General features: G+C 66.7%; 103 protein-coding genes, 1 tRNA gene and 1 pseudogene (2 of these 105 only partly in view). 68 read left to right on the top strand and 37 right to left on the bottom strand.

Annotated features, from left to right (window positions below; all coding sequences use genetic code 11):
• The 15 genes from OG921_RS03465 to OG921_RS03395 form a co-directional block, all read left to right on the top strand.
• On the top strand, positions 1 to 512 hold the 3' portion of the coding sequence (locus OG921_RS03465) for a TipAS antibiotic-recognition domain-containing protein (RefSeq protein ID WP_266110925.1). 361 nt of this gene lie to the left of the window's left edge; the window shows 512 of its 873 coding nt (coding positions 362–873); its start codon lies off the left edge, out of view; its stop codon occupies positions 510 to 512.
• 149 nt (positions 513 to 661) lie between these two features.
• Positions 662 to 1,888: a UDP-galactopyranose mutase gene (gene glf / locus OG921_RS03460; protein ID WP_266110924.1), complete on the top strand. Its 1,227-nt coding sequence runs from the start codon at positions 662 to 664 to the stop codon at positions 1,886 to 1,888.
• Positions 1,885 to 3,834 (top strand): glycosyltransferase, encoded by a 1,950-nt coding sequence (locus tag OG921_RS03455; RefSeq protein WP_323182656.1) that lies wholly within the window; start codon positions 1,885 to 1,887, stop codon positions 3,832 to 3,834. The genes glf and OG921_RS03455 overlap by 4 nt, the downstream gene beginning before the upstream one ends.
• Positions 3,818 to 4,402: a phosphatase PAP2 family protein gene (locus tag OG921_RS03450; RefSeq protein ID WP_266110923.1), complete on the top strand. Its 585-nt coding sequence runs from the start codon at positions 3,818 to 3,820 to the stop codon at positions 4,400 to 4,402. Before OG921_RS03455 ends, OG921_RS03450 begins: the two co-directional genes overlap by 17 nt.
• A complete protein-coding gene (locus OG921_RS03445; RefSeq protein ID WP_266110922.1) occupies positions 4,399 to 5,325 on the top strand; it encodes a decaprenyl-phosphate phosphoribosyltransferase in 927 nt (308 codons plus the stop codon). The genes OG921_RS03450 and OG921_RS03445 overlap by 4 nt, the downstream gene beginning before the upstream one ends.
• Positions 5,326 to 5,392: 67 nt before the next feature.
• Positions 5,393 to 7,291, top strand: a complete 1,899-nt coding sequence (locus OG921_RS03440) for a hypothetical protein (RefSeq protein ID WP_266111052.1) — start codon at positions 5,393 to 5,395, stop codon at positions 7,289 to 7,291.
• A 303-nt stretch (positions 7,292 to 7,594) separates the two neighbouring features.
• A complete protein-coding gene (locus OG921_RS03435) occupies positions 7,595 to 8,536 on the top strand; it encodes an alpha/beta hydrolase family protein (protein ID WP_266111051.1) in 942 nt (313 codons plus the stop codon).
• Positions 8,537 to 8,807: 271 nt separating this feature from the next.
• The gene (locus OG921_RS03430) at positions 8,808 to 9,818 is read left to right on the top strand and encodes an alpha/beta hydrolase family protein (protein ID WP_266110921.1); all 1,011 of its coding nucleotides are present in this window, start codon (positions 8,808 to 8,810) and stop codon (positions 9,816 to 9,818) included.
• A gap of 426 nt (positions 9,819 to 10,244) precedes the next feature.
• Complete coding sequence (locus OG921_RS03425) at positions 10,245 to 12,053, top strand: alpha/beta hydrolase-fold protein (protein WP_266110920.1); 1,809 nt, start codon at positions 10,245 to 10,247, stop codon at positions 12,051 to 12,053.
• A 143-nt stretch (positions 12,054 to 12,196) separates the two neighbouring features.
• Positions 12,197 to 12,748, top strand: a complete 552-nt coding sequence (locus OG921_RS03420) for a DUF732 domain-containing protein (RefSeq protein WP_266110919.1) — start codon at positions 12,197 to 12,199, stop codon at positions 12,746 to 12,748.
• On the top strand, positions 12,745 to 13,725 hold the full coding sequence (locus tag OG921_RS03415) for a cutinase family protein (protein WP_323182655.1): 981 nt from the start codon (positions 12,745 to 12,747) through the stop codon (positions 13,723 to 13,725). Before OG921_RS03420 ends, OG921_RS03415 begins: the two co-directional genes overlap by 4 nt.
• Positions 13,726 to 13,874: 149 nt before the next feature.
• A complete protein-coding gene (locus tag OG921_RS03410; protein WP_266110918.1) occupies positions 13,875 to 14,876 on the top strand; it encodes an LLM class F420-dependent oxidoreductase in 1,002 nt (333 codons plus the stop codon).
• Positions 14,877 to 15,042: 166 nt separating this feature from the next.
• A complete protein-coding gene (gene fadD32 / locus OG921_RS03405; protein ID WP_266110917.1) occupies positions 15,043 to 16,977 on the top strand; it encodes a long-chain-fatty-acid--AMP ligase FadD32 in 1,935 nt (644 codons plus the stop codon).
• A gap of 96 nt (positions 16,978 to 17,073) precedes the next feature.
• Positions 17,074 to 22,308 (top strand): polyketide synthase Pks13, encoded by a 5,235-nt coding sequence (gene pks13 / locus OG921_RS03400; RefSeq protein ID WP_266110916.1) that lies wholly within the window; start codon positions 17,074 to 17,076, stop codon positions 22,306 to 22,308.
• Positions 22,305 to 23,852: an acyl-CoA carboxylase subunit beta gene (locus OG921_RS03395; RefSeq protein ID WP_266110915.1), complete on the top strand. Its 1,548-nt coding sequence runs from the start codon at positions 22,305 to 22,307 to the stop codon at positions 23,850 to 23,852. The genes pks13 and OG921_RS03395 overlap by 4 nt, the downstream gene beginning before the upstream one ends.
• 4 nt (positions 23,853 to 23,856) lie before the next feature.
• Here the strand turns inward: OG921_RS03395 and OG921_RS03390 are convergent, their stop codons facing one another.
• A complete protein-coding gene (locus tag OG921_RS03390; RefSeq protein WP_266110914.1) occupies positions 23,857 to 26,103 on the bottom strand; it encodes a serine/threonine-protein kinase in 2,247 nt (748 codons plus the stop codon).
• A 284-nt stretch (positions 26,104 to 26,387) separates the two neighbouring features.
• Here OG921_RS03390 and OG921_RS03385 point away from each other — a divergent pair, with 284 nt between their 5' ends.
• From OG921_RS03385 to OG921_RS03370, 4 genes are read left to right on the top strand one after another with little or no spacing between them, the layout of a single operon-like run.
• Positions 26,388 to 26,777 (top strand): hemophore-related protein, encoded by a 390-nt coding sequence (locus OG921_RS03385; protein WP_266110913.1) that lies wholly within the window; start codon positions 26,388 to 26,390, stop codon positions 26,775 to 26,777.
• A gap of 24 nt (positions 26,778 to 26,801) precedes the next feature.
• Complete coding sequence (locus tag OG921_RS03380) at positions 26,802 to 27,497, top strand: response regulator transcription factor (RefSeq protein ID WP_266110912.1); 696 nt, start codon at positions 26,802 to 26,804, stop codon at positions 27,495 to 27,497.
• The gene (locus OG921_RS03375) at positions 27,494 to 28,828 is read left to right on the top strand and encodes a HAMP domain-containing sensor histidine kinase (protein WP_266110911.1); all 1,335 of its coding nucleotides are present in this window, start codon (positions 27,494 to 27,496) and stop codon (positions 28,826 to 28,828) included. The genes OG921_RS03380 and OG921_RS03375 overlap by 4 nt, the downstream gene beginning before the upstream one ends.
• 33 nt (positions 28,829 to 28,861) lie before the next feature.
• Complete coding sequence (locus tag OG921_RS03370; protein WP_266110910.1) at positions 28,862 to 29,692, top strand: class II glutamine amidotransferase; 831 nt, start codon at positions 28,862 to 28,864, stop codon at positions 29,690 to 29,692.
• A gap of 118 nt (positions 29,693 to 29,810) precedes the next feature.
• Here the strand turns inward: OG921_RS03370 and OG921_RS03365 are convergent, their stop codons facing one another.
• From OG921_RS03365 to OG921_RS03335, 7 genes are all read right to left on the bottom strand, one after another.
• A complete protein-coding gene (locus OG921_RS03365; protein ID WP_323182669.1) occupies positions 29,811 to 33,119 on the bottom strand; it encodes an arabinosyltransferase domain-containing protein in 3,309 nt (1,102 codons plus the stop codon).
• A gap of 39 nt (positions 33,120 to 33,158) precedes the next feature.
• The gene (locus tag OG921_RS03360) at positions 33,159 to 36,488 is read right to left on the bottom strand and encodes an arabinosyltransferase domain-containing protein (protein WP_266110909.1); all 3,330 of its coding nucleotides are present in this window, start codon (positions 36,486 to 36,488) and stop codon (positions 33,159 to 33,161) included.
• Between the two features lie 130 nt (positions 36,489 to 36,618).
• A complete protein-coding gene (locus OG921_RS03355) occupies positions 36,619 to 38,466 on the bottom strand; it encodes a glycosyl transferase (protein ID WP_266110908.1) in 1,848 nt (615 codons plus the stop codon).
• 73 nt (positions 38,467 to 38,539) lie between these two features.
• Positions 38,540 to 40,384, bottom strand: a complete 1,845-nt coding sequence (locus tag OG921_RS03350; RefSeq protein WP_266111048.1) for a galactan 5-O-arabinofuranosyltransferase — start codon at positions 40,382 to 40,384, stop codon at positions 38,540 to 38,542.
• Between the two features lie 145 nt (positions 40,385 to 40,529).
• The gene (locus OG921_RS03345; protein WP_266110907.1) at positions 40,530 to 41,651 is read right to left on the bottom strand and encodes an NAD(P)/FAD-dependent oxidoreductase; all 1,122 of its coding nucleotides are present in this window, start codon (positions 41,649 to 41,651) and stop codon (positions 40,530 to 40,532) included.
• Between the two features lie 103 nt (positions 41,652 to 41,754).
• Positions 41,755 to 42,516 (bottom strand): decaprenylphospho-beta-D-erythro-pentofuranosid-2-ulose 2-reductase, encoded by a 762-nt coding sequence (locus OG921_RS03340; protein WP_266110906.1) that lies wholly within the window; start codon positions 42,514 to 42,516, stop codon positions 41,755 to 41,757.
• Positions 42,517 to 42,528: 12 nt separating this feature from the next.
• Complete coding sequence (locus OG921_RS03335) at positions 42,529 to 43,971, bottom strand: FAD-binding oxidoreductase (protein WP_266110905.1); 1,443 nt, start codon at positions 43,969 to 43,971, stop codon at positions 42,529 to 42,531.
• Between the two features lie 81 nt (positions 43,972 to 44,052).
• Between OG921_RS03335 and OG921_RS03330 the strand changes: the two genes are divergently transcribed.
• On the top strand, positions 44,053 to 44,547 hold the full coding sequence (locus OG921_RS03330) for a GtrA family protein (RefSeq protein ID WP_323182653.1): 495 nt from the start codon (positions 44,053 to 44,055) through the stop codon (positions 44,545 to 44,547).
• An 83-nt stretch (positions 44,548 to 44,630) separates the two neighbouring features.
• Positions 44,631 to 45,104, top strand: a complete 474-nt coding sequence (locus OG921_RS03325) for an AMP-binding protein (RefSeq protein WP_266110903.1) — start codon at positions 44,631 to 44,633, stop codon at positions 45,102 to 45,104.
• Here OG921_RS03325 and OG921_RS03320 read toward each other — a convergent pair.
• Both OG921_RS03320 and OG921_RS03315 read right to left on the bottom strand, forming a co-directional pair.
• Positions 45,064 to 47,325, bottom strand: a complete 2,262-nt coding sequence (locus OG921_RS03320) for a molybdopterin-dependent oxidoreductase (RefSeq protein ID WP_266110902.1) — start codon at positions 47,323 to 47,325, stop codon at positions 45,064 to 45,066. The two genes, OG921_RS03325 and OG921_RS03320, sit on opposite strands and share 41 nt — an antisense overlap.
• Positions 47,326 to 47,462: 137 nt before the next feature.
• Positions 47,463 to 47,909, bottom strand: coding sequence for a hypothetical protein (locus OG921_RS03315; RefSeq protein WP_266110901.1), 447 nt, complete (start codon positions 47,907 to 47,909; stop codon positions 47,463 to 47,465).
• Positions 47,910 to 48,140: 231 nt separating this feature from the next.
• Here OG921_RS03315 and OG921_RS03310 point away from each other — a divergent pair, with 231 nt between their 5' ends.
• Positions 48,141 to 48,959: a DUF72 domain-containing protein gene (locus tag OG921_RS03310; RefSeq protein ID WP_266111046.1), complete on the top strand. Its 819-nt coding sequence runs from the start codon at positions 48,141 to 48,143 to the stop codon at positions 48,957 to 48,959.
• Here OG921_RS03310 and OG921_RS03305 read toward each other — a convergent pair.
• Positions 48,943 to 49,515 (bottom strand): dTDP-4-dehydrorhamnose 3,5-epimerase family protein, encoded by a 573-nt coding sequence (locus tag OG921_RS03305; protein WP_266110900.1) that lies wholly within the window; start codon positions 49,513 to 49,515, stop codon positions 48,943 to 48,945. The genes OG921_RS03310 and OG921_RS03305 overlap by 17 nt on opposite strands.
• A 38-nt stretch (positions 49,516 to 49,553) precedes the next feature.
• Positions 49,554 to 50,429: a glucose-1-phosphate thymidylyltransferase RfbA gene (gene rfbA, locus OG921_RS03300; RefSeq protein WP_266110898.1), complete on the bottom strand. Its 876-nt coding sequence runs from the start codon at positions 50,427 to 50,429 to the stop codon at positions 49,554 to 49,556.
• Between the two features lie 353 nt (positions 50,430 to 50,782).
• Here rfbA and OG921_RS03295 point away from each other — a divergent pair, with 353 nt between their 5' ends.
• The 6 genes from OG921_RS03295 (at position 50,783) to OG921_RS03270 (ending at position 55,441) form a co-directional block, all read left to right on the top strand.
• Positions 50,783 to 51,742: an alpha/beta hydrolase gene (locus OG921_RS03295; RefSeq protein WP_266111045.1), complete on the top strand. Its 960-nt coding sequence runs from the start codon at positions 50,783 to 50,785 to the stop codon at positions 51,740 to 51,742.
• 32 nt (positions 51,743 to 51,774) lie between these two features.
• Positions 51,775 to 52,788 carry a dTDP-glucose 4,6-dehydratase gene (rfbB, locus tag OG921_RS03290; protein WP_266110897.1) on the top strand — a complete coding sequence of 338 codons (1,014 nt, stop codon included), beginning with the start codon at positions 51,775 to 51,777 and terminating at the stop codon, positions 52,786 to 52,788.
• Positions 52,789 to 52,984: 196 nt separating this feature from the next.
• On the top strand, positions 52,985 to 53,530 hold the full coding sequence (locus tag OG921_RS03285; protein WP_266110896.1) for a DUF3558 family protein: 546 nt from the start codon (positions 52,985 to 52,987) through the stop codon (positions 53,528 to 53,530).
• Positions 53,531 to 53,601: 71 nt separating this feature from the next.
• Positions 53,602 to 54,180 (top strand): YbaB/EbfC family nucleoid-associated protein, encoded by a 579-nt coding sequence (locus OG921_RS03280; RefSeq protein ID WP_266110895.1) that lies wholly within the window; start codon positions 53,602 to 53,604, stop codon positions 54,178 to 54,180.
• The gene (locus OG921_RS03275; RefSeq protein WP_266110894.1) at positions 54,177 to 54,512 is read left to right on the top strand and encodes a hypothetical protein; all 336 of its coding nucleotides are present in this window, start codon (positions 54,177 to 54,179) and stop codon (positions 54,510 to 54,512) included. Before OG921_RS03280 ends, OG921_RS03275 begins: the two co-directional genes overlap by 4 nt.
• A 32-nt stretch (positions 54,513 to 54,544) precedes the next feature.
• Positions 54,545 to 55,441 carry a hypothetical protein gene (locus tag OG921_RS03270; protein WP_266110893.1) on the top strand — a complete coding sequence of 299 codons (897 nt, stop codon included), beginning with the start codon at positions 54,545 to 54,547 and terminating at the stop codon, positions 55,439 to 55,441.
• Between the two features lie 6 nt (positions 55,442 to 55,447).
• On the opposite strand, the gene OG921_RS03265 is transcribed toward OG921_RS03270, so the two are convergent.
• Entirely contained in the window at positions 55,448 to 56,971 is a 1,524-nt protein-coding gene (locus OG921_RS03265; RefSeq protein WP_266110892.1) for a DUF2142 domain-containing protein, read from the bottom strand.
• Between the two features lie 22 nt (positions 56,972 to 56,993).
• A complete protein-coding gene (locus OG921_RS03260) occupies positions 56,994 to 57,941 on the bottom strand; it encodes a glycosyltransferase (RefSeq protein WP_266110891.1) in 948 nt (315 codons plus the stop codon).
• Positions 57,942 to 58,158: 217 nt separating this feature from the next.
• On the opposite strand from OG921_RS03260, the gene OG921_RS03255 reads away from it, so the two are divergent.
• Complete coding sequence (locus OG921_RS03255) at positions 58,159 to 60,048, top strand: glycosyltransferase (RefSeq protein WP_266110890.1); 1,890 nt, start codon at positions 58,159 to 58,161, stop codon at positions 60,046 to 60,048.
• A gap of 18 nt (positions 60,049 to 60,066) precedes the next feature.
• Here the strand turns inward: OG921_RS03255 and OG921_RS03250 are convergent, their stop codons facing one another.
• Positions 60,067 to 60,924, bottom strand: coding sequence for an NAD(P)-dependent oxidoreductase (locus OG921_RS03250; RefSeq protein WP_266110889.1), 858 nt, complete (start codon positions 60,922 to 60,924; stop codon positions 60,067 to 60,069).
• A 96-nt stretch (positions 60,925 to 61,020) separates the two neighbouring features.
• Here OG921_RS03250 and OG921_RS03245 point away from each other — a divergent pair, with 96 nt between their 5' ends.
• Positions 61,021 to 61,338 (top strand): hypothetical protein, encoded by a 318-nt coding sequence (locus tag OG921_RS03245; RefSeq protein ID WP_266110888.1) that lies wholly within the window; start codon positions 61,021 to 61,023, stop codon positions 61,336 to 61,338.
• A 23-nt stretch (positions 61,339 to 61,361) separates the two neighbouring features.
• Here the strand turns inward: OG921_RS03245 and rsgA are convergent, their stop codons facing one another.
• From rsgA to OG921_RS03215, 6 genes are all read right to left on the bottom strand, one after another.
• Positions 61,362 to 62,390 carry a ribosome small subunit-dependent GTPase A gene (rsgA, locus tag OG921_RS03240; RefSeq protein ID WP_266110887.1) on the bottom strand — a complete coding sequence of 343 codons (1,029 nt, stop codon included), beginning with the start codon at positions 62,388 to 62,390 and terminating at the stop codon, positions 61,362 to 61,364.
• Positions 62,391 to 62,553: 163 nt separating this feature from the next.
• Positions 62,554 to 63,147 carry a dihydrofolate reductase family protein gene (locus OG921_RS03235; RefSeq protein WP_266110886.1) on the bottom strand — a complete coding sequence of 198 codons (594 nt, stop codon included), beginning with the start codon at positions 63,145 to 63,147 and terminating at the stop codon, positions 62,554 to 62,556.
• A gap of 86 nt (positions 63,148 to 63,233) precedes the next feature.
• The gene (locus OG921_RS03230) at positions 63,234 to 64,118 is read right to left on the bottom strand and encodes a glycosyltransferase (RefSeq protein WP_266110885.1); all 885 of its coding nucleotides are present in this window, start codon (positions 64,116 to 64,118) and stop codon (positions 63,234 to 63,236) included.
• Entirely contained in the window at positions 64,115 to 64,999 is an 885-nt protein-coding gene (locus OG921_RS03225) for an ABC transporter ATP-binding protein (RefSeq protein WP_266110884.1), read from the bottom strand. Before OG921_RS03225 ends, OG921_RS03230 begins: the two co-directional genes overlap by 4 nt.
• Before the next feature lie 39 nt (positions 65,000 to 65,038).
• Positions 65,039 to 65,905, bottom strand: a complete 867-nt coding sequence (locus OG921_RS03220; RefSeq protein WP_266110883.1) for an ABC transporter permease — start codon at positions 65,903 to 65,905, stop codon at positions 65,039 to 65,041.
• 76 nt (positions 65,906 to 65,981) lie between these two features.
• Positions 65,982 to 66,548, bottom strand: a complete 567-nt coding sequence (locus OG921_RS03215) for a bacterial proteasome activator family protein (protein WP_266110882.1) — start codon at positions 66,546 to 66,548, stop codon at positions 65,982 to 65,984.
• Positions 66,549 to 66,678: 130 nt separating this feature from the next.
• On the opposite strand from OG921_RS03215, the gene OG921_RS03210 reads away from it, so the two are divergent.
• The gene (locus tag OG921_RS03210; protein WP_266110881.1) at positions 66,679 to 67,878 is read left to right on the top strand and encodes a cysteine desulfurase-like protein; all 1,200 of its coding nucleotides are present in this window, start codon (positions 66,679 to 66,681) and stop codon (positions 67,876 to 67,878) included.
• A gap of 10 nt (positions 67,879 to 67,888) precedes the next feature.
• On the opposite strand, the gene OG921_RS03205 is transcribed toward OG921_RS03210, so the two are convergent.
• Positions 67,889 to 68,875: an NAD(P)H-quinone oxidoreductase gene (locus tag OG921_RS03205; RefSeq protein WP_266110880.1), complete on the bottom strand. Its 987-nt coding sequence runs from the start codon at positions 68,873 to 68,875 to the stop codon at positions 67,889 to 67,891.
• Positions 68,876 to 68,954: 79 nt separating this feature from the next.
• Here OG921_RS03205 and OG921_RS03200 point away from each other — a divergent pair, with 79 nt between their 5' ends.
• The 10 genes from OG921_RS03200 (at position 68,955) to OG921_RS03155 (ending at position 78,101) form a co-directional block, all read left to right on the top strand.
• Entirely contained in the window at positions 68,955 to 70,130 is a 1,176-nt protein-coding gene (locus OG921_RS03200) for an alpha-hydroxy-acid oxidizing protein (RefSeq protein WP_266110879.1), read from the top strand.
• Between the two features lie 136 nt (positions 70,131 to 70,266).
• Complete coding sequence (locus OG921_RS03195; protein ID WP_266111044.1) at positions 70,267 to 70,677, top strand: MarR family winged helix-turn-helix transcriptional regulator; 411 nt, start codon at positions 70,267 to 70,269, stop codon at positions 70,675 to 70,677.
• A 20-nt stretch (positions 70,678 to 70,697) separates the two neighbouring features.
• A tRNA-Ser gene (locus tag OG921_RS03190) sits at positions 70,698 to 70,782 on the top strand.
• Positions 70,783 to 71,327: 545 nt separating this feature from the next.
• Positions 71,328 to 71,834, top strand: coding sequence for a DinB family protein (locus tag OG921_RS03185; protein ID WP_266110878.1), 507 nt, complete (start codon positions 71,328 to 71,330; stop codon positions 71,832 to 71,834).
• Between the two features lie 170 nt (positions 71,835 to 72,004).
• The gene (locus OG921_RS03180; protein WP_266110877.1) at positions 72,005 to 72,484 is read left to right on the top strand and encodes a hypothetical protein; all 480 of its coding nucleotides are present in this window, start codon (positions 72,005 to 72,007) and stop codon (positions 72,482 to 72,484) included.
• A 422-nt stretch (positions 72,485 to 72,906) separates the two neighbouring features.
• Complete coding sequence (locus OG921_RS03175; RefSeq protein WP_266110876.1) at positions 72,907 to 74,265, top strand: hypothetical protein; 1,359 nt, start codon at positions 72,907 to 72,909, stop codon at positions 74,263 to 74,265.
• 535 nt (positions 74,266 to 74,800) lie between these two features.
• Positions 74,801 to 75,445, top strand: a complete 645-nt coding sequence (locus OG921_RS03170; protein ID WP_266110875.1) for a hypothetical protein — start codon at positions 74,801 to 74,803, stop codon at positions 75,443 to 75,445.
• 134 nt (positions 75,446 to 75,579) lie between these two features.
• Positions 75,580 to 76,212 carry a hypothetical protein gene (locus OG921_RS03165; RefSeq protein ID WP_266110874.1) on the top strand — a complete coding sequence of 211 codons (633 nt, stop codon included), beginning with the start codon at positions 75,580 to 75,582 and terminating at the stop codon, positions 76,210 to 76,212.
• Between the two features lie 39 nt (positions 76,213 to 76,251).
• A complete protein-coding gene (locus OG921_RS03160; RefSeq protein WP_266110873.1) occupies positions 76,252 to 77,238 on the top strand; it encodes a hypothetical protein in 987 nt (328 codons plus the stop codon).
• Positions 77,235 to 78,101 (top strand): hypothetical protein, encoded by an 867-nt coding sequence (locus OG921_RS03155; RefSeq protein ID WP_266110872.1) that lies wholly within the window; start codon positions 77,235 to 77,237, stop codon positions 78,099 to 78,101. Before OG921_RS03160 ends, OG921_RS03155 begins: the two co-directional genes overlap by 4 nt.
• A gap of 26 nt (positions 78,102 to 78,127) precedes the next feature.
• On the opposite strand, the gene OG921_RS03150 is transcribed toward OG921_RS03155, so the two are convergent.
• A complete protein-coding gene (locus OG921_RS03150; protein ID WP_266110871.1) occupies positions 78,128 to 78,457 on the bottom strand; it encodes an excalibur calcium-binding domain-containing protein in 330 nt (109 codons plus the stop codon).
• Between the two features lie 121 nt (positions 78,458 to 78,578).
• Here OG921_RS03150 and OG921_RS03145 point away from each other — a divergent pair, with 121 nt between their 5' ends.
• Complete coding sequence (locus OG921_RS03145) at positions 78,579 to 80,135, top strand: NAD(P)/FAD-dependent oxidoreductase (protein ID WP_266110870.1); 1,557 nt, start codon at positions 78,579 to 78,581, stop codon at positions 80,133 to 80,135.
• Positions 80,136 to 80,144: 9 nt separating this feature from the next.
• Here the strand turns inward: OG921_RS03145 and OG921_RS03140 are convergent, their stop codons facing one another.
• The gene (locus OG921_RS03140) at positions 80,145 to 81,197 is read right to left on the bottom strand and encodes a triacylglycerol lipase (RefSeq protein ID WP_266110868.1); all 1,053 of its coding nucleotides are present in this window, start codon (positions 81,195 to 81,197) and stop codon (positions 80,145 to 80,147) included.
• A gap of 100 nt (positions 81,198 to 81,297) precedes the next feature.
• Between OG921_RS03140 and OG921_RS03135 the strand changes: the two genes are divergently transcribed.
• Entirely contained in the window at positions 81,298 to 81,651 is a 354-nt protein-coding gene (locus OG921_RS03135) for a DUF2834 domain-containing protein (RefSeq protein WP_266110867.1), read from the top strand.
• Between the two features lies 1 nt (position 81,652).
• Here OG921_RS03135 and OG921_RS03130 read toward each other — a convergent pair whose 3' ends face one another.
• The 6 genes from OG921_RS03130 to OG921_RS03105 form a co-directional block, all read right to left on the bottom strand.
• Complete coding sequence (locus OG921_RS03130; protein WP_266110866.1) at positions 81,653 to 82,300, bottom strand: FMN reductase; 648 nt, start codon at positions 82,298 to 82,300, stop codon at positions 81,653 to 81,655.
• Positions 82,297 to 83,397 carry an LLM class flavin-dependent oxidoreductase gene (locus OG921_RS03125; RefSeq protein WP_266110865.1) on the bottom strand — a complete coding sequence of 367 codons (1,101 nt, stop codon included), beginning with the start codon at positions 83,395 to 83,397 and terminating at the stop codon, positions 82,297 to 82,299. The genes OG921_RS03130 and OG921_RS03125 overlap by 4 nt, the downstream gene beginning before the upstream one ends.
• A gap of 89 nt (positions 83,398 to 83,486) precedes the next feature.
• The gene (locus tag OG921_RS03120) at positions 83,487 to 83,873 is read right to left on the bottom strand and encodes a type II toxin-antitoxin system VapC family toxin (RefSeq protein ID WP_266110864.1); all 387 of its coding nucleotides are present in this window, start codon (positions 83,871 to 83,873) and stop codon (positions 83,487 to 83,489) included.
• Positions 83,874 to 83,881: 8 nt separating this feature from the next.
• Entirely contained in the window at positions 83,882 to 84,118 is a 237-nt protein-coding gene (locus tag OG921_RS03115) for an antitoxin (RefSeq protein WP_266110863.1), read from the bottom strand.
• A gap of 34 nt (positions 84,119 to 84,152) precedes the next feature.
• Entirely contained in the window at positions 84,153 to 85,076 is a 924-nt protein-coding gene (locus OG921_RS03110; protein ID WP_266110862.1) for a hypothetical protein, read from the bottom strand.
• A gap of 46 nt (positions 85,077 to 85,122) precedes the next feature.
• Positions 85,123 to 85,329 carry a hypothetical protein gene (locus OG921_RS03105; RefSeq protein ID WP_266110861.1) on the bottom strand — a complete coding sequence of 69 codons (207 nt, stop codon included), beginning with the start codon at positions 85,327 to 85,329 and terminating at the stop codon, positions 85,123 to 85,125.
• Between the two features lie 264 nt (positions 85,330 to 85,593).
• On the opposite strand from OG921_RS03105, the gene pepN reads away from it, so the two are divergent.
• From pepN to OG921_RS03075, 6 genes and pseudogenes are all read left to right on the top strand, one after another.
• Entirely contained in the window at positions 85,594 to 88,065 is a 2,472-nt protein-coding gene (pepN, locus tag OG921_RS03100) for an aminopeptidase N (protein ID WP_266110860.1), read from the top strand.
• A 59-nt stretch (positions 88,066 to 88,124) separates the two neighbouring features.
• Positions 88,125 to 88,616: a hypothetical protein gene (locus OG921_RS03095; protein ID WP_266110859.1), complete on the top strand. Its 492-nt coding sequence runs from the start codon at positions 88,125 to 88,127 to the stop codon at positions 88,614 to 88,616.
• Positions 88,617 to 89,090: an RDD family protein gene (locus tag OG921_RS03090; protein WP_266110858.1), complete on the top strand. Its 474-nt coding sequence runs from the start codon at positions 88,617 to 88,619 to the stop codon at positions 89,088 to 89,090.
• 788 nt (positions 89,091 to 89,878) lie between these two features.
• Positions 89,879 to 90,138, top strand: a pseudogene (locus OG921_RS03085) (RDD family protein); the annotation flags it as partial.
• Positions 90,139 to 90,261: 123 nt separating this feature from the next.
• The gene (locus tag OG921_RS03080; protein WP_266110857.1) at positions 90,262 to 90,714 is read left to right on the top strand and encodes a DUF5994 family protein; all 453 of its coding nucleotides are present in this window, start codon (positions 90,262 to 90,264) and stop codon (positions 90,712 to 90,714) included.
• A 165-nt stretch (positions 90,715 to 90,879) separates the two neighbouring features.
• A complete protein-coding gene (locus OG921_RS03075; RefSeq protein ID WP_266110856.1) occupies positions 90,880 to 91,404 on the top strand; it encodes a DUF5994 family protein in 525 nt (174 codons plus the stop codon).
• Between the two features lie 11 nt (positions 91,405 to 91,415).
• On the opposite strand, the gene OG921_RS03070 is transcribed toward OG921_RS03075, so the two are convergent.
• Both OG921_RS03070 and OG921_RS03065 read right to left on the bottom strand, forming a co-directional pair.
• Positions 91,416 to 91,850 (bottom strand): TA system VapC family ribonuclease toxin, encoded by a 435-nt coding sequence (locus OG921_RS03070; protein WP_266110855.1) that lies wholly within the window; start codon positions 91,848 to 91,850, stop codon positions 91,416 to 91,418.
• Positions 91,847 to 92,086, bottom strand: a complete 240-nt coding sequence (locus tag OG921_RS03065) for a type II toxin-antitoxin system VapB family antitoxin (protein ID WP_266110854.1) — start codon at positions 92,084 to 92,086, stop codon at positions 91,847 to 91,849. Before OG921_RS03065 ends, OG921_RS03070 begins: the two co-directional genes overlap by 4 nt.
• Positions 92,087 to 92,194: 108 nt before the next feature.
• Between OG921_RS03065 and OG921_RS03060 the strand changes: the two genes are divergently transcribed.
• Genes OG921_RS03060 through OG921_RS03045 form a run of 4 tightly spaced genes read left to right on the top strand, consistent with a single transcriptional unit; the run spans position 92,195 to position 95,959 of the window.
• Positions 92,195 to 94,039 carry a hypothetical protein gene (locus tag OG921_RS03060; protein ID WP_266111043.1) on the top strand — a complete coding sequence of 615 codons (1,845 nt, stop codon included), beginning with the start codon at positions 92,195 to 92,197 and terminating at the stop codon, positions 94,037 to 94,039.
• Positions 94,039 to 94,230 carry a hypothetical protein gene (locus OG921_RS03055; RefSeq protein ID WP_266110853.1) on the top strand — a complete coding sequence of 64 codons (192 nt, stop codon included), beginning with the start codon at positions 94,039 to 94,041 and terminating at the stop codon, positions 94,228 to 94,230. Before OG921_RS03060 ends, OG921_RS03055 begins: the two co-directional genes overlap by 1 nt.
• Positions 94,227 to 94,622: a hypothetical protein gene (locus OG921_RS03050; protein ID WP_266110852.1), complete on the top strand. Its 396-nt coding sequence runs from the start codon at positions 94,227 to 94,229 to the stop codon at positions 94,620 to 94,622. The genes OG921_RS03055 and OG921_RS03050 overlap by 4 nt, the downstream gene beginning before the upstream one ends.
• Positions 94,619 to 95,959 carry a hypothetical protein gene (locus tag OG921_RS03045; RefSeq protein ID WP_266110851.1) on the top strand — a complete coding sequence of 447 codons (1,341 nt, stop codon included), beginning with the start codon at positions 94,619 to 94,621 and terminating at the stop codon, positions 95,957 to 95,959. Before OG921_RS03050 ends, OG921_RS03045 begins: the two co-directional genes overlap by 4 nt.
• A gap of 9 nt (positions 95,960 to 95,968) precedes the next feature.
• Here OG921_RS03045 and OG921_RS03040 read toward each other — a convergent pair whose 3' ends face one another.
• Both OG921_RS03040 and OG921_RS03035 read right to left on the bottom strand, forming a co-directional pair.
• Complete coding sequence (locus OG921_RS03040; RefSeq protein ID WP_266110850.1) at positions 95,969 to 96,106, bottom strand: hypothetical protein; 138 nt, start codon at positions 96,104 to 96,106, stop codon at positions 95,969 to 95,971.
• 262 nt (positions 96,107 to 96,368) lie between these two features.
• Entirely contained in the window at positions 96,369 to 96,809 is a 441-nt protein-coding gene (locus OG921_RS03035) for a YbaB/EbfC family nucleoid-associated protein (protein ID WP_266110849.1), read from the bottom strand.
• A 1,208-nt stretch (positions 96,810 to 98,017) separates the two neighbouring features.
• On the opposite strand from OG921_RS03035, the gene OG921_RS03030 reads away from it, so the two are divergent.
• From OG921_RS03030 to OG921_RS03010, 7 genes are all read left to right on the top strand, one after another.
• Entirely contained in the window at positions 98,018 to 98,149 is a 132-nt protein-coding gene (locus tag OG921_RS03030; RefSeq protein WP_266110848.1) for a hypothetical protein, read from the top strand.
• Between the two features lie 495 nt (positions 98,150 to 98,644).
• Positions 98,645 to 99,418, top strand: a complete 774-nt coding sequence (locus OG921_RS26660) for a nitroreductase family protein (protein WP_353962089.1) — start codon at positions 98,645 to 98,647, stop codon at positions 99,416 to 99,418.
• Positions 99,415 to 100,824, top strand: a complete 1,410-nt coding sequence (locus OG921_RS03025) for an MBL fold metallo-hydrolase (RefSeq protein ID WP_266110847.1) — start codon at positions 99,415 to 99,417, stop codon at positions 100,822 to 100,824. The genes OG921_RS26660 and OG921_RS03025 overlap by 4 nt, the downstream gene beginning before the upstream one ends.
• On the top strand, positions 100,821 to 101,801 hold the full coding sequence (locus OG921_RS03020) for a hypothetical protein (RefSeq protein WP_266110846.1): 981 nt from the start codon (positions 100,821 to 100,823) through the stop codon (positions 101,799 to 101,801). Before OG921_RS03025 ends, OG921_RS03020 begins: the two co-directional genes overlap by 4 nt.
• Before the next feature lie 9 nt (positions 101,802 to 101,810).
• The gene (locus OG921_RS03015) at positions 101,811 to 102,962 is read left to right on the top strand and encodes a YcaO-like family protein (RefSeq protein WP_266110845.1); all 1,152 of its coding nucleotides are present in this window, start codon (positions 101,811 to 101,813) and stop codon (positions 102,960 to 102,962) included.
• Positions 102,963 to 102,966: 4 nt separating this feature from the next.
• On the top strand, positions 102,967 to 103,833 hold the full coding sequence (locus OG921_RS26655) for an aminoglycoside phosphotransferase family protein (protein ID WP_353962090.1): 867 nt from the start codon (positions 102,967 to 102,969) through the stop codon (positions 103,831 to 103,833).
• Between the two features lie 73 nt (positions 103,834 to 103,906).
• Positions 103,907 to 105,127, top strand: a complete 1,221-nt coding sequence (locus tag OG921_RS03010; protein ID WP_266110844.1) for an MFS transporter — start codon at positions 103,907 to 103,909, stop codon at positions 105,125 to 105,127.
• A gap of 575 nt (positions 105,128 to 105,702) precedes the next feature.
• Here OG921_RS03010 and OG921_RS03005 read toward each other — a convergent pair.
• Genes OG921_RS03005 through OG921_RS02995 form a run of 3 tightly spaced genes read right to left on the bottom strand, consistent with a single transcriptional unit; the run spans position 105,703 to position 107,913 of the window.
• Positions 105,703 to 106,404, bottom strand: a complete 702-nt coding sequence (locus tag OG921_RS03005) for a hypothetical protein (RefSeq protein WP_266110843.1) — start codon at positions 106,402 to 106,404, stop codon at positions 105,703 to 105,705.
• A 49-nt stretch (positions 106,405 to 106,453) separates the two neighbouring features.
• Positions 106,454 to 107,629 carry a hypothetical protein gene (locus OG921_RS03000; RefSeq protein ID WP_266110842.1) on the bottom strand — a complete coding sequence of 392 codons (1,176 nt, stop codon included), beginning with the start codon at positions 107,627 to 107,629 and terminating at the stop codon, positions 106,454 to 106,456.
• A 2-nt stretch (positions 107,630 to 107,631) separates the two neighbouring features.
• The gene (locus OG921_RS02995) at positions 107,632 to 107,913 is read right to left on the bottom strand and encodes a hypothetical protein (RefSeq protein WP_266110841.1); all 282 of its coding nucleotides are present in this window, start codon (positions 107,911 to 107,913) and stop codon (positions 107,632 to 107,634) included.
• Between the two features lie 189 nt (positions 107,914 to 108,102).
• Here OG921_RS02995 and OG921_RS02990 point away from each other — a divergent pair, with 189 nt between their 5' ends.
• From OG921_RS02990 to OG921_RS02955, 8 genes are all read left to right on the top strand, one after another.
• Positions 108,103 to 108,435: a hydrogenase maturation nickel metallochaperone HypA gene (locus OG921_RS02990; protein ID WP_266110840.1), complete on the top strand. Its 333-nt coding sequence runs from the start codon at positions 108,103 to 108,105 to the stop codon at positions 108,433 to 108,435.
• A 7-nt stretch (positions 108,436 to 108,442) separates the two neighbouring features.
• Entirely contained in the window at positions 108,443 to 109,192 is a 750-nt protein-coding gene (gene hypB / locus OG921_RS02985) for a hydrogenase nickel incorporation protein HypB (RefSeq protein ID WP_266110839.1), read from the top strand.
• A gap of 110 nt (positions 109,193 to 109,302) precedes the next feature.
• Positions 109,303 to 110,358 (top strand): hydrogenase expression protein HypE, encoded by a 1,056-nt coding sequence (locus tag OG921_RS02980; RefSeq protein WP_266110838.1) that lies wholly within the window; start codon positions 109,303 to 109,305, stop codon positions 110,356 to 110,358.
• 16 nt (positions 110,359 to 110,374) lie between these two features.
• Positions 110,375 to 112,171 (top strand): nickel-dependent hydrogenase large subunit, encoded by a 1,797-nt coding sequence (locus OG921_RS02975; RefSeq protein ID WP_266110837.1) that lies wholly within the window; start codon positions 110,375 to 110,377, stop codon positions 112,169 to 112,171.
• A gap of 1 nt (position 112,172) precedes the next feature.
• Entirely contained in the window at positions 112,173 to 113,006 is an 834-nt protein-coding gene (locus tag OG921_RS02970; RefSeq protein WP_266110836.1) for a NifU family protein, read from the top strand.
• Positions 113,003 to 113,599 carry a DUF5947 family protein gene (locus OG921_RS02965; RefSeq protein ID WP_266110835.1) on the top strand — a complete coding sequence of 199 codons (597 nt, stop codon included), beginning with the start codon at positions 113,003 to 113,005 and terminating at the stop codon, positions 113,597 to 113,599. The genes OG921_RS02970 and OG921_RS02965 overlap by 4 nt, the downstream gene beginning before the upstream one ends.
• On the top strand, positions 113,596 to 114,222 hold the full coding sequence (locus OG921_RS02960; RefSeq protein WP_266110834.1) for a DUF6084 family protein: 627 nt from the start codon (positions 113,596 to 113,598) through the stop codon (positions 114,220 to 114,222). Before OG921_RS02965 ends, OG921_RS02960 begins: the two co-directional genes overlap by 4 nt.
• Positions 114,219 to 115,343, top strand: partial view of a hypothetical protein gene (locus OG921_RS02955; RefSeq protein WP_266110833.1) — the 5' portion only. Its footprint extends 6 nt past the window's final position; the window shows 1,125 of its 1,131 coding nt (coding positions 1–1,125); the start codon lies at positions 114,219 to 114,221; the stop codon falls past the right edge of the window. Before OG921_RS02960 ends, OG921_RS02955 begins: the two co-directional genes overlap by 4 nt.

The following is a 115,343-nucleotide window of genomic DNA, read 5'->3' as shown; positions in this document are numbered from 1 at the left end:
TCGACGGCTTCGACCACACCGTGTACCGCGACGAGGTGATCGAACGCTGGGGGCGAGAGGCCTATGCGAGCGGCGACACGTGGTGGCGCTCGATGTCCGAACAGGACAAGCGCGACTTTCAGCAGCGCCACCTCGATATCGCGGCCGACTACGGCACTGCCCACCGGGAGGGCCGCGCGCCCGACAGCGCGGAGGTGCTCGCCATCGCCGCGCGGCACTACGACTGGATCGCCATCGGCTGGCAGGGCCGCAAGCCCACCACGGGAGCGGAGCCTGCGGAGCGACCCATATCCACGGGAGCGGAGCCTGCGGAGCGACCCATATCCGCGGGAGCGGAGCCTGCGGAGCGACCCATATCCGCGGCGGCGTTCACCGGGCTCGGCGAGATGTACGTCGCCGATCCGCGGTTCCGGCAGAACTACGACGTCCACGGCGCGGGCACGGCCGAGTTCGTGCGCGACGCTATGGAGGCGTACGTCCGCACGCGTTTGTCGAGGCCGGAGACTCCTTGACCGTGGCGGGCAGCTCGGCATTTGCATCGACTGAACGGAACCGTTCAGTCGATTGGATCGACTGAACGGTTCCGTTCATTCGACGGCGGACCGGGGGTTACCGCCGTGCCGGGCGGCGCGGCCACACAGGTCCGATACCCTGAGAACCCGTGACTGCTGTATCCCCAGGTGAGACGACGCCCGGCCCGTTCGATCTGATCGTTGTCGGATCCGGTTTCTTCGGATTGACCGTTGCCGAGCGCGTCGCGTCCCAGTTGGGCAAGCGTGTGCTGGTTCTCGATCGACGCCCGCACATCGGCGGCAACGCCTACTCGGAGCCCGAGCCGGAGACCGGCATCGAGGTGCACAAGTACGGCGCGCACCTGTTCCACACCTCCAACCAACGGGTGTGGGACTACGTCAACCAGTTCACCGACTTCACCGGTTACCAGCACCGCGTCTTCACGATCCACGACGGGCAGGTGTACCAGTTCCCGATGGGGCTCGGCCTGGTGTCGCAGTTCTTCGGGCGCTACTTCACCCCGGACGAGGCACGGGCCCTCGTCACCGAGCAGTCCGCCGAGATCGAGACCGGCGAGGCGCAGAACCTCGAGGAGAAGGCGATCTCGCTGATCGGTCGCCCGTTGTACGAGGCGTTCGTGAAGAACTACACGGCCAAGCAGTGGCAGACCGACCCGAAGGAGCTGCCCGCCGCCAACATCGCCCGGCTGCCGGTGCGCTACACCTTCGACAACCGCTACTTCAACGACACCTACGAGGGCCTACCGGTCGACGGGTACACCGCGTGGTTGGAGAACATGGCCGCGGACGAGAAGATCGAGGTGCGGCTGGGCACCGACTGGTTCGATGTCCGCGACGAGCTGCGCGCGCAGAACCCGGATGCCCCGATCGTCTACACCGGTCCGCTGGACGCCTACTTCGACTACGCCGACGGCGAACTCGGTTGGCGCACCCTCGATTTCGAGACCGAGGTGCTCGAGACCGGTGACTACCAGGGCACTCCGGTGATGAACTACGCAGATGCGGACGTGCCCTACACCCGGATCCACGAGTTCCGGCATTTCCATCCCGAGCGGCAGTACCCGGCCGACAAGACCGTGATCATGCGGGAGTTCTCCCGATCCGCGGAGTCCGGCGACGAGCCGTACTATCCGATCAACACCCCGGACGACCGGGCGAAGCTGGCCGCTTACCGCGAGCGTGCCAAGCAGGAGACCGCCGAGGCGAGGGTGCTCTTCGGTGGGCGTCTGGGCACCTACCAGTACCTCGACATGCACATGGCCATCGCGAGTGCGCTGAGCATGTACGACAACGTGCTCGCACCGCATCTGCAAACCGGGGCTGCGCTGCACGGCGAGAACGGTGGCGCCGCGTGACCCCGAAGCACCTGCTCGAGGAGGCCGAACCCGCGCTCGACCCGAACCTGCGCGGAAAATCGCTGCTGCAGCGCGTGATCCTGCCGCGCCCGGGCGAGCCGTTGGATGTGCGCACCCTCTATCTCGAGGAAGCCACCACCAACGCCCGCCGCGCGCACGCCACCTCCCGGACCTCGCTGTCGGTCGGCGCCGAGTCCGAGGCGTCGTTCTGCACGTACTTCAACGCGTTCCCCGCCTCGTATTGGCGGCGCTACAGCGTGCTCACCACGGTGGTGCTGCGGCTGGAGCTGATCGGGCACGGCCGGGTCGACGTGTACCGGTCCAAGGCGGACTCGTCGCGCATCCACGTCGCCGGCCGCGAATTCGTCGGGTCCAGCGGCTCGAAGGGCGCGAACGCCAATCAGGCACGTCCCGCCACCGTCGAGTTCGAGGTCGAGCTCGCGCCGTTCGAGGACGGCGGCTGGATCTGGTTCGACATCACCACCGACACCGATGTGGAGCTGGTCTCGGCCGGTTGGTTCGCGCCTCTGGAGGCGCCGGGCACGGGCACCGTTGCGGTGGGCATCCCGACTTTCAACCGCCCCACCGATTGCGTGAAGGCGCTCGTCGCGCTGGCCTCGGATCCGCTCGTGCTGGAGAAGATCGACGCGATCATCATCCCGGACCAGGGCACCCGCAAGGTGCGCGAGGAACCGGGCTTCGCGGCGGCGGACATGGCCCTCGGGGGCCGGTTGACGATTCACGACCAGGCCAACCTCGGCGGTTCCGGTGGCTACAGCCGGGTGATGTACGAAGCACTGAAGACGACCAGCTCCGACTTCATCCTGTTCATGGACGACGACATCGAGATCGAACCCGACTCGATCCTGCGCGCGCTCGCGATGGCCCGGTTCGCGAAGAAGCCGACCCTGGTTGGCGGGCAGATGCTCAACCTGCAGGAACGCAGCCACCTGCACACCATGGGCGAGGTCATCGCCCGCGGGCGGTTCATGTGGTCCGCGGCGCCGAACGTCGAGTACGACCACGACTTCTCCAAATACCCGCTGTCGGACCGAGAGAACTCCAAGCTGCTGCACCGGCGTATCGATGTCGATTTCAACGGCTGGTGGATGTGCATGATCCCGCGCGTCGTTGCCGAAGAACTCGGGCAGCCGCTGCCATTGTTCATCAAGTGGGACGACGCCGAGTACGGTCTGCGCGCCCGCGACGCCGGCTATCCGACGGTGACCATGCCGGGCGCCGCCATCTGGCATATGGCGTGGACCGACAAGGACGACGCCATCGACTGGCAGGCCTACTTCCATCTGCGCAACCGGCTCGTCGTCGCGTCGCTGTACATGCCGGGCAACGGACGCGGTCTCGTGCTCGACACGGTGAAGGCGACGTTCAAGCACCTGCTGTGCCTCGAGTACTCCACCGTGGCGATCCAAAACCTCGCCATCGCCGACTTCATGGCCGGTCCCGACCATCTGTTCGAACTGCTGCCGAGCGCGCTCGGCGCAGTGCACGACCTGCGCAGGCAGTACCCGGACGCGGTGGTCGTCGGATCGTCCACCGAGCTGCCGATGGCGTCGGGAGCGGGCGTCGGAGCGGTGGGCGAGCCGTCGAACCCGCTCGCCAAGGTCGCCCGACTCGGCAAGGGCATCGCGCACAACTTCACCCCGGCCGATCCGACCCATCACGAGCAGCCGCAGCTCAACGTGCCGACGCTGGACGCGCGGTGGTACCTGCTCTCGCAGGTGGACGGTGTCACCGTGACGACAGCGGACGGCCGCGGCGTGGTGTTCCGCAAGCGCAGCCCACGCAAGGCAGCCCAACTGCTGCGCGAGGCGCTGCGGTTGCGCCGCGAGCTGGCCCGCCGCTTCCCCGAACTCAAGCGCGAGTACCGGGCCGCGCATCCCGCGCTGACCAGCAAGGAGAGGTGGGAAGATGCTTTCGGCATCTGAGCCGGTGGGGGTGACTGAAACCGACGGGCACGCCGAATTCGCGGTGACCGTCCCGCCCGCACCGCGCGAGGTCGCGATCCTCAATGCCGTGCAGGCCGGGGTCGGGGCCGTACCGGGCGTCCTGGAAGCGGCACGCGGGATGTCACATTTCGGTGAGCACGCGCTCGGCTGGGTAGGAATCGCGGCTGTGGGCTACGCACTCGACCGCGACCGCCGCAGTCAGTGGGCGGGTGTCGCCGTCGGCGCGGTCGGTGCGCATGCTGCGTCGATCGTGATCAAGCGGGTCGTGCGCCGGCCGCGACCGAACCACCCGTCCGTGCAGGTGAACGTGTCGACGCCGAGCAAGCTGAGCTTCCCGTCCTCGCATGCCACCTCCACGACGGCGGCTGCAGTGCTGATGGGTCGGCTCACCGGTTTACCCTTGCCTGCGGTGCTCGTCCCGCCGATGCTGTTGTCGCGCATCGTGCTCGGTGTGCACTACCCGACCGACGTGCTCGCCGGATCGGCGCTCGGCGCGGCATCGGCCGCGGCGGTGCTCGCCGCCGAGAAGAAGTTTGGAGTGAAATGAGCGAGGAGCCGACCGGCCACGACCTGGAGGAGGCCGCGGTCAAGGGTCCGCCGAAGACTCTCCCCGCCGCGATCATCAAGGCCGTTCGGCCGCGCCAGTGGGTGAAGAACGTCCTCGTCCTCGCTGCGCCGTTGGCGGCCGGGGCGATCGACGAGCTGTCCGTGCTCGGACCGGCCGCACTCGCGTTCGTCGTGTTCTGTATGGCGGCGTCGGGCATCTACCTGGTCAACGACGCGCGGGATGTCGAGGCCGACCGGGCGCACCCGACCAAGCGGTTCCGGCCGATCGCGGCGGGCGTGCTTCCGTTGAACCTGGCCTACGGCATGGCCGTCGTGCTGCTGGTCGGATCGATCGCGCTCTCCTTCATCGCGAACTGGGAGCTCGCGCTGACGATGGCGGTCTACATCGTCATCCAGCTCGCGTATTGCTTCGGGCTCAAGCATCAGGCCGTGCTCGACATCTGCATCGTGTCGTCGGGTTTCCTGCTGCGCGCGATCGCCGGTGGTGTGGCCGCCGACATCCCGCTGTCGCAGTGGTTCCTGCTGATCATGGCCTTCGGCTCGCTGTTCATGGCCGCGGGCAAGCGCTACGCGGAGTTGCAGCTCGCCGTCGATACCGGCGCGAAGATCCGCAAGTCGTTGGAGTACTACACCCCGACCTACCTGCGGTTCATCTGGACGATGGCGGCGACCGCGGTCGTGGTGTTCTACGGATTGTGGGCGTTCGAGCAGGACAGCCTGCGCGACACCCAGCTGTTCGCCATCTCGATGGTGCCGTTCACCATCGCGATCCTGCGGTACGCCGTCGATGTCGACGGTGGGGAAGCCGGGGAGCCCGAGGAGATCGCGTTCGGGGACCGGGTGCTGCAGCTGCTTGCGCTCGCCTGGATCGGGGTGGTCGGTGTCGCTGTCTACATCTCGTGACGAGCTGACGGCGTCGACCCCGTCCGGCGCTGCTCACCGGGCCGCCGTCCGGTCGCGGCCCGGGTGGGTGCCGCGCGCCGTCTACTCGATCGGGATTGCGCTGACCGCGCTGTTCTTCGCCTTGGGCGGCTGGGAGCGGCGCTGGATCGCCGACGACGGGCTGATCGTGCTGCGCACCGTGCGCAACCTGCTGGCCGGAAATGGGCCCGTGTTCAACATCGACGATCGCGTCGAGACGAACACCAGCGCCGCGTGGACCTACATCGTCTACGCCTTCAGCTGGCTGACCCAGGCCCGGCTCGAGTACGTCGTGCTGACGCTCACGCTGGTGCTGTCGGTGGCGGCGATCGTGCTGGCCATGCTCGGTGCAGGCCGGCTGTGGGGCGGCACGAAGGCCGGCTTCCTGCTCCCCGCCGGTGCCGTGGTGTACATCGCGGTGCCGCCCGCGCGCGACTACGCCACCTCCGGGCTGGAGAGCGCGCTGGTGATCTTCTGGCTCGGGCTGCTGTGGCTGTTGCTAGTGCGCTGGAGCAAGGCCGAAACGGTGCGCATCCCGGCATTGCTCACGCTGGCGTTCGTCGCCGGGCTCGGCCCGATGGTGCGCCCCGAGTTGCTGATGGTGGCCGCGCTCGCGCTGCTGCTCGTGTTCCTGGCACCCACGCCGCGGCCGTGGCTTGTCCGCACCGCGTTCGTGGTGATCGCCGGTGCCGTGCCCGTCGGCTATCAAATCTGGCGGATGGGCTACTACGCCCTGCCCTACCCGAACACCGCGGTCGCCAAGGATGCGGCGGGCGCGAAATGGGGCCAGGGCTTCACCTACCTGTGGAACCTGGTCGACCCCTACTTCCTCTGGCTCCCACTGGTCATCCTCGCGGTGGCCGGGATCATCCTCGCGCGCTTCGGCGGCGACACACCCCGTTCTGGCGGAGTGAATGGAAGCATTCACTCCACGGGAGCGGAGCCTGCGGAGCGACCCGACGGTGCTGAACGCACCAAATCTTCCATTCATGAACCCGCGGGCGGTCGGCTGCGCAGGTTGCAGTCCAAGCTGCGCACCCCCGCCGCGGTGGTCACCCTGTTCCTGCTCAGCGCCCTGCTGTTGCAGGTGTACTCGCTGCGTGTCGGCGGCGATTTCATGCACGGCCGGATGCTGCTGCCCGTTTTGTTCTGCCTGATTCTGCCCTTCGCGGTGCTGCCTGTCCGGCTGCCCGAACGCGGCCGCAGTCTCGCCGCGACGGCCGGCGGAGTTGCGGTGATCGCGGTGCTCGGCTGGGCCTACATCGCCTCGAACACGACCGGCATGGTCACCGGCAGCACGATCGGCCGCTCCGGGATCGTCGACGAGCGCGCCTACTACGTGCTCAACACCGGCCACGACCACCCGATCCGGGCCGAGGACTACCTCGACTACCCGCGCATGCGGGCGATGGTGTCGGCGATCGAGTCGACCCCGGACGGCGGGCTGTTGATCAACACCCCGTCCTTCACGCATTGGGATGTGGTGCCACCACCGTTGCCCATCCCCGAAGGTGGCGTCGGCCACACCGTCTACTTCCTCAACCTCGGCATGACCAGCATGAACGTCCCCCTGGACGTCCGCGTCATCGACCAGATGGGACTGGCGTACCCACTGGCCGCGCATTCTGACCGACTCACCGACGGCCGGATCGGCCACGACAAGAGCCTGTACGCGGACTGGGTGGTCGCCGATACCGGCATGGTCGACAAGCACCCGTGGCTGCCGTGGTACTTCGACGAGGACTGGGTCGCGCAGGCCAAGGTGGCGCTGACCTGCCCGGAGACCCAGGATCTGCTCGAATCCTCACGTGCGGACCTCACCTGGGAGCGGTGGAAGCAGAACTTCAAGCGGTCCTTCGAGTTCGCGAAGTACCGCTTCGACCGGGTGCCGAAGTACGCGATCGAGCTGTGCGGACTCGAGCCTCCGCCACCGGTCGGCACGCGCTGACCCACGCCCACCACCGTCCCCCGGTGGCCTGGGACATTCCCGCTTTCCCCGCCGGGTTCGCCGTTGCTTCGCTAACGTGTTGCGCTGGCGCATCGATTTACCGGGAATACAAGCGGACCGCGATAACTGCGGCACAGTGTCGACAGGGGCCCCATGCCCTCCACCCGCGTTCGGGTGGGTTATCGCACCCGCATCGAGGAGGTCGCGACCATGCGTGGAGCTTTTTTCAGACCCGATTCGACGTCCGACACCCCGTCCGCCGGGACGCCCAGGCGCTCTGCTGGATGGCTCGCCCGGCTGATCATGGCCTTGGTGATTGCGCTGGTCGTACCGCTAGCGGCGACGCTGACCGGCAGTGGCGGGGTCGCGTCGGCCGCGTTCACGCCGACCGGGTTCGACTTCTGGGTGGACTCGAGCATGGGCCCGATCAAGAGCCGCGTCTTCCGCGCCGCGGACGGCAACACCAACCGGGTGGTCTACGCGCTCGACGGCATGCGGGCCCGCAACGATCTCAGCGGCTGGGAGATCGAAACCGACGCCGCAAACGCGCTGACCAGATGGAACATCAACGTCGTGATGCCGGTCGGCGGCATGTCCAGCTTCTACTCGGATTGGCACGCGCCCAGCAATTTCAACCGGCAGCCGACTACGTACCGCTGGGAGACATTCCTCACACAGAATCTGCGCTGGGCCCTGCGCGACCGGCTCGGGTTCAATCCCAATCGCAACGGTGTGTTCGGGCTGTCCTCGGGCGGCAGTGCGGCCTTGACGCTGGCCGCCTATCACCCGGACCAGTTCGTTTATGCCGGGTCCTATTCCGGCTATCTGAATATCTCCGCGCCTGGCATGCGCGAGGCGATGCGGGTGGCCATGCTCGACTCCGGCGGTTTCAACATCGACAGCATGTGGGGCCCGCCCTGGGATCGGTCCTGGTTGCGCAACGATCCGTTCGTCTTCGCGCCGATCCTGCGCAACAACAACACCCGACTGTGGATCTCCGCCGGTAGCGCCCTGCCCGGCCCCAATGACCGGGTCGGCAGCCTGCTCGACGCCTACAACGTCGTCAACGCCATGGGTCTCGAAGAACTCGCCCTGCTCAACACCAGATCCTTTCAGATCCGGATGGCCACACTCGGGGCGAACAACGTGGTCTACAGCTTCCCTGGCGTCGGCGTGCATTCCTGGAGTTACTGGCAGGACGAGCTGTTCCGGATGATTCCGGACCTGAGTGCCCACATCGGTTGACCTGCTCCGAGGGCTCCTGCGGCGCAAGGTGGCGAGCGTCACCCCGGGTTTGCGATAACACGGACCGGTCGCGAACTGATAACTAATTGATAACGTAACGTTGGTCGCGTCCCCTACCGGGTACAAGTTGCCGGGTCGGGTTAGGGTCGAATAAGGTTCCAGCGCAGATCTGTGTGACCTATTCGTTATTTCGGGGTTCGGAACCTCGGGGGGCATGCGAGGGTGCGCGTCGCGATAGCGACGTTGCAGAGCAGAAAGTGAGTATTGGCGAATGCGTTTTGGCGCGAAGGGGTTCGGTAGCCGGATCCGCTCCGGCAACTGGAAGCGACGAATGCTCGGTGTGAGCGCCGTGGCGCTGATTGTCCCGATCGCCGCGGGCGCGGCCGCGACGGCGGCACCGCTTGCCACGCCGGCGCATCAGTCGCCGGCCGGCGGGTTCGACGAACTGTCCGTGCCGTCCACCATGGGGCCGATCAAGGTGCAGGTGCAGTGGGCGTCTCGGGGCGGGAACGCGGCGCTCTACCTGCTCGACGGGATGCGCGCCCGCGACGACCGGAACGCGTGGTCGTTCGAGACGAACGCCATGCAGCAGTTCGCCGGTGACAACGTCACGCTGGTGATGCCGGTTGGTGGCCAGTCGAGCTTCTACACCGACTGGTACTCGCCGAGTAACACCAACGGGCAGAAGATCACCTACAAGTGGGAGACGTTCCTGACCAAGGAACTGCCCGATTTCCTCGAGAACTACGGCGTCTCGCGGAACAACAACGGCATAGTCGGCTTGTCGATGGGTGGCAGCGCCTCGCTCGCGCTCGCGGCCTACCACCGTGATCAGTTCAAATTCGCCGGGTCGTTCTCCGGTCTGCTGAACCTGTCCGCGCCCGGTATGCGCGAGGCGATCCGTGCCGCCATGCTCGACGCCGGCCGCTTCAACGTCGACTCGATGTGGGGCCCGCCGTGGAGCAAGGGCTGGCTGCGCAATGACCCGTTCGTCTTCGCGCCGCAGCTCAAGGGCCTGTCGATGTACATCTCCGCGGGTACCGGCATCCCCGGACAGTACGACCGGCCGAACTCGCTCATCGGCGTGTACAACACGACGACCGGCATGGCACTCGAGTCGCTGACCATGGTGACCTCGCGCGCGTTCCAGATCCGCCTGGCGACGCTGCAGATCCCCGCCCGGTTCGACTTCCCGCTCACCGGCACGCACGGCTGGAAGTACTGGGAGGGCGAGCTGTGGAAGTCGCGTCCGCAGATCCTGGACGCGCTGAACGCGCACTAGTCCCGAGCGCTGCGTCTCGCTGACGCCGTCGACACGCCGTCCCACCCCGAATTGCCGGGGATTGGGGCGGCGTTCGTCGTTTCGCAGGTGGGTGCCCGCGGCGCACCGCATGTTGTGCCGCGCGCATCGATTCGTCGCCCATTTGGTGTGCGCGCCGCGAAAAGGTGTGTGGCGAGGCGCTCGGGCGAGTACGGTTTCGCAACATTTGTCACAGCCGTCACAGCGCGCCTTCCCCGGTTCCTGCCCCTGCTCGCGGTAGAAAGTAGCTGCATCTCCGGGCGTACGTGCTGCTCGCGCCCGGTTTTACGGGATGGAAGCGAGGGCACTTTCATGCGACGGGGTCATGGTCGGCGTTCCCGCATCCGCGGATCGCGAACACACTTCCGCGGCCGCGGATCGCGAACACACTTCCGCTGCCGCGGATCGATGGTCGGGCTACTCACTGCCGCGGTCGTTTCGACGCTCACGGTCGGCACCGCGTTGGCGGCTCCTGCGCTCGCCGCGCCGATCGCGCATACCCAGGCCGGTGGCGTCGCCACCGTGCAGCGCATCGACTGGCTCACCGACCGGCGCGTTGCGCTCTGGATCGTTTCGCCGTCGATGAGCACCCCCGTCCAGATCCAGCTGCTGCTGGCTCGGGACTGGCACACCAAACCGGACGCCAGGTTCCCTGCGCTGTTCATGCTCGACGGCCTGCGGGCGGAGGACAACGAGAGCGGTTGGACCCACGATGCCGGCGCCGAATCGTTCTACGCCGACAAGAACGTCAACGTAGTGCTGCCGATCGGCGGACAGTCCAGCTTCTACTCCGACTGGCTGACCAAGGACAACGGCGTCAACTACCAGTGGGAGACGTTCCTGACCAAGGAACTGCCGCCGCTGTTGGAGACGCAGTGGCGTACCACCGACATCCGCGGCCTCGCGGGCCTCTCGATGGGCGGAACGTCGGCGATGTTCCTGGCGGCACGCAATCCCGGCTTCGCGCGCTACGCCGCGTCCTACTCCGGATTCCTGTCCACGACGTCGATCGGCATGCCGCAGGCCATCTCGTTCGCGATGGGCGACGCGGGTGGGTTCGACTCCGAGGCGATGTGGGGTCTGCCGACCAACCCGGCGTGGGCCGAGCACGACCCCTACCTGCTGGCCGACAAGCTGAAGAACGTCAGCCTCTACGTGTCCAGCGGCAGCGGCATGACCGGGCCGTACGACCAGGCGATGGGCATCCCCGGCGTCAGCACCAATGTGGCGGGGATGGGGCTCGAGATTCTGTCCCGGCTCACCTCGCAGACGTTCGCCACCAAGCTGAACAAGCTCGCCATCCCGGCACAGATCAACTACCGGCCCTCCGGCACGCATTCGTGGCCGTACTGGGACTTCGAGATGCGCCAGTCCTGGCCGCAGGCGGCGACCGCCCTCGGCACGCAGATCGACAAGCCGGCCTGCGGGGTCGGCGGGGCGATCGCGGGCACGGCCGCGGCGAACCAGTGGCTCGGCGACTGCATCACCGGTGAGTACAACGTGCCCGGTGGCACTGCGCAGGACTTCCGCGCCGGGCGGGTCTTCTACTCGCCGGTGACGGGCACCTACCCGGTGGCCGGTCGGATCGGCGGCGGTTATGAGGCCACCGGCGGCCCCGGCGGGGCTCTCGGTATGCCTGCCGGTTTCGAAATTCCCGCGCCCGACGGCAAGGGCCGGTTGCAGGTCTTCGAGCACGGCATCTCGTACTGGACGCCGGACACCGGTGCCCATGCGGTGCGCGGCGCGGTGCTCGAGGAGTGGGGACGGCAGGGCTACGAGCGCGGGGCACTCGGCTACCCGACCGGCGACGAACGCAAGACGCCGAACAAGGACGGCGCCTCGCAGGGCTTCCAGGTCGGCTCGGTGTTCTACAGCCCAGCCGTCGGCGCGCATTCGGTGCAGGGTCTCATTCTCGGCAAATACGGCGAACTGGGCTACGAGAACAGTTGGCTGGGCTTCCCGACCACCAGCGAGGCGTCGCTCAAGGACTTCGGCAAGTTCAACCAGTTCGAGAACGGAAACCTTTACTGGAGCCCGCTTTCCGGAGCGTGGGCGGTGCGCAACGGCCCGATTTTCGAGGCGTACAAGAATGTCGGATTCGAGAACGGCAAGCTCGGTTACCCGACGAGTGACGAGTTCGATATTCCGGGCGGCAAGCAGCAGAACTTCCAGTTCGGCAACATCACGCTGATCGCCGGAAAGGCCGATGTCCGCTAGCCGACCCGGCGTCCTCGGAGTCGGTTTCCTACGGTGTCCAGCCGAGCGCGAGCGAGGCGCCTCAGGGCTGCACGGCGATCGGCCCCGGCGCGCGCGTCTGTAGCCTGTACGAAACCGAAAGCATAGGAACCACGATGCCTCGTATGACTCTGCGCGCGGTCTCGCTCACCGCGCTGGCCGTTGCTGCCGTCGGCGTGTTTGCCGGCTGTGGCGACGACTCGACGGCGACGAGCACACCCGGCTCGCTGACCCCCGCGCCGGCTGCGGCGTCGACGTCGTCGGCCGCGGTGCCCAACGGATCGGACGCGGTGCCCACCGGATCGGACGCGGCCGACGGCGGCGGCTCCGCGCCGGTCACCAGCCCCGGCCCGGCCGCCACCGCACCCCCGGAGACCCCGCAAGCGCAACCGAGCGACTTCCCCGGGCCGGATGCGGAACCAATGGGTGAGCGCGAGAAGCAGTTCGTCGAGGACTTGAAAGACGAGGGCGTCGAGGTGTCCGGCGCAGGCGAGAGTGCCGTCGTGATCGCGAACTACATCTGCGCCGCGACGCAGGCCAATGAGCCGGAGGCAACGATCGTGGTCAACGTCAACGCCATGACCGGTGTCGAGCAGAGCATCACCGGTAGCTCGATGTCGCCGGAGCAGGCCGGCCAGATCTACATCGACGTCGCGAAGAGTTCGTACTGCTCGTGAACGCACTTCGAAACGGCCGCAGGCGCGGCCGACGCAAAACTCCGATTGTCCTTCTTCTACTGGCACTCGCGCTGCTGCTGATCATCGTCATCGTGGTCATCTGGTACATCGCCGCCGGTCGCCTGCCCAAGCCGGGAGAGGGGCCGTTGCCCGGCCCGACGAAGCCGGACACGCAGGCGGCGGACTGCCCCGATGTGCAGTTCGTTGCGGTGCCGGGCACGTGGGAGTCCAGCCCGACCGACGACCCGTTCAACCCGACCGCAGTCCCGGCCGCACTGCTGCACAACGTCACCGATCCGCTGCAGGAGCAGTTCCCGTCCTCGCGCGTGCAGGTCTACACGGTGCCCTACGTGGCGGAGTTCTCGAACCCGATCGCGTTCCCACCGGATGGGCAGGAGTCCTACAACAACAGCCGCACCGCGGGCACGCAGGCGACCATCGGCGTGCTCGCCGATATGCATGCGCGGTGTCCGCTGACGACATACGTGATTGCCGGCTTCTCGCAGGGCGCGGTCATCGCAGGCGACGTCGCGGCGCAGATCGGCGCGGGGACCGGCCCGGTGTCGCAAGACCAGGTGCTCGGCGTGACGCTGATCGCCGACGGGCGGCGCGAGACGGGTCAGGCGACCGAGATCGGCCCGAACCCGCCCGGTGTCGGCGCCGAGGTGGCACTCAAGGGCTTGAAGGTTCCCGGCATCACGATGACCGGCCCGCGCCCGGGCGGATTCGGCTCGCTCACGGATCGGGCAAACACGATCTGCGCGCCGGGCGACCTGATCTGTGCCGCCCCGGAGGCCGCGCTGAACCCGGTCAACATCCCCAGCAGCCTCGCCGCGCTTGCCGGTGCGAGAGGCAATCCGGTGCACGCGGAGTACAACAGTTTCGTGGTGGACGACGCCGGCACGACGGCGACGCAGTGGACCACGGGCTGGGCGTCCGGATTGATCGACGGCGCGCCGCATCCGGCGCACGAATGACCCGAAATTACCTGACTCAAAAGTAAGTTGGGTCTGGTCAAGAGTGTTGCCCGAATGTTAACTGTCAGTAGGTCAACAACGGCCGACCCGCTAGAGTGCAGGACGGTCAGCGTGCCCCCGCCCGCAGTGCAACCCAGGAGATGCCTTTCATGACAGCCGCCGAAACTGCCCCCGCGGCACCATTGCGGAAGTTTCGATTTGCCGCCGGCGGTGAGGGCAACCCCGAGGAGGGCGGCGCTCGGAAGTTCATTCGGCTGGCTCAGCAGGCCGAGGACTACGGGTACGACAGCTTCATGATTCCGGACCACCTGGGTCCGCAGGTCAGCCCGATCGCCGCACTCGGTGCGCTCGCCGTGGCGACCGAGAAGATCCGGCTGGGGACGGCGGTACTGGCCAACGGCTTCCGCCACCCGGCAATCCTGGCCAAGGACGCCGCGACCATCGACGTGCTGTCCAAGGGCAGGCTCGAACTCGGCATCGGCGCGGGCTGGATGAAGGAAGAGTTCGACAAGGCCGGGATCGCCTACGACCGGCCGGGGCTGCGGATCGAGAAGCTCGACGAGGCGCTGACCATCCTGGACGTGCTGCTGCGCGGTCAGGAATGCAACTTCGAGGGCAAGCACTACCAGATCCGCGGACTCAAGGGCAGCCCGCGACCACGGCAGGGCCCACGCCCACCGCTCGCGGTCGGCGGCGGCGGACCGAAGATGCTCGCGCTCGCCGCCAAGCACGCCGACATCGTCTCCGTGGTCCCGGTCACCACGGCGGAAGGCAAACTGCGGCTCTCCGGGATCACCATGGAGAAGACCGTCGAGCGAGTCGAGCTGATCAAGCAGGCCGCCGGTGCTCGGTTCGCCGACATCGAGCTGAACTGGACCATCACCACTATCGTGATCACCGACGATCGCGAGAAGGTTGCCGAGATGGCGCTCGCGGCCCTGGACAAGGGCTTTCCGCCGAACATGGACGTCGATGTGCAGCTATCCGTCGAGGAAATCCTGAACTCGCCGTATATCGCGATCGGGACCTTCGAGGAAATCGCAGATCAGGTCCGGGCCGTCCGTGCTCAAACGGGTATGTCCTACGTCGGCGTGTTCCCTACCCAGATGGACGCATTTGCGCCCATCATCACCCTGCTGAAGGGTGAGTGAAGGTCGGCTCAGTAACATAACTGGAATTTGTTCGCTAGTGCAGCGCGAATCTTGGGAATGAGATGCGTGCCACGTGCGGGGGCGTAGCAACCGGCGAAAGCGATGTCAGGCAGGCGGGCTGCGTGCGGGTCTGCCTGACGCGGGTGCTGTGGAGGAGTAGAGAAATATGCACGAGAAGTTCGACGATTACCTCGACGCCGACGGGAACATTTGGATCCCGGCGGATCGAACGCTGGTCGACCACGTCGAAAAGCACACCCGCAACGACGCGAACGATCTGGCGTACCGCTATATCGACTATTCGCGTGAGCGCGACGGCGAGGCGCAGGAGCTCACCTGGATCGAGTTCGGCAACAAGCTGCGTGCCGTGGCGGCTCGCCTCCAGCAGGTGACCAAGCCGGGCGACCGGGTTGCCGTACTCGCGCCGCAGGGCCTCGAGTACGTCGTGGCGTTCTTCGCGGCCATCTATGCCGGCACCATCGCCGTGCCGCTGTTCGACCCCGAGGAGCCGGGCCATACCGACCGCCTGCACGCCGTGCTCGGCGACTGCAAGCCGTCCGCGATCCTCACCGCGAGCAACTCCGCCGCCGGCGTCCGCCAGTTCTTCCGCTACCTGCCCGCCAAGGAGCGGCCGCGCATCATCGCCGTCGACGCGATCCCGGACAGTGTTGGTGAATCGTGGGTGCGCCCGGAAGCGACCGTCGAGGACATCGCGTATCTGCAGTACACCTCCGGCTCGACCCGCACCCCGGCCGGCGTGGAGATCACCCACCGCGCGGTGGGCACGAATGTGCTGCAGATGATCGACGCGATCGAGCTGCAGGAGAACTCCCGCGGCGTCACCTGGTTGCCGATGTTCCACGACATGGGCCTGCTGACGGTCATCCTCCCGGCCCTCGGCGGCAAGTTCATCACCATCATGTCGCCGAGCGCGTTCGTGCGCCGTCCGAGTCGCTGGATCCGCGAGCTCGCCGCACACTCCGACGGCGCCGGTACGTTCGCCGCCGCACCCAACTTCGCCTTCGAGCATGCCGCCGCGCGTGGATTGCCCAAGCCCGGCGAGTCGCTGGACCTGTCCAACGTGATCGGCCTGATCAACGGTTCCGAGCCGGTGACCACGTCGTCGATGCGCAAGTTCAACGAAGCGTTCGCGCCGTACGGGCTGCCGAAGACGGCGATCAAGCCGTGCTACGGCATGGCGGAGGCCACGCTGTTCGTCTCGGCCACCCGGCACGAGGACGAGGCGAAGGTGACCTACGTCGACCGCGTCGAGCTGAATGCGGGCCGGATGGTGAAGATCGAACAGTCGCATCCGAATGCTGTCGCGCAGGTGTCGTGCGGGTTCATCGCGCGCAGCCAGTGGGCCACGATCGTCGACCCGGAGACGGGCCACGAACAGGCCGACGGTCATGTCGGCGAGATCTGGCTGCACGGCAAGAACATGGGCAGCGGTTACTGGAACCGCAAGGAGGAAACCGCGGCGACGTTCGAGGCCAAGCTGGCGTCGCGCCTGGCCGACGGTAGCCACGCCACCGGCGCGCCGGAGTCCGCGAACTGGATGCGCACCGGCGATTACGGGGTGTACTTCGGCGGCGAGCTCTACATCACCGGCCGGGTGAAGGATCTCGTCATCGTCGACGGCCGCAACCACTACCCGCAGGACCTGGAGTTCTCCGCGCAGGAAGCGAGCACGGCGCTGCGCCCCGGCTTCATCGCGGCGTTCTCGGTGCCCGCGAACCAGCTGCCGTCGCTGGTCTTCGAGCAGGGCAGCCACTCCGGTCTCGGCGCCAAGTACGACGCGGACGATGCCTCCGAGCAACTGGTCGTCGTCGCCGAACGCGGTCCCGGTGCGGGCAAGGCCGAGCCGCAGCCGATCGCCGACACGGTGCGTGCCGCGATTTCGGCGCGGCACGGCGTGATGGTGCGAGACGTGCTTCTGGTCCCGGCCGGCTCGATCCCGCGGACCTCAAGCGGCAAGATCGCGCGCCGCGCGTGCAGAGCCGCGTACCTGGAAGGGACGTTGCGCGGTGGGTACACGCAGACGGCATTCCCGGACGCGGTCGACGGCGATGATAACGCCGACTCGGTCAAGACCGACTGAGATCGAGCGAGCATTACGACACGGGAATTCGAAACGGGGGGAATTCGAGACCGGGTATTCGAGAGCTGGAAATCGGACGGGTAGCTTGAGGGACTGATGGCTGAGAACGAAACGCCCATTTCGCAGGGTGAGACCGATACGTCCGCCGCAGGGACCGGGGCCGGACTCGGGGGCCAACCCGAGACCCCGGCCGAACTCGTCGACCGGACCGAGACCACCGGCGCGGAGTCGGCGCTCGTCGAGCGACCCGATTTGACCGCTGCGGAGCTGCGCGAATGGCTGCGTAGCTGGGTTGCCGAGGCTACCGGTCAGCCGGTCGAGCAGATCACCGTCGACCGGCCGATGGAGGAGTTCGGGCTCGCCTCCCGCGACGCCATCGCGCTCGCCGGCGATGTCGAAGACCTGACCGGAGTGGTGCTGACCGCCACCGTCGTCTACCAGAATCCGACCATCTCCTCGCTGGCACAGCGGATCATCGAGGGTGAACCGGAGGTCCCGGAGGACACGGCGGACTCGACGTACTACACCTCCGCGGTCCTCGGCGACGCGCACGACGTCGCCATCGTCGGCTTTTCCACCAGGTTCCCGAAGGCCGGGCGTACCCCGCAGGAAACCTGGGAGTTCCTCATCGGCGGCGGCGACGGCATCAGCGATCTGCCGCCGGGACGCTGGACCGAGTTCACCTCCGACCCGGAGATCGCGGCGGCGGTCGAGAAGGCGAACACCCGCGGCGGCTATCTCGACGACGTGAAGGGCTTCGACGCGGAGTTCTTCGCCATGTCCCCGCGTGAGGTGGAGTGGGTCGACCCGCAGCAGCGGCTCGCGCTCGAACTCACCTGGGAGGCACTCGAGCACGCCCGCATCCCGGCCAGTGAGCTCAAGGGCAAGCCGGTCGGCGTCTTCATCGGCACGTCCACCAACGACTACTCGATGTTGGCCGCGCTCGAGCCGACCAAGACGCACGCCTACAGCCTCACCGGTGCCGCGACATCGATCGTGGCCAACCGGGTGTCCTATTTCTACGATTTCCGCGGCCCATCGGTCGCCATCGACACTGCGTGCTCGTCCACGCTGGTCGCGGTGCATCAGGCCGTCCGCGCGCTGCGCGGCGGCGAGGCCGACGTGGCGGTGGTCGGCGGCGTGAACATGCTGCTCGCGCCCGCGATCACGCTCGGTTTCGACTCGGTCGGCGCGGTCGCGCCGGACGGGCACATCAAGGCGTTCTCCTCGGACGCGGACGGAATGGTGCGCTCCGAGGGCGGCGGCCTGTTCGTGCTGAAGCGGCTCGAAGATGCCGAGCGGGACGGCGACAACATTCTCGCGGTGGTCGCGGGTACCGCGGTGAACTCCGACGGTCGCTCGAACGGCCTGCTTGCGCCGAATCCGGACGCGCAGGCCGACGTGCTGCGGCACGCGTACCGCGATGCCGGCATCGTCCCGACCACCGTCGACTACATCGAGGCGCACGGCACCGGCACCATCCTCGGCGATCCGATCGAGGCCGACGCGCTCGGCCGGGTCGTCGGTCGCGGCCGCGACGACGACAAGCCGGCACTGCTTGGCTCGGTGAAGTCGAACTTCGGCCACCTCGAGTCGGCGGCCGGTGCAGCGTCGCTGGCCAAGATCGTGCTCGCGCTGCAGGAGAACAAGCTCCCGCCCTCGCTCAACTACGCGGGTCCCAACCCGTACATCGCCTTCGACAAGGCGCACCTGCAGGTGATTCCGGAGCCGACCGACTGGCCGCGCTACAGCGGTAACGCGATCGCCGGTGTCTCCGGGTTCGGCTTCGGCGGTACCAACGCGCACGTCGTGGTCAAGGAGTACGTGCCCGCGCCGGTCGGGGCGGACGTGATCGACGCGGACGCCGATGAGACCGCCGCCCAGCCGGACGTGCTCGCCGAGGCGCTGGACACGGAAGTGGATGGGGCGCACGGCGCCGAAGTGGATGGGGCGCACGGCGCCGAAGTGGATGGGGCGCACGGCGCCGAGCAGGAATCCGAGCGCGAGGAACCGCTGCCGGTGCTGCTGGCGGTGTCCGGGGCGATCCCGTCGCGCCGCCGTCGTGCGGCCGCGGAGCTCGCCGACTGGCTGGAGACGGAAACGGGCAGCACCACGCCGCTCGCCGACATCGGTCGCGCGCTCGCCAAGCGCAACCACGGCCGCTCCCGTGCCGTGGTGCTCGCGACGACGCACGCGGACGCGGTGACCGGCATGCGCGCGGTCGCGAACGGTAAGCCGGCGGCGGGTGTGTTCAGCAATGACGCCCCGGCCACCCAGGGCCCGGTGTGGGTGCTGTCCGGTTTCGGTGCCCAGCACCGCAAGATGGGCAAGCAGCTCTACCTGGAGAACGCGGTCTTCCGCGCCGCGATCGACGAGGTCGATGAGCTGATCGTCGACGAGGCCGGTTATTCGGTGCGCGAGATGATCCTCGACGACGAGCAGGACTACGACGTCGGCACCTCGCAGGTCGGCATCTTCGCGATCCAGGTCGGGCTCGCCGTGTTGCTGCGTCATCACGGTGCCGAGCCGGCCGCCGTGGTCGGCCACTCGATGGGTGAGGTTGCGGCGGCGTACATCTCGGGCGGCCTCGACCTGGTCGACGCGGTCCGGGTGATTTGCGCGCGGTCCCGTCTGATGGGCGAGGGCGAAGCGACGCTGTCCGGCGACGATATTCGCCGCATGGCCCTCGTCGAATACAGCGCCGAGGAGATCATCGGCGTGCTCGGCGATTTCCCCGATCTCGAGGTCGCGGTGTACGCCGCGCCGACGCACACCGTGATCGGCGGACCCGAGCCGCAGGTCAACGCGATCGTCGAGCGTGCCGAAGCAGAGGGCAAGCTGGCGCGTGTGCTCGCCACCAAGGGCGCGGGACACACCTCGCAGATGGACCCACTGCTCGGCGAACTTGCCGCCGAACTGGCCGGCCTCGAACCGAACAAGCCCAAGGTCGGGGTGTACTCGACCGTGGACAAAGAGACGTTCTACCGGGCCGGGCACGATCCGATCCACACCGAGGACTACTGGGTGCGGAACATGCGGCAAAGCGTGTACTTCACCAACGCGGTGCGCGTCGCAGTCGAGACCGGGCACAGCACCTACCTCGAGCTTGCGCCGAACCCGGTCGCGTTGATGCAGGTCGCGGCCACCACTTTCGCTGCGGGCATGCACGACGCACAGCTGATCCAGACGCTGAAGCGCAAGGAGGACGAGTCGCTCGGCGTGCTGACCGCACTAGCCCAGCTGTATGTGGTCGGCCACGACGTCTCGTTGGCGTCGCTGTTCGAGGCCGGCGGCTACGGGGACATTCCGCGCACCGCGTTCGTGCGCAAGCCGTACTGGACGACGGGCCGTCTCGGCGGCGGTTCCGGCAACAACCGGATCCCGGGCGCGCATGTCGCGATGCCGGACGGCAGGCACGCCTGGGAGGTGCAGGCGGGTGTCGTCACCGACCTCGGTGCACTCGTCACCGCAGCGGCCGCACAGGTGCTCAGCGACGCGACGCTCGGCGCGGCGATCCCGCACGGTGATCTCTCGTCGGCGGGGACGCTGACAACTACGCTCACCCCACACCCGGGCGGTGCATCGGTGCAGGTGCACGCCCGCGAGGATGCGGCGTTCCGGCTGGTGTACGACGCGGTCGTCACCGGTGGGCCCGCGGTGGCCGTCGCCGGCACGGCTGCGCAGAATGGTGCCGGCACGGCTGCGCAGAATGGTGCCGCATTCGCGCCGGTGCAGGCTCCCGCGGCGGAGCCGTCCGGTCTCGTCGAGGAACTGCCCGAGGTCATCGAGACCTTCAGCGGCAGGTGGGATCCCAACGGCAGCCAGACGCTCGAGGACCGGCTCGCCTACATCGTGGCGGAGTCGATGGGTTACGCGCCCGAGGACCTACCCGCCGAGATCCCGCTGATCGAGCTGGGTCTGGACTCGCTGATGGCGGTGCGGATCAAGAACCGCGTCGAGTACGAATTCGACATTCCACAGCTGCAGTTGCAGGCGGTCCGCGACGCCAACCTCGTCGGGGTCGGCAAGTACCTGCGCTACGCAGTGGAGAACCGCGACGAGGTGCAGGCGCTCGCCGATCAGCAACAGGCCGAGCGGGAAGCGGCGGATGCATCCGATGCCGCCGGGACCGGCGCGCCCACCGAGAACGTCGAGTCGCGGCTGGATGACGAAGACACCTCCGTCCAAGCCGAGGCCGAGGCGATTCTCGAGCAGGCCGAGCAGCCGGCACCCGCGCCGGAGGCCGCGGTGAGTGCCGAGGTCGGCGAATCCGATATCTCACCGCGAGATCCGGCGGAGCGGCTGACCTTCGCCACCTGGGCGGTGGTGACCGGCGAGTCGGCCAAGGGTGTCCAGAACACACTGCCGATCCTGGAAGAGGAAGTGGCGGAGAAGCTTGCGGCGCGGCTGTCCGAGCGCACCAAGAGCGACATCACCGTCGACGACGTGCTGGACGCAGAAACGATCGAACAGCTGGCCGAGGTCGTCCGCCGGGTCACCGAGGGTATTGGCCTCGACGGATTCGTGCGTGCATTGCGCGCCCGTCCCGAGGGGTCAACGGCCGTACCGGTATTCGCGTTCCATCCGTCCGGTTCCACCACCGTTGTCTACGAACCGCTGCTCAAACGGCTGCCCACCGACACCCCGATGTACGGCATCGAACGCGTCGAGGGCGACATCGAAGAGCGTGCGCGCCAATACCTTCCGGAACTCCGCAAGATTCAGGGGAACGGGCCGTACGTCCTGTACGGCTGGTCGCTGGGCGCCGTGCTGGCCTTCGCCGTGGCCAAGTTGCTGCGCGCCGAGGGTGCCGACGTTCGCATCGTCGGCATGATCGACCTGGCCTTGCCCGTGGACCGGCCCGCCGAGGGGCCGGCAGCGGCGCGGGCACGCATCGAGCGATATGCGTCCTTTGCCAACAAGACCTACGGCGTCGACACCTCGGCGTTGCCGCTCGATCGGTTGTCCCATGCCTCCGATGACGAGCAGGTCCAGATCATCATGGACATGATCAAGTTGAGCGGCGCCAACGTGCCCGCGAGCATGATCGAGCACGAGCGCACCTCGTGGATCGACAGCCGCGCGCTCGCCAAGGCCGAAGCGACGCACTACGACGGCGACGTCGTGCTGTACCTCGCCGACCGGTATCACGACGGCATGATCGAACTCGAGCCGGCGTACAAAAACCGTGCGCCCAACGGAGGTTGGGACGAACACGTGCCCAATCTCGAGGTCATCCACGTCGGCGGCGACCATGTGCAAATCATCGATGAGCCGTATATCGCGAAGATCGGTGCGGATCTGACGAAGAAGCTTGGAAATATCCAATGAGTGGAACGACCGCCGAAAAGCTGTCCGAGCTGCGCAAGCGGCTCGAAGTGGCGCAGGAGCCGGCCGGCGAGGCGGGTATCGCCAAGCGCGCCAAGAAGGGTCTGCCCAGCGCCCGCGACCGGATCAACATGCTGCTCGACCCGGGGACGTTCGTCGAAGTCGGCGCGCTGGTGAAGCAGCCGGGCGATCCGAACGCGCTCTACGGCGACGGCGTGGTCACCGGCCGTGGGTTGGTGGAGGGCCGGCCGGTCGCGGTGTTCTCGCACGACCAAACGGTTTTCGGCGGCAGCGTCGGTGAGATGTTCGGCCGCAAGGTGGCCGCGATCATGGAATTCGCCGCGAAGATCGGCTGCCCGTGCATCGGCATCAACGACTCCGGCGGCGCTCGCGTGCAGGACGCGGTGACCTCGCTGGCCTGGTACGCCGAACTCGGGCGCAGGCAGGAGCCGCTGTCCGGGCTGGTGCCGCAGATCTCGATCATCCTCGGAAAGTGTGCCGGCGGAGCGGTTTACGCGCCGATCAACACCGATGTCGTGGTGGCGACCGAAGAGTCGTACATGTTCGTCACCGGCCCGGATGTGATCCGGGAGGTCACTGGGGAAGACGTCAGCCTCGAGGAACTCGGCGGCGCGCACAGTCAGGCCGTGTACGGCAACATCAATCACGTTGCCAAGGACGAGCAGGGCGCATTCCAGTGGGTGCGTGACTATCTGTCGTTCCTGCCGTCGAGTTGCCAGGAACGGCCGCCGATCGTCAATCCCGGCCTCGAACCCGAAATCACCGCGTGCGACCGGGAATTGAACGAGCTCATCCCGGACGCCGACAACGCCGGCTACGACATGCACGAGATCCTGCTGCGGATCTTCGACGACGGCGAATTCCACGAGGTGAACGGGCAGTGCGCGCTCAACATCCTCACCGGTTTCGCGCGGGTCGATGGGCGCAGCGTCGGGGTGGTGGCGAATCAGCCGCTCGTCTCGGCGGGTGCACTCGACGCGGCGGCATCGGACAAGGCCGCGCGGTTCATCCGGATCTGTGACGCTTACGAGATTCCGCTGGTGTTCGTCGTCGATACCCCCGGGTTCCTGCCCGGTGTCGAGCAGGAGAAGCTCGGCGTCATCAAGCGCGGCGGCCGGTTCATCTACTCCTTCGTCGAAGCATCGGTCCCGAAGGTCACCGTGGTGGTGCGCAAGTCCTACGGTGGCGCCTATGCGGCAATGGGTTCCAAGCAACTCGGCGCCGACGTCAACTTCGCCTGGCCGACCGCCCGGATCGCGGTGATGGGTGCCGAGAGCGCGGTGAGCATCATCGGTCGACGTCAGATCGAGGCCGCCGCACCCGAGGACCGCGCGGCGGTCCGGCAGCAGCTGATCGATTTCTACAACGCCACCATGGCCACCCCATGGATCGCCGCCGAGCGTGGCTACATCGATGCGGTCATCGAACCGTCGTCCACCCGGCTCGAACTCCGCAAGGCGCTGCACCTGCTGCGGGACAAGGAAATAATCAAGAACCCGCGCAAGCATCACCTGCTGCCGATCTGAGTTGTCAGCCGGTACTGTCCGCGGTCGGGGCGACCGTGCTTGCCACTCGAACGAGCGCCTCGAGATCTGCGTCGACGATCCTGAACAACGCGTGCGCGGCCACTATCGCAGCAGCCCCGATGACGCCCAGCCCGATGAGGGCGCCGGCGACCATATGCAGATCCGCCGGCCCGAGGAATACGATTCCGGCGGCGACACCGAGCGCCGGGATGAGCGCCATGGCGAGTAGCAGCTGCTTGCAGCGGCGTGCCAGCCTGCGGAGTTGCGCGGCGTCGTCGGGCGTCGTTGTCCCGTAGGTCAGCAACGCCGGGTAATACCAGCGAACAACATGCACGGTGACGAAGAAGAAGGGAAAAACCGCGCCGATCATCGCGGCCACGACATGCGAGGCGAAGATGTTGGCGAACAACGGGGCTGGCATATCTGCGGAGAGCAGTATCGCCGCGCCAAGCACGACGAGTGCGGAAATCCACCCGGCGAAAGTGATCACCGCCATGCGATCGGCGCAGACCAGGGTGTCGTGGCGGGCGCGGGCGAGCGTCGTTGCGTCGTACCGCCTGCCCTTCCGCACGCCCCAGGGAACAGTGATGACCCTGCGGCAGACATAGGCAATCACGCCGCTGCACAGCGGGATGACGGTGATCGAGACGAGCACCAACATCGTGTGGAACATCGATTCGGAATCGGCGGGCAGGTGGCGATCGAGCAGTTTCGCATTGTGGCCGAAGAGATAGGCCCCGGCGAGGAGCTGGCCGACCAGGAGCGCTGTCGTCGCTACCGGTAGCGGTTGCAGCGCGAGGCGCTCACGAATGCTTCCGCGCGGCGGGTCGACCAGGTTGCGGGCACGGGCGTCCAGACACAGCGCGAACTGTTGAGCGAGCTCGGCGCTCGACGACCACCGGTACTCCGGTGTGGGGGCGAGGCAAGTCAGGAGAACGCGGCGCAGGGTTGCGGGACAGTCGTCGGGCAGGTCGTCGCGTCGAGCCTCGGGGATGCCGCGACGACGGATTGCGAGCATTCGTTCCAGCGAGGTGGACGAGTCGCCGGCGCGGGTTTCGTCATCGAATGGTTTCTGGCCGGTCAGCAGCTCCCAGAGCATCACACCGAGCGCGTAGATGTCGCTGCGTCCATCGAGACTCGCCGCCGTGGCGGGCAGGTGCGGGTGGCACGCTTCGAGCTGTTCGGGGGACATGTACGCAAGCGAACCACCGAAGTACGCCGCTGGGCTCGCGCCCGGAATGTGTTTGTCGAAGCTGATGTTGAAGTCGGCGAGCTTGGGCGTGCCGTCCGCGGCCAGCAACACGTTGGCCGGCTTGATATCTCGATGCAGGACGCCGTGCCCGGCGGAATAGGCGAGCGCCTCGGCGAGGTATTTCCCAAGCCATGCAACGGTTTCCGGCCACGACAACCCCGCAATCGTGCCGCGCGAGGCGGGTTCGGCGCCCAGCGCCCCCTTATCGCTGAGGGCGTCGTCGACGGAAGCAAACAGCAAGTCGCCGCTGCGCTGCGCCGGCGGGGTTCTCGCGGCGCGCTTCAGCAGATCGAGCAGTGTCCCGCCCGGCACGAACTCCATGTACATGAGCTTGAGGTCGCGTTCGGCCAGCAGGCGCTGGTCGAACACCCGCACGATGTTCGGGTGATCGAGCTGTGCGAGAGTCTCCGGTTCCGTGCCGTGATTGTGCGAAATCTTGAGCGCGACCAGGCGCCGCATGGAACGTTGGCGGGCGAGAAAGACACGTGCGAACGCGCCGCTGCCGGCGTCGAGCAGTAGCTCGAAGTCTTCTATTTCGGCACCCGCCGTCAGGGCCGTCAGCGGGTCGATGGCCCGTGGGGCGGCGAGCAACGTGCTGCGATAGTCACCGGCGGTCAGCCGCGGCGCCAGCAGGTCGCCGTACGCGGTGGGTTCCACCGCGATGCCTGCGCGGCGCAGGCAATGGAACTCCTCGTACAGCAGATCCGGTGGCAGCGTCGCGGTCCCCAATTCGGGAAAGTCCGCAAGGTACTCGGCCAGCCGTTTCGGGTTGGAACGCTGCGATCGGTTGTGCATGTCGACCTTGATCAGCTCGACCAGGCAAATGGTGCGGACATCGGCTGCGGCCGGCAGGTATGCGCCCAACTCGGGCGAACTCGACTTGTGCCATGCCTCGGCAAATTGCGCGACCGCTGTCGCCACCGCCAGCTGCGTGTCGCTAACGGAGCGTGTCTCGCCCGGGCCGCCGATCTCGGTCGGCACGTCGATGTCTTTTGCCAACGCCGGAACCTTTCGCGCGGTATCGCAATGGTATTCGGCGCCGCCCGGATTCGGTCCGGATACCGTGGGCAAGTCGGTGTACCTGCACGGGTGCCTCGCCGCCCGCGCACCTTTTCCTGTTGATCACGAATGAATGGCCCCCGACACGCCGGTGGACGTGGGCCAGCTGCTCGTGATCACCGGGCCCTCGGTCCTCAGAGAACCCTCAGAGTTGCCTCACGGCTCTCCTATCGGCGCCGCATAGCGTCGGAACCGTCACATTCCGACACATGGAGGATCTGCCGATGACGACGACCCGCACCCGCTTCGCCCGCGCCGCGCTGACCACCGCCGGGCTCGCCGTCGCAGGCGCGTTCCTGCTGCCCGGCACGGCGTCGGCCGCACCCGCGGACAATCCGCTGTTGCAGACCACCTGCTCTTTCGCGCAAGTGGATGCCGCGGCGCACCACGTCGCTCCGCACCTCGCCCAGCGCCTCGACGCGCACCCGGACCGTAAGGCCAAGGTGGCGCAGTTCTTCGACAAGACCCCGGCCGAGCGGGCCGAGGCCGCCCAGCAGTTCCTCGATAAGCACCCGCAGGCCAAACAGCGAATCGAGGACGGCAAGTCGCACCCGCGCTTCGGCGAATTCAAGGACAAGGCGCGCCAGATCGCCGACACCTGCCACAACTACTAGGAACCGCGCGGGCAGAATCGAACCGTGCCCGAGCAACCCCGCGTCCTGATCGTCGACGACGACCAGGACGTGCTCACCTCTGTGCGGCGCGGTCTGCGACTGTCGGGATTCGAGGTACTGACCGCGACCGACGGCGCGACCGCGCTGCGCAGCGTCGCCGAGCACACACCGGATGCCGTCGTGCTCGACATCAATATGCCGGTGCTCGACGGCGTCGGCGTCGTGACCGCGATGCGGGCGATGGGTAACGACGTGCCGATCTGCGTGCTCAGCGCCCGCAGTTCCGTCGACGATCGGATCCTTGGGCTCGAATCCGGGGCCGACGACTACCTGGTCAAGCCGTTCGTGCTGGCCGAGCTCGTGGCGCGGCTGCGCGCCCTGCTGCGCCGGCGCGCGGACCCCGCGCCGAGCGCGTCGGCGGGTATCACGGTCGGACCGCTCGAGATGGACCTCCCCGGGCATCGCGCGCTGCTGGACGGTGCCGAGGTCGAGCTGACCAAGCGGGAGTTCGAGCTGCTCGCCGTGTTGGCGCGCAACGCGGGCGTGGTGCTCAGCCGGGAACGGTTGCTCGAGTTGGTGTGGGGATACGACTTCGCCGCGGACACCAACGTCGTCGACGTGTTCGTCGGCTATCTGCGCCGCAAGCTCGAGATGAACGGAAATCCACGGCTGGTGCAGACGATCCGCGGGGTCGGCTTCGTGTTGCGGGCGCCGCGATGAGGCGAGCGTTCTCGCTGCGGATCCGCGTTGCCGCGGCGACGGCACTCGGCGCGACCATCATCGTCGCGACGCTGGGGTTGCTTGCCGCGCAGGCGCTGGAACGAAACAACCTGCGGCAGATCGATCTTCGGCTCGAGACCGTCAGCCGGGTGGTGTTGGCAAATCCCGAACTGGCCGTACGGGTGCTCGGGAGGATCGGGCCGGCAAGCAATCTGACGCTCACGGTGCGCGGCAGCGACGGCGTCGCCTCCAGCTCGGATGTCACGCTGCCGCCGCTGCCGGACGGGTCGCACACCGTCGAGGTCGACGGCGAGCCCTACCGGGCGTACACGGTTGCGACCCCCGACGGCGCGCAAGCATCGATCGCGTTGCCCGCCGTGGAGGCCGAACGCACGACCGCGGATCAGCGGCAGTGGGTGCTCGGCGGTGGTCTGCTCGCGATTGCGGCGGCCGGCGGTTTGGGCTGGCTGCTCGGCGGGCGGGCGGTGCTGCCGATCGTCGAGTTGACGCGCCGCGTGCGGGCCCGCCCACCACAACCGATCCCGCCCGTCACCGGCGTGCGGGAGGCCGAGGAGCTGGCCACTGCCGTCAACGACATGTTGGCACGGGTCACCGCTGCGCAGGCCGAGACTGCCGCGGCGCTCGACACTGCCCGCGATTTCGCCGCCGTCTCCGCGCACGAACTGCGCACCCCGCTGACCGCGATGCGCACCGACCTGGAAGTGCTGCGCACGCTCGATCTCGACGAACCGCAACGGGCGGAGATTCTCGACGACCTCCAGCGCACCCAGGGCCGGGTGGAAGCGACGCTCACCGCGCTGGAGAAGCTGGCGTCCGGCGAATTGGCCTCGCAACGCGATCATGTGCCGACCGATGTCGCGGAACTGTGCGACCTGGCCGCCCACGATGCGCGACGTCAATTCCCGACGCTGCAGGTCCGCGTGCAGACCGACCCCACGATCGTCATATCCGGCCTGCCCGCCGGTCTGCGGCTCGCAGTCGACAACGCGGTATCCAACGCCGTCCGGCACGGGCAGGCCCGTAACGTGCTGATCTCCGCGCACCGCCGCGACGATGGCTGGGTCACGATCTGTGTGGACGACGACGGTCGTGGCATCGCGCCGGGCGAACGCAGGGCGGTGTTCGAGCGGTTTCATCGCGGCGAAGGCGCCGCGAAGGGCGGTTCGGGCCTGGGTCTTGCGCTGGTCGCTCAGCAGGCCCAACTGCACGGTGGGCGTGCATATTTCGAGGACAGTCCGCTCGGCGGGGCGCGCCTGGTGCTGGAGTTGGCTGCGCCGCACCCCGCCTTTGGTCATGATGAGACTCGGTGATGATCGGACTGCCCGCCGCTAGAGGAGGATGCCGTGTGCCGCTGGGTCGCATACCTGGGAAATCCGATCGCGCCCAAGGAATTGCTGCACGACACCGAGCGGTCGCTGATCGAGCAGAGCCGCAGGCACGCGCCGGATATGGCGCTGCCCAACGGCGACGGCACCGGTCTGGCCTGGTACGACCGCCGCCCGATGCCGGCCTTGTTTCGCAGCGTCACGCCCGCGTGGGGTGATGACAACCTCTACGAGTTGGCCGGGGAGATCCGCACGCCACTGTTCTTCGCGCACGTGCGCGCCGGTACCGGTAGTCCGGTGCAGCAGACGAACTGCCATCCGTTTCGCTACGAAAATTGGTTGTTCATGCACAACGGCTTCATCGCCGAGTACGAGCGATTGCGACGCGACCTGCTGTTCGCGGTCCGGCCGGACTTGTTCGGCAACATCGGCGGGTCCACCGATTCCGAATTGCTCTTCCACCTCGCGCTGACCTTCGGGCTGACCGACGACCCGGTCGGTGGGCTGGAGCGGATGGCGGGATTCGTCGAGTCGATGGCTGCCGCGGCCGGTATCCCGGAGCCGTTGCAGATGACCGTCGCAGTCTCGGACGGCACCCGGCTCTACGCGGTCCGGTATGCCTCCGGGCCGACGGTGAACTCGCTGTACGTCAGCGAGTCCGCGGCCGCGGTGCGGATGCTGTATCCGGAGCAGGAGCGGTTGCAACATTTTTCCGACACCGCCCGCGTGGTGGTGTCCGAGCCGCTGGTCGATCTGCCGGGGCTGTGGCGGGAGGTGCCGGTCAGCACCGCGCTGGTGATCGGTGACGACGTCGTGGAGCGCGTTTTCACCCCGACCCCGCCGGACTGAAGCCCGACCGCACGGCCCCCGTTCCGTGTTGATCACGAAGAAATGGCCCCGACACGTCGAGAAATCCGGGCCACATGCTCGTGATCATCGAGCGCGAGCCAGGGCCTCCAACCCGTGTCTAGAACACCCGCATCTGCCCCGGCGACCAGAGCCCGGACCGCGTGGCCTGCCCGGTATCGATCTGCGCCGCGGTGGCCTGCGGGTTGAACCGGTCGTAGCGCTCCAGCGAGCCCCAGTCCCGGGCCCAGTCGTCCTTCAGATATGTCGGCACCGTCACTGCGGTAGCGAGCATCTCGGTAAACCCGAGCGGCCCACCGAATTCCGCGGCCTGCCAGGTGTCGGTCGAGCTGACCGCGAGCGGACGGTCCGGCAGGATGCGGTAATTCGGCATCTCCGCCACGCCGTACTCGTGGTAGAACGGCCGCTGGCACGGGAACTGCAGGCCGACAGCCCAGTCCAGCAGCACCGGCTGCTCGCTGCCGATGCTGTCGTTGAGCGACACCAGCGTCGGTACCCGGGGTGGGGTGAACGCCAGCCACTGGTCACCGGTCAGGTTCGGGTCGTTGGCGACGATGCGGATCACGTCCGCGTCGGGCGCGATCTCGTCGAGTGGCACCCGCAGGTTTCGCCACGATGGTGCCGGGCCGATGTCGCGCGGCAGGTAGTTGCCGAGCGACTGCACCGAGCCGTCCGGCATCCGCTTGCCGTAGTCGACGGTCAGCGACTGCCCGTAGGTGGCTGCGCCCGTGTCGTCGACCGACCAGATCCGCCCGGCCGCCGAAATCACTGCCAGCGGAGTGGCATCCGAGCGCGGTGGCAGCTGGTACCAGCTCGACACCAGCGACGCCGGCTCCTGCACGCCCGGCTGGTAGCTGCCCAGGACCGGGGTGGTGGCCGGGTCGAGACCGAACGGCAGCTTCGCGGTACTGCCGTTGACGCCCATCGCGCCCGTGCCGCCGCTGGTGCCCGCGCTCTGTCCCTCCGCGAAGGCCGGGCCGACGCTCTGGGTGTCGGTGTTGCCCTGGCCGGGCTTCACCTCGACCGCGTCCGCGCTGAGGTCGCTCGGAATACCGTTGGGAGAGAAGCCGACCGGGTTTCCGCCGCCGAGCGGATCGTTGGGGTTCTGCGGTGGATGCGCCGGGTCGATCAGCGGACTCAGGTTGCCCGAGTTCGGATTCGATTCCACGAGCACATCGTTCGCGAGCCCACAGGTGTCGCCCGCCATCGCCGCGAAGTTCGACCGCGCCAACGAATAGCCCGGGTACTGCGACACCGCGCCCTTCACCAGCGACAGCACCTCGAACAGCACCATCAGTCCGGCGATCACCGTCAGAGGTGCGGCGGCGAACGTGCGGATCCGTCTGCCCTTCGCAGTGTTCGCCTTGACCTGCGGTTTGGCGTAGCCCTCCCGCAGGTACTGCCACGCCACGAGCGCAAGCGCGAGCCCGAACAGCATCAGCATCAGCGTGTTCGACTGGTAGCCGTGCAGCGAGACCCGCTTGTCGAACCACGGCACGCCGTAGCTGGACACGTACCAGTAGCCGTTGATGCCGGAGAACGACAGCGCGAGCACGAACAACAGTCCGGCGAGGAAGATCGAGCGGTTGCGTCGCGAGCGCAGCGCGGTCGCGGACACCACGACGGCGGTCAGCGCGGCCAGCGAACCGGCGATCCCGGCGTAGGCCCCGAAGTGGTGGGTCCACTTCGTGGGATTGAACATCATGAAGAAAATCGTGCCGAAGACGATGCCCATCAGTCGCCATGCCGGACCGGACGCTACGCCCGGAATCCGCTTGCGGCGCAGCAGCACCAGTGCCGTCGTGATCAGGCACAGCAGCATCGTCAGGAATGCGAAGCGGCGCGAGACCGATCCGTCGACCGTCTCGACGAACAGGTAGTAGTAGCGCAGGAAGTCCTCGTACCAGGCCAGGTTCGGCCCGGTCAGCTGGCGCACCCGGTTGGCTTCCTGGATGCCGGCGAACGTCTGATCGCCGTAGACCACGACGAGCACGAGGAAGCCGGCGGCCGCGATCGGCGCGAGCAGTGGCAGCGTGCCGACGAGTTGGCGGCGGCGCACCACGATCCGCGTCAGCGGGCGGATGGCGACGATCAACGCCGCCACACACATCAGGCCGGTCGGGGCGGCCGCGAGCGTGAACGCACCGATGAGGACCGCGACCCCGGCGGGCAATAGTCGTCCGGTGGCGATGGCGCGCTCGATCGAGCACCAGGTGAGCAGCGCGCCGAGCGCGACGATCGGCTCGGGGCGCAGGCCGTTGTTGTAGGGCAGCCAGAACGCGAGGAACACCAGCGCGCCGGTCCACAGCGCGACGCGGTTGTTGCGCACCGCCCGGCCCAGGCGCGGCACCACCTCGCGACTGATCACCATCCAGCACAGCAGCGCGGCGACCAGCGCGGGCAGCCGCATCCACGGGCTGGCCGTGGAGACCTTCGCGAACATCTCCAGCACGTCGTAGTACCAGCCGAACGGTGCCTCCGGCACGCCGTACCAGCGGAAGTAGTTCGCCATGTACCCGGCGTGCGGTGCGACCCGGGCCATGTTGAGCAGGTAGCCGTCGTCGGAGGTGTTCGCGCCGACGAAATGCCACAGCAGCAGAACACCGGCCACCACACCGTCGACCGGGGTCGGGCGCAGCCAGTGCGAGGGAAGGAAGCGTCGATGCCCGCGACCGTCGACGCCGTCCAGGCGGGCCAGCGCGGCGAGTGCGAGCAGCGTGCACAGCACGGCGCCGATCATCGCGACGAGCTTGATGAGCGTCGGCGACGACGAGTAGCGCGAGTCGACGTTCATCGTGAACGACAGCCGCGGCGGGACCGGTCCCGTCACGTCGGTGAACACACCGACCACCTGCGGGCGCAGGTCACCTTTCAGCTCACCGGCCACCGGCTGCCCGGTCTCGGGCGAGACCAGACCCTCGAACTGCGCGGTCGTGCGATTGATATCGGAACTGATGGTGATCTGCGAACACTCGTTCATCCGGCTGCGGTCCGTGGTCGCCACCACGACATTGCGGTCGAGCACGTCGACGGTCGTCTCGGAGGCCCGGACGAACATGGCCTCCAGCGGCGCGCCGGTGCCCTGGGCGGGCGCGGTGGACAGCACGATGCCGCCGCGGGCGGGCAGCTGCTCGATCACCGAGCACGGGATGGTCGCCGACAGGTCGAGCGGCACCTGCGCCACCAGGGGGGCCTCGACGTCGTTCAGCGACCCGTTCTGCGGCCAACTCACCGCCGACGTCGTCTGATTCACCGGCAGGATCGGGGTCAGGATCGCAAGGATTGCCCCGAGCAGGCCTGTGACCAGCGCAATCAGCCGCGCGTTCCGGTACTTCGCCCGACTGTCCGCAGCGTCGGCAGCGGTCGCCGAAGTCGGTTCAGCAGGGGCTGGTGGCTCGGCTTGCGGCACAGTAACGACGTCGGGCACGGTTCACGATGGTAGCCGTGCTTACTCCACCCTCATCCGATCGGGACGCCAGACACCGGAACGCGTCGTGGTCGTTTCGGACACTTCGGCCGGCACGGCGTCCGGATCGAGTGGTGTGAACCGTTCCAGCGAGCCCCAGTCCCGCCGCCAGTCGTCGTTGAGGTAGGTCGGCATCGTCTGTGCGTCGAGCAGAAGTCCGGTCCAGCCGAGCGGGCCACCGCCGATGTCGTCCTGCCACGCGTTGGTCGAATCCGCCCCGACACGGTCGGGCAGGATGCGGTAATCGGGCACTTCGGCGACCCCGTTTTGGTGGTCGAACGGACGTTGGCACGGGAATGCGAGACCCACGGACCAGTCCAGCAGCACCGGCGCCTCGTGGCCGACCACCGAGTCCAGTGTTTCCAGATGCGGCACCCGCGGCGGAGTCACCGCCACCCATTGCCGCTGCGTGATGTCGTTGTCCACCGCGACGATGCGCACCGCGTTCGCCTCGGCCGGGATGTCGGCGAGCGGGACGCGCAGGTTGCGCCACGACGGTGACGGTCCGATGTCCAGCGGCTGCACCGAACCGCGCAGCTCGACGCCGGTCGAGGTGCGCGTGCCGTATTCGACGCGCACCTCCTGGCCGTACTGCGCGATCCCGTCCGCGTCCACCGACGCGATCCGGCCGGCCGCGGTGATCGCCAGGATCTTGTCGTCGGGACCGAGCCCCGAACGATCGAGTCCGTACCACTCGGTGGTCAGTGACGCCTGATGCTGGTCACCGTTCTGATAGCTGCCGAGCACCGGCACCTGAGCCGGATCGAGGCCGAACGGCAGAGTCACGCTGCTGCCGTTGATACCGGTGGTCTGCTCGGTGCCGCCGCCGGTGCCTGCGCCGGTGGTGTCGGAGGTGCGGGTGTTCTCGGTGTCCACCGTGTTCGCGCCGCCCGCAGCCTTCTCCTCCTCGTCCGCCGTCAGGTCGGTCGCCACGCCGTCCGGGGTGAAACCGGTGTTTTCTGGTCGCTCCGCAGGCTCCGCTCCGGTACTTTCCGCGTCGAGCCCGTCGGCGGCCGACCCGTTGAGCGGGGTGAGCATCGTGGAGTTCGGGTCGTTCTCGACGAGCACGTCGTTGGCCAGCCCGCAGGTGTCCCCGGCGATCGCGCGCAGGTTGCCGGTCGCCAGCGAGTACGCCGGACGCTGCGACACGGCGCCCTTGACGAAGGACAGCACCTCGAACACCACCACGAACGCGGCCGCGATGGTGAGCGGTGCAGATGCCCACCGGCGCAGCCGGCCGCCGCCGCCCCCGCCACCGTCCTCGCCCGTCGTCCGGTACGGCTCGCGATAGTGCTGCCAGGCCGCGATGAGCAGCAACAGCACGGTCAAGCCGAGGAACGCCGTCGACAGGCCCTTCCCCGCGATGGACGGCGCCTTGTCCCACCACGGGATGCCGTAGCTCGACACGTACCACCAGCCGTTGGAGCCGGTGAAACACATCGCGAGCACGAAGGACACGGCGGCCGCGAAGAGCGTGCGGTTGCGCGGTGAACGAAGCCCGGTCTGCCCGACGGCGACCGCGGCGAGCGCGCCGAGCGACCCGGCCAGGCCGGCGTAGACGCCGTAGTGGTGGGTCCACTTCGTCGGGGTGAACATCATCAGCAGCAGCGACGCGAAGACGATGCCGAGAATGCGGGCCGACGGGCCGCGCGAGGTGCCGGGGATGCGCCCGCCCTTGCGCAGTATCTGCAGCACGCAGACGCCGAGGCAAAGCAGCATGGTGAGGACGCCGAACCGCCGGGCCAGCGAACCGTCCGGCGAGATGGACATCAGCGCGTCCCAGCGCACCCGCTCGTCGAACCACACCACGTTCGGGCCGACCGCGGTGCGCACCCGGGTCGCCTCCATGACGGTGCTCAGCGTCTGGTCGCCGAAGATGACGATCAGCACGAGTGTGCCCGCGGCGAGCAGTGGCGCGACAAGTGGTGCGTAGGCCTGCAGCGCGGGACGGAAGCCGGTGCCGGTCGTGAAGACACGTCCCCGCTTGATGAGCACCTGCAGGAGCGGTCGGGACCCGGCGATGAGCGCGGCGATACAGATCAGTCCGGTCGGTCCTGCGGCGAGCGAGAACGCGGCGATCAGCGCCGCGATCGCCGCGGGCAGCAGCCGACCGGTCGCGATGGCACGTTCGATCGAGCACCAGGTGAGTAGCGCGCCGAGTGCGATCACCGGTTCGGGACGCAGACCGTTGTCGTAGGGCAGCCAGAACGCGAGGAAGAGCAGTCCGCCGGTCCACAGCGCGACCTTGTTGCGGCGGACCGCGGTGCCCAGGCGGGGCAGCACCTCGCGGCTGATCACCATCCAGCACAGAATCGCGGCGATCAAGGCGGGCAGGCGCATCCAGGGGCTGGCGGTGGAGATCTTCGCCATCTCCTCGAAGACGTCGTAGTACCAGCCGAACGGCGCCTCCGGGACGCCGTACCAGCGGAAGTAGTTCGCCATGTAGCCCGCGTGGTCGGCGACCCTGGCCATGGTCAGGATGTAGCCGTCGTCGGAGGTGTTGGCGCCGATGAAGTGCCACAGCAGCAGCACGCCGACTACGACACCGTCGACGCCGGTGAATCGCCACCAGTGCGCGGGCAGAAAGCGGCGTGCCCGGCGACGGTCGGTGCCGTCGAGGATGTGCAACGCGATCAGCGCGGCGAGCGTGCATAGCACCGCGAGCGCCATCGCGACAATCTTGATGGCGCTGGGTGTGGAGGTGAACCGGGAGTCGATTTCGATGTGCGCGTTGGCGCCGCTCAGTTGGTCGGCGTTCAGGTCGGTGAACAGCCCGACCACCTGGGGACGGATATCGCGGGTGACCTCGCCGCGGAACGGGGTGCCGTCGGCCCGCGTGGTGCCGACGAATTCCGCGCTGGTGACGGGCGCGGTCGCGGAGATCGCGATTTCGCGGCAGCCGGCAATTTCCGATACGGGTGCGGAAAGCAGCGGATTGTCGCGCTGAATCACCTCGACGGTCGCGGGGCGGGCACCGCTGTCTGTGCTCGTCCCGGCAGGCACGACTCGCACCACGAGCCCCTTGGCAGTGTCGTCGGACGACTGCGGTGGAACGGTGGAGAACAGGTTGCCGCCTCCGGCGCCAACCGCGGCGATCGCACTGCACGGGATGGTCGCGTTCAGCGACTGCGGCACATAACCGACCAGCGGTGCCTCGACGCTCGTGGCGCCCGGCTGCGGCCAGTCGATCGACGCCTGGTCCTGCTGGACCGGCAGCAGCGGCGTGAGGATGGCCGCGAGGAAACCGACGAGTCCGGTGACGAGCGCGATCAGGCGGGGGACGCGCAGATCGCGCGAATCACGAACAGACACAAGCCCCGATGGTATGGGAGAGCGCTGGACACTCCCGCCAGCGACCGGCGCGCCTGGCTGCGAAGCCACTCGTTGTGCGCGTTTCGCGCCGAATCGCCGCCATCCCGCAACGTGACGTGCGGCCAGATCCTCAGCGCAGCCCGCGCACGTCCCACACCCGCACACCCTCGACCCGCTCGCCCTCGAAGCCGAGCAGATCGGTCAATGCCGACTGCAGCACCTGGCGGTTCTGGGTTTGCGGCAGCACCACCATGTCGGCCTGCCAGAATCGCAGATCCGCGCGTGCGGTCGCCTTGGTCTGCTCATCGATCGGGGGCACGGTGCCCGTCGACGCGATCCTGGCCAGCAGCAGGGCTGTCGGCCGGTCGTCGGGACCGTACTTGCCCTTCTTCTCGGCACCGGCCGGTCCAACGAAGTAGCCGCCCGCGATCGGGTACGCGAACCCGGCATCGTGTTGCCAGCGCAGTGCGGTGGCGTCCTCGGGCCGGGGCAGTGGCACGGTCACCACCGAGCCGCCGCTGCTGAACTGCTGCCATGAACCATCGGTGAAGAATTCCGGGGTCGCCGAGCGGCTGACCACCGGGAGTGGGGTCGGCGCGAGGGGAACAAGCGCGACTGCGAGCCCGATGAACACCGGAACCGCGAGGTAGCCCGAGCGCAGGCCCCGGTCGACGGCCAGCGCGAGGAGCACCGCGATGGCCGGGATACAGGCCATCGCGAACCGGGTCTCCAGCACCGACTCGAGCAGCGGATACTTCCCGAGCCACAGCCACGGCAGTTCGATCCCGGTCGCCCGTTCCCCGATGGTCAGCTCGGCGCCGAGCGAGATGACGCCCATCACGAGCACGGTCACCGTCGCCGCCCGCGCGACCCGGTTGCGCCACAGCCACACCGCCAGGATCGCGATGAACCCGAGCAGCGGCCAGCCGAAGTAGGCGTTCTCCTCGGTGGGGTTGATCGCGACGTTCTGGCCGGGCAGCAGCAGCCCGCCGATCGACTCGGACGGGAACTGGATCAGCGTCTTGAGGTCGTTGCCCATCTGACCGTGGTCGATGAAGCGGTAACTCTGTGGGCCGAGGAACTGCCACCACAGTGGTACGACCGTGAACGCGAGGGCGAGCACTGCCGCGAGGCTCACCGGCGCCGCGACGCGAAGCAGCGCGCTCAGCCCGCTGATCGGCCGGTGCGCGTGGTAGACGAGCGCGAACAGCCCGAGGCCCATCGCGAACAGCAGCAGCGGTTCCTCACCGAGCAGGATCTGCGCGGCCATCAGCACCCCGAGCAGGGTTCCGTCGCGCAGCACCGAGCGCAGGGTCGGGGTGCGCCGACTGATCCGGATCAGCAGCAGTGCGGTGATCGGCAGCAGGAACAGCACCACGAAGTTGGGATGCGCGTTCGCGTGCGAGACCATCGCCGGGGCGAATCCGCAGAACACGCCACCGACCCCGGCAGCGAGACGGGAGTCGACGAGTTCGCGGGAGAACAGCCAGTACCAGGCCATGGCCGTGCCGAACAGGCCGACGGTCAGCACCAGGACGTAGGTCATCGTAGGACCGAATGCCCAGGTGAGCGGGGCGAGCGGGATGCTGACGCCGAACATCGCCGTGTTCGCCATCATGTTCACCCCGAGCGGGTGGTTCTGCAGCGTGGTGCCGAGCGGGTTGTCCAGGTGCGCCACCGAGTGAGCGGTGACGGCGAAGAACCACTCCCACATGGTCTGGTCCTGGCCGCTCTTGACGAGGTAGCCGCTGTGCAGGTGTCGCCATTGCCGGTGCAGGACGAACACCGCGAGCGCGAGGTAGGTCAGCGCGGCGATGGCATCCGCTCGGTCGAGATTCCACCACCGGCGCAGCTTTTCGCGGGTGCGCCGCGGCGCGAGCTTGGGGGCAGTGGTGACGACGGGCGCGGCTACAACCGCGTTGACGGCGGCGTCGGGGAGCGTGGCGAGCGGTTCGGCAACAGCCTCCTGCTCGCGCATCCGTCTCCCCGGGTGTCTCGTTTCGATAACGGTCCGGGGGTCCAGGGTACAGGTGAATAGACCGCGGAGCCCGCTATCGGCGGACGACCAGCACGAATGGCCCGATTTCGGTCACCTGGAAGCGCGGGTCGTCGAACAGGGCCTTATCGAACGTGACGGTGTAGCGGCGGACGTTCGGATCGTTCGGATACACGTCTTCGGCGAGCCGCAGTGTGTAACCGTCCTCGCTCTGCCGGAACAGGATCGCGTCCGGGCCGCGCCACGGGCTCGCGTCGAGCGCAGCGATCAGTTGGTCGGGAGTCTGCAGTTCGCTCCACCGCCCGATCTCGGCGGCGCGGCCGGCGAAGTCGCCGAGCGGGTTCGCGTAGTGCGAGGTCAGCGCCTGAAAACCGAAGTACGGGTAATAGGACAGGAAGGAGATGTCGGCGGTCAGCACGACGGTTTCGTTGCGCGGCCGAGGCAGTTGCGCGGTCAACGCCCGGTCCACCTCGGCGTAGTACGACACCGCGGACGGTGGACGCTGATCGGCGCGCACCCCGTCGCCGTCGGTGTCGGTGTAGGCGGTGGTGATCTCCGGGGTCAGCGTGTGCGGGATGTCCTGCGCGAACGAGGCGGCGCCGAGCACACCGACCAACGCGACGGCGATCCGGAACCGGGCCGGCTCGCCGAAGAACTGGTACAGCACGCGGGCGACCTCGAGGAATCCGAACACCCCCGCCGCGGCGAGCAGCGCGAGCAGGATCGGCTCGAGTCGGAAGGACAGCAGCGTGTTGCCGATCGCGGTGAACGTCATCGACGCCAATGTCCACAGGTAGATCGCCACGACACCGATGCCGAGCGCCTGCGCCCGCCGCGACGTGGCCGAGCGGAACACCAGCCACAGCGTGCCGAGCATGCACAGCGCGCCGAGCAGCGACGGATCGAGCATCGGCAGCGGGAAGTGCGCCCCCGAGTCGGGCAGGTAGTGGGTCGCGCTGCCGCTGTTCGGCGGACGGGTGTTGCGCAGTTCGAGCAGATACGGCAGCCACACGACGAGCGAGACGAGCAGGGCGATCGCGCCGATCACGACGAGCCGAACGGCCGGTGGCCGGATCGCCCGCCACGTGCCCGTCCGGTAAATCGCGACACCGGCCGCGACCACCGCCATCAGCCCGATCGCGAACGCCGCGAACAGGGCGTAGAGGGTGTAGAAGGTCCCGGCGAGCCCGATGAACAGCCCGGTTCCGGCCACTGCGGCCCACCCGGCTCGCGGGGCGGCGTTCGGGCGGTAGAGCGCACCCCAGGCCAGGATCAGCGCCGGGCCGAGCAGCAGCGCAATGATCGCGCCGTACGGTTCGGGCGAGCCGAACGCGAGCAGCACCGCGGTGACGGCGGTCGCGGCGGCCACCGCCCAGTCGGCACGGATGAGTTCGGACCACAGCACCAGCGCCACCACCGCTGCCACGGCGAGCGACCCGATCGCGTACGGCTTGAACGCCTCCCAGCCGTCCATCCCGAGCACATTCGCGACCCGGCCACCGATCCAGAACCAGCCCGCCGGGTAGTACGGCGGCAGGTCGGCGTAGGTCATGTCGTGCAGCGCGGCCGAGTCGGTGAGCCTGGTCAGGTATTCGGTACGGAACTGCTGATCGACCGAGATGCCGAGCAGGTACAGCTTGGTGGCCGAGAGCGGCATGCCGAGCGTGACGGTGACGAACCCGGAGAGCCCGGCCCAGGACAGCACCTTCCCGAGCCACGGCCACCGACGCAGCCGGATCAACACGATGGATACGCCGAGCACCGCGAGGGTGACGAACTGCCCGACGGTGGTCAGCGCCTTGGTGACGTTCGAGGAGTTGAACGACGGCCATTCGACGATCGCGAACGCGGTGAGTCCGACCGCCGCGACAACGGTGGCGACGACGATCGCGGCCACCATCTCCCCGACGACTCGCAGCGCGCGACGCGCGGGACGGGCCGGGCGGTCGGGCGTCGGTTCGGCGGATACGGGGGTGGCGGTGGTCGTCACGAGCCGTGAGTCTAGGCGCGCACCGCTGCCCAGCCTCCCGGCGCGGGCGGGTGCGTCATCGGGTCCAGGTGAACAGCACCGGTCGCCGGGGATTGACGCCCCAGCTCACCGTGGCGACACAGATCTGTTCCTTGAGCATGGCGGCGACGCGGCCGCCGACGACGGTGCCGACCGGGCTGTCGAGGAAATCGGTGCGCTGGATGACGCCGTCGCGCCGGCCCAGACTGATGGCCCGGCCGACGAAGCGCGGGCGGACGGGCTTGGGCGCCTTGCCGTCGAGGCGGCGCAGGATGGTGTCGGCGGCGTGGGCGCCGAGCGGAGTCGCCGCCTGGCAGCTCATCCGCAGCGCGCCGCCGGCGATCGCGGTGGCATCGCCCGCGCCGACGATGCCCGGGTATTCCGGGCATTCCAGGGTGGCGTCGACGAGCAGTCGACCGTGCGCGTCGGTCGGCAGGCCGCTGTCGCGGGCCAACGCGGGCACCCCCGACGCCGTTGCGATGACGGCACATTCGGCGCCGAGCACCCGTCCGTCGGCCAGTTCGATCTTGGTCGTATCGATGCGGGTCACCGTGGCGCCTTCGACGATGTCGACCCCGTGCGAGGTGAGCACCCGGCGGATTCGTGTCCGGGCCTTCTCGGTGAGGTCGTCCCCGACCGGGCCGCTCGAGATGAGCGTGACGGGGGACCCGGGCTGCTGTTCACCGAGTTCCGCGGCGGTCTCGATGCCGGTCAATCCGCCACCAACCACCACGATCGGCGCTCCCGCAGGAAGTGCGGCAAGGTGTGTACGCAAGGCCGACGCCGACTCGTATTCGGCTATCGGGAAGGCGTGTTCGCGTGCGCCGGCGATGTGGTCGACCCGGGAAGTGCTGCCGACCGCGTAGACCAGGTGGTCGTAGCGCAGCGTCCGCCCGTTCGCGAGCCGGACCTCCTGCTCGGGCGCGTCGATGGCGGTGACGGTGCCGACCACCAGTTGCGCCTTCGGATGCAGCGCATCCGCCAGTGGCAGCGTGGCCTCGCGGTTTCCGACCGCGAGCTGATGCAGCCGGATTCGCTCGACGAACTCGGTGCGCGGATTGACCACTGTCACTTGCAGATTCGGATTCTTGAACAGTAGGCGCTTGGCCGCGCCTGCCCCGGCGTACCCCGCACCGATGATGACGACATGTGTGCTCACGACATCCACCCCCCGTAGTTCGCGATACATCGACGCTAAACCACGGTGCGCGGCCGAGGCCAAGGGCTGTGGCGAATCACACCGGGGGTCCGGGAACCCCCGCCTAGATCGGCAGCTTGCGGAAGATCGGGCGCGGGACGTGGCGCAGCGCGGACATCACGTACCTCATCGGCCCGGGCGCCCACACCAGGTCCTTGCCTTTGTCGGAGGCGGAAACGGCCAGCGCGGCAACGTATTCCTTGTCGACGGTGAGCGGGGCTTCCTTGACGTGTGCGCTGAACCGGGTGCGCACCTGGCCGGGACGGATGACCAGCACGCGGACGCCGAACGGTTTGAGCGCTTCGCCGAGACCGAGGTAGAACCCGTCGAGTCCGGCCTTCGTGGAGCCGTAGACGAAATTGGACCGCCGCACCCGCTCGCCGGCGACCGAGGACATGGTGATGATCCGGCCGAAGCCCTGCGCCTTCATCTTCGCGGCGACGAGCACGCCGACCGAGACGCCCGCGGTGTAGTTGACGCCGACGATCCGGACTGCCTTGCGCTGGTCCTGCCACAGTTCCTCGGGGTCGGCGTCGAGACCGAACGCGACGATCGCGACGTCGACGTCGCCCTGACCGAACGCCTCGTCGACGACCTTCGGGTGCGAGTCGGTGTCGAGCCCGTCGAAATCGATCACCTCGACGCTGCTCGCACCCGCGTACTTCAGCTGCTTCACCGCGTCGTCGCGGCCCGGGTCGCCGGGCAGTGTGGCGAGGATGACCCGCATCGGGCCCTTCTTCAGATATTCGGTGCAGATCGCGAGACCGATCTCGGAGGTGCCACCGAACAGCAGCAGTGTCTGGGGGTTACCGACAGCGTTGATCAAAACGACTCCAGCTCAGTTCAGTTCGAGGCGGCGGGCCATGTCGGACATGAACACACCATGGGGATCGGCGGTACGGCGGACCTTGATCCACTCGTCGATCTGTGGATACATCCGGTGGAACGTCTCGGCCCGTACTCGCGAGTCCTTCGCGGTGTAGAGCCGGCCACCGAACTCGAGCACCCGCTGGTCCAGGGCGGACAGGAACGCATCGAGACCGTCGCTGATCGGGAAGTCGACGCAGATGTTCCAGCCGGCCATCGGGAAGCTCAGCGGCGCTTGGTTTCCCGGGCCGAACAGCTTGAAGACGTTGAGGAACGAGTAGAACCCGGACTTCTGGATATCGATGATGATGTTCTTGAACTCGCCGACCGACTCCGGCGGCACCACGAACTGGTACTGCAGGAAGCCGTTCGAGCCGTAGGCGCGGTTCCACTCACCGAACATGTCGAGCGGGTGGTAGAACGCGGTGAGGCTCTGCACCTTGTCGCGGTAGGTGCCCGCCTTGCGGTACCAGGCTTCGCCGATCGGACCGAAGGTGTACTTGTTGGCCAGCCCGTTGGGGAACACGTCCGGGACCGTGAAGAACGTCTTGCCGCTGAACCCGAGGGGGTTCTTCTGCAGCTTCTTGGGCAGCTGGTCGACGGTGGCGAGCGACCCGCGCGAGATCGCCGCCCGGCCCAGCTTCGGCGGCGCACTGATCGCGTCGAACCAGGCGCTGGAGTAGGTGTACTTGCTCTCCGAGCCGTCGCTGTGGAAGGCGATCGTCTCGTCCAGGCTCGCGGTGACGTCGCCGTCCGCGATGAAGTACGCCGTCTCGGTCGGGGTCATCGCGATCGTGGCGCGCAGGATGATGCCGGTCAGCCCGCAGCCACCGACGGTTGCCCAGAACAGCTTGGCGTTGCGGCCCTTCGGGGTCAGCGTCGTGATCTCGCCGTCCGCCGTCAGCAGGTCCATCGAGCGCACGTGGTTGCCGAAACTGCCCGCACTGTGGTGGTTCTTGCCGTGAATATCGGATCCGATCGCGCCACCGACGGTGACCTGACGGGTGCCCGGCAGCACCGGAACCCACAGGCCGAACGGCAGGGCGGCGCGCATCAACTGGTCGAGGTTGACCCCTGCGTCGACCTCGACCAGGCCGCTGCCCGCGTCGATCTTGTGGATCTTGTGCAGCGCGGTCATGTCGATGACGAGTCCGCCCGCGTTCTGCGCATTGTCGCCGTACGAGCGAGCCAGGCCGCGCGCGATGACGCCGCGCCGCAGGTGGCTCGGCTTGCCATCGTTCTGCTCGGCGACCTGCTTGACCGCTGCGGCGATCACTTCGGTGTCGGGGGTGCGGAGCACTTCCGCCGTGGTGGGAGCCGTGCGCCCCCAGCCGTGCAGGGAGCGGGTCTGCGTCGGCAGCGGGCTCGCGACCGGTGCCGCTGCGGCGCTTTCGAGGTCAATAGGCTGAGACATCGGCATTGAGGCTACCTCAGCGCCCAGCACCGATCGCGCGGCTCGTAGGACGTCGTTCGGCCGCCGGTTACCCTCGTCACCGTGTCCGAAGCCGAAACCAGTGGGGGCGAACAGCGGGGGGCCAGTACCCACGAACCACATCTCCCGCTCCCGCCCGAACTGCCGCTCACCGACGAGCCGGGCGGTACCGATGTCGACCTCGTCACGCAGGTCGTCCGGTTCGCCATCACCGGCGGCCTCTCCGCGATCGTGGACTTCGGCCTGTACGTGGCGTTGCTGTCCGCCGGGCTGCACGTCAGCGTCGCCAAATCGATCAGCTTCATCGCCGGCACGTCGACCGCCTACGTGATCAATCGGCGGTGGACATTCAACGCCCCGCCGAGTCGCGCCCGGTTCGCCGCCGTCATCGCGCTGTACGGCGTGACCTTCGCGGTGCAGGTCGGGATCAACTTCGCGCTCTACCACGCGCTGCCCGATCAATGGTGGCGCGTGCCGGTGGCCTTCGTCATCGCACAGGGCACGGCGACGGTCATCAATTTCATCGTGCAGCGCGTGGTGATCTTCCGAATTCACTGACCGGCCGATCCGAATAGCGAGTCCGGGTGGCGGCGCTGCCGAACGGGGCGTCTACTGGAGGTTGGGGGAGCCGGGAGGCCACGATGGACGGCCAAGACACAACGAGAGACGCATCGAGAACGCAGCAGACCGATCGGCGCGCCAATCAGCTCGCGCGCATGCTGGTCGGCTATGGCGTCGGTCCCGGTAGCACGGTGGTCACGGCATTGCGCTCGATCGAGGACACCCGCCTGGCCCAATCCGCGGTGGTGCGCGCCGGTGCGCACAGCGTCGCGGTCGATCCAGGATTACCAGGTTGGCGCATCTCCGCGGTGGTGGCCGATGCCCGCGCCGACCTGGGCATCACGCTCGGGGCGTTTCTGACCCCGCTGCCGCCGAGCGTGCGCTGGCTCGAACTCGATGATCCCGGCCTGCAGCGCGAGGCCGCGGTGCAGCCCGCCGAACCGCTCACCGAAAACGACCGCATCCAGCATCCGTGGCTCCCGGCGCAGGCCAGAGAGCTAACCGACGAACGGGTCAGGCGGTCACCGGAGCAAGCGTCACCGGCACCCCGTTGAACACGGCGTTACCGGAGAGCACGTCGATTAGCGCGTCGTCGGTGAGTTCGTTCGCGTTCACTCCTGCATTCGCCGCGGCAACCGATTGCGTGCTGCGCGCGTGACCCCAGCCGTGCGGCAGGCTCACCACCCCGGGCATGATCGCGTCGGTCGGTTCGAGCGGCACGGTGAGCTCGCCCGCCGCGGACTTCACCACGGCCTGGTCGCCGAGTCCCAGTCGGTCCACGTCGGCCGGATTGATCTGCAGCGTGCAGGTGTTGGAGCCGCCGACCAGGGAGGCAACGTTGTGCATCCAGCTGTTGTTGGAACGCAGCTGTCGCCGCCCGATCAGCACCAGCTCCGGCCGGGCACGGGCGATGTACTCCCGCAGCCGCGCCACATCGTCGACCAGCGCGGGCGGGGCGAGCTCGACCCGCCGCGATTCCGTGCACAGCCGCTCGTCCAGCTGGGGCTGCAGCGGGCCGAGGTCGATGCCGTGCGGGTTGTCCAGCAGTGCCTGCAGGTTCAGCGTGCCGCCGTTCCATTCGCCGTACGGGCCGAGCCGCAGCATCATGTCCAGCCGCAGTTCGGCGCCGGTCTCGCCACGGAGTTCGGCGCGCAGTTCTGCGGTGTCACGGCCCTCGACCGGGCTCCCGGCGACGGTGACCGCCTTCTGCAGCGTCGTGCCGATCACCAGTTCGTCGGCGAGGGCCGGATCGCCGGCTTGCCCGGCGGCGGCCATCGCCAGCCGGGCCAAGATCTCGGCCTCGGACGGCTGCGCGTCCAGCGGCAGGGCAGGTGGTGAGTAGCGGGCGTAGTTGCGCACCGCGAATCCGAGCAGCGCGAAGTCGTAGTGCGGTGACTGCAGCGTGGTCGGGGGCGGCAACACCACGTTCGCGTGCCGGGTGGTCTCGTTGAGGTAGCGATCGACGCTGACCATGAAGTCGAGCTCCGGCAGCGCCCGGCCGATCCGGTCGCCGCTCGGCGCGGACAGCACCGGGTTGCCCGCCACCGTGACCAGCGCGCGGATCCGGCCCTCGCCCGGTGTTTCGATCTCGTCGGCGAGGGTGGCGACCGGCAACTCGCCGTTCGCCTCCGGCAGCCCACGCACCCGGCTTGTCCAGCGTCCGGTGCGGTAGGGCCGGCTGCGCCGGATCCGGCCGACCGCGGGAGTCGCGAACATCGCACCGCCCGGTCGGTCCAGATTCCCGGTCAGGACGTTGACCACCTCGACGAGCCACTGCGCGAGGGTGCCGAACTCGGCGGTGCACGTGCCGATTCGCGCATACACGGCCGCGGTCTTCGCCGCCGCGAGTTCGTGCGCGATCCGGGTGATGGTCGCCGCGGGAACGCCGGTCTGCGCCTCGGCGATCTCGGGGGAGAACAGCGTCGCCACGGCCCGTAGCTCGTCGAGACCCGCCACCGGAATTTTGGTCGCTCCGCAGGTTCCGCTCCGGACATCGATCTCGGTCAGTTCGTCGGCGAACAGCACATGCACGATCCCGAACAGCAGGAACGGGTCGGTCCCCGGCCGGATGAAGATGTGCTCGTCGGCGCGGTCGGCCGTGCGGGTGCGGCGCGGATCGACCACGACGACCTTCCCGCCCCGAGCACGGATCGCCTTCATCCGCCCCGGGAAGTCGGGCGCGGTGCACAGCGAGCCGTTCGATTCCATCGGGTTGGCGCCGAGCATGAACAGGTAGTCGGTGCGGTCGAGATCGGGGACCGGGATGGCGAGTGGATCGCCGAACATGAACCCGGACGCAACGTGTTTGGGCATCTGATCGGCGGTGCTGGCGCTGAAGAAGCTGCGGGTGCCGAGTGCACGGAGCAGCACCGGCAGGTACAGCCCGCCGGCCACGGTGTGTGCGCTCGGGTTGCCGGCGTAGAGCGCGAGCGCGGAACGGCCGTGTTCGGCCACGACCGCGCCGAAGCCGGCGGCCACCGCGTCGAACGCCTCGTCCCAGCCGACCTCGCGCCAGGTGTCACCGGTGCGGATCATCGGCGCGCGCAGCAGGTCGGGATCCTCGTCCAGTTTGCCGAGGCTCGCGCCCTTCGGGCAGATGAACCCCTTGCTGAACGGGTCGTCCCGGTCGCCGCGGGCCGAGACGACGCGGTCGTGCTCGTCGAGTTCGATTTGCAGTCCGCAGACCGCCTCACACAGCGGGCAGGTGCGCAGCACGGTCCGTCGGGAGCCTGCGGTTCGACGAGTTTCGTTTCGACGAGGTTCAGGGGTCGGCATGGCACTCATTCTGTGCCGCAGGACCGACAAAAAGAACCCCGCACACCGACGGTCAGGGATTGCGCGGGGGATTGCGCCCGTCGGTGTGCGGGGTGGGGAGAGGAAAGTCGATTTGTGGCTGTCGCGCTGCGGCCCGGTCAGGAGGCGGCGGAACGGGCGTGCGCCGTCGCACTGCGCGCATTCCGAGCCTGTACCGCACGAACCGCGGCCGCGAGGGCGACGGCGGCGGGCATAGCGCGATCGGGGGCGCTCGACCACTGGCCGGCTGCAGCCGACTCGGTCGCCGGCAGCGGAATCGCCGTGCCACCGCGGTGGACGGTCGCACCGGCCTCGATCAGCCAGGCGAGTGCCATTTCGGCCTTCGCGAGGCCCGCGACCACGTGGATCTCCCGGAACTCGCTGCCGGGAAGCTCGAGCACCGGGCCGATCAGCCCGTTCACGTGCAGGTACTCATGCACACCGCGCGCGAGATCACCGGCGAGTTCGATTCCGCCCATGTTGTCGTCTGTCAGCAGCGACACTTCATCGGCCGCCGTGGTGACTGTCCAGTCGTGGCGGTCGTACGTTGGAGCGGGTGCGCTCATGGCGTGAGGCGGTGCCGGTGGGGAGAGAGTCAGCACTACATCCTCCATTTCTGGATCGAGTAGCTACACGTTTCCCGGACTATCGTCCAGGTCACACAAATAGTTACAGGTTGTTTCCATTTTCATTTCGACTGGGCCGTTTGCGCTGTTCAGCCGATGTGGTGGTGATCACCGTGGTATTGGCCTCCCGGCGCGGAGAAGGATCAAGTTGTGGCTGCGGCACATTCACGGATCGGCACGGTCCGCGTGGGCACCTCCGGATGGGTCTATCCGCCGTGGCGTTCGGTGTTCTATCCGCCGGGTCTCGTGCAGCGCAAGGAGCTGGCGTACCTCGCCGACCAACTGACTTCGGTCGAGATCAACGGATCGTTCTATGCGCTTCAGCGGCCCGCCAGCTACCAGCACTGGGCATCGCAAACGGCGTCCGATTTCGTCTTCGCTGTGAAGGCGCCCCGGTTCGTCACCCACCTCAAACGGCTGCGCGACGTGGAGACTCCGGTTGCCAACTTTCTGGCCTCCGGTGTACTGGCGCTCGGACCTCGTCTGGGACCCCTGCTGTGGCAGCTTCCGCCCACTTTTCAGTTTCAAGAGGAATCGCTGCGGACGCTGCGAGCGTTTCTCGGTCTGCTGCCGCACACCACCGCCGGCGCGGCGGAACTCGCCCTCGGCCACGACGAGCGCATCGACGAGCGGGCCTGGACGACGACCGACGAAGACCGGCCGCTGCGGCACGCGATCGAGGTTCGCCACGCCAGCTTCGCGTCCGACGAGTTCGTCGAGCTGGCGAAGCAGGCGGGGGTGGCAATCGTGGTCGCCGACACCGCCGGAAAATTCCCCTACCTCGAACACCTCACGACGGACTTCGTCTACGTCCGGCTGCACGGCGATGTCGAGCTCTACACCAGTGGCTACACCGAGGACGCACTGCAGCGCTGGGCCGCGAAGGTTCGCGGCTGGGCGGCATCGGGTCGGGACGTGTACGTCTACTTCGACAACGACGTCAAAGTGCGCGCGCCCTTCGACGCCAAGCGGCTCATCGAACTCGTCTGAGTCCGGCGTCGGCCAGCTTCGGTGCCGCCTCGTCCTTCCCGGACCGGACGAACTCGAGCCGCCGGCCGTCCCGGGCCGTGGTCGGCCAGTCGATACCGATCGCCGGGTCGAACGCATCCACGTCCCGGTCGAGCTCCGGGGTGTATTCGATCGAGCACAGGTACATCACCGTCGAGTCGTCCTCGAGCGACAGGATGGCGTGTCCGAGGCCTTCGGACAGGTAGACCGCGCGCCGGTCGACATCGTCGATCAGCACGCTGTCCCAGGTGCCGAACGTCGGCGAGTCCGGGCGCAGATCGACCACCACATCGAGGAAGGCGCCGCGCACGCACGTCACGTACTTCGCCTGCCCGGGCGGGCTCAACGTGTAGTGGATGCCGCGCAGCACGCCGGCCGCCGACACCGAGCAGTTCGCCTGTTGCAGTGCCAGCGGTGCGCCGGTCGCGCGCTGGAACTCCGATGACTTGAACCACTCCAGAAAAACGCCGCGGCCGTCGCCGAACTGCTTCGGCGTGATCTCCCATGCGCCGGCGATCGACAGCTCCCGAATCTGCATCCGACGTCCCTACCAATCCCGGCGGTGTCTCGCCCGCCCTACCATTCCCGCCCCTGGTCCAGTAGTTGTAGCAGGTAATTCCCGTAGCCCGACTTCGTCAGGCGCTCGCCGCATTCGCGCAGCTGATCGTCGGTGATGAAGCCGCGCCGCCACGCGACCTCCTCGGGCACGCCGATCTTGAGGCCCTGACGTTCCTCCACCGTGCGCACGTAGTTCGAGGCGTCGAGCAGCGACGAGAAGGTTCCGGTGTCGAGCCAGGCGGTGCCGCGGGGCAGCACCTCCACCTGCAGTCGGCCCGCGTCGAGGTAGGCGCGGTTGACGTCGGTGATCTCGTATTCGCCACGCTCGGACGGCCGCAGGTCGCGGGCGATCTCCACAACGTCGTTGTCGTAGAAGTACAGGCCGGGAATCGCGTAATTCGACCGCGGCTTCTTCGGCTTCTCCTCGATCGACACGGCCCGTCCGTTCGGGTCGAATTCGATGACGCCGTAGGCCGTCGGGTCGGACACCCAGTACGCGAATACGGCGCCGCCGTGCACGTCGCCGAACCGATGCAGTTGACTGCCCAGGCCGGGGCCGTAGAAGAGGTTGTCGCCGAGTACGAGTGCTGCCGAGTCGGTGCCGATGTGGTCGGCGCCGAGCACGAACGCCTGGGCCAGCCCGTCCGGCTTCTCCTGCACCGCGTAGCTGATCGACACACCCAGGCGGGAACCGTCGCCGAGCAGCCGGGTGAACGCCTGCGCGTCGCCGGGCGTGGTGATCACCAGGATGTCCCGGATTCCCGCGAGCATCAACGTGGACAGCGGGTAGTAGATCATCGGCTTGTCGTAGACCGGCACGAGCTGTTTGCTCACCCCAAGCGTGATGGGGTGCAGTCGTGAGCCGGTTCCGCCGGCCAGGATGATTCCGCGCACGCAGTAAGTGTCTCAGCCGCGCGCGTCCACGTTACGGATCGCGATCGAGGGGATCCGTCCAGGTCGGGCGGAAAAATCACGGTTCGTCACGGTCGATCACGGTTGCCTACCGATTTCTCGTCGAATTCGGCAAATCCGGCGACGGTCGCCGCCTCGGGTGTTTCCGTTGCTAGCGATGCGGGAAAGATGCAGGAAACCGTCAGCGCCGACGTTTCACACCATGCCGCTTCCGTCGCGGTCGTGTCGGTGCGCGTGGAGTGGAGGATTGCATGTGCGCGATGCCGGTAACGGAGCCGCAGATACGGCCGGATCATTCCGCCCGTCGTCGCCGCAAGGCCGATGAGGCGATTCTGATGAACCCGGCGGGCCCGAGTCCGCAATCCCGCATTGTGCTCGAGCTGTGCCGCCGTGTCATCCGCCCCGCGGTGCGCGTCGCGCCGGTCACCTCGCTCGGACTGCGCGCGGCATTCCTGATCGAAGCACTCGCCGGGGTGCGCGGCGTTCCGTCCGGCATCGCCTGCGACCGGGTGCGACTGCCCGAGCTGCGGCTCGAGGTCGTACGGCCCGTCGACCGGATGGCGCACCACGGCGACGGGGTGGTGCTGTACTTCCACGGTGGCGGATTCGTCGCCTGCGGCACCAACACGCACCGTTCGGTGGTCGCCGGCCTCGCGCGCCGAACCGGAATGCCGGTGATCAACGTCGAGTATCGGCAGCTACCGAAGACGAATATCGCGGGCTCTGTTCGGGACTGTCTCACCGCCTACCGGTGGCTGCTCGATCAGGGTGCCGACCCACGCAAGGTCGTGTTCGCGGGTGACTCGGCGGGTGGCTTCCTGGTCTTCGCGACGGCATTGAAGGCGATCGAGGAGGGGCTGCCGCGGCCCGCCGGGTTGGTCGGCATGTCGCCGCTGCTCGACCTCGATTGTGCGGACAAATTCACCCATGCCAACGCGAAACTCGACGCGTTCGTGGCGGTACGTGGCCTTGCCGCGGTCTGCCGGCTCGGCGGCGCGGTGGACGGGGTGATCGACCCGCTGCTCTCGCCGGTCAACGGTGCGCTGGCGAAACTTCCGCCGGCACTGTTGCTCTGCGCCGAGGACGAGGTGCTGCGCTGCGACGCCGAGCTGATGTCGAAGCGGCTGCGGCGGGCGCGGGTCTCGACCGAACTGCAGCTGTGGCGTGGTCAGGTGCATGCCTTCCCGGCGCTGGCACCGAACCTGCCGGAGAGTCGCGCTGCGCTGGCAGGGGTCGCCCGGTTCATCCGATCGCGCACCTCGCCGCCGCGCACCGGCCGGGGTCGAATCGCCTGAGCGCGGCGGTCGGGCGTCGGTATTGTCGCGTTGTGCGCATTCTCGTCACCGGCGGAGCCGGATTCATCGGTGCCAACTTCGTGCTGCAAACGGTGGCGGAGCGCCCCGAAATCACCGTCACGGTCCTCGATGCGCTGACCTATGCGGGGAATCGGACATCGCTGGATTCGGTGGCCGACCGGATCGACTTCGTCCACGGCGACATCGCCGATCTCGATCTCGTCGACGAACTGGTCAGTGGCGTGGATGCGGTGGTGCACTTCGCTGCCGAATCGCACAACGACAATTCGCTGGCCGACCCGTGGCCGTTCGTGCAGACCAACGTCGTCGGTACCTTCTCGCTGCTGCAGGCGGTCCGCAGGCACGACGTGCGCTACCACCACATCTCGACGGACGAGGTGTACGGCGATCTCGAACTCGACGACCCGGAGCGGTTCACCGAGTCCACCCCGTACAACCCGTCCAGCCCGTACTCCGCCACGAAGGCGTCGAGTGATCTGCTGGTCCGCGCGTGGGCCCGTTCGTATGGGGTGCGCGCGACAATCTCGAACTGCTCCAACAACTACGGCCCCTATCAACACGTGGAGAAATTCATTCCACGCCAGATCACGAACCTCATCGACGGGATTCGGCCGCGACTCTACGGCGCGGGCCGGAACGTGCGGGACTGGATCCACGTGGACGACCACAACCGGGCGGTGTGGGACATCCTCGAGCGCGGCCGACTGGGGCAGACGTATTTGATCGGCGCCGACGGCGAACTCGACAACAAGTCCGTCGTGGCCGCTCTGCTCGCCGAGTTCGGCCGTGACCCGGACGATTTCGACTTCGTCACCGACCGGCCCGGGCACGACATGCGGTACGCGATCGACTCGACGCTGCTGCGCAGCGAGCTGGGCTGGCAACCGCGCTACCGCGACTTCCGCGAGGGGCTCGCCGCGACCGTGCGCTGGTACCGGGAGAACGAGTCGTGGTGGCGCCCGCGCAAGGAGGCGGTCGAACACGCCTACGCCGCTCAGGGGGAACGGACCCTGCCCACGCACTGACGTTGATCGCCGCACCCGCGTGGATGACATCGGCGACATAGGTGAATCGGCGACATCGGTGAATCGGTGGGCCGCTTGTGATTTCCGGCACCGAGCAGATTTTTTACGCGGCGTTGGACACAGCTGGGTCTCGAGTCTGTATATGGTGGGTCACACCTAATCGAGAGAGTTGGGGACGGGTGTGCTGGGACGGACGGTGGCAGCCGTGCTCGCGGTTGCCGTGAGTGGATTCGTAGCGACGGGATGCTCGACGACCGCTGCGAGCCAGGCGGATTCGGATCTTTCGGTCGCCACCTCGTCGCCGAAGCCACCGGCGCGGGCCATGCCGTTGTGGGATCCGTGCTCGATTCCCGGTGTGGTCGTGGACAAGACCGGCGTCGAACTCGGCACCGAGACGCCGGACTTCGTCGGCATGCCGCTCACTGACGCAAAGACCTGCGGGTGGAGCGCATCCAACTACGACCTCGTCGTGTATTCGACGCACCTCATGCCAAACGACATACAGGGCAATCCGCACTTCCGCGATATCCGCAGCGTGGTGGTCGCGAATCGGCCGGCGCTGATGTTCGGCGATGATTTCGTCGCGACCAACAGCCGCTCCTGCAATCTCGCATTCCCGATCTATCAGGGGGCGACGCTCGTCTCCCTGGTCACCACACCATCGACACGGGCGCCGAAGGAAGACGCCTGCGTCACCCTGACCCGCGACGCCGCATTCCTGGTGGACGAACTGCCGAGGTAGCCGGCCCACGTGGCGAGGTGGAACCGCGCGCGGATTCACCGCGTCTACCCCTGTGAAGAAAGGGGTAGCGGATGGATGCGGCAGAACGAAGCGCGCTGCGGTCGCGCAACGACGCGTTGCGGGCACAAATCGACTCGATGCTCGAGGCGCTCGAGCGTCAGCAGGAACACCTGGGCGAAGCGACCGCCCGATTGTCGACCACCACGGCCGAGGCCTGGTCCGCGGACGGTCTGGTGCGGGTGACGGTGAACGCGGCGGGCGTGCCCATCGGGGTGCATCTCGATCCGGAGTCGTTCAAGCGCTCGCGGCCGGACCGGCTTGGCGCATCCGTGGCCGAAGCCGCGCAGGCGGCCGCTCGTGCCGCGGCGCAACTCGCCCGGGAGGCGATTGCGCCGGTACGCGCGATCGCCGACGAAATGCCGGACCTGTCCGACCTGGTGCCGGGCGCACCGAGTCTGAAGGATCTGCTGAACCCGCCGACTCCCGGGCCCATTACCGCCGAACCGGCGAACACGCCCGGCGAAGACAGCTGGGGCGAGCCGATCCTGCGCACCGAGATCGATTCGCCGCGGCCCGTTCGCCCGCGCCCGTCGGTGGCAGACGACGACGACGATGATTTCGGCGGCTCGATCCTGCGGGACGCGCGATGAGCGGCTTCGTGCGTGTCGAACACGAGCGGTATCGGTGGTCGGCGCAGAAGTTCGAGGATCTCGCAGAGCGTTTGCTGCGGCTGAAACTGAACCTGGAATGGCGCCGCGACGCGGAGGGGGCCTGCTGGGGAGCCGACGAGCCGGGCGCTGCGTTCGCCTCGAAATATGTCGCGCCGGCAGGATCTGCGATCGGCAGTGCCGAAACCATGGTCGACGTGCTCGCCGGCGTCGCCGACCGCATTCGGGCCACCGCCGACGCACTCCAGATGACCGAACAGCAGCACGGTTCGAGCATGGCGCGAATCACCGACCGCATCGGTGGGGGCCAGTAGTGGGCATCGAAATTCCGGGTGCCCTGCGTTGGGTGTCGGACAAGGTTGTGGGCGCCGACTGGCCGGACGCGGATGAGACCGCGATGCGTCGGCTGGCAGACGATTGGCAGCAGGCGTCGACGATGGTGTCCGAGCTGGCCGACGATGGTGACGCGGAGTTGCGGTACGTCCGCACCACCATCGAGGGTGCCTCCGCCGATGCGATGGCCGAGAAGTGGGCGCAGATCGGCGGCTCCGCGGGTGCCCTGCGTGAGCTCGAGAAGCAGTTCGATGATCTGGTCGCCGAGCTCGAGGAGGGCGCGTCCGACGTAGAGCACGCAAAGCTGACAATCATCGGTGCGCTGAGCCTGTTGGCTGCCGAACTCGCGGCGGCAGCGGCGACCCTTGTGGTCTCGATCGGCACGAGTGCCGCCGCCGGTGCGGCGGCAGAGGCCGCGACCGCGACCACGATCCGCATGGTCATTCGGCAACTGATCGTGGATCTGTTGAAGAAGACCGCGCAGGAGTACTTCAAGTCCGTTCTGAAGGACACCGGCAAGGAGATCGGCCGACAGCTCTGGCAGCAGGGCGACGACCTCGTCGACATCGACTTCAGCCCGAGGGAGGGCCACCTAGACATCGATCTGAACATGCCGCATTTGGACGGGCGAAGGATCATGGACACGTTCGTCGACAGCTCGGTCGAGTCGCTCGCCACTGCCCCGATCGACGGCATCGGAGGCCACTACGCCGACCGTCTGGGCGGCTGGGGTGGAGCTGCGACGGAGGTGGCAACCGCAGGCGTCAGCGGTGGGGTGGGGCAGACCGTCGAGGACGCCAGATCCGACGAAGACGACGTCTCATGGGGCAGCTCCCTGTCCGGCGCAGAGAAAGGCGCGGGAGCGGAGGCGCTGAAACTGGCCGCCAAAGGTGCCGCGAAGGGCCACTGACCGCGCCTATCCCCACACCATCGCGTAGTACTTCAGTACCGCTGCGGCCAGCGCGATCACGACCGCGGCAACCACGGCGATGGCCGCGCCGTGACCGGGCGCGCGGCCGTCCGCGTGGGTGAGGCGAAGCGGTAGCCAGCGCAGCAGCACCGCGAACGCGGCGATTGCCAGCGGAAGGAAATACCTGCCCTGCAAACCGTCGACGATGAAGTAGCCGACCGGGCTGAACGAGAGATACAGCGTCCCGACGATCGCGGCGACGGACACGACGATGCCGAGGGCGACGACCGCCGTGCGCCGGTGCGATGCGACGAACCGCTCCGCCGTACCGGCTGCGACAGCCAACGCGACAAGCCAGGCCACGATGGACAGCGCGGGGACGGTCACGTAGCCGAAGCCGAGCTCCCCGAAGAACTCGCCGAACCACTCCTCGTCGCGGCGCAGCACGCTCTGCACGAGCACGTTCGCGAACCGCGCCGGATCGTGCAGCACGCCGGAAAGCTGGTCGCCCGGAATCACGGTGTGCCATTGCGAGGGTGTTCGCATCAGGCCCATGCCCCCGGTCGTCGGCCCCGAAATCACCGTCCAAGCGGCGAATCCGGCCGCACCGATCCCAGCGAACAGCCAGGGCAGCAACCGCATGCGCCCGATCAACCCCATTCGCTCGGCGGGCACGACGAGAACCGCCATCGCCAACAGCACATAGGCCGGCTTGCACAGCGGCAACGCCACCGCCCCGGCGAGCAACGCGGCGGTCTCGAGGCGGTTGAGTCGGACACCGAGGAACAGGCCCTTCACGAGCAGCGCTGACAGCACGATCGCGATCGCGTTGGTCATCGTGTCGGCGGTGATGGTGCCCGCCTGAAACACCCCGATAGGCAGCAGGGCCACCGCGAAGGCCAACCACTGCACGCGGTGGCGCCGCAGGGCGTGCAGTCCGAACCCGACCAGCGCCAGATACACGGCCAGCCCGGCGAGCCGGGTCGCGAGCATCAGCCCGCCCACATCGAGGTCGAGCGCTTCGGCAACCCGGATCCCGACCGTTGCCGGCACATAGGGCAGCGGCGAGTACGCGGAGGTGTTGGTGAACCAGATCGTGCGCTCGTCCGCCGACACCGACAGGTTCTCCAGCACCTCGTAGCCGCGTGCGTTCTGCGCGAGCGGCGCTGGTTCGGGGGGACTGTTCGTGTAATCGTCGAGCGCGTAGTTCATCAACGCGTCGACGCTGATGGGGACGTCGCCGCCGTAGGACACGCCCCGGGTGTCGTTGATCTCCTGGGGCAACAGCCCGCCGTGCGCGACCTGATACGCCCGTCCGAACTGGGTGATCTCGTCGTGTCCCCAGAACGGCGGGGTGATCACGGCGAACACGACCCCGAACACCGCTGCGACGATCGTGAAGACGACCGACGCGGTACCCCAGTGGCGGACCAGGTCCCGGGTCCGCGTCAGCGCGGTGCGACGGGCCGGTTGCGGTGGCTCGCCCACGGCGTCGTCGGTCCGTGGAGCGGCATCCGTCGAGGTCAACACGCGTCCGAGGGCAAGGGGCCGGTCACGGCTCGTCCGAGCGTCGCAGGGCCGGGTCATGCAGGTACAGCAGCCGTGCCGTCGAATGCCGGGAGCTGCGGATGCCGTCCAGGATCACCCCCGCGGTCCAGGCCAGGCACCCGACCAGCAGCAGCGTGAACGCCAGGAACAGAGTCGGGAAGCGTGGAACCAGGCCGGTGTCCCAGTACTCGACCAGGATCGGCACGGACATGCCGACAGCGACGAGCCAGCTGATGATCCCGACCACGCCGTAGAACGCGACCGGACGCTCGTGCCGGGCGAGCGTGCTGAGCAGCACCAGGATCCGGAAACCGTCGTGATAGGTGCGCAGCTTGCTGGTGCTGCCCGGCGGCCGGTCCCGGAACCCGACTTCGACGGAGGTCTGCGGCACCCGCAGCTGCAGGGAGTGCACGGTCAGCTCGGTCTCGATCTCGAACTCGCGCGACATCGCGGGGAAGCTCTTCACGAATCGTCGGGAGAACACCCGGAACCCGGAGAGCATGTCGGTGACGTTCTCGCCGAACAACCAGCCGACCATGCCGTTGAGCAGGTGGTTGCCGGTCTCGTGCCCGGGGCGGTACGCGTCCGATCCGGGGTCCTGGCGGCGCACACCGAGGACGTGGTCGTGTGGCCCGTCGAGCAGGGTCTTGATCAGCAGCGGAGTTGCCGCGGCGTCGTAGGTGTCGTCGCCGTCGATCATCACGTAGATGTCGGCCTCGATATCCGCGAAGGCGCGGCGCACGACGTTGCCCTTGCCCTTCGAGTTCTCCCGCCGCACGATCGCACCGGCCGAGAGCGCCCGATCGACGGTGGCGTCCGTGCTGAGATTGTCGTAGACGTAGACGACGATTCCGGGGACGGCGGTCTTCAGATCGCCGACGACCTTCGCGACCGCTGCCTCCTCGTTGTGGCAAGGGACTATCGCAGCGATGCGCAATTCGTCGGTGTCCACCTCGCCGGGTCCCTTGTCCGTTCCGCTCGGGATCGATTTCGACCCGGACCTTACCGGTAAACGCAGTGGGAACCTCGCAATGTGGTGTGCCGAACGCATCGCATGCCGATAACGATCACCCCTTGCTCGGCTCGCTCGACCCGGCGGCAGATGGCGGGGTTGATATCCTCGCGGCGGCCAGTGGGGTCACTTACGTTCGAGACGATTTCGGGGATTCATGAACCAGCCGGCGGGCGAAGCCGCGACCACAGTAGAGCCGACGAGCACCGTTGCTGCGCCGGATGCGCTGCTCACCGATCACCGCGCGCCGGACCGTCTGGTGGTCGCCCGAGGGCTGTTCAGGGGCCCGTCCGCGCGGGTGAGCGATGAGCTGTATGCGGTGGTCAAGGGGGATGCGCGCCGCGAGCGACTCACCGTGCGGCTCGCCGCGGGCGCGCGGATGCACACCAACACCTACTTCGGCCGGTTCGCCGCCGCGTACTGGCAGCGCTGGACCGAGGTGGCCGAGGTGCGGCTGAGCATGCGGCTCGGCGTGGGCGACCGCGCCCGGGTCCAGCTGTTCGCCTCCGATATCGCCGGCCACCGCCGGATCGTCGACTCGGTGGAAATCGACCGGACCGCGGGTGTAGTCGAGCTGACGGCCCGACTCGACATGTTTCTCGACGGCGGTGCGCTGTGGTTCGAGCTCGAGGCGCGCGGTGGCGAGGTCGGCGTCGAGGACGTGGCGTGGTCGGTCGGCGCGCCCGATCGGCTGCGGCCCGTCGCGATCGCAATCTGCACCTTCAACCGAGCCGATGACTGTGCGAACACGGTCGCCGCGCTTGCCTCCGACGAACGTGTGCTCGACGGCATCGACGGTGTGTACGTCGTCGATCAGGGCACCGATGTCGTCGCCGACCGCGAGTTGTTCACCGAGACCGCGGCGAAGCTCGGTGACAAGTTGCGTTACCTGCGTCAGCCGAACTTGGGCGGGGCCGGCGGATTCACCCGCGGTATGGCCGAGATCTCCGCGGCCAACGAGCACTGCGACGTCATCCTGATGGACGACGACATCCTCTGCGAGCCCGAGACCGTGCTGCGGTTGAGCGCGTTCGCCAACCTCACCACGCAGCCCACGCTGGTCGGCGCGCAGATGCTGTTTCTCCTCAACCCCGATTACCTCAATGTCGGGGCCGAGGAAGTGCATCTGCACAAGTTGATGCATGGCCAGAAGGTGTCGAAGGCGCTGCGCAACACGTCGATGCTGAAGAAGAACCAGGAGCGCCGCGTCGACGCCGGCTACAACGCCTGGTGGACGTGCCTGATCCCGGCCGAAGTGATCGCGAAAGTCGGTCTGCCGCTGCCGATCTTCTTCCAGTGGGACGACGTGGAGTATGGCATCCGTGCCCGCGAGGCCGGCTTCGTCACGGTCACCCTGCCCAATGCGGCGGTGTGGCATGCGGACTTCTACTGGAAGGATTTCGACGACTGGGCGCGCTATTTCAGCATGCGCAACTCGCTGATCGTCGCCGCGCTGCATTCCGAGATGGACGCGAAAGCATTGTCGCGCCGGCTTTTCCGCCAGCTCGCCGAGTACCTGGTCGGAATGCAGTACGGGCTCGCGCACACCACCCTGCAGGGCATCGAGGACTTTCTGTCCGGTCCGCAGATCCTGCGGGATGGCGGACAGGCAGCGCTCACGGCAATCCGTTCCGGCCGCGCGGATTATCCGGAGACGGTGAAGCATTCGGCGACCGACGCACCCGTGCCGACCGCGGAGGTGCATGTGCGTCGCGCAGGCGGCGAGCCGAGCCTGCTCAAGACGATCCTGGTCAAACGCGCGATCGGTCAGTGGTTCGGCCGCACGCAGCACGGCATCATCGGCGTGCCCCGCGAGGACGCGCATTGGTGGCACGTGTCGTTGTTCGACCATGTCGTGGTGACCGACGCATCCCAGTCCGGTGTCCGAGTTCGGCAGCGCGACAAGGCGAAAGCCCGGGCCTTGCTCCTGCGCACGATCCGTACGCTGCGCCGCTTCCAGCGTGAGCTGCCCCGGCTGCAGCGCGAGTATCGCGATGCGGTGCCGGGGCTCACGAGCCGCGAGAACTGGGATCGGCTGTACCGGTAGAGCTCAGCCAGGTGTGGGTCAAGCGTCGAGGAACAGGTCGAGCTGCAGCTCAGCGTCGCCTGGGACGACGCGGTACTTGTCGAAGTCGGTAACCCCTTGTGCGGCAAGTACTTCATCGTCGATGAAGAAGTTGCCGGTGGTGTCGGCGGCGGGCGAGGTCAGCACGGCGTAGGCGGCGTCGGCGTAGATATCGGGGGTGCGCGAGTTCGCCACCATGTCGTCGCCGCCGAGCAGATTCTTCACCGCCGCGGTCGCGATCGTGGTGCGCGGCCATAGCGAATTCACCGCGATACCATCGCCTTTCAGCTCCTCGGCGAGCCCGAGCGTGGTCAGGCTCATGCCGTACTTCGCGATAGTGTAAGCGAGCGATGCGCCCGCCCACCGCGGGTTCAGGTTCAGCGGTGGGGATAGCGTCAGAATATGCGGGTTCCGCCCGGCCTTGGCCGAGTCGCGCAGCGCCGGGATGCTGAGCTTGGAGAGCAGGAAGCTGCCGCGGCAGTTGATGTCCTGCATCAGGTCGTATTTCTTCATCGAGATCGCGTCGGTCGGGGACAGGTCGATCGCGCTCGCGTTGTTGACCACGATGTCGATGCCGCCGAAGCGGTCTACGGTCAGTCGCACCGCCTCGGCGACCGAATCGTCGATCCGCACGTCGCCGAGGTGCTTGAGGACGGTGCCGCCGGCTTCCTCGAGCTCGGCCGCGGCGGTGTGGATGGTGCCGGGCAGCTTCGGGTGCGGGGTGTCCGTCTTGGCGATGAGCGTGATGTTCGCGCCGTCGGCGGCGGCCCGTTTCGCGATCTCGAGCCCGATGCCCCGGCTGCCGCCGGACATGATCATGGTCTTCCCGGCCAGCGGTTTCGTAGCGGCAGCCGTCATGGGGACTCCTTCGTTGTCGCGGTGTCGTGCAAAGCGGGGGTTCGTGCCAGATCCTACGGACGAGCGCTGTCGGACTGCCCCGGTACCGTCGCGAAGATGGACGGTGCGGACCGTTTCGAGGAGCTGGTCGCGGCGCTGCTGCCCGAGCCGGGGGTTGAACCCCCGAACGCCGGGCGGAGCTTCGGTGCGAGTGCGATCAAGGTGGACCGGAAGATCTTCGCGATGCTCGCCGACGGTCGGCTGGTGGTCAAGCTGCCGAAGTCGCGCGTCGACGAGCTGGTCGCTGCCGCTCACGGGAACCGGTTCGACGCGAACAAAGGCAAGCCGATGAAGGAGTGGCTGCGCCTCGCGCCCGAGTCCAGCCTGGATTGGTTGGAGCTCGCGCGCGAGGCGTACGCCTTCGTCCGCGGTTAGCGGCGATTCGGCACCGTGCGGGGTTAGCGGCGGCTCCGATACAGAGACCGCGAGGCGCGGGTCTGAATCTTGACCGCCCGGGTCCGCTCGGCGCGCAACCGGGCGTCCGACCGTGCCGCCATCCACTCGTTCTCCCTGGCGAGTTTGCGGTAGCTGTCGAGCCGGCGCTGCGGCAGGAGGCCCGCGTCGATGGCCTCTTGTACCGCGCAGCCCGGTTCCCCGGAATGCGCACAATCGCCGAACCGGCACGCCACGCCGAATTCCTCGACGTCGGCGAAGGCCTTGTTCAGCCCGTCCACGACGTCCCACAGACCCACTCCGCGCAACCCGGGTGTGTCGATGAGCTGCCCACCGAAGGGCAACGGCACCAGTTCGCGGGCGACCGTGGTGTGCCTGCCTTTGCCGTCGACACCGCGAACATCGTTGGTGGCCAGGCATTCTTCGCCGAGCAGCGCATTGGCGAGGGTGGATTTGCCCGCACCCGACGCGCCGAGCAGCACGACGGTGCCGGTGAGCAGTGCCGTCAGCACATCCATCCCGTCGCCGGTGGTGGCGCCGACCGCGACCACCGGCACCCCGGGTGCAGAGGCACGGACCTCGTCGAGTGTGGTCTCGAGATCGTTGGCGAGATCGGATTTCGTCAGCACCGCGACCGGTTGCGCACCGCTCTCCCAGGCCAGCGCGAGCAATCGTTCAACGCGGCCGAGGGAGAGTGTTTGATCGAGCGCGGCCACCACGAGCACCGTGTCGATGTTCGTGGCGAGCAGTTGCGAGGCGGATTGCGCACCGGCCGATGCGCGTCGAATTTCGCTGCGGCGCTGGATGATTTGTGCCACGCGATGGTACTCGTCGAGCACCACCCAGTCGCCGGTGCAGACCGGGTCGGCGGTGGTGCGGGCACGCACGATCCCGTCCGAGGTCGCCGCATAGGATTCGCCGCGGTCGACGCGCACGACACGCGCCGGGATTGAGCCAATGTGCAGATGTGGATCGAAACTTTCGGCTACCGAGTCGGACCAGCCGTAATTGAGCAGGAGGCCAGGATCGGCCATGAGAGATGTCCTTTGACGAAGGAGGGTTGGGCAGCGGAAATCACCGTCCGGGCAGCCATGGCCCTGCACCTCCTGGTCGCGACCTGCAATTACCTCCACGATCGCACTGTGCGGCGTGGCGTACAACCGATTTTTTGCGCGCGGTCCGCTCGTCTCGCCGACGCTATCCCGCGGCCGGCCCGAGCACGCGATACCGCAGATGTGTCACCCTATTGCCCCGGTGCACTTCGGGATCCGACAGACGCACCGGTGCGGACCGCAGATTCGCGAAGAACGGGATGCCCGCCCCGAGCAGCACCGGAATCAGGTCGACGGAGATCACATCGATCAGCCCGGCATCCAAGCACTGCTGGGTAACGTTCGCGCTCGCGACTGCGACCGTCCCGTCGCCGGCGACAGATTTCGCTTGCGCGACAGCACTTTCCACGCCGTCGGTCACGAAGGTGATGCCGCCGTGCGACCAGTCCTCGGGTGGCGCGTGGGTCACGATGAACACCGGCGCCCCGGTGGGATGTTTCCCGCCCCAGCCCTGCGCGATCTCGAACAACCGGCGGCCGCCGACCACTGCGCCGAGTTCGCCGAAGTCGGAAAGCGCCTCGGCGTCTGCCTCGGACACATTGATCGCGATGTCCTCGTTCGCCGTGTCGACTGCGACCGGACCGGCGGAGTACCACTCGAAGAGCAGGTCGACGCCATCGTCGGGATCGGCGATGAAGCCGTCGAGCGACATCGACATATTGGCGATCACGATTGCCATCGGATTCTCCTTCGCTTGCCGAGTGCCTCACTCAATAATCGAATCAGATTCGCCGATTTAGACACCGGTCCCCGGCAACAACCCACTCAGGGCCGGCGGAACCGCTCCTGCCGCCCGAGCTTCCGCAACCGCAGCCACTCCCGCAGCCCGGCCGGATCGCGCCTGGTGATCAGGAAGAACCAGCCGAACCGCAGCCACTCCTGCGGCAGCAGCCTGCGCATCCCGGGCTGGGCCATCAGGTACCCGCGGTTGCGGTAGGTGAAGTAGCGCTTGGTCTCGTCGTCCGGGTACTGGGTGTGCATCCGGCCGCCCAGGATCGGCTTGAACTCGGCCGCACCGTTCGGGTGCAGGTACGCGGTCTGCAGGCAGGTGCCGAACGGCAGCCCGGAGCGGACGAGTCGCCGGTGCACGTCCACCTCGTCGCCACGTACGAAGAGCCGCAGGTCCGGCACACCGATGGCATCGATGGCCGCCGCGGACACCAGCGCACCGTTGAACAGCGACGCGATGCCGGGCAGCAGATCTTCGTCCCCGAGTTCGGACCGCTCCCGTCGCCACACGACGCCGCGCCGCAGCGGGAACGCGAGCCGCTGCGGGTCGTCGATATCGCACACCACCGGCGACACCTCGGCCAGGCCGTGCCGCTGCGCGCACGACAAAAGTGTCGCGAGCACCTCGGGACCCTCCGGGCGGCCGTCGTCGTCGGCGAGCCACACCCAGTCCGCGCCGATAGACAGTGCGTGCAGGATGCCCAGTGCGAAACCGCCCGCCCCGCCGAGGTTGTGCTGCGAGCCCAGATACGTGGTTGGCACCGGCTGGCTCTCGACCAATTCCCGTACCGCTGATTCATTGCCGTTGTCGACCACGATCAGCTGGTCCACCGGCCGCGCCTGCGAGGCGACCGCGCGCAGCGACTCGGTGAGCAGTTCCCGGCGCTTATGTGTGACGACGACCGCGACGATCCGCGTCACGCGCGCCCGCCACCGGCGCCGGAGGCCGCCGACATGTCACCGGCGCCGGAGGCCGCCGACAGGTCACCGGCGACGCCGGCCGCCTCGTGCGCCGCCATTTCGGCCAGCGTCCGTGCGACGTGATCGCCAGCCTCGGGCCCTTCGTAGGCGCGTACGACCTCCTCGATCCCGCCGTGCATCCGCACATGGCCGTGATCGATCCACATCGCGCTATCGCACAGCTGGGCGAGGAACTCATTGGAGTGGCTGGCGAACACGAGGATGCCGGAGCGGGAAACGAGTTCCTGCAGCCGGATCCGTGCCTTCTTCATGAACTCCGCGTCCACCGCGCCGATGCCCTCGTCGAGCAACAGGATCTCCGGATCGATGCTGGTCACGACGCCCATCGCGAGCCGCACCCGCATGCCGGTGGAATAGGTGCGCAGCGGCATGTCGAGGTAATCGCCGAGCTCGGTGAATTCGGCGATCTCGTCGATCTTGGCCAGCATCTGCTTGCGCGTCTGGCCGAGGAACAGGCCCCGGATGATGATGTTCTCGTAGCCGGAGATCTCCGGGTCCATGCCGACTCCGAGGTCGAAGACGGGCGCAACCCGGCCCCGGATCTGCGCGGAACCGCGGGACGGCTCGTAGATACCGGCGAGCAGCCGCAGCAGCGTCGACTTGCCCGCGCCGTTGTGGCCGACGAGCCCGATCCGGTCGCCTTCCTTCAGCGACAGGGTGATCTCGCGAAGGGCCTCGACGACCACGACGTCGGACGAGTTGCGCCCGATCGCGCCGCCGGCCTTGCCGAGGAACGCCTTCTTCAGCGATCGCGACTTGGCGTCGAAGATCGGGAACTCGACCCAGGCGTCGTGGGTCTCGATGCTCACATGCTCTGTCAATTCGTCCGTCGCTTCGCTCGCCAGGTCGTCATATCTCCGTTACACCCAGTATGGGACGCGAGCCCGGTACTTCCGCAGCGCGAGCAGGGCCACTGCCCAGCCAACCACCGTGATGGCGATGACGATGTACCAGTGGTACGCCCTGCTCGGCTCGCCGAGCAGCGGGGCACGGATGATCTCGAGGTAGTGGTAGGTCGGGATGATCTGCGCGAGTTTGGCCCGCTCGGCAACGTCGCCGCCTTGGGCCTCCAGGCTCTGCGTCGTCCACATCACCGGGGTGAGCACGAACAGCATCAACGTCGTGCTGGCCAGAATCGGGGCGATGTCGCGGTACCGCGTTGCGAAAATGCCGAAGACCAGCGACACCCACATGGCGTTGAGCAGCAGCAGGACCAGCGCCGGAATCGAGAGCAGCACCGTCCAGTCCAGATGGCGCCACAGGCTGAACGCCACCAACAGCACGAGGTAGATCACCATGTTGTGCGCGAAGAACAGTATCTGTCGCCACACCAGCCGGTAGACGTGCACGCTCAGCGCCGACGGCAGTTGTTTGATCAGGCCCTCGTTGGCGATGAAGACCTCGGACCCTTCGAGGATCGACGCGCTGATCAGGTTCCAGACGATGAGGCCGATGGTGACGTAGGGCAGAAAGTCCGACAGTGGGATGTCGAGCAGTGCCGAGTAAAGGATGCCGATTGCGGCAGCCTGCAACCCGGTCGCGATGGTGATCCAGAACGGGCCGAGCACCGAGCGGCGGTAACGCTGCTTGATGTCCTGCCAACCGAGGGACAGCCAGAGCTCGCGCTGGGTCAGGCCGTGCCGCAGATCTCGGAACCCGCGCCGGAAGGTCTGCGAGTCCGAGATGGGTGGCGCCGGTGATCCGGCGTCCGTTGCTGCTGTCGACACGAGGTCCGAGGGTACCCGGCCGGTATTCGCCGGGGTCGACGCCCGGTGGCCGCGCGTCGACGGCTGCCGCGCGGACTCAGAGGTACTGGCCGGCCCCGCCGCCCGGTCCGCGGCCGAGGTCGCCGCCCTGTATCCCCGGCGGCAGTGCCCCCTGACGCATCTGTTCGAGCTGGGCCCGGGCGGCCATCTGCTGGGCGAACAGCGCGGTCTGGATGCCGTGGAACAACCCTTCGAGCCAGCCGACGAGCTGGGCCTGCGCGATCCGCAGTTCCGCGTCGGAGGGAATGGAATCCTCGCTGAACGGCAGTGCGAGCCGTTCCAGCTCTTCGCGCAATTCAGGCGCCAGGCCCTGTTCGAGTTCCCGGATCGACGATTTGTGGATCTCTTTGAGCCGGTTGCGGCTCGCGTCGTCGAGCGGCGCGGCGCGAACTTCTTCGAGCAACTGCTTGATCATCGTGCCGATCCGCATCACCTTGGCGGGCTGCTCGACCATCTCGGCGAGCGCGTCGCCGTCGGCCTGGCCGTCGGTGGCGGGGCTCGCGCCGGCGGACTGCGCGAGCGCCGCGGTTTCGTCCTGGTTCAGGCCGAGCGGACGACCGTCCGGACCGACCACGAGGATGTGCTCATTCTCCGATGGGCTCATGACTCCATATTGTCCCCTGCGCTGCCGGTCGAGATGTGTCCCGGGTCGACGACCGGGCGGTGCAGCGGCGTGCGTTACACATTTGGATGCACATCACACCCGTGATTTGCCAACGCTTAGAGTGTCGGGCATGGTCTACGACGTTGCCCGAGTTCGGGGTCTGATCCCGTCTCTCGGCGACGGTTGGGTGCACCTCGACCCGCAATCCGGCATGCAGGTTCCCGACGCCGTATCCCGCTCGGTATCAACGGGTTTCCGCACCACAGCCTTCTCGCACACCGGTCCACATATGTCTTCGCAGCGCAGCAGAGCGCTGCTCGTCTCGGCGCGTCGGGCCGTGGCCGATCTGGTCGGTGCCGACCCCGCGGGCGTGGTGCTCGGACCGGACCGCACGTTGCTGCTTTCGACGCTCGCCGAGTCGCTCAGCTCCCGGCTCGGACTCGGCACCGGCATCGTGCTGTCCCGGCTCGACGACGAATCCAATGTCGCACCGTGGCTGCGCGTAGCCAATCGGTTCGGCGCGCACGTGCGCTGGGCCGAGGTCGAGATCGACACCTGTGACCTGCCGGCCTGGCAGTTCGAGGAATTGGTCGGGCCCACCACGCGACTGGTCGCGCTGACCGCCGCGTCGCCGATCGTCGGCACTGCTCCCGACGTGCGGGTGGCGGCAGACTGGATTCACAACGTCGGCGGACTGCTCGTGGTCGACGCCGGGGGAGCGGCGCCGTATGCCGTGCTCGACATCCACGAACTCGGTGCGGACGTTCTCGCCATTGCCGCTCCGGCGTGGGGTGGGCCGCAGGTCGGTGCACTGGTGTTCCGGGATCCGTCGTTCCTCGACCGCATCCCGGCGATGTCGCTCAACCCGGACGCCGCGGGCCCGGAGCGGCTCGAAGTGGGTGCGCACAACTTCGCCATGCTCGCCGGACTGGTGACGTCGATCGACTACTTGGCGAACCTATCCGAGGCCGCGACCGGCACCCGGCGGCAACGCCTGGACATGTCGCTCGGATCGCTTCAGCTGTACCAGGACGGTCTACTCGACCATGCGCTCGCCGCCCTGCGGCGGCTGCCCAACATCACCCTGATCGGTCAACCGTCGAGCCGGATCCCGGCGATCGGCTTCACGGTCTCGGGCCTGTCCGCGGAGAAGGCGGCGGCCAAGCTCGCCGAGAAGCGCATCGCGGTCTACTGCGGCGGTCCCTTCGGCAGCCGCCTGCTCGATGCGCTCGGGGTGAACGACGAGGGCGGTGCACTGAGCATCGGGCTTGCGCCCTATACGACGCGCAAAGACATCGACCAGCTCGTCAGCGCGCTTTCGACCCTCTGACGCCGAACGCTCAGCGGACACGCAGCACCACCTTGCCGACGGTCTCGTCGGAATCGAGCAGCCGATGGGCCTGGGCGGCATCGGTGATCGGCAGCTCCGCGTGCACGATCGGCCGGACCCGGCCGTCGGCGATCATCGGCCAGACTTGCTCTTGCACCGCCGCGACGATGTCGGCCTTGCTGGAGCGGCCACGCTCCGGGCGGGCGCGGAGTGCGGCCGCGCGGACGGTGCCACGTTTGGGGAGCAGCTTGCCGAGGTTCAACTCCGCTTTCACGCCGCCCTGCATCCCGATGACGATGAGCTGGCCGTCGGGGGCGAGCGCGTCGACATTGCGGTCGAGGTAGGCCGCGCCCATGTTGTCCAGGATGACGTCCGCGCCGCGGCCGTTGTGCTCGCGCACCGCGGCGACGAAATCGTCCTCGCGGTAGTTGACGAGCACCGTGGCGCCGAGTTCGTTGCAGCGCTCGAGCTTGTACGCCGAGCCAGCCGTCACGGCGACGGTTGCGCCGAGCGCGGTGGCGACCTGAATCGCGTGGGTGCCGATACCACTGCCGCCGCCGTGCACGAGGAACAGTTGACCCGCGCGCAGTTTGGCGTCCATCACCACGTTGGACCACACCGTGCACGCCACTTCGGGCAGCGCGGCGGCCACGTGCAGGTCGAGACCTTCGGGAATGGTGAGCAGTTGGGTGTCCGGGACCACCACCTGCTCGGCGTAACCGCCCCCGGACAGCAATGCGCAGACCCGGTCGCCGACGTGCCAGTCGGTGACGCCCTCGCCGAGTTCGGCGATCACCCCGGAGCACTCCAGGCCGGGGATCTCGGTCGCGCCGGGCGGCGGTGCGTACAAGCCCTGACGCTGCAGCAGGTCCGCGCGGTTCACCGCGGTCGCGACGACGTCGATGAGCACCTGGCCGCGGCCCGGTTGCGGGTCCTGCTGCTCGGCCCACCGCATCACCTCGGGCTCGCCGAATTCGGGCAGTGTTATCGCGTGCACTCTCGCAGGCTACCCAGCCGTGCGACCGGTCCGGTCACTTCGCACATATGGCGCGTGGCGCGGGCGTAGCCTTCCGGCCGTGGTGAACTTCGCGAACTTCCAGAACGAGATCTACTTCGCTGGACTCGGCGGCGCACGACCCGAATTCCCCATGACCGCACACGGTCTGGAGCAGCGTGCGGCGGAACTGCTGAGCCCGGAGGCGTTCGCCTACGTCGCGGGCAGCGCGTCGACGGAGCGGACCGCGGCGGCGAACCTGCGTGCGTTCGACCGTGTCCGCCTTGTCCCGCGGATGCTGCGCGGCACGGCGGCCGCGGATGCGCGGGATCTCTCGGTCGAGGTTCTCGGTACTCGCCTCGACGCCCCGGTGCTGACGGCGCCGGTCGGAGTGCTCGAGCTGATGCAGCCGCGCGGCGAAGTTCTGGTGGCCGAGGCGACCAGGGACGTCGGTGTCGGCATGGTGCTCTCCACCGCCGCGTCGTCGACGATCGAGGAGGTCGGGGATGCGGCCGGCGACTGGTGGTTCCAGCTGTACTGGCCTGCCGATGACGAGGTGGCCCGCTCGTTCGTGCAGCGTGCGCAGCGGGCCGGCGCGAAGGCGATCGTCGTTACCGCGGACACGCCCGGATTGGGTTGGCGGCCACGCGATCTGGCGGTGGCGCATCTGCCGTTCCTGCAGGGCAAGGGAATTGCGAACTACCTGTCCGATCCGGTGTTCCGGTCTCGGTTGCCGAATCCGCCGGAGGAGAGTCGGGAGGCGATGCAACTGGCGATCCTCACCTGGGCGGGGATGTTCGGCAACCACTCGGTGCGTCCCGCGGATATCCCGCGGCTGCGGGAGTGGACCGATCTGCCCATCGCGGTCAAGGGAATTCAGCATCCCGACGACGCGCGGGCCGTGGTCGACGCGGGTGCGGCCGGGGTGGTGGTGAGCAATCACGGCGGTCGTCAGGTGGACGGGGCGATCGCTGCGCTCGATGCGCTTGCACCGATCGCGGCGGCGGTGGGCGACCGCGCCGATGTGCTCTTCGATTCCGGGGTCCGCAGTGGTGCGGACGTGATGATTGCGCTCGCGCTCGGCGCGAAGGCCGTGCTGTACGGCCGGCCGTGGGTGTACGGGCTCGGCATCGGCGGTCGCGAGGGGGTGCGGCACGCACTGCGCTGTCTGCTGGCGGACCTCGATGTTGCGATGGGGCTTGCCGGTTGCGCAACAGTGGCCGGCGTCGGGGGCGAAAACGTGCAGGTCACGGCTTGAATCCCACTTCGGCACCGGTCGTGAATAGTATGGAGCGGTGCGAAGCGAACCTGTGGCCCCGTCCAACGGGCAGGGCCCCGACACTCCTGCGCCCCGGTGGCTGACCGCGGACGAGCAGCGGGCGTGGCGTGCGTATATGGATGGCAACCAACGGTTGATGGATCAGCTCAACCGCGAACTCGAGGCCGCGCACGCACTTTCGCTTGCCGAATACCGCATCCTGATGCTGCTTTCCGAGTCGCCCGATCGGGCGCTGCGGATGAGCGACCTCGCCGATGGCGTGCTGTCCTCGCGGAGCCGGCTGACCCATCAGATCCGGCGCATGGAGGAGCAGGGGCTGGTTCGACGCAGCAGCTGCCTGGAGGACGGTCGCGGCGTGCTCGCGCACCTGACCGACGGCGGATACGACAAGCTGCGGGCCGCCGCGGTGCATCACGTCGATGACGTTCGGCGTAACTTCGTCGACCTGTTCACCCCCGCACAACTCGCCGTCATTGCCGAGGTATTCGAGAAGGTCGACGAGGTCATCGGCGACCGCGAGCCCTGACCGGCTAGGATTTCGCGCGAGGAAGCGTGGCAGAGCGGCCGAATGCACTCGCCTTGAAAGCGAGCGTCGTGAGAACGACCGGGGGTTCAAATCCCTCCGCTTCCGCTCACGCCCGTCACGTGTTCGCGCGGGTGGCGGGCGTTTCGCACCCTCGGTGTGAGCTACTGCCGCTCGCTTGCCCACAGTGCGTGAGAGACGCCGGGCCCCCAGCTCTGCCTATAGCGCTCGTGAAACCTGTCCGCGGCGTTGGGCGTTCGCGGCGGGACCGGCCCGTCCAGGGATTGGTCATCACTGCCGCCGCTGCCGTGCAGCGGATTGGACGCCGATCGGTAGCATGTGTAGGTCGGCGGACTTCGAGTGCCGCCGACACGGAACGGCCTGCCCTCTCTGTCAGGGGATGAGGGCAGGCCGTAGCGGCCTGCCCTCTCAGGGGTGATAGGGCAGGCCGTGTATCCGTCGAGGTCGACACACCGCGGAGCATCGACCGACAGTGGTTCAATCTGGAAATCCCACATTTCGTTACACGGTGTTACTCAAATCTCAGTCCCCCGACGGAAGGGTGTGCACCGGATGCACACCCTTGCCGCTTCCGCTTTGAGCCGGTGCAGATCCGGGTAGCCTCGGGCGAGTTCCGACGAGGGGAGCGCACCGTGGATCTGCCCGCTGTACTGACCGACGCATACGACCGCATCCGGGCGAGCGTGCACGGTGTGCTCGATGACCTTCCCGCGGAAGGATTGACCTACCGGGTCGACGATGGCGCGAACACGATTGCCTGGCTGATCTGGCATCTGACTCGGGTTCAAGACGATCACGTCGCCGATGTCGCGGGCACCGAGCAGACGTGGACCGCGCAGGGCTGGCAGGAGCGGTTCGGCCTGCCGTTCTCGGTCGGCGCGACCGGTTACGGACAGTCGCCCGACGAGGTGGCACAGGTGGACGTGTCCGGCGATCTGCTCGCCGGGTACTACGACGCGGTGCACGAACAGACGCTGCGCTATATCGCCGGGCTGAGCGAGGCCGATCTCGACCGGATCGTGGACGAGCGCTGGGATCCGCCGGTGTCGCTCGGTGTGCGTTTGATCAGCGTGCTCGACGACGATCTCGAACATGTCGGGCAGGCGGCGTTTATCAAGGGTGCGTACCTGCGCCGCTGACCGGTCGATATTCGGAGGCGATCCCCGAACCGTGTGGCAAGGCCCCGGCGACGAGCGTCGAACAGTGCGCACTACCGCGTTGTCGGGCCGTCACGGATTGTGAGATTCTTGTGCCGCCGGCGCCCGGGGAGTGGCGTTCGGTTCGGGGGATGTCTACGGAGGGGAATCGAATGAAGCTTCGTCAGTTTGTCGTGCGCGCGTTGGGTGTCGGCGCGGTGGGGGCCGCAGCGATGACGGTCGCGGCCGTACCCGCTGCGGCCGCGCCCGCCCCGGTGCAGGGGTGGTGGATGTACGGGTCTGCGATTCCTGCGATCGGCGAGAATGCGTTCTGCACAGGGATCGTCGACCTCGGAGTCGAGACTGATCCCGCGGTCCCGGGGCACGCAACGGTCACTTTCACTTCCCGCGGGATGCGTGGCGCTGGCGAAGAATGGGCTCGTAATCCATCCTGCCCCATAACTTTTCAGGTTTCTTCGCTGAGCGGGACGGCCCCCTATAGTCACACTCGGTTCGTGAAGCTCGTCGCCGGTGAGGCGCCGGGAGCGCTTGTTCGGGAAGATATCGAGGTTGGCTCCGGTCTTGCCGGGTTGTCGACTATTGCCTTGAACAGCTTGTCCGCACCCTCGACTGTGTACTTCATTGCCCCCTGACCTGCGGTTTTCGCGGACGTAATCGCGGGGGGAGGGCTGGTCGCGGATTTGCTCGAGGAACGTGATTCCACAGACGTTGGAACCTCAACGCGATGTCGCGCGTCCAAGTCAGTAGGCAAGCCGGTGCGGAACGTGAGCAAGATCGCTCGAGTCGAAATTGAGTTTGCCAAATATTTGCAGTTACCATCGCGTGCGATAGGTCACAAGGGGAAAACGGGGGTACGGGGCCTATAGCTGAATACATCAATGCTGCCGAGGTGCTTGGGCACTCCGGGGGGCCAGCAGAAATGCGGTGGCGGCCGCTAATCCGCCATCTGCGAACGTGTTCGCGCCATCAACTCTGCCCTCCGACCGTTTCCGCGCCGGTCGCGCGGAACATGCATTCCCGGCCGCCTGGCGGTCGAACAGAGAGGACAACAGACTTGAACAGCTCGAAAGGCCGCCATCGGGCGCAATCCCGCGCCGAGGCCGTGATCGACGCGGTCCGGACGCCTGCGCGCCGCGCCGTCGTGGTCGGCACCATTCCGCTTGCCATTGCGGTCGCCGCATCGGGTGTCGCGATCGCCGATCCCGCGCAGCCGGGCACCACCACGCAGTCGCCGCAGCAGCCGGGCACCACCACGCCGGCCCAGCCGGGTACGTCGACCACACCGTCGCAGCCGGGCGCCACCACTACGCCGAAGCCGCAGGCGGCGCCGCGTCCCGATCTGGAGGGTCCGGGTCTGATCCCCGACCCGCCGGTGCTGCCGTCGCGCGAGATACCGACCTACGACTCGGACGACTACAGCTACAACGACAACGCCTACTACTCGGAGCCCGCGCAGGACGCGCCGCAGGAAGCAGGCGACGACGCCGCTCCCGCTCCGCAGCCAGAAGTGAACCTTGCTCCGATTGCTCCGCCGGAGAACAAGGTTCGCTTCGGTGACTTTGTCACCGACAAGCCGGACTGGGTGCCACCGGAGGCCGCGCGCAGCGCGAACCGCTGGGCGGCGTACGGCGAGTCGGAGATCGCGCGCTCGTGGAACCGTGCGGGTGTGTCGCCGCAGCGATCCGACCGTCTCGCCGCCACGGCCACTGCGGCCGGGGTGACAGGCGCAGTGGTCGGTGCAGGTGTTGGAGCGGTCGTTGCATTCCCTGTGTCGATCGCTACTGGCGCCGGAGGAGCGGTGATTGGCGCACTAATCGGCGGGGCAGTTCCCTGCGCCATCACGCCGGTCAACGCTATCGCTTGCATCGGCCTTGTCGCGACCGGAGGTGCGGCGCCTGCTGTGGCCGCGGTAAGCGCCGCCAGTTCAGCGGCTGGCGCCGGCATCGGCGCGGTCGCCGGTTTCGCTGCTGGCGAAGCCGCGGGCATCGCCATCGGGGCAGTCACCGGTGCCGTGATCGGCGTCGGCATTGGAACCGCGCTCAGCAACGGCGACCCCAACCAGGAGTCCGTCGCCCCGCAGATCCTCCCCACCCCGCACGACATCGCCCAGGCCGTGGTCAACACCACGAACTCCACGGTCGACTTCGTGCAGGCCCAGCCGGGTGGCACCGAGGCACTCAATGCCCTCCCGGGTGTTGCCGCGCAGGCGACCGCGATCGCCAAGCAGTCCGGCCCGGTCGCGGACGCGGTCGTGACCGCGGGCCAGCAGGCCAACGACGCGTTCGTCGCCTGGCAGCTCGGGCAGCCGGGTGGTAACGAGATCGTTTCTGCCGCACAGGAGGCCGGCGCCGGTATGCCGACCGAGGTCGCGCAGATTGGCGGGGCCGCCCACGGGGTGTACTACGCCGGCTGATCGATCGATTGGATAGTCCCGCATTGTCGCGGTGTGGGGTCGCCGACCATCGGCGGCCCCACACCGCGATGAGCATGAAATGAAAGACTGACGAGTCGTGTGGAACGCCAAGAAGGCAGCGGGGGCGCGGTCCCGGCTGGATGAGTGGTATCCGCCGTTTGCGCCGCTCCCAGCCGAACCCGACCAGGGGATGCGTGCGCAGAACCCTGCAGCACAGGTAAACCCCACGCCTGCCGACGAAACGGTTGAGGCGGAGCGTCGCCTCGCCGCCCGAGACGCCGTTCGAGCGAAGGGCCCGACTCGTCCGTCCCGCCCCGCAAGTCCCGTGCCGCCGACCCGGCCATACACTCCCGAGCCACCCCAGACTTCTTCTGTATCAAGGGAACCCGAGCCGCCGTACGAGGAGCAGCAGCCGCGTTGGCTGCAGGAGGATCCGCAGGATCTTCCTCCCACGCCGAGGCCAGCCGATCCGTACGGCCCACCGCCCACGCAGGATCGCAAACCAGTCGAGCCGCGTGAGCCCGAGCCTGTACCAATGACCTACGGCGACGAACCGCCACCCGCCGACCTCGGGCCGGCCCCGCTCGATTACGTGGACGACTTCCTCGGGCCCTCGAAACCCGCTGCGCCGCAGAAGAAACGGGGCAAAGATCTGGTATACGGAGGTATTGCCGCAGCGGTCGCGATCCTGGCCGGCGGCATTGCGCTGGCAGCGTCGGGTGCATTGACGGGTGGCGATTCCGCTTCCAACGGCGGAGGCGCAACCGCCACGGCAGCCGCCGACGAGTCCAACGCCTCATCCGCGTGGTGTCCGACGGTGGAAACGGATCAGCTGACGATGGGTGCCGGACCGGGCAGCCAAAACGACGGGCCCGCAGTGATTCTTGCCTTCGACTACGCGTACTACGTGCAACGCGACGGGTCCAAGGCGCGCAGTTTGATGGAACCGTCGGACCCGGCTGTCGTCACCGCGGAGAGTTTGCAGAACGCGATCGACACCGCCATACCGCGGGGCACCGAACACTGTCTGTCGATCCGGCCCGATCCGGTTATGCCGGAACGGTTCTCGGTGCAACTCAGCGAACGGCGCACGGACGGCACATCGGTCGCCTACAACCAGTCCGTCACAACGGCGAATCGCAATGGGAAGTACGTGATTACCGCGATCGAGGCCGCGTAGGTGCCGCCGCACGTTTGGAGTGGGGGTAGCTGGCAGGTAGCGGCTAGGATCGGCCGAGGCAACAGACGATGACCGTGACGCAGAAACGACGAGGCCGGCGATGGCGCGGGCCGAACGAAAGAGGACACCGAGCAGTGAACAGGACTCGCGGACGGCATCGGGCACCGACTCGTCTCGACGCGATCAAGGCGCCCGCCGGCCGCGCGGTCGTCGTCGGTGCGCTCCCCATTGCCGTGGCCATGGTTGCACCCATTGCAGCGAGCGCGGCACCCGCACAGCCCGGCACCGTGCCGATGCAGTCGACACCGGCACCGATCCCCTTCGGCGCTCCGGCACCGCAGACGACTGCCCCACCCACGACGACAACGTCGCCCCCCGTGCCGAACCGGACGTACACCCAGCCCGGACCCCACGCGGAACCCGCACCACCGGTCACGCCGCCCGTCGCATCGCCGGCGCCGCCCGTTCCACCGCGAAGCGACCTGCCGTTCGGCGTGTCACCGACGGTGGCCACCAGCACGGCGGTGGGGGCAGGCGTAGGCGCAGGCGTCGGAGCGGTCGGCGGGTTCGTCGCCTCGCTCGTGACCTGTGTCGTCGCGGCGCCGGTCTTCGTCATCGGCGGCGCCGGGATCGGCGCTGGCATCGGTGCCGGGATCGGCGCGGGGGTCGGCGTCGCGTTGGACAACGGTGTCTTCGCTCCCGCCGCCAATGACCTCGGCCGGCTCGTGGCGGCGCCCCTCCCACCCAACATCGAAAGCCGCGGCTAGCCGCGGTCGCGAAGTGACACAGTGAAAGATGGTCCCAACGTGTGGAATGCGAATCCGGGGAACCCCGCGTTCGGGCCGACCGCTGCCGAGACCCCGGTACCCCCGGAATCGGATCCCGACGACGGTGACAGCACGGAACCCGAATCGGCCGCGCAACCATCGACGCCCGACGAACCGCAGTCGTCCTCGGCCACGACCGAAACCGCATCGCTCGCGGGCCAGGACGCAGCAGTCGTCGAAGCCGCGCTACGCCGCGCCGCCCGGGAGGCGGTGCGGGGCAACCTCCCGGCGCGCCGCCAGATCCCCTCTCTAGGCCTGGACCGTAGGCACACCGACTGGCTGTCCGCCGGATCGAGCGACACGACCGGACCGCGACAACTGACCGGCGCCTATTTTGCCGACCACGCGCAGGTCGACTACATCGACGGCGAGATCGAACCGCTCCCGCTCCGCCGGCCCGACTACGCCCTGGCTCTGCCTGGCGGCAGCGGTCCGCCGCCCTCGGGCAGCAAACGCCGCGCGTTGTTGATCGGCGCAGCATTGGCGGCGGTCCTGATCGGCGGCGTGCTCGCCGTCTCGGGTGCCTTCTCGAGCGAAGCGGACACCGATGGCTCGGCCGCAGCCGTATCGGGGGAGGCCGGTGCATCCGGTTGGTGCCCGCCGACGACGAGCGGAGAGATGGTGTCCGGCGCCGGTCCGGGCAGTCAGAACGACCCCGCATCGGTCGTCCTCGCGTTCGACCACGCCTACTATGTGCTGCGCGATGGCGTGAAGGCCCGCGAGTTCCTGGCGCCGGCAGATCCCGCTTCCGTGACCGCGGAAAACCTTCAGTACGCGATCGATTCCGAAATCCCGGTCGGCACCAAGCACTGCGTGCTCATCACCTACGCAGGCGAGAACGGAAACGTTGCGGTGCGCTTGACCGAGCAACGTCCCGATGGTGCCGCCGTCGTCTACAAGCAGACCGTCTCCACCGCGAACCGCGACGGGAAATACGTGATCACCTCGATCGGAGCAGTGGAATGAGCAACGAACCCGACTGGCAGCAGTTGTTGAAGTGGGATCAGCCGGTGACGGTTGCGCAGCCGCAAGACACCGAGCCGGCCCAGCCCGACGAGGAGCCGACCACCGAGGGCGCGGATCTCGTCTTCCCGGCCGCGGTTCTCGTCGTCGGTGCCTGCGGTGGAGCCGGGTCGACGACCACCGCACTCGGCATCGCGAACGCGAGTGCCATCGCGGGGGATCGGGCGGTGGCCATCGACGCGACCGTCGGCGGCGGCGATCTCGTCGACCGCGGCGCTGCAGGTGCACCGAGCGAGCACGCCGTGGAGGAGCTGCTCGCCTCCGCTGATGCGCGCGGAGCATTGAACGACGAGGCATTCGCGGCGTGCAGTTCGGCGACGAGCGTCGGTGCGACGATCCTGCACCAGGCCGGTGACCGCGAACCGGATTGCGACCTCCGTCCGCTCGACCCCTACCTGCGGTACCGGAAGTTCTCCGCCATCTACGACGCGGGCCGATTGTGGCGCCCCGCCCACGTGCGTCCGCTGTGCTGGCTGCCCCCGTCGACGCCGATCGTGCTGACCGTGCCGAGTCGCCCGGACTGCTTCAATCGCATGCGGTACAGCCTCGATTGCTTGGCCGATTTCGGTGGTGTCGACCGTCTGCGCTCGACGGTTGTGGTGATTACAAGCCAGCGGCCCGGCATTCGGCACGAGGACATCGACGTGCTGCGGCAGCATCTGACCGGTCGTGTCGTAGATGTGGTCTCGATTCCCTACGACGCGGAACTCGCGTTCGGCGGCGTGGTCGATCACTCCCGGTTGCGGCCGGAGACCGTTGTCGCCTACGACCAGATCTGCGCCGCGCTCGCCGAAGCTGCCGCCTGAGCTGGTTTCCGCACGGCCGAACTGCCTCAGTACTCGCAGGCGACGCCGTCGTTGTCCGGGTCGAGACGTCGCGAGTAGCCGGGCTCCCACCGATGGATCGGGGCCACGCCGGCGATTCGCGCTTGTGTGCAGTTCTGGTAGGTGTACGGCGTCACCAGAGGCGGCGGCACGGCGCGAGGGGGAGTCGGTCCGGGCGGCGGCGGTGCGGCGAGGCAGAACTCCGGTGCGGAGGATCCGACCGCGCACAGGACGTCATTGACTGGGTCGGCACTCGCGCCGGCGGGTGTCATGACGGCGGCGGCAACCGTCAGCCCCACTGCGGCTAGGCCGAACCGACGCGCTCGACGTCCGAACATGGGTACCTCCTCGTTCACAACACCGTCACCAGTATGCGCTTATCTCGGCGGGGGATTTCCCGTCGAAACGGGTTCCTCGCGGAGAGATCGGGACATACACTCCCGCTCGGGAGGCACCGTAATGAATTCCACGTCAGACAACGAAGTGGACGACGCCGAAGCGAACGAACTCGGCGACGCCGAACAGTTCGATGTCGTTGTCATTGGTGCCGGGATCTCCGGCATCTGCGCCGGCTACCGATTGCAGGAGCGCGATACCGAAACGTCCTACGTGATTCTGGAGAAACGCGCGGGCATCGGCGGTACCTGGGACCTGTTCCGGTTCCCGGGCGTGCGCTCCGACTCGGATATCCAGACGATGGAGTTCCCGTTCCGGCCGTGGTACGGCGCCGAGACGCTGGCGCCGGGACCGGCGATTCGCGACTACACCCGCGAGACGGCGCAGGTGTACGGGATCGATGGCCGGATCCGCTTCGGGCACCGGGTGGTACGTGCGACCTGGTCGTCGCAGCGCTCGCGGTGGACCGTCGAGGCCGAGTTCACCGAACCTGCCGGCGCGACCCGGACCGTGAACTTCAACTGCCGGTTCATCCTCTCCTGCGGCGGCTACTACGACGGTGATGGTTGCTACACACCGGAGTTCGCAGGAATGGAGCGGTACCGCGGCCGGACCGTCCACCCGCAGCACTGGCCCGAGGATCTGGACTACGAGGGCAAGCGCGTCGTCGTAATCGGTAGCGGCGCAACCGCGATGACGCTGGTTCCCGCGATGGCGCGCACCGCCGAGCATGTCACGATGCTGCAGCGCTCGCCGAGCTACGTCCTGTCCTTCGACGACCCGGATGCATTCCGCGCCAAGCTGGCTCGGCTATTGCCCGAGCGGCTCGCCCACCCGATCGTGCGCTGGAAGAACATCTTGTTCCAGATATTCATCCTTTACCTCAGCGTGCTCGCGCCCAACATGGTGAAGTCGATGATCCGCAAGCGGGCGGAGGTGCACCTGGGTGCGGACTACGATTACGACACCCATTTCGCGCCCAGCTACAACCCGTGGGATCAGCGGCTGTGCGCGATTCCCGACGGCGACCTCTTCGTGGCCATCGCCGAAGGTAGGGCCTCCGTCGTCACCGACCGGATCGCGACGTTCACCGAGGACGGCATCGAAACTGTTTCCGGACAAGATCTTTCGGCCGACATCGTGATCACCGCGACGGGGTTCGACATGCGGATCCTGCCCGGCGTCGAGGTGCTGATCGATGGCACGCCCACCGATCTCGCGGACACCCTGTACTACAAGAGTGTGCTGCTCAGCGGGATCCCGAACTTCGCCCACGTGACGGGCTACCCGCAGCAGTCCTACACACTGAAGGCCGACCTGTCCTGCCGTTACGTCGCGCGGTTGCTCGACCATCTCGACGAGCATGGTTACGCCAGTTGCACGCCGAAGAGCACGTGGGCCGGCACGACCCGTCCGAGTTGGCTGCTCAGTTCCGGCTATATCCAGCGGGCGCGCTTCCCCCGGCAGGGCACCAAACGGCCGTGGAAGGTGTATCGCAACTTCATTGCCGATTCGCTCGCCCTGCGATACGCACCGGTGGCCGACGACGATCTCGAGTTCTCGCGGGGTGCGGCGGTCGCGTCGACTACCAATAGTGGTGCGCAGAAGCAGGTTTCGTAGCCCGACCGGTCACGAGCACCCGGCCGGCCGAGCGGCCGTGGTGTAGACATAGCAGCGCAGCGGCGGTTCGGCCGGCACGGTGTCCCGCGGGACCGTGCGCAGGAACGCGTCCGCGTACAACGATCCGATGGCTTGCGCCTGATCGGCGGCCGACACGTACGGCGTGCCCAGCTGCCCGCACGTCGTCCGGTCCACTCGATTCGGGTCGCCCGGTGCGCCGGGGTGCGCCAGCGTGTCGAGCACCAGCGCGAGCGTCGCGGGATTCCCAACGGCGACACCGTGGTCGGGCAGCATCGACAGCATGCCTCCGCAGAAGTCCTGCAGCGCAATATTGGTCACGTTGGGACCGGGCGGCAGCGCAGACGATTCACCGTTCAGGTTCGGCTGGACGAGATTGCTGAGCCGGTTGTAGATCACCGTGTAGTTCACTTCGGAGAAGGTCATCGCACCCGAGTTCAGCGCGGCGATGAAGTTCGACTGCGGCATCTGCTGCCAGAGGGCCGGCGGGCACACCAACGCGACAATCTCGCAACCGAACAGATCACCGACCGCGCTTCCGGAGTTGGAGGGGTCGACGCCGATGAGGCCGTCGACCATCGGGCGGATGTCCGGCCACCAGCGCAGCGCCCAGCGCGGCATCGGACCGCCACCCTGACTCCAACCGAGCACTTGCACCTTGCGCCCGGACTCGGCATACATGCTGCGCACCGCATTGACGACGTACTCGCCGTGGATCTGCACATCCCCGTTGTTGTTCATCGGCAGCGTGAGCGTGCAGTACGGGACACCGAGCACGTCGAAGGCCGGAATGAAATTCCAGTCGAACGAGACTTCCGGCGTGGTGGAGGTGCCGGGGAGCAGCAGGACGGGTTCCTGCCCCGCGGCGGCCAGGTCGGTCTTGCATGCCAACGCGTCGTCGAGCACCTGCTGTGGCACGGTCAGCGCGGGGCCGGGCGAGCTGGGTGGTGCGAACGCCGTGGGCGGTGGTACTGCCTGCGCAACCCCGCGGACCAGCAAGAATGCAAGTCCGGCCACCGCTGCCATTACCCAGGTGCTCCGCATAACGCCACCTCGCGTCGTCGAGAGAATGCTGCTCTCGCAGTATCACCGACCGGGTGTGTCGTCCGGGTCGAAACGGTAGGACGGTGGCTACAGTCGCACCATGTCGAGCCGCCCCGTTCCCTCGCGCAACGTCCGCCTCGCCGCTCTCACCCTGCTGACCGTGATCGGTTTCGTCGCACCGAATGCGTTCGTGTACCGGTATTTCAAGGAGAACGGGCTATCGGGGGCCAGCGTCCGCGCCTATTTCGCGCATTGGGTGGACTCGATCCCCACGCAACAATTGACGGCCGACCTCTTGATCACCAGCGGAGCGTTTGGGCTGTGGTCGTTCTGGGATGCGCAGCGGCGCGGGGTGCGGGCCTGGTGGGCTGTCATCCCCGCGACGTTCGGCGTCGGGATCTGTTTCGCGGTGCCGTTGTACCTGCTACTGCGGGAGCTTGTGTCCGACGGCTGACTCAACCCTGCCCGGCGAGTAGCTGCTCGAACGGCGTCGGCTCGGCGTACGGGTCCGCGACCCGACGGGCGGGCCGTCCGGCGACGAGGTCGGCGAGCTCGCGTCCACCCCGGTCGATCCGGCCGGCGAGCGCATGCTCGCCGTCGGCCGCACCCCAGTCGTCGGTCGCGGCGTACACGCCGGTCGGCACGACAATGGCACGCAGATAGGTGAACAGCGGGCGCACGGCGTGGTCGAGCGCCAGCGAGTGGCGTGGGGTGCCACCGGTCGCACCGATTACGACGGGCATCCCGGTCAGCGAATCCGGTTCCAGCACATCGAAGAACATCTTGAACAGCCCGCTGTAGGAGGCGGTGAAGATCGGCGTGACGGCGATCAGCCCGTCCGCGGTGGTGACCTGTTCGATCGCTTCCCGCAGGGCCGGCGGCGCGAATCCGGTGACCAGGTTGTTGGCGAGGTCGTGCGCGTGGTCGCGCAGTTCGATCACGTCGAGCAGCGGTGTGCGCCCGGCGGATACGAGCTGTTTCGTCGTCGCGGCCGCGAGCCGGTCGGCGAGCAGTCGGGTGGACGACGGCTGGCCGAGGCCGGCGGTGACGACAGTGATCCGAGGGGTGGTCAACGGTGCGGCCCCGTCGCGGTAAATCGTCACCGTAGCGCCTCCAGCTTCTCCTTGTCGGCGGCGGCAGCGACGAGCGCGGCATGCGTGGGTCCGTCCGGCACATGCGCCGGGCGCTTGGCGTCGAGTTCCCTGCGCAGCACCGGAACCACTTCCTCGCCGAGCAGATCGAGCTGCTCGAGCACGGTCTGCAACGGCAGCCCGGCGTGGTCCATGAGGAACAGCTGGCGCTGATAATCGCCGAAGTGCTCGCGGAAGGTGAGCGTCTTGTCGATTACTTCCTGGGGCGAACCGACGGTCAGTGGGGTCTGCTCGGTGAATTCCTCGAGTGACGGTCCGTGCCCGTAGACCGGCGCGTTGTCGAAGTACGGGCGGAACTCGCGCACCGCGTCCTGAGAGTTCTTGCGCATGAACACTTGTCCGCCGAGTCCGACGATCGCCTGATCGGCCGAGCCGTGCCCGTAGTGCTCGTAGCGGCGGCGGTAGAGGTCGATCAGCTGCTGGAAGTGGTCGGTGGGCCAGAAGATGTGGTTGGCGAAGAAGCCGTCGCCGTAATACGCGGCCTGCTCGGCGATTTCGGGGCTACGGATCGAGCCGTGCCAGACGAACGGCGCGACGCCGTCGAGCGGACGCGGGGTGGAGGTGAAGGACTGCAGCGGGGTGCGGAACTTGCCCTGCCAGTCGACGACATCTTCACGCCACAACCGGTGCAGCAGATGGTAATTCTCGATGGCGAGCGGGATACCGTTGCGGATGTCCTGGCCGAACCACGGGTAGACCGGGCCGGTGTTGCCGCGCCCGAGCATCAGGTCGACGCGGCCGTCGGCGAGATGCTGCAGCATCGCGAAGTCCTCGGCGATCTTCACCGGGTCGTTGGTCGTGATCAGCGTGGTCGAGGTCGACAGCAGCAGTTTCTCGGTGCGCGCGGCGATATAGCCGAGCATCGTGGTCGGCGACGACGGCACGAACGGCGGGTTGTGGTGCTCGCCGGTCGCGAAGACGTCGAGACCGACTTCTTCGGCCTTCTGCGCGATCGCGACCATCGCCTTGATCCGCTCGGCCTCGGTCGGGGTGCGCCCGGTGGTCGGGTCGGTGGTGACGTCGCCGACGGTGAAGATTCCGAACTGCATGGTGACCCTCCCATTTAGTTTAAGGTTCAATCACCGTAACGAGCGGGGTGAGGGGTTTATTTCCGAAGGGCCTGGCCGGGGGGCGCTCATCAAACCAACTCAATGTCGCACCGCAAACCGGGAGCATTCGCCAGCCGGGCATCGGCCGTAACGAGCGGTACCCGAAGGTGTTCGGCGAGCGCGACGTACAGCGCGTCATAGAACGTGAGATTTGCGCGCAGCGCCCAGGCGGATTCGGCGACTGGCCCGGTGTGCGGATAGCGATCCGCAATGAGCGCGGGTGTAGCTCGGAGCGTGGTGAGGGCCTGCTCTGGACTGAGCAGGCCCGCCCGTTCGTGGCGGCGAATTACGCTGCCAAACTCGGCGTCGATCAGGTGCGGAGCGGACAGGCGCCAACCGGGTAGTCGATCTCGCAGGGCGTCTGCCTGGGCGCCGGTCGAAGCGACGGCCAATACCAGTGCTGAGGCATCGATCACCCGAACTATCACCGCCGATCCGCGTCCAATGCCTCGAGGATCGACTCCCGGGTGACTCGGGACGGACCGTGCTTTTCTCTGGCGCTGGCGATCTCGGCCAGCACCTCGTCGGTGGTGGGTGTCGCCGCGAATTCGACAATGAGATCGCGCATATAAGACTGGATCGACCGGCCGGCGGCGCGTGCACGTTCGCGGATCACCTCGTAGGCGTCCTCCGGAATCTCGCGGACTTGAATCGTAGCCATAGCGCTAGTTTAGCGCTGCAGCGCTAAAATGGCGCTACATCTGTTGGGGTCCCTCCGGCGTGAACTCGATGCCATCCCCGTGCGGGCGGGGCGGCTTGTCGGATCGGGGAAGATCGCGAAGCCGGCGGCGCAGTAGGGCCGCCATGGACTCGTAGGTGGTGATCTCCTCTTCCTCGAGCTCGGGTTCCTCCCCGGATTCGGCGTCCTCGAAGTCGTGATCCGCCCGAATGCTCAGGGCGTTGTCCACCTGCCAGCGAAACTCCTCGGGAGCGATGGCTTCGGCGACGAGCTCGATGTCTTCTGCTCGCATTTCCGTCCGAAAATCGTCGAGCACTCCGGCGAGTTCGTCCGCCTCGAGCAGCGCGATCTCGCTGGCGGCGCCGCAGTCGAACTCGTCCACGATGACGACCATCGCGTGTGCGCGACCCGCGCGGTTGAACGTGCAGGACAGCACCGACATCGTCTCGTCGGCATCGGCGAGGACTTGATGTTCGGCGGATCCGACCGGGAGCAGTGCCTCGTCGGCCCACGGCGGGCGGGGGATTCCGGACGCGGCGAGTCGGTCCGCGGCGGAATCCGCTGCCGTGCCGACCAGGCCGTCCGCGACGGAGCCGACCGCGAGCAACGTGGCGAGCGCCTCGGGGGTGGCGCGTTCCTCGATGGCCGGCAGGATGCCGTCGACCATCGCGTATTCGAAGTCCGGTCCGACGGAGCCGACCAGCGCGAGGATGAACGCGCCGCCGACCTCGCCGTCGAGCGGATCCGAGGCCGTGGGGAGTTCGGCGTTGACGCCGATGAACTGGTCGATCACTGCGTCGAGATCGGGCTCGCCCGTGCACTCGGGGCAGTCGCAGGGCTCGTCGGCACCGGCGCCGATGATGACGCGTTCCTGCCCGGCAGACTTGCGCTGCTGCTTCGGCTTCTTCTTCGGTTTCCGGCCGCGGCTCACGGGACTCATGCGCCCAGTCTGCCTGTCGTTCCGCCGACTTGGTGAGTCGAGTGGATCAGAACGCCGAGCCGGACAGTGCCAACTCGTTGTCGCGCGCCTCGAGGCGGCGTGCGGCGGCGTGCATCGCCGCGTCGCAGTCCGGCGAGCCCGCGTGCTGCCGGGCGACCGAAATGAGCTCGGTCAGGATCTGCGAGGTTGTGATCGCGTAGTGGTTGGTACTTGTCCAGTCGAGCGTGTAGCGAAGTACGTCGGCGTCGTTCATCCGTGTGTTCCCTTTTGTGCGCTCGAACCCGGCTGCGCGCACGCGTGGGCCAACCCGTCGAACTTGCCGGGTCGGTCGCCGGCGGGTCGAGCCACGCCGGGCAGCGCATAGTCGGGCCCGTCTCACAAGATCAAATTGGTGGGTGGGCCGACGCGAAAGATTACCGGGTTGTACACCACCTCGCAACGTGCGCGATGGGCGGCAGCGGATTTCGGATTCGTGCAGGTCAGCGCGCAGCGTACGCGGCGCTGGCAGGATCGAGGGATGAGCTCCGCGAACCTCACCCGCGCCGAGACCGCCGCCCGTGCCGCCGCGATCGCGGTGACGAGCTACCGCGTCGAACTGGACCTCTCCGCCGCCCCCGACCCGGAGCGCGTCACCTTCCCGACGGTCACCACAGTCGAATTCACTGCGAACGCATCCGATTCCTGGCTGGACTTCGTCGGCGAGTCCGTCGAGTCGGTCACTGTAAACGGCGAGGCGGTGCCGGTGGTCTATGACGCAGCCCGGATCGCGCTGACCGGACTCGACGCCCACAACGTCGTCGAGGTGGCCGCGACGGGTCGGTACAGCCGGTCGGGGGAGGGGCTGCACCGGTTCCAGGATCCGGTGGACGGCGAGATCTACCTTTACACCCAGTACGAGCCGGCCGATTGCCGTCGGGTGTTCGCCTGCTTCGAGCAGCCGGACCTCAAGGCGCCCTTCGCCTTTGTAGTGACAGCACCGGCGGGCTGGCACGTGGTTTCGAACCAAGCGACGAGCCACGCTGCGGACGAGTCCGGGGTGGTGGAGTTCGCGCCGACCCTGCCGATCTCCACCTATATCACCGTGATCGTCGCCGGCCCGTACCATCGCGTCGAATCTGTATGGAGCCGAGACGATCTCGTGGTTCCACTTGGGGTGCTGTGCCGCAAGTCGCTGGCGCAGTATCTGGACGCGGACACGATTCTGGAAGTCACGAAACAGGGCCTGGACTTCTATCACGACCACTTCGGCTACCCGTACCCGTTCGGCAAGTACGACCAGGTGTTCGTGCCCGAATACAACCTCGGCGCGATGGAGAATCCGGGCTGCGTGACGTTCACCGAGTCCTACGTGTTCCGCGGTGCCGCCACCGATGCGCAATACGAGGCTCGGGCGAACACGATCCTGCACGAGATGGCGCACATGTGGTTCGGCGATCTGGTGACCATGCGCTGGTGGGATGACCTGTGGCTCAAGGAGTCTTTCGCCGACTACATGGGCGCGGCGGTGAGCGCGGAGGCGACGCGGTGGCGTGACGCCTGGGTGGCGTTCGCGAACCGACGCAAGGCGTGGGCGTACCTGCAGGATCAGTTGCCGACCACGCACCCGATCGTCGCGGACATCCCCGATCTGGAGGCGGCCAAGCTCAACTTCGACGGCATCACCTACGCGAAGGGCGCGAGCGTGCTCAAGCAACTCGTCGCCTACGTCGGGGTCGAAGAATTCTACGAGGGCGCGCGAAATTACTTCCAGCAGCACGCCTTCGGCAACACCACCCTCGACGACCTGCTGTCCGCCCTGTCCGCGACTTCGGGCCGCGACCTCGCCGAGTGGTCGCGCGCGTGGCTGCAGACGACCGGCGTCTCGACGATCCGCCTCGATGATGGCGCGATCGTGCAAACCGACCCCCGACCGCATCGGCTTGCGGTGGGGCTCTACGACTTCGACGATGCCGGGGCGCTGGTGCTCTCGGGCCGGCAGCTGCTCGACATCTCCGACGCGCGCACACCGGTGCAGCTGGCCGACGCACCGCTCATACTTCTCAACGACGCGGACCTGACGTTCGCGAAGGTGCGGCTCGATGAGCGGTCGCTGGTGACGGTCGAGGCGTCGCTGTCGCGGGTGGCCGATCCGCTTGCGCGCGGGCTGATCTGGTCGGCGCTGTGGAACGCGTGCCGCGACGGTGCGCTCGCAGCCGATCGGTATCTGGCCGTAGTACGCAATCATGCTCCAGCCGAGATGAATTCGGCGCTGCAGCAGTCGGCGCCGGCGAATGCCGCCTATGCCGTGCAGAACTACGTTCCGGACGCGGGGCGTCGCGCGGCGCGGCTGGAGTGGCTGGACGCGTCGTGGGCGGCTCTGTTCGAGGCCGCACCCCGCTCCGGTGCCCAGCTCACCTGGGCCCGCGCGGCGGCGACCGCAGCCGTGTACGACGACTCCCGCGCCACCGAAGTTCGCGCCATCCTCGACGGCAGCGTCGTGGTGGATGGACTGCAACTCGACCCCGACCTGCGCTGGCTGCTCTGGACAGCGCTTGCCGCGACCGGTCATGCGTCGGCGGCGGACCTGGATGCGGAACTGGACGCGGATGCGACCGCGACTGGGCGGACAGCTTGGATCCGGGCGATGGCCGCGCGACCGGAGGCAGAGGTCAAGGCCCAGGCGTGGACGTCGGCCTTCGAGGATCGCTCGCTGACCAACGACCACCTCGACGCCACGATCGCCGGGTTCCGCACAGGTGGGCGGCGCGATCTGGTCGCGCGGTTCGACACGCAGTATTTCGCGGCGCTTCGGGGTGTCTGGGAACAGCGGAGTATCGAGATCGCCCGGCGCATCGTGCTCGGGTTGTTTCCCGCTTCGGACGGCCTCGACGCGGTCGACACCTGGCTGGAGGCCAATGCCGAGGCGCCGGCCGCGCTGCGCCGACTCGTCATCGAGCAGCGTGACCATCTTGCCCGCGACCTGCGGGTTCGCGCATTCAATACGGTGTGACCGGACGTTCAATCTGATCGACTGGACAATGTTGCAGCCGTTCGGGGTTAATCTCGGGTATGGCGGACCGGAGTACCGAGGTTTCCGGCGCCGGACCAATCGGTCCGGCGCGGGTGGTGGTTGGCGCGGCAGCAATACCCGTCGCCGGCCTGATTGGGCTCGCCCGCCTCGGCGGAGCTGTGGCACAACGGCTGCCGGTGGTGGACTCGGCGCTCGTCATTCTCGACCGGCGAGGCGAATCCGCCTTGCGCGAGGTGGGCCGAGTTGCCGACCACGCGGTCGCGGTGGTGGTCCGCAGCATCGTGCGCGGGGCGGTGGGCGACGTCGACCTGACAAAGCTGATCAACGACAACGTCGACCTGGTGGTGATCGCGAACCGGATCGTGGATGGCATCGACCTGCCGGACATCATTCGCGAGTCCACCGGGTCGATGTCGAGCGAGGCGGTCGCGGGCGTGCGGACGCAGGGCATGCGAGCCGACGATGCGGTGTCGGGCATCGTCGACCGGGTGCTACGCCGCGCCCCCGCCGCCCCGATCGACCGGCCCTGAATGCGGTCACCCGAGCACCGGCCGGCCGGCGTCGTCACCCGCACCATCGCCGCCGGTATCGACGTCATCGTCGTGGTGACCGCGATCGGCAGCCTGTACGTGGGCTGGGTGTTGACCCGATTGCTTTTCGCGCCACAGGAATTCACCTTCCCCGATATCGGTGCCCTCGCCACGATGACCGTGTTCATCATGTTCTCGTTCGTCTACCTCACCACCTTCTGGGCCGTGAGTGGCCGCACCGTCGGCGCCGTGGCTATGGGCTTGCGCGTCGTCAGCCGTCGCGGCCAGCTGCTCGGTTGGCCGCGCTCGGCCGTGCGCGCGTGGCTGTACGTGCTGTTCGGCTTCGGGCTGTACTGGGCCGTGCTCGATCGGCGACGGCGTTCGCTGCAGGACATCCTGCTCGGGACTGCCGTGGTCTACGACTGGCACGCGAATCCGAAACCGCACCTCGGTCCGCCGACCGATCGAGCGTGAAGCCGCTACAGGCGCCCGCTCCTACGGAATGGAGATCGGCTGAGTCCCGCCGCGCAGAACGTCGGTGTGGAAAAGTGCCGCGCCGACCCCTGCAGGTACGCCGATAATTAGCGCACTCCCGGCGCATCCGCCGACCGCCCCGACCGCTGCACCAATTCCAGCGCCAACCGGTGCCCCAACGCCTGCGCCAACCACCGCTCCTATGCCCAGACCGACCACTGCTCCGACGACGCCCCAGGCGATCCCGCCGCCCACGCATGCTCCGCCAGCTATGGAGAGAGCCGTCGAGACCCCTTCGGCAATCTTCTCTGGACTCGGCGTCGGGTTCGGATTGATTGTGACCGTCGGCACCTGAATCTCATTCGCGACCGGCTGGAGAGCGGAATCGATCGCGGTTCGCATGTCTGCTGGTGCGGCGTTCGCCATGCCAGCCGAAACGAGCGCAAGGGTGATCGGACCAGCGCCGACGGCGGCAACCCATCCGATCTTGTTTGCTGGAGCAGTAGCCACGTGCTTCCCCCGGGTCAAAGACACTGCAGTTCCTCTTTTCGTTGCGAGTGGGCGCGCGACAGCTCGGGGCGTGTCGCGGATTGTGGTGATTCCCCTGTACGACAGCCGAATACGGCTGATATCTCCCCCGAGATGGAACCCCCGGACGAGACGATAGCACGAACGTCGGAAGCGATCGCCCGCGTTGCGGACCGTCACCGCCGTGCACCCGAAGTCAACTGCGGTGTCCCGTTGTTCGAGACCCGGGGCGTATTCGAAGCCGGGCGCCGCCGCAGCCTCTTTCCCCGGGCCACCTCGCGACGTGCTGGGCGGCGAGCGGCCGCACGGTGGCGCGGTCGCGATGGGCTTGCGCGTCGTCAGCCGCTCGGCCGTGCGCGCGTGGCTCTACGTGCTGTTCGGCTTCGGGCTGTACTGGGCCGTGCTCGATCGGCGACGGCGTTCGCTGCAGGACATCCTGCTCGGGACTGCCGTGGTTTACGACTGGCACGCGAATCCGAAACCGCACCTCGGTCCGCCGACCGATCCAGCGGTGTTCTGACCAGGGCAAGCACGTGCGGGCGTAGGCTCAGCGTATCGAGGTGCAATGTCGCTGGGCGGTTCGCTCGACAGTGCCACGGTTGGACACCAGTCGGCGTCGTCCTCCGATGAGGGAGTCTCCGCCATGACGCGACAATCCGTTCCGGGAATCGGTCTACTCGACGAGGTCGACACCGCCGACCAGCTGCAGCCGTTCCCGAGCCCAACCCGCACCCCCCGGCTGGTTCTGCGCAGCCCGGGTGCAGGCTCCGAACAGCTGAGCGGCGCCTGGTGGCCGTGGACATCGAATCTGACCGCCCAGCTTCACGACGTGATCTCGGCGCTGACGCCACGGACGGGTCCGATCGAACGGGTCGCGTTCGACTGGGACACGGTGAGCGTCAATCAACGCCGCATCGACGGCATCGATGGGATCCGTTGCACCGGGCCGCTGCTGGGCCAGCCCACCGATGTGATGTTCCTATTCGGAACCGATGGTCGCTGCACGATGTTGGTGCTCATTCCGTCGACCACGTTGCCGCAGCGCGCCTTCGAGGACATGCGTGCCGTGGTGGACGGCGGCCACAAAATTCCTTAGCGGCCATCGATCCGAGAGCTGCCGGCAATGACGACACTGTAGTCGGCGAAGTCGGTGTATGCGCGTAGGGTTGGAGGCAGTGGAGGCCTTTCGCGCGCGCATTCATGCGACGCCGTTTCCATTCAACGAATCTGGCCGGATCTCGGCAGGAGCAGGAGCGTCGACATGACGCAACAACTCAGTACCCACCACGACGTTTGGGACACGCTTACACCGCTGGCGGCGCGGGTGATGTTGAAGCCGGCGGCACCCGCGACCGGTGCCGTCGATGGGGCATGGTGGCCGCGAGGCCGAGAATTGGCCGCAGAGCTACCTGCGCTGTTCGCCGCGGTATCCGAGCGGCTCGGCCGGGTCGTCAACGTGACGTACAGATTCGACGGCTGGGACGGGGCGCCGACGCGAATGTTGTTCGACGGGAACGGTATCAAGCTCTCGGGGTACCACTACCAGGCGGCCGACACCGTATCCATCGGCGGGCGTGGCCGCAGGAGATTGACGCTGCTCGTCGTGGCGGCGCAGACGGATCCGGAAACTGCGCGCGCGATCCTGTCGGCGGCAGCGGTTTCCGGCAACACGTCGACCACTGGCGAACTGCTCGGCGTCGTGACCATGCCGCGAGTCGAGACCGGCGAAGAGTCGGACTGGGATTCCGAAGGCGGTGCGCTCGATCGCCTTCTGGCCAGACGTTAACCACGTCGGCGCTATCCTGCCATCGGATCGAACCAGCGCAGCCCGGGGAATCGGGCGAATCCGCGGTCCGCGGTGGCGATCTCGGCGCCATGCACAATCGCGGTGGCGGCGAGGTACGCATCGGGAACCAGGTTGCCCCCGATTGCCCGGTCACGCCGCGAAAGTTCCGCGAACTGCTCCCAGACGGCAGTCGTCGGGGGCAGCCAGACGGCGCGGCGGGCCTTGCGTAGATCCGCGACGAAGTCGAGCGCCAGGCTGGTAGAAGCAGGCGGCTGACTGATTCTCGGGTGCGTCACGATCCGAACAAACCCGGCGAGGACAGCGTCGACCAGTGCGAGCTCGTCGGCGCCGGACAACAGATCGGTGAGCCAATCGGTGTACTCGCGGTGGTTCTCCGCTCCCTCCCGAAATGCGTAAACGAGCACGTTCACATCGGGCAGGATCACGCGCGGTCCAGTTCTGCCCAGAGTGCCGCGCGGTCGGTGACGTCGATAAGCAGGCGTCCGTCGGGCATGCCGTCGGTGGTGAGTGCGACCCGCGGCGCTCGTGCCTCGACGCTGTGTTCGGCGAGTAACTTGCGCAGCGCCTCCTCCACCAGGCTGGTCACCGTGCGGCCCGTGGCAGTCGCGTGCGCGCGAGCCTGCTCGAGTAGTGCGTCGGGAAGGTTCATCGACGTGCGCATGCATACGAGCATACGCAACCATATGTGGGTATGCGACGAAGTCGCACGTCCAAGTAGGACCAACCGGTCGTAAGGCCGAGCCCGATCCTTCATACTCAGAGCGTGACAATGACTGTTACTCCGAGTCCCACCTTTCTCGCCGCCGCCGACGAGTCCGGCGGTGCGGCGCTGGACCAGGTAATTGGCCTGTCCATCGCTGCCATGGTGGTCACCGCGGGCCTGTTGTGGATCGCCTACCTGCATCGCACGCACCGGATCACCTGGCTGACCCGCCTCGGTGAACTTGCCGGGAAATGGACGCACCGGCCACCTTGGGCCGCGCTGCCGATCTTCCTGTTCATCACGACCATCGTCTGCGCGCTGTTCGGGTTCATCTGGGACGTCAGCCTGCACATCGGCAAGGGCCGCGACGCGGGGCCGCTGGCCAACCCGGCGCACTACTTCATCCTCGTAGGGCTGTTTCTGCTATTCATCTCCGGTGCGCTGTCGATGATCCTGCCGTTCGGCCGGCCCGGCCGGGCCGCCGTCCGGATCACCCGCGGCTGGTACGTGCCGGTGGGCGGCCTGCTGCTCGCGGGCTGTGGGCTGTACGCCCTGATCGGCTTCCCGCTCGACGACATCTGGCACCGGATCTTCGGGCAGGACGTCACCCTGTGGGGCCCGACGCACCTGATGCTCATCGGCGGCGCCGGTCTCTCGCTCATCGCGGTGCTGCTGCTCGAGCGGGAAGGTCGTCAGGCAAAGCCGCCGGACTCCCCGCCCGACAAGTTGGGCATGTGGCTCGTCCGGTGCCTGGCGTTCGGCGGTCTGGTCATCGGCCTGTCGGTGTTCCAGATCGAGTACGACTTCGGCGTCGAGCAGTTCCGGCTGGTGCTGCAACCGATGCTGATCGCCGGTGCCGCAGCGCTTGCGCTGGTGGCCGCGCGGTTGACGCTCGGCCCGTGGGCCGCGCTCGTCGCCGCCGTGTTCGCCGCGGTGCTGCGAGGCGCCGTCGCGCTGCTGGTCGAGGCCGGACTCGGTGCGCCGCACAGCGTTTTCGCGCTCTACCTCGGGCCGGCGATCGTGATCGAGCTGCTTGCGCTGACGCCTCTGTTCAAGCGGCCCATCGTGTTCGGTGTGGTCGGCGGGTTGCTGGTCGGGACGGTCGGGCTGTGGCTGGAGTCGCTGTGGATCGACGCGGTCTACCAATACCCATGGCCCACCGGCATGTGGGCCGAGGCGTTGGCGATGGCCGTTCCGGTCGCCGTGCTGATGGGCTTGTGCGGTGGATTGCTGAGCATGGTGCTGACCGGTAAACCGTTGCCCCGCCGCGCGGTCGGCGTGTCCGTCGTCGTCGCGACCGTGCTGGTCGTGGGTCTCGCGGTCGGCAACGGCCTGCGCACCACCGTCCCCGAGGACGTCACCGCCACCGTGACGCTGACCGAGCTGCCCAGCGATCGGGGACAGCGGATGGTCTCGGCAGAGGTGCAGATGAACCCGAATGACGCGGTGAGCGACGACCCCGAGTGGGTGAGCATTCTGGCGTGGCAGGGCGGTCTCGACAACGATCGCGGCCTGTTCATCAATCGGCTCGACGAGGTCGGTCCCGGGAAGTACCGCTCGACCGAACCCGTTCCGGTGTGGGGATCGTGGAAGACCCTGCTGCGCCTGCAGGACGGTACGACGATGGCAGCGGTGCCGATCTACCTGCCCGCCGATCCGGGCATCGGCGCCACGGAGAAGCCGGCCGTGGCCTCGGAGACAAGCCCCTTCGTCGAGGAGATCAAGGTACTGCAGCGGGAACGCAACTTCGACCATCCGTCATGGCTGTATTCGGTGGCGTCGCTGGTGGTTCTGGTGTGCACGTTGATCCTGATCGCGGCGCTCACCTGGGGTGCCGGCCGGATCGCCGGCAGCGGCTCGTCCGCCGGGGTAGGCCGCGAACAACGACCGCGCGTCCAACCGCACGCGTAATGGCCGATCCGCAGGTCACCTACCTCGCCGACCATTCACTGCTGCTTGCCCTTCCGGCGGTTGGGCCCGCGATCCTCATCGCCGGGGTGGTGGTCTGGCTGGCGGTACGGGACCGACGGCGGCGCGGCGAGGACGGCGACGATCCCGAGTACACAGATGATTTCGACGAAGGGAACGACGAACACACATGACTCGCGCAGCGACGCTACTGGTTTCGATGGGATTCGTGGTGGCCGCGGCCGTGGGCTGCTCATCCTCGGATAGTTCGTCGTCGGATTCCGAGGCAACGCTCACTTCGGTTGCGTCCGGCGCGGATGAGCTGGCCGTGGACATCACGATCGCGAACGGTTCGGTCACGCCGACCAATGCGCAGCTGAAAGCCGTTGTCGGTCAGCCGATCGTGCTCCGCGTGACCAGCGATGCCGAGGACGAGCTGCACGTGCATTCCGTGCCCGACCACGAGTTCACGGTCGAGCCGCGTGCCGGTCAGAGCTTCGAGTTCGACGTGACGGTGCCGGGGCGGGTCGAGGTGGAACTGCACGAGTTGGGGCGCACGGTCGCCACGATCGACGTCACCAAGTGAGCGGTGCCCGGATGACCGTGCTCGCCCACGGGCTGGGCGGCTCATCGGATCTCCCGATTCCCTACACCTATGCGCTGATCGGCGCCGCGTGGGCGTTGACGGCCTCGTTCGTGGTGGTCGCGTTCGCGTGGAAGCGGCCGCGCTTCGATGCCGAGAAGCCCGGAAAACCGTTGCCGCAGTGGGTGAGCGCGGCGGTCGATTCGCCGGTGCTGCGGTGGGGTGTCGCGATCGTTGCCCTGCTCTTCGCGGTGTGGGTGGTGATCGCTGCGTTCTTCGGTCCGCAGTCCGGCGAGAACGCGCTGCCGGGTGTGTTTTACGTGTTGCTGTGGGTCGGGCTGGTTTTCGCCTCGGTGCTGTTCGGCCCGGTGTGGCGGGTGATTTCGCCGGTGCGGACCGTGCACAGGATGGTGTGCCTGGTGTCGCGCCGCGACCCGCACACGGCACGAGTGCAGTATCCGGTGCACTGGGGCTACTGGCCTGCGGTGGTGGGCTTGTTCGCGTTCGTGTGGCTGGAACTCGCCTCGCCGGAGCCGGCGTCGCAGCGGGCGATCGAGTCGTGGCTGCTCGTATACGTCGTGGTGACGCTGGGTGGTGCCGTGTTGTGCGGGGATCGGTGGCTCGCACGCGCCGACCCGTTCGACGTGTACAGCGTGGTCGCGTCCCGGTTGTCTCCGCTGCGTCGCGGGGCGGGGGGAGCGGTCGGGGTGGGGAACCCGTTCGATCATTTGCTGACGTTGCCCGTGCGCCCGGGAATCGTTGCGGTGCTGTCGGTTCTGCTCGGCTCGACGGCGTTCGACAGCTTCTCCGCGATGCCGCAGTGGCGTTCGACCGTGGACGACCTGTCCGATGCGGTTCCGGCGTCACTCGTGCGGACGGTCGGCCTGCTCGTGTTTGTGGCGGTGGTATGGGGGACGTTCACGCTCGCCACGCGGGCGACGGGCGGGTTGACGCCAGAGCGTCGGCGAAAGATGCCGGGCCTGATGGCGCACTCACTGATCCCGATCGTGGTGGGCTACATCTTCGCCCACTATCTGTCGTATCTGGTGGAGCGCGGGCAGCAGACGGTGATTCGGCTGGCCGATCCGCTCGACCGCGGCTGGAATCTGCTGGGCCTTGGGGATCTGGACGTGAATTACGTGCTGTCCCAGCACCCGTCGGTGCTCGCGACGATCAAGGTGTGCTGTGTGCTCGGTGGGCACATCGCCGGCGTGGTGGCGGCGCACGATCGTTCGCTGCGCCTGCTTCCGAAGGGGTATCAGCTCACCGGCCAGTTGGCGCTGATGGTGACGATGGTCGGCTACACGTTCACCGGGCTGTATCTGCTGTTCGGCGGGTGAGCCGGGTGGTCAGTCGCGGCGGGAGAACAGGTCCGTGTAGACGGCCGATTTGTTGCGGTCGGTTGCCTGCTGTTCTGCGGTGTCGGCAGGCGGGTTCTTCTCGCCCTCGGGCTGCGGTGGTTCGATGAACTCGGGCAGTTTGTTCATGGTGTCTCTTTCGTGTGGTGCGGTGGCGACGGTCCGCGGACGCGGTCGTCGCAAGTTGAGTAGAGCGGCGCGCTGCTGGTAGTCGGCGCCGGGGGCGGAGTCTGGTACCAATCGTTGAACCGAAGTGTCGGTCAATTGGCCAGTTGGGTCAAGAGTCGCTGGACGACGGTCTTGACTCCGCTGTGTTCCACACTACCCGACGTGGAGTCTTCTGTGTCCTCCACAGGGCCTGCGGGGGTATCAGTACAGGTCAGGGGGCCGCCTACGGGTCGCGCAGAAATCCGCGTCCGGTTGGCCAGTCCTCCTCCAAGGTGTCGTCGGCAGGCGGGGCTGGTGGGTCAGGACGACCGATTCCGGACCGATCAGCGAGCTCGTCGCGAATCTCGATCGCCCGATCCATCGCGTCGGTACCCAGCGCCGCGGTGAGTGCGTCTGCTGCCGCTCGTCGCGCCTCGTTGATCGTCTCCTGGATCACCCGGGCCAATCGGGCAGGCCCCATAGTCAACGCGGTATCGCTGAGGCGTAGATCGAGGAGTTCGCCCGCGGACCCTACTTCCGCCTGCACCGCACCGGTTCGACTCTGCGCGTGGCCTCGAACCGATTCAATCGCTTCCCGCTTCGCTTCCCCCGAGCGCCGAAGTTGCTCGAGCCGAGCGGCATTGCGGTCGGACCATTCCTGCGGTGACTTTGCGTAGTCACTCATCCGCTCGTGCCCACTCACTCCGCACGCCTGCCTAAAGCCGTTCGTGACTTGCGATTCCGGTGTTGTACTGCAGCGGCGAGCAGTCCACAGATTGGTGTTGGCATCGCGGCACAGTCGTGTGCAGCATTGTGTGAGGCTGATGCGGCGTGCGATCGAGATCACGCATAGCCGCTGTTGGGCTCCCGCCGCCGTTGCGTCGCTCCTCGTGAGGGCGAACAGTCGGGTCCCGGCAACCAGGTCACCGGCGAGTTGCACGACCGCGCAAGAGATATGGCGCAGTCCGCAACTCGCAGCGGGAGGGTCTGTAGCACAGTTGCTTTCGTGGCACGGATGCCGCCGTACATGAGGCAGCGACGACGATGGCGCAGCGTGGATTCGGTGAGCTGACTTTGGGAGGTGTTGGACCAAACACGGTCGACCGGAGACCGTCACGGTCCGTGAATTGCATAGGGGCACCCGGGCGCGGTTTCCTCTGCGCACGATCACCCGCATCGAGTCCGGCCAGTACATCAGGTCGACTAACCCGGCGATCCACCCACCGTCGGACGCCGCGGTCGTTGTCGTAGGCCGAGGTTCACATGGGCGGGCAATTGCGAATCGCCTGAGCCATAGCGTTGGGCAGGGTGAGCCGACGAGCCGTTCAGCCGGCACCGGGTGAGACGGCGACACCCTCGTGGCGCTCACCTCGGGCGATTCGGACCCTGTTGCGGCAGAGGAAGTCATGCTCGGCGCCGCTGGGGATGCCGTGTTGACATCACGCCCAAGGAAGATCAATATGGTTGGCGGCAGATCAACGGGGGGTTGCCTGCCAATGACATCCGGGGGGAGTCATGTCAGTGTCGTGTAGCGCTGTCCAAGACCGCGTATCAAACTGGGTCGCTCTCGATACCAGCACCGCACAGTTCATAACTCGACGCGCTATTGTTAAGCGTCGGCTGTGCAATGTCCTGCAGCGCCGACTTCCGCTTCTCTCTGGGAGTTCGCGCGATCGTAACTGGCCGTTTCCGGAAGTCGTGTCCGATCCGTCTACTTCAACAATTCGCCCGGATTAAGTCTACGTCTGCCTTAAGTTTGCTCGGATCAGGAAAACTATTTGTCTTGCAGGACATTAGCGCGTCCTGTGTAAGACCGTCGCGATATTTATGGCGACGATCAATTGGAGGAGACCGTCGCTCATAGTGGGCGACGTCGATAGAGGGGGAATTTGAATGACGCAGGACACCACGCAGTTCGAGGTCGCCGAAGACGATTTCGATTTTGCAGTCGAGGTTTCGGAATCGACACCTCTCCAGATCGTGGAGATGGCCGAAACCGTCGTCCCGTCTGCGCGCTGCAACTAGTCACGGCGCGGTAGTATCCGGGTTGGCCGGCCACGACTGTGCGGCCAACCCGGTTCTCCCACAACTGCACCGAGCGCGATTCAGGCATGCGGACATGATTGACAGGGTGAACACCGTTTGCTTCAGGCGGTAAGTCTGTAACTCGCAAGGCCCGGGGTCGTCGGGGTGGACATTGAAGTTCCAATGTGCCCAGGATTGCGGGACCCGCACCCTTCGTCACGCGCGGAATCGGCAGCGTGTCTATCGTGCGCGGCAGCAAGGAGTGCGCGGTCGTTAAGCACGCGCAAATCCCTGTACACATAGATCGGGTCCTGCTGCGGGGGTATATACCCGCGGCGCGGCTGTAGGCTACGGCGCCGTGGCCGTAGTTACCGAGACATCGGGCATGCTCAGTCACGCTTGCGCAATATCCGTTGCACGCGGCCCGAAATAATCGAGGCGCCCCCGACAACGCCCACTCAGTCGTCGAGACGCCTTCCTGGCTCCGGAGGAAGTATGAGATCGCCCGCATCAAGTGTGGCCGCAGATGAAGCACTGCGCGCAGCCACCTGGACAGAGACCGAGGTCGCAATGCATCGCATTTCACGCGGTTGTGCAACATTGCCGCAGGGTTCCTTTATCGGATGCCCGGTGACTGTTGCAACGAGAGATTCTCTTGGGCAGCCCACCTCATCGTTGTCTGCGTTGATCGACTCACGAAGGACCTGCCGAACCTTCGCAACAGCCTCACTCGACGCATCCGAATTACTCGACGTCGTCCTTTCGTCCCTCCGAGGCTCGGACGGTCGCCCCGCATTTGCTACACCGGGAAATATCTCGGCTATTTCTACAATGCTACTGATAAACACTGTGCACTTGAACGGGGCTATGCTCGAACAGGGAATGTACGAAATCACACCCGACGACCGATCATTGAACCGCTTGAGCCGAATTTCCTTCGAGCAACTCAGAACCTTGGTCGACATGAAAGATATAACAACACCGGCCGCCATCCTGCTTCTGTGCGTCCATATGAAAAGGCGAAGAAAATACGCGAATGCATACGACCTAGGCCTCCTGGAAACAGGTCAAGCGTTGCAGAACATCGTTCTGTTTGCGACAAATCGCAACCTGGGGACGTGTGTCCTCGGCTCAGTATTCGACGAGCCATACTGGTCGGCTGTTTCCGCCGAAGGGACTACCGAGGCTGTCGTCGATCGGCACGGCGTTCCTGTCGTTGCAGTCGCTGTAGGCCGCCCGCGACCGATAGATTCGGAGAGAATGCAATGATCGTCACGTATTTGGGCCATCAAGGCTGGTCCGTCGAATCACTACATGGCCACGTCCTCATTGACCCAGTCTTCCGCTCGATTGGCAACGCTGGCGTCCAACTACCGGTCTGGCCGGACCGGGAAGTCGACCCGTCGGCGCTTGGTCCGATCGTGGGAATAATTCTCTCCCATGAGCACTCTGACCATTTTGATATCGACACCCTTCATCGAATGCCATGGCGGGGGACGGTCTACGTGTCCGACCGAAGCAGTCGCTCGATGTACGAACTTCTCGTCGAAATGGGCTACTCGGTATCGCGGATACGCCCCTTCCAGGTGCTGGAATTTACTGGGGTGCGTGTTACGGTCTTGCCCCTGGACTGGTCGTTGTGGGAGCCCGACGCCTACGGGTTTGTAGTGCAAGGAGACGACGGCACGAGTTTCTTTACGAGTGTCGATGGCATGCCTCATGCCAAGACAATCGAATGGCTCCGAGAATATTGCCCGCAGCGGTCGGTGGACAACTTTACAAATAACTATTTGGAACCTTTGCCGGAGCTGACCGGCGTAGTCGGAACAGATCGCTTTGCTACCGGGCAGATGCTGACGACGCTCGTCGGAGGCGTCGAGAAGCTGAACCCCGCACGAGTTGTGTTCAGCGGCCAAGGATGGAGCTATCCACCCATGTATTCTGAACTGAACAATCGATTCTTTAATGTCACCCACGACAGCATGCTGCCTTTGCTTTCTCGTACGTACCCGCATATCGATTGGTCAGCCCCACTTCCGGGCACGCGAATCGGACTCGGCGGAGAGTCTGCGGACGGAACAATCGCTAACTATATCTCACTCCGACCGACTACGGCTCGCGACTACTCCGGCTACACGAGAGCAATAGCAGGAAACCCGTGGTCGGGAGTGAAAGCGTTATCCAGGGAAGAAATGCAACGGGCGATTGAATTTGTACGAGTTCGGTTTGGTCAATTACTAAACGCCCATGCCCCACTTCTCGTCAGGAAATTGTTCGAATTGGCATCGGATCCAGCAAATACTTTGCTGCCAACAGTGGCACTACGACTGCGTGACGACGGTGGTAGTCGAAACTTCATCTTTGATCCAGGATTCCTCGAGTTCGTTCCAGCGCCGACCGGAACGGACTTGCGTCGCGATCCTGCAGGGGGGGTCGAGATATGGGCTTCAGATCTATTGCTTCTAGCCGATGGCAAAGAGGAACCATATCTAGTGTATGAAACCGCCGTCCGGAGATGGAGTAACGCACCCGCCGCAATTGGATCATCGCTGCACACGTCGATGTTTCTTCCGTTTGGGCCACGCCTACAACCGCACGAGTTTAGGGATTCGTACCGCCACAGGCTAGTTGAAGTATGTGCACAGAGTATGTCAGTTCAGGAAGTGCGCCAATGAAGACGGTTCTCCCGATTCCAGAACAATCGGGTTTCGTGCTATTGCTGCCCGAATCTGTACGGCTCGCACCGGAAACCGTAATCACCAACACGCCGGTAGGGATCAAACTATTCCGCAACGGCTGTGCCCTTGAGATAAGCTTACCCGTGGACGCTTGTGCGCCCTTCCAGCGAGCATTGGGGGGTCAGGGGGCAGGAATGTCGACCGCTGGGCTCGCGCTGTGCTGGCGGCAGCTAATGGAAAAGCTGGCCGCTTGCGGATTCCTGTCCGATGCTGTGCCTTCCGATACGGCGGAATTTGTGTCGGCGTTAAACACGCTGACGACCGTTATCGACACAATCCATCAACACGAGGTGAAGGCATTCCCGAGTAGCCACGCTTTGAATAGGCTAATCGCCGGCGAGTACGCACAGTCGGCTGTAGTCGAGTGGCTAGTCGAGAACTACCACTATACGAAAAGCGCACCGACACACATTGCGCCCGTGTTCGGCCACGCCATGAGTGCTGCTGAGCGATTGCTCTGGCAACGCTTCTACGAGGACGAATCCTGGCACTGGCGAATCTACCGACCCGCACTTCATCAGTTCGGACTCGACTTCAAGACGGTGGACCTTCGGCCGCCCGCAAAAGCTACAGCGCGATTCATTAGCGCCCTAAGATCCGCCGCAGAGGCAAGCGCAATTGCCTATGCGGCGGTGATGCTCTTCATCGAGCGGCCTCCACTGTGCACCGACATGAACGACGACCCTCTATTCGGCAGCCTGCTCCGATCGCACGGATTCAGTAGAAGATCGATCCAGCCACTTTGGTGGCACGCTGTCGAGAATTTGTCTGCGGGTCACAGTGGACTCGGGGCTGCAGTGATATTGAATCGCGGTCAAATACCGCGTACGGAACTCGATACCGCAATATCAGCGGTTCGCGATGTTGTGGAGGCCACGAGCGCGTGGCACCAGGACATCCTCGAACCACGATAGGAACCATATATGCAGTGGCGTACGTACAGCGCACCTCGGGTCAATCTGATCACGCCCGAACAACTAGATGGCTTCGAGACGTTCGCAGGGTTGCCGATCGTCGTAGCACAAGGCGGACGAGTGACGGCCCTCGGCAAGGGCTCTGCCCGCGAACAGCGAATCGGGTCAGCCGTGGGGGAGTGGATAGAAAGGGTGGTCCTCTTCACCGCAGTTCCCGATATCTACGCCACAGTGCGAGAACTCGGCGACACATGCTTACTTCCAGAGTCTTTCGGCCTCGACATCCCTGGCGACGAACCCGCCAAGGTCCTCCGCTATGACCTCGACTGTCCGGTCGGCTGGATTCGCTCCACAGATCTCGAAGGAACGAGGCGATGGATGCACCAGCCGGGATGGTCGGAGTCCGGCTTCTACCGGCCAACCAGCAACGGTGCCGCAGTTGCTCATAGTCGGGAGGAATCGTTGCGCAAGGCCGTTGCCGAACTGTTGGAACGGCATGCCTTTGTGACGTGGTGGTACGAACTCGACGAAAGTTTGCCCGTCCGGCCGACCGACGCTGCCTGGTCGAGTCTGCGGGAGTGGTTTGAATCGCAGGGCTGGGAATTGACCGCACACCTACTGCCCTCAACCCATGCGCTACCGGTTGTTCTCGCCGTCGCGGTCCGGCGGAATCGATCAGATAAGGCCGCGGCCGCAATTATCGGACTCGGCAATGCTAACGGTATGGCAGATGCGATTGGAGGTGCAGCACGTGCCGCCGCGCACGAGATAGTTCAGGCGATCGAGGGATTCGAGGTCTGGCGTGCTGCCGGTGCCGATATTGGCGGTGATCTTGCCACTTTTCTCAAACCGTCCGGCGCCGGCGCGATCCTGCGCCGACTCAACCTGTCCGCCGATCCAATCGCCAGTCCGTCAGCGTCTTCATGTTGCCCGCTGCAGGCTTTAGCCGAGGCGGAGGCGCGCCTGTGGATCGCAGAACGACACAGTCCACTGTTGGATGTGTACGGATTGCACCACATACAAGTTTTCAGCGAGGATCTTCTGCCATTCCCGTCAACGGGTCGTGGACGACGACTAGCTCATCCTGTCCTGCGTAGTCGACTTGACGAACGCGGACGAACGCTCGATTCGGTGCCACCACTACCACACCCGCTGGGCTGATTCCATGGTTGCTTGTCAAGATCTGAGTAGGGCGATGAAATGGGCCAGAACCGAACTGGATTCTGGGAGGCTTATTCTAAAGCGGCAATCGATAACGCCATGGTCAGCAACAGCACAAGTAGAGACCAGCACAGGGGTGTATTGGATAAAGATCAGCGTACTTCCGGATCGGGATACGGAATCGAAGATTCTCACCGCCGCGCACGACAGACGGCTGACGGGCGTCCCCCGGTTGGTGGGCTGCGAGCCCGAGCTTGGTGTTGTTATTCTGGAGGATGTTCCCCAATCGGCTGTAAGCGGCATCGATGACGAATCAATTTTTGAACTTAGAAACATAATCTGCACCGAACTAGCCAAACCGTGCGAGGCAATGGAGATTCCATTGATCTCGGCGCGTGAATGTGCCGAAACGATAGTCCGCACATGTCGCTCTTATTCCGGGGGATGGCTCGACGCCGGATTGGCGGCACTACTCGAAGCCAAACTTCAGGACAGCACGGACCTATTCGACAGCGTGGACGCCAGTCTGGAAGGCCCACTCGAGTTAGTGCACGGCGACTTCCACCTTGGTAACATTCTATTCTCTGCTGAGGCGGGACCTATATTCATCGACTGGGCGGACGCGCGACTCGGGACTGCACACTGGGACTATGCGACGTACGCGTCCTGCAGCACGACGTTGGTGCCGCCAAGCAGGGAGAGGGCTCGCTATTCATTGCTTGCGGGTCTTAAAGGGCTAGCCGACCTGGTGCGGACGCCAGTGCCCGGCCCCTCAGATCGATGCACGATCTCGCTACCACAGGTGCGAGAGCACATTGCGAAGATTGGTCGGACGGTGCTGCATTCCGTGTCGATGATCGAAGAGCGGTAAGAGGGGGATAGTGAGTACTGGTCGAGACAGTGAGTCAACTCTGGAAGGTGCGCCGCGCGGCGGAGAAGGTGCAGTGTCGCGTGATTGGTGGCGTGGTGGCTACGTAAAGCTGCTGGTCTCACAAGGCGTTTCCGCAATCGGCGACCGCATCAGCTATGTGGTGGTTCCGTTCTCCCTGCTCATGATCGGAGTCTCGGTATCGGGATTGGCGGTCGTGCTCGCCGCGCGTGCTGTGGGATACGCGTTGGTGGTGCTGTATAGCGGAGTGCTCGCAGATAGAAGCAACCGTCGGCGACTAATGGTGATATCCGACGTTGTTCGGTTCATGACGCAGACAGCAACCGCGGCATTGGTCTTTACGGGACACGCAGGGGTGATCTCGTTTGCGATCCTGCAACTCGTATTTGGCGCGGCCGAGGCGTTGTTCAAGCCGGCCGCCGCCGGGCTCATGCCCGAACTTGTCCCCGAAGCCGCGCTGGAACGGGCCAACGGTTGGCTCGGTAGCACCGTCAATACGGGAATGGTCGCCGGTCCCATTATGGGAGGCCTGTTAGTCGGCACTGGGCTCGGAGCGCTCGGGCTTGCGATCGATGCCGCAACATTCGCCGTCAGTGCATTCTTTCTCGCCCGCCTGCCGCGGTTGCGGAGGCAACCAACCACGCGACGTTCGGTATTCACCGACCTGCGAGAGGGTTGGGCGAATCTGACACGCCGACGTTGGCTCTTGATCTTGTTTGTTATTTCAGCACTTTTCGAATTGCTGTCACTATCTGCCGTCTTCAGCCTTGGCCCTGGTCTGGCCGAGGAATCGCTCGGAGGTCCGAAGGCGTGGGGTGTGCTCGTAACGGCGTTCGGGCTCGGCGGCATCCTGGGCGGTGTGCTCGCAACACGCATGGCGCCACACAGACCCGCGGTTTGGTGCGCAGTGCTGTTGGGCGCGCTCTCGGCACAGCCGCTGTTCCTGGCATCGGGGTTACCCGTCGTCGCCATCTCCATGTTGCAGTTCTGCGCGGGCGCCTCATTGACTGTGTACGCAGTATTGTCCAGCACGCTGGTGCAACGGGCCGTGCCTCGCGCGGTCCTCTCCCGGATCGCATCTTTCGAGCTGTTGGCTACTACGAGCCTATTGCCAGTCGGATACCTCCTGACCGGCGGGATAGCCGCCGTTGTCGGCGTCGCGGCGGCTATGCAGGTCGTCGGCGTGTTCACCGCGGTCGTCTGCCTGTTGGCACTCGCAAGTCCAGACCTCCGCAATCTGGAACTAACAAAGACCGAGGTGCCCAATGTCCCCTGAAGATCCCCGGATCCAATTCTATGGCGGTCCGCTGCACGGAGAAACTTGGCACTTCACCGGCGACCCGCCAAGTGTGTGGATAAGTAGCGAGGTGGCCGCCGAAGGTGTGACGGTTGAGTATGGGTTGGCTGCGCCCTGGTGGATCCCAGAGCAGGACCGCAACCTCGCAGCGGTTTATGTCTGCAAATCTTGGATGCATTCCGACGGGCACATGGAGAGTCGGCACGGATATTCGTACTGACTGCACCCACGAAACAATTGTCGGTCGTTCTGTGTCGGTCGAAACAACCGCTGCTCAATGCAGCGGAGCAGCGTAGTAGACACAACGGCCGCTTCCGAGCGGGGCATCACGAGGAGGGCCTTACGCGTCTATGCGTCAAGAGGAGCGCATCTTCTCGGTGTTCTCCAAAGGCCGAACAGGAACTCGTCGCCCACGGTCGGCCCCCTCGAGTTGATAACCAACATCTTCGAGAGAGTGCTCGGGTACCAGCTGGCGGTGATACAGCGATTTCCTGGGTACTCCATTGCCGTCATGAATGAAGGGAGGCTGCGGCCCCGAGTCCTCGGGCCGGCGATCAACCCACGGAGGTCTCGCCGACGGCCCGAATCACAAACTCGTGCAACAACACCGCATCATCCCGCATCCGCCGGTGATCGACCTCGACCAGCGGAACCGGCGGCAGCCGATCGATCCGCCAAAACCGCCCGACGGTGTACGTCCGCTCCCACTGTGCATTCGCATATCCGATGATCAGCGTCGACGGATACCCGTTGTACGCCGCCGTCGAGCCGGCAATCGATTCCCAGGGAAGGAACGACTCGTAGCTCCAGCCGCGCTGGCGAACCCCATCGGACGTAAACGTGATCGACCCAGGCCGCAAGCGCCCCGCGGCCGCGGCGATCGGATAGCTCCAGAAGACCAGTGCGACAACGCCGAAGAAGACCGTTCCGCCCAGTCCGTCCCAACGGTAGGGGTGCGGGAGCGAATCGTAGGCCCCGAACGCGAATGGCAAACCCATCGAGAATGTCATGGCGAGCAGCGCGGCGAACGGTTGCCACGCGTCGCGAACGATGCTGCCCTCATCGGAATCCTCGACTCGCAGTGACCCGTTCGATTTCGGCGCCGCAGACCAGCCGTACAGCGGAATCGTCGCGAAGAATAGCGCGAACGCGAGGGTGTACTTGATCCCCGAGTAGTCACCCGACATCGCAGCGCCTGCGGTGACGAAGAGACACACGAAGACCGCGAACGCAAAGAAAGCCGTGCCGGCGTACAAGCGCAATCCGCGCGTACGAATGGTCGGCCACTCCGGTGGAAGCTTCCGCTCAGAAGACCGCATCCCACGCACCCTTCACGAGGTTACCGACCGCGGCACCGGTATCGACGACTGCGTCGGCGCCGTCGCTGGCGACCTCACCAACGTCGTCGATTCCATTCTGGTAGATGGAGTCGACGGCCCCGGAAGCGAAGATCCCTGCGGTCGCACCGACAAGGGCGCCGGCGGCGGTGCCTACCCCGGGGATGGGAATTGCCGACCCGACTACTGCGCCTGCCGTTGCGCCGGCAAGCACTGAAGCGCCAAAACCCACGCCACCGGCCACGATCGCTTGGTCGACGTCCTTGCCTTTGTAGATGTCGTAGGCAACTCCGGCCGCGGCCAGTGCACCGCCCACCTTCAGCCCGATGCGCCCTGCGCGGGATTCGCTGGTCGAGGCCGCCTCGGCAGCCTCGTCGGCCGAATACGCGAGCTGCCGCGACAGGTCGAAGTCGCGGTAGACCAGTGCGGCCGGTGTTCCGGCGGGTGCGGTCTTCGCCAGTTGGAGGTACCTCGCGGAGTTCTCAGCGAGGAACTCCGATTTCTTCAGAAGTGTTGAAGCGTGCGCCGCACCCATAGCTTCGGCGCCGCCATTGATGAGGTCGCTCACCACGAAGAACCACTTGCTGGTCAGGTCTGCCCATACGTTCTTCAGCGTGTCCAGCGCGAGTTTCCACGACTTCTCCGCGGCATCGGATGCATGCTGCGCCGCCTCATACGCCCGAACCTTCGCCTCATACTCCGCAGCCAACGTCACGGCCGCGTTATACGAAGACACAGCCTCCGGCGTCGCGGCGGAACCAGTTGGCGGGTCCCCTGGGTCCGCGGGCGCGGCCCCGGGCTCACCGATGACCCCATCGATGACGATCAGCCCTGCCGCGGCGGCGTCCTCGCACACCGCGCGCATCTCGTCCTGCGCGCGGCGCATCGCACCGGCAGCCGTGTCGAGGCTGGTTGCGCAGTTCGCGGTGGCGGAGCCAAGGTCGTCGGCGTGCGTACCGCCGGATCGCATCCGAGTGACGAACGAGTCCCCGGCGTCGCCGTCCCAGCCACCCTCGGCCGTGCTGCGCGACCGGTCGATCGCGTCGACACCGGAATCCAGCTTGGGCTTCAGCGATGACCGCAACCAGTCGGCGACCCCGTGGATGCTCTCGGGGTTGCCCTTGATGGATGTGTCGATCGGCATTGCTACTCGGTCCAGCTCTTGATCAGGTCATCCGCCATTTCCGCGTCCTGGGTGCGGTACTTCGCATTGGCGTCGGTCACGGCGTCACTTGCGGCGGCGAGTCCGACGACCATTTGGCCGGCGTCCTGCACCAGGCGCGACAGAATCCCGAGCACCGCCGCGGTCGCATCCCCGGCGTCCACACCACTGGGAACTGTTGTTCCCACTCCGTCCAGATCCTGACTCGCCGAGCCCAACGACGATGCGATCGCGTCGAGCGCCTGCATATCGACGTGCCGAGTCATTGCAATACCCCCGAATTCGGGCGCACAGCGCGCGCCACGATTTTCCAATCCCCCGTGGACCGCGCGACCACGCGCGCGACAGCGGCCAGAATACCCGAAGGCCACACCCCGCCACCTGCGCAGACCCCGCCGGTTGTGCCCCGCCTCACCCCCGCCCTACCCTGAAACCACCCCAACGAACGGCCACCCATGCACGAAATGGCCATCACGCAGAGCGTCGTCGACGCGGTGTGCACCCACGCCGCCGGCCGCCGCGTGCTTGCGGTCAACGTCGAAGTCGGCACCCTCACCGCGGTCATCCCCGCCGCCATGCAGTTCTGCTTCGACCTCGCCACCGAGGGCACGATCGCCGCGGGCGCCCAGCTGCACATCGACATGCCCAAGGGCCGCGCCCACTGCAAGACCTGCGAACGAGATTTCGAGCTCCCAGACCCGATCCTGCTCTGCACGAACTGCGGGAGCGCGAACGTCCGGGTCATCTCCGGGCGGCAACTGAAGATCCTCTCCATGGAAGTGAAGTGACCCGACCATGTGCGCCACCTGCGGCTGCGGGAATCCCGAGGCACCTCCGGCGACCCATGAACACGAACACAGCCACGGCCACGAGCACGACCACACAGAGACCATCACGCTCGAGCAGAAGATCTTGGCCAAGAACGACGAGCTCGCCGAGCACAACCGCGCCCACCTCGCCGACCGCAACATTCTCGCGTTCAACCTGACCAGCTCGCCCGGCGCGGGCAAGACCACCCTCCTCGAGCGAACGATCCGCGACCTCGACCGCCCGATCGCCGTCATCGAGGGCGACCAGGAAACGCTGCTCGACGCGAATCGGATCACGGCCGCCGGCGCCAACGCCGTCCAGATCAATACCGGCGCGGGCTGCCACCTCGACGCGGACATGGTGCACCACGCGCTGCACGACCTCGACCCGGCACCCAACTCGATCCTCTTCATCGAGAACGTCGGCAACCTGGTCTGTCCTGCCCTCTTCGACCTCGGCGAACACTGCAAGGTCGTGATCATCTCGGTCACCGAGGGCACCGACAAGCCCCTGAAATACCCGCACATGTTCGCCGCCGCCGGCCTGGTCCTGATCAACAAGACCGACCTGCTGCCCTACGTCGACTTCGACCTCGACGCGTGCTCGGCCTACGCGCGCTCGGTCAATCCCGGTGTCGAGATAATCCCGCTCTCCGCAACGAAAGGCGAAGGCCTGCAACGCTGGTACGACTGGATCGCGACCCGCACGAGCGAAGTTTCGGCTACCGCCCGTTGACATGATCATCTGCCCGGAGTAGAGACAGACCTAGCCCTGCGCAAGTGGGCCGAAGGTCGACTCCGGTAGGGCAGGGGTCCGACAGGCCCGGCCCCGGAAAGCTGCAGCCCATGCCCAGCGAGGCAGCAGTCAAAGCAGAAGAGGTTCTGATCCACGTGCTGTGGATCAATGCCGGCTTGAGTTGTGACGGCGATTCGGTGGCGCTGACTGCCGCCACCCAACCGAGTGTCGAGGAAATCGCCCTTGGCGCGCTCCCCGGGCTCCCGAAAATCGCCGTCCATTGGCCGCTGATCGACTTCGAATGCGGACCGAACGGGGGAGCCGATGACTTCCTCGAATGGTTCTTCAAAGCCGATCGCGACGAGTTGGATCCATTCGTACTGGTCGTCGAGGGGTCGATCCCGAACGAACAACTCCACGACGAAGGCTACTGGTGCGGGTTCGGCAACAACCCCGCCACCGGTCAGCCGATGACCACCAGCGAATGGCTCGATCGCCTCGCGCCGAAGGCCACCGCCATCGTCGCCGCGGGCACCTGCGCAACCTACGGCGGCATTCACGCCATGGCAGGCAACCCGACCGGGGCGATGGGTGTGCCGGACTACCTCGGCTGGGACTGGAAGAGCAAAGCGGGCATCCCGATTGTCTGCGTGCCCGGCTGCCCCACTCATCCGGACAACCTGTCCGAGACGCTCACATATCTGCTCTACATGGCCACCGATCAGGCGCCGATGATCCCGCTCGACGACGCTCTTCGTCCGAAGTGGCTGTTCGGCGCCACCGTGCACGAGGGCTGCGACCGAGCCGGCTACTACGAGCAGGGCGATTTCGCCACCGAGTACGGCTCACCCAAATGCATTGTGAAACTGGGCTGTTGGGGACCGGTCGTCAAATGCAACGTGCCCAAGCGGGGCTGGATCAACGGTGTCGGCGGCTGCCCGAACGTCGGTGGTATCTGCATCGGTTGCACCATGCCCGGATTCCCGGACAAGTTCCAGCCGTTCATGGACGAACCGCCCGGCGGCAAGTTCTCCACCACCGCGTCGGGGCTGTACGGATCGGTCATCCGCAATTTGCGCAACGTCACTGGGCGCACTGTCGACAAGGAGCCGCGCTGGCGGCACCGCGGCAAGGAACTCGTCACCGGAGCGACCCGCACCTGGTAACAGGAAAGAAGACACGATGACTCAGATCATCCCCGAGCCGTCGCAGATGAACGCTGAACCCGGTGCCCTCGTCGAAATGGCGTGGGATCCGATCACTCGTATCGTCGGCAGCCTCGGCATCTACACCAAGATCGATTTCGAAAACAAAGAAGTCGTCGAGTGCAAGAGCACATCGTCGATCTTCCGCGGCTACTCGATTTTCATGAAGGGCAAGGACCCTCGCGACGCCCACTTCATCACCAGTCGCATCTGCGGCATCTGCGGCGACAACCACGCCACCTGCTCCTGCTACACGCAGAACATGGCCTACGGAGTCAAACCTCCGCACCTCGGTGAATGGATCGTCAACCTCGGCGAGGCCGCCGAATACATGTTCGACCACAACATCTTCCAAGAGAATCTGGTCGGTGTGGACTTCTGCGAAAAGATGGTCTCCGAGACCAATCCGGGTGTGCTCGCCAAGGCCGAGAACACCCAGGCCCCGCACGCCGACGCGCACGGCTACCGCACCATCGCCGACATCATGCGCGCGCTCAATCCGTTCACCGGCGAGTTCTACCGTGAGGCCCTGCAGGTCAGCCGGTACACGCGAGAGATGTTCTGCCTCATGGAAGGACGCCACGTCCACCCATCCACGCTCTACCCGGGCGGGGTCGGCACCGTCGCCACGATCCAGCTGATGACCGACTACATCACTCGGCTCATGCGCTACGTCGAGTTCATGAAGAAGGTCGTCCCCATGCACGACGACCTCTTCGACTTCTTCTACGAGGCGCTACCCGGCTACGAGAAGGTCGGCCTGCGCCGCACCCTGCTCGGCTGCTGGGGCTCGTTCCAGGACCCGGAGTTCTGCAATTTCGCCTACAAGGACATGGAGGACTGGGGACGCAAGATGTTCGTCACCCCGGGCATCGTGGTGGACGGCAAGCTGGTCACCACGTCCCTGGTGGACATCAACCTCGGCATCCGGATTCTTTTGGGCAGTTCGTATTACGACGACTGGACCGACCAGGAGACCTTCGTCGAGAGGGATCCGCTCGGCAACCCGGTGGACCGGCGCCACCCCTGGAACCAGCACACCAACCCCAAGCCACAGAAGCGGGACCTGGAGGACAAGTACAGCTGGGTGATGTCGCCGCGCTGGTACGACGGCAAGGACCACCTCGCGCTCGACACCGGCGGCGGCCCGCTCGCTCGGCTCTGGTCGACGGCGCTCGCCAACCTCGTGGACATCGGGTACGTGAAATCCACCGGTCACAGCGTGCAGATCAACCTGCCCAAGACCGCACTGAAGGGACCGGTCGAGTTCGAGTGGAAGATCCCCGAACACGGCAGCAACACCATCGAACGCAACCGTGCGCGAACTTACTTCCAGGCCTATGCCGCAGCCTGCGCGCTGCATTTCGCGGAGAAGGCGCTCGTCGAGATCCGCGCCGGCCGGACCAAGACGTGGGAGAAGTTCGAGGTGCCCGACGAAGGCATCGGGTGCGGGTTCACCGAGGCGGTGCGCGGCGTGCTGTCGCACCACATGGTGATCCGCGACGGCAAGATCGCCAACTATCACCCCTACCCGCCGACGCCGTGGAACGCGAACCCGCGCGACAGCTTCGGCACGCCGGGTCCGTACGAGGATGCGGTACAAGGACAACCGATCTTCGAGGAGAACGACCGGGAGAACTTCAAGGGCATCGACATCATGCGCACGGTTCGCAGTTTCGACCCCTGCCTTCCATGCGGTGTGCACATGTATCTCGGCAAGGGCAAGACGCTGGAGATGGTGCACTCGCCCACTGGGTCACCGACCGGAGAGTGAAGTGACACGCGACGATGATGTCAGGTGGCGGGAGGCCGGGGACCGCATAGCGACGCTGCTGGATGCGAGTGCGTCCGGTGGCGCGCTCGCGCGCGAGCGTGCCGAGAAGCTGGTGCGCGAGGTCGTCGACCTCTATGGTGCCGGGCTGCAACGCATCACGTCATTGATCGACCCCGAGCTGCTGGTCAAGGACGATCTCGTCGCGAGCCTGCTGCTGGTGCATGGGCTGCACCCGCATTCGGTCGAGCGGCGCGTATCCGACGCACTCGACACCGTGCGGCCCTACCTCGGCTCGCACGGCGGTGACGTGTCGCTCATCGAAGTGGACGGTGACGTGGTGCGTTTGGAGCTGCGCGGCAGTTGCAAGACCTGCCCGTCGTCCTCGGTCACGCTCGAGCTTGCGGTCGAGGACGCGGTGCGCGCGGCGGCGCCAGAGATCGTCTCGATCGAAGTGGTTGCCGCCGAGCCGGAATCGTCGGTGATCGGAACGGACTCGCTGTTCGAGCACATTCGGCATGAGCACCACGACCATTCCTGGCACCCGGTGCCGGAGGTGGCCGCCCTCGGATCGGGCGAGGTCGGCGGCTTCGCGGTGAACGAGACGGTGTTCCTCGCTTGCCGGATCGGTCCGGATCTCTTCGCCTACCGCGACCACTGCCCGGTCTGCGACGGCAGCCTCGCGGGGTCGACGCTCGACGGCGGGATGCTGACCTGCACCTGCGGCGCCGGGTTCGACGTCGTCCATGCCGGCGCCGGATTCACCGCCCAGCACCTCGATCCGCTGCCGTTGCTCGAACGCGACGGCGTGCTCTCGTTGGCCGGGGTCGCGGGATGACGACCCCCTTCGACGTGCTCGCCAAGATTCGGGCCGGTCGCCCACCGCAACCGGTGGGGGAGCGCTGCGAGATGTGCGCCGAACAGATCGCCGACGAGCATCAGCATATCGTCAACGTCGCTGGGCGGCAGCTGATGTGCGTGTGCCGGGGCTGCTACCTGTTGTTCACCGATGAGCACGCCGAACTGCGCTACCGGTCGGTTCCGGATCGGTATCTGGCCTTTCCGGACGCGCGAATCGACTTGGCGGCGTTGCAGATCCCGGTTGGCCTGGCGTTCTTTTTCCGCAACTCGGCGCTCGATCGGATGGTCGCGTTCTATCCCGGTTCGGCCGGGGCGACGGAATCGGAGCTGTCGCTGGATTCCTGGGACGCGGTGCGTACCGCCGAACCGCGTGTCGACCTGCTCGCCGACGATGTCGAGGCGCTGCTGGTGCACGGTAAAGAGTGCTACCTGGTGCCGATCGACGCCTGCTACGAACTTGTCGGTCGGCTGCGAATGCTGTGGCGCGGATTCGACGGTGGGCAGGAAGCGAACCAGTTCATCGACGACTTCTTCGCGGGCGTCGCCGATAGGGCGAAGGTGGCGTCATGACCGAGGTGAGCTTCGCCGTCATCGACGTCGCACCCGAACCGTATGCGGTGACGCCCATGCTGACTGCACGGGTGGCGGTTACGGCCTCGTCGCCCGTGCACGCGATCGCGCTGCGCGCCCAGATCCGCATCGATCCGCTGCGGCGCAGCTACTCCGACGCCGAGGGGGCGGGCCTGCACGACCTGTTCGGGCCACGTGAGCGCTGGGCCAACACGCAGCGGACATTCCTCTGGCAGCACACGACCGCGATGGTGCCCGGCTTCACCGCGGAGACCGACGTCGCGCTGCCACTGGAATGCACCTACGACTTCGAGGTCACGGCGTCGAAGTACCTGCACGCGCTGCGCGAGGGCGCGGTTCCACTGCAGTTCCTATTCAGCGGAACGATCTTCGTCAAGGACAACGGCTTTGCCGTGCAACAGGTGCCGTGGGACCGGGACACGAACTACGACATGCCCGTTGCCGTCTGGCGCGATCTCGTCGACCAGCACTACCCGCATGCCGGATGGGTGCGGCTGAGTCACGACAATGTCACTGCGCTCGCCGAATACAAGTCGGCACACGGGCTGCTGTCGCTCGACGAGGCCGTAGAGAAGCTGCTCGCGAACGGGGACTCGCAATGAGCGCGGGAGGCTGGGAGCGAGCGCGCACCATCGCTGACGCGGTGCTGTACGAGGGGTATCTGCTCTACCCGTACCGCGCCAACTCGATGAAGAACGTCGCCCGCTTCCAGTGGGGGGTGCTCGGCGGCGACGAACCCGATTCGATGTCGGCGCAATTCATCTGTTCGGGCGAGATCTCGCTCTGCGTGCGGTTCCTGCGTTTGCGGCACAGGCAGGCGCAGGGGGACACGCCGGCGTGGGACGAGGGCGTCGAATGTGAGCTGGAGTTCGGTCCGTTCGACGTGACCGGGCTCGATGAGACGCTGCCGGTGCGCGCGGAAGCGGTCACGGGTGTAGTCGCGTTGCGCAGCGAACGGATCGGCGACCAGTGGCAGGTCAGCCTCACCGTCCGCAATCTCGATGCGGCCCAACCGATGATCGGAACGCACGTCATCGCCGAGGGCGATTTCGTCTCGCTGCTGGAGCCGCCGCCCGAGGCCGAGTCCGCGGTCGCCGCGTGTACCCAGCACCGCTGCTTTCCCGTCCTGGCCGGCAAGCCCGGTGACCACGACCTGCTGCTGATCTCGCCGATCATCCTTTACGACCATCCCGAGGTCGCCGAGCAGAGCGAGGGCGCGCTGTTCGACGCGACCGAGATCGACGAAATCCTCACGCTTCGGGTCATGACGATGACCGACGAGGAGAAGGCGCAGGCTCGCGCCACGGATCCACGCGCGGCCGCGATCATCGACCAGTGCGACGCCATGACGCCCGAGGCGATGCAAGGTCTGCACGGCACCCTGCGCGAGCCGCACGGCTTGATCCCGGAAGTCCCCAACGGCGTCGACTGGTGGGACCCGTTCGCCGACAACGCCGTCCAACCCGAACAAGATGCGGTGCTGGTGAACGGTGTGCCGGTTGCGAAAGGTAGCCGGGTGCGGCTGCATCCGTCCCGGCGTGCCGACGCGCAGGACCTGTTCTTCGCCGGCAAGACTGCCCGCGTCACGGCCGTGCACGAGGATGTCGACGGGCAGAAGCACGTCGCGGTGGTGGTCGAGGACGATCCGGCAGCCGATCTGCACGACTGGTACGGCCGTTACCTGTACTTCGCGCCAGAAGAAGTCGAACCGATAGGAGCGCAA

Source organism: Aldersonia sp. NBC_00410 (assembly GCF_026342035.1).
In the GTDB taxonomy this organism is placed as follows: Bacteria; Actinomycetota; Actinomycetes; order Mycobacteriales; family Mycobacteriaceae; genus Aldersonia.
The sequence above is the reverse complement of the archived record's forward strand: the minus strand, read 5'-3'. Positions and strand labels throughout refer to the sequence as shown.

Coding starts and splice junctions, on each gene's coding strand:
- OG921_RS03395 (WP_266110915.1), top strand. CDS start 22,305: ATGAGTGGAACGACCGCCGAAAAGCTGTCCGAGCTGCGCAAGCGGCTC.
- OG921_RS03445 (WP_266110922.1), top strand. CDS start 4,399: ATGAGCGAGGAGCCGACCGGCCACGACCTGGAGGAGGCCGCGGTCAAG.
- OG921_RS03080 (WP_266110857.1), top strand. CDS start 90,262: ATGACGCGACAATCCGTTCCGGGAATCGGTCTACTCGACGAGGTCGAC.
- OG921_RS03215 (WP_266110882.1), bottom strand. CDS start 66,548: ATGAGCCCATCGGAGAATGAGCACATCCTCGTGGTCGGTCCGGACGGT.
- OG921_RS03065 (WP_266110854.1), bottom strand. CDS start 92,086: ATGCGCACGTCGATGAACCTTCCCGACGCACTACTCGAGCAGGCTCGC.
- OG921_RS03355 (WP_266110908.1), bottom strand. CDS start 38,466: ATGCGCGAGCAGGAGGCTGTTGCCGAACCGCTCGCCACGCTCCCCGAC.
- OG921_RS03035 (WP_266110849.1), bottom strand. CDS start 96,809: ATGAGTGACTACGCAAAGTCACCGCAGGAATGGTCCGACCGCAATGCC.
- OG921_RS03055 (WP_266110853.1), top strand. CDS start 94,039: ATGGCCGATCCGCAGGTCACCTACCTCGCCGACCATTCACTGCTGCTT.
- pepN (WP_266110860.1), top strand. CDS start 85,594: ATGAGCTCCGCGAACCTCACCCGCGCCGAGACCGCCGCCCGTGCCGCC.
- OG921_RS03140 (WP_266110868.1), bottom strand. CDS start 81,197: ATGCGGAGCACCTGGGTAATGGCAGCGGTGGCCGGACTTGCATTCTTG.
- OG921_RS03050 (WP_266110852.1), top strand. CDS start 94,227: ATGACTCGCGCAGCGACGCTACTGGTTTCGATGGGATTCGTGGTGGCC.
- OG921_RS02975 (WP_266110837.1), top strand. CDS start 110,375: ATGACTCAGATCATCCCCGAGCCGTCGCAGATGAACGCTGAACCCGGT.
- hypB (WP_266110839.1), top strand. CDS start 108,443: ATGTGCGCCACCTGCGGCTGCGGGAATCCCGAGGCACCTCCGGCGACC.
- OG921_RS03135 (WP_266110867.1), top strand. CDS start 81,298: ATGTCGAGCCGCCCCGTTCCCTCGCGCAACGTCCGCCTCGCCGCTCTC.
- fadD32 (WP_266110917.1), top strand. CDS start 15,043: ATGCACGAGAAGTTCGACGATTACCTCGACGCCGACGGGAACATTTGG.
- OG921_RS03295 (WP_266111045.1), top strand. CDS start 50,783: ATGAACCCGGCGGGCCCGAGTCCGCAATCCCGCATTGTGCTCGAGCTG.
- OG921_RS03095 (WP_266110859.1), top strand. CDS start 88,125: ATGGCGGACCGGAGTACCGAGGTTTCCGGCGCCGGACCAATCGGTCCG.
- OG921_RS02990 (WP_266110840.1), top strand. CDS start 108,103: ATGCACGAAATGGCCATCACGCAGAGCGTCGTCGACGCGGTGTGCACC.
- OG921_RS03040 (WP_266110850.1), bottom strand. CDS start 96,106: ATGAACAAACTGCCCGAGTTCATCGAACCACCGCAGCCCGAGGGCGAG.
- OG921_RS03325 (WP_266110903.1), top strand. CDS start 44,631: ATGGACGGCCAAGACACAACGAGAGACGCATCGAGAACGCAGCAGACC.
- OG921_RS02965 (WP_266110835.1), top strand. CDS start 113,003: ATGACGACCCCCTTCGACGTGCTCGCCAAGATTCGGGCCGGTCGCCCA.
- OG921_RS03025 (WP_266110847.1), top strand. CDS start 99,415: ATGATCGTCACGTATTTGGGCCATCAAGGCTGGTCCGTCGAATCACTA.
- OG921_RS03125 (WP_266110865.1), bottom strand. CDS start 83,397: ATGCAGTTCGGAATCTTCACCGTCGGCGACGTCACCACCGACCCGACC.
- OG921_RS03245 (WP_266110888.1), top strand. CDS start 61,021: ATGGACGGTGCGGACCGTTTCGAGGAGCTGGTCGCGGCGCTGCTGCCC.
- OG921_RS03350 (WP_266111048.1), bottom strand. CDS start 40,384: ATGGTGGCCGCGATCGTCGTCGCCACCGTTGTCGCGGCGGTCGGACTC.
- OG921_RS03115 (WP_266110863.1), bottom strand. CDS start 84,118: ATGGCTACGATTCAAGTCCGCGAGATTCCGGAGGACGCCTACGAGGTG.
- OG921_RS03435 (WP_266111051.1), top strand. CDS start 7,595: ATGGCCTTGGTGATTGCGCTGGTCGTACCGCTAGCGGCGACGCTGACC.
- OG921_RS03375 (WP_266110911.1), top strand. CDS start 27,494: ATGAGGCGAGCGTTCTCGCTGCGGATCCGCGTTGCCGCGGCGACGGCA.
- OG921_RS03090 (WP_266110858.1), top strand. CDS start 88,617: ATGCGGTCACCCGAGCACCGGCCGGCCGGCGTCGTCACCCGCACCATC.
- OG921_RS26660 (WP_353962089.1), top strand. CDS start 98,645: ATGAGATCGCCCGCATCAAGTGTGGCCGCAGATGAAGCACTGCGCGCA.
- OG921_RS03145 (WP_266110870.1), top strand. CDS start 78,579: ATGAATTCCACGTCAGACAACGAAGTGGACGACGCCGAAGCGAACGAA.
- OG921_RS26655 (WP_353962090.1), top strand. CDS start 102,967: ATGGTTGCTTGTCAAGATCTGAGTAGGGCGATGAAATGGGCCAGAACC.
- OG921_RS03180 (WP_266110877.1), top strand. CDS start 72,005: ATGAAGCTTCGTCAGTTTGTCGTGCGCGCGTTGGGTGTCGGCGCGGTG.
- OG921_RS03020 (WP_266110846.1), top strand. CDS start 100,821: ATGAAGACGGTTCTCCCGATTCCAGAACAATCGGGTTTCGTGCTATTG.
- OG921_RS03420 (WP_266110919.1), top strand. CDS start 12,197: ATGACTCTGCGCGCGGTCTCGCTCACCGCGCTGGCCGTTGCTGCCGTC.
- OG921_RS03410 (WP_266110918.1), top strand. CDS start 13,875: ATGACAGCCGCCGAAACTGCCCCCGCGGCACCATTGCGGAAGTTTCGA.
- OG921_RS03250 (WP_266110889.1), bottom strand. CDS start 60,924: ATGACGGCTGCCGCTACGAAACCGCTGGCCGGGAAGACCATGATCATG.
- OG921_RS03385 (WP_266110913.1), top strand. CDS start 26,388: ATGACGACGACCCGCACCCGCTTCGCCCGCGCCGCGCTGACCACCGCC.
- OG921_RS03430 (WP_266110921.1), top strand. CDS start 8,808: ATGCGTTTTGGCGCGAAGGGGTTCGGTAGCCGGATCCGCTCCGGCAAC.
- OG921_RS03305 (WP_266110900.1), bottom strand. CDS start 49,515: ATGCAGATTCGGGAGCTGTCGATCGCCGGCGCATGGGAGATCACGCCG.
- OG921_RS03155 (WP_266110872.1), top strand. CDS start 77,235: ATGAGCAACGAACCCGACTGGCAGCAGTTGTTGAAGTGGGATCAGCCG.
- OG921_RS03275 (WP_266110894.1), top strand. CDS start 54,177: ATGAGCGGCTTCGTGCGTGTCGAACACGAGCGGTATCGGTGGTCGGCG.
- OG921_RS03425 (WP_266110920.1), top strand. CDS start 10,245: ATGGTCGGGCTACTCACTGCCGCGGTCGTTTCGACGCTCACGGTCGGC.
- OG921_RS03105 (WP_266110861.1), bottom strand. CDS start 85,329: ATGAACGACGCCGACGTACTTCGCTACACGCTCGACTGGACAAGTACC.
- OG921_RS03235 (WP_266110886.1), bottom strand. CDS start 63,147: ATGGCAATCGTGATCGCCAATATGTCGATGTCGCTCGACGGCTTCATC.
- OG921_RS03030 (WP_266110848.1), top strand. CDS start 98,018: ATGACGCAGGACACCACGCAGTTCGAGGTCGCCGAAGACGATTTCGAT.
- pks13 (WP_266110916.1), top strand. CDS start 17,074: ATGGCTGAGAACGAAACGCCCATTTCGCAGGGTGAGACCGATACGTCC.
- OG921_RS03000 (WP_266110842.1), bottom strand. CDS start 107,629: ATGCCGATCGACACATCCATCAAGGGCAACCCCGAGAGCATCCACGGG.
- OG921_RS03315 (WP_266110901.1), bottom strand. CDS start 47,909: ATGAGCGCACCCGCTCCAACGTACGACCGCCACGACTGGACAGTCACC.
- OG921_RS03195 (WP_266111044.1), top strand. CDS start 70,267: ATGGATGGCAACCAACGGTTGATGGATCAGCTCAACCGCGAACTCGAG.
- OG921_RS02980 (WP_266110838.1), top strand. CDS start 109,303: ATGCCCAGCGAGGCAGCAGTCAAAGCAGAAGAGGTTCTGATCCACGTG.
- rsgA (WP_266110887.1), bottom strand. CDS start 62,390: ATGGCCGATCCTGGCCTCCTGCTCAATTACGGCTGGTCCGACTCGGTA.
- OG921_RS02995 (WP_266110841.1), bottom strand. CDS start 107,913: ATGACTCGGCACGTCGATATGCAGGCGCTCGACGCGATCGCATCGTCG.
- OG921_RS03060 (WP_266111043.1), top strand. CDS start 92,195: ATGACTGTTACTCCGAGTCCCACCTTTCTCGCCGCCGCCGACGAGTCC.
- OG921_RS03110 (WP_266110862.1), bottom strand. CDS start 85,076: ATGAGTCCCGTGAGCCGCGGCCGGAAACCGAAGAAGAAGCCGAAGCAG.
- OG921_RS02960 (WP_266110834.1), top strand. CDS start 113,596: ATGACCGAGGTGAGCTTCGCCGTCATCGACGTCGCACCCGAACCGTAT.
- OG921_RS03210 (WP_266110881.1), top strand. CDS start 66,679: ATGGTCTACGACGTTGCCCGAGTTCGGGGTCTGATCCCGTCTCTCGGC.
- OG921_RS03255 (WP_266110890.1), top strand. CDS start 58,159: ATGAACCAGCCGGCGGGCGAAGCCGCGACCACAGTAGAGCCGACGAGC.
- OG921_RS03150 (WP_266110871.1), bottom strand. CDS start 78,457: ATGTTCGGACGTCGAGCGCGTCGGTTCGGCCTAGCCGCAGTGGGGCTG.
- OG921_RS03450 (WP_266110923.1), top strand. CDS start 3,818: ATGCTTTCGGCATCTGAGCCGGTGGGGGTGACTGAAACCGACGGGCAC.
- OG921_RS03320 (WP_266110902.1), bottom strand. CDS start 47,325: ATGCCGACCCCTGAACCTCGTCGAAACGAAACTCGTCGAACCGCAGGC.
- OG921_RS03280 (WP_266110895.1), top strand. CDS start 53,602: ATGGATGCGGCAGAACGAAGCGCGCTGCGGTCGCGCAACGACGCGTTG.
- OG921_RS03015 (WP_266110845.1), top strand. CDS start 101,811: ATGCAGTGGCGTACGTACAGCGCACCTCGGGTCAATCTGATCACGCCC.
- OG921_RS03075 (WP_266110856.1), top strand. CDS start 90,880: ATGACGCAACAACTCAGTACCCACCACGACGTTTGGGACACGCTTACA.
- OG921_RS03170 (WP_266110875.1), top strand. CDS start 74,801: ATGACCTACGGCGACGAACCGCCACCCGCCGACCTCGGGCCGGCCCCG.
- OG921_RS03335 (WP_266110905.1), bottom strand. CDS start 43,971: ATGTCTCAGCCTATTGACCTCGAAAGCGCCGCAGCGGCACCGGTCGCG.